The sequence below is a fragment of the Gordonia sp. CPCC 205515 genome (assembly GCF_048537925.1).
Classification (GTDB): domain Bacteria; phylum Actinomycetota; class Actinomycetes; order Mycobacteriales; family Mycobacteriaceae; genus Gordonia.
The window spans coordinates 1-113,478 of the sequence record NZ_JBCLVJ010000005.1 but is presented as its reverse complement, the minus strand read 5'-3'; the positions used below and the strand labels follow the sequence as shown (position 1 = coordinate 113,478).

Here is a 113,478-nt window from a genome sequence, read left to right as displayed (position 1 = left end):
GGCACGGCGAATCGCGTGGGTACAAACTGACCGACCCCTGGGCCTACCGCTACCTCGAGGCCTGCCGCGAACTCGGCATCACCAATATCCACATCCACAAGGGCCCCACCATCCGCCCGCTCGACCGCGATGCCTTCGACGTCGCCGACGTCGACCATGTGGCCACCGACTTCACCGACCTCAACTTCATCGTCGAGCATTGCGGGCTTCCCCGCCTGGAGGACTTCTGCTGGATCGCCACCCAGGAACCGAACGTCTACGCCGGACTGGCCGTGGCGATCCCGTTCATCCACACCAGGCCGCGCTACTTCGCCCAGATCATGGGCGAGTTGCTCTACTGGATCGGCGAGGACCGGATCTTCTTCTCGTCGGACTACGCCCTCTGGACTCCGCGGTGGCTGATCGAGAGTTTCGTCGACTTCAACATCCCCGAGGACATGACCGAATACTCGCAGATCACCCTCGACCAGAAGAAGAAGATCCTCGGACTCAACGCCGCCAAGATGTACAACATCCCGGTTCCGGCCGAGTTGCAGCTCGCCGACGCCGACGAAACCGCCACCGGCCCACGAGGTGCCGACGAAGTCGTGGGGGCGTGAGGATGACTCTCCACGACGAGGTGATGACCGCACTCGGCGCCGTCATCGACCCCGAACTCGACGAACCCATCACCGACCTCGGCTTTGTCCGATCGGTGGCGGTCGACGACCACGACGTCGAAGTGCATCTCCGGCTACCCACGTCGTTCTGTTCCCCCAACTTCGCCTACCTCATGGCCTCCGATGCGAAAGATGCGCTGACCGGCCTGGATTCGACCCAACACGTGGTAGTGGAACTCGACGATCATCACGATTCCGAGCTCATCAACACCGGTCTGGCCGCCGATGCCGGCTACCGCGGCACATTCAAGCACGAGGCACACGAGTCACTCGACGAACTGCGAAACACGTTCATCCGCAAGGCGCATACGGCGGCGATGGAACGGTGCCTCACCGGCCTGCTGCGCGCCGACCCGGATCGTCCGATCGAGAACCTCGGCACCGTCACCCTCGCCGAACTCCCCGACGACGACCACACCGCTGCGCTGCTGCGGCGGCGTTCCGCACTCGGATTGTCCACGGCACCAACCGCAATCGTGATGGTGGACGCCGATGGTGCCACCTATACCCCCGAGCAGGTGCCGATGGCGTTGCGGCGCGCGAGATCCACCCGTATCTCCATCGACGGCAACGCGCACTTCTGTCGCGGACTGCTGCGCACCCGCTATCCCGGATCGGAGGACGATCAGGCGCCACGCTTGCTCGGCAGCGAGCCGGCCGACGTTTCCTACGATCCGACCTTCATCCCACTGTCTGACCTCACCGTTCGACCCGCATCCCCGGAAGGAGCACTGTTGTGAGCACCATGCGCGCCGTACAGGTTGTCGGCTATCACCAGAATCTTGAGATGTCGGAGGTGGAAAAGCCTACGCCGACAGGACCGTTCGACGTCATCGTGAAGATCGGCGGCGCCGGTGTGTGTCGCACCGACCTGCACATCCTGGAAGGGCAGTGGGCCGAGAAATCCCAGGTGCAATTGCCGTACACGATCGGCCACGAGAACGCCGGCTGGGTCGAGGCGGTGGGCCCGGATGTCACCAACGTGGCCGAGGGCGACAAGGTGATCGTGCATCCGCTCATCACCTGCGGGCTATGCCGCGCGTGCCGCTCCGGCGACGATGTGCACTGTGAGCAGAACGCCTTTCCCGGCATCGATACCAATGGCGGGTACGCCGAATACCTGAAGACGTCGGCGCGCAGCGTGGTCAAGATCGACGATTCGCTGGAGCCCTCGGATGTTGCGGCACTCGCCGACGCCGGCCTGACCGCGTACCACGCGGCGGCGAAGGCGGCCAAGCGACTGACCCCACGTGACAAGTGCGTCATCATCGGCGCAGGCGGTCTGGGCCACATCGGGATTCAGGTCCTCAAGGCACTGAGCCCGGCCGAACTCGTCGTCGTCGACCGCAATGCCGACGCGGTGAAACTGGCCCTGTCGATCGGCGCCGATCACGGTGTGGTGGCCGATGGCTCCCAGATCGAGCAGGTGCAGGAACTGACCGGCGGCAACGGCGCCGAGGCGGTCGTCGACTTCGTCGGCGAAGGTGGCGCCACAAGTGAAGGTGTCGCGATGTTGCGCAGGGCCGGAGACTATTACGTCGTCGGCTACGGCGAGAACATCAACGTGCCGACGATCGACATCATCTCCACCGAGATCAACTTCATCGGCAACCTCGTCGGGTCCTACAACGATCTGTGCGACCTCATGGCACTCGCCGCCCGCGGCTCGGTGAACCTACACACCCAGAAGTACTCGCTCGACGATTTCCAATCCGCCATCACCGATCTCGACAACGGCAACGTCCGCGGACGGGCGATCCTCACGCCGTAGGCACACCGCTCCGGGAGCCGCGGCCGGCCAACACGAACGCCACCACCGCGATCGCGGCCGCGGCCAGCATCACGACGGCCAGCGGTCCGGCGGTGTCCTCACCCCGAATACTCACCAGTGGGGACACCGCGGCTGCCAGGCCGAACTGGAGTGCGCCGAGCACCGCCGACGCACTGCCCGCGGCCTTCGGAACCGACTGCAGTGCCAGGGCGGTGGCATTGCCGAACACCAGGCCGAGGCTGCCGACGGCAACGAAGATGGGTACCGCCAGCCACCCGGCGGGAACGTCGGCGATCACCAGGAGCCCGAACACCACCGTCGACGCAGCGACGAATCCGATGCCGACTGCGACGACGCCGCGCACCGAGTAGGTGACGGTCAATCGCGCGGCCAGCCCGCTGACCGCGGTGAGCGCCAACGCATTTGCGCCGAACGCGAGTCCGTAGCCGACCGTGCCGAGTCCGATCATGTCCTGGTACAGGAACGGCGAGGCGGAGATGTAGGCCATCATCACCGCGAACGCGAACGCAAAGGTCAGCGAGTAGCCGACGAACGGACGTGAGCGGAGGGCGGCCAACGGGGATTCGTCGTCGGCATGCCGGTGAGCGAGTTCGGCTCGACGCTCCACGGGAAGTGTCTCGCGCACCACGGCCAGGATAGACACGAGCATCAGCACCGCAAGCGCCAGCACGACGCCGAGGATGCCGCGCCAGCCGATCGGTCCGACGAGGAAGCCACCGAACAGCGGCGCGATCACCGGTGCCACCCCGCCGACGATCATCATCAGACTGAACGCCCGCGCAGCGGCCTTGCCCTTCGCGAGGTCGGAGATGATCGCGCGGCCGATCACCATGCCGGCCGCACCACCGAGGCCTTGAAGGAAGCGGGCGATCACCAGCACCGCGATACTCGGCGCAAACACCGCGACCGCGCTCGCGACGACACAGAGCGCGGCACCGAAAACCAGCGGCCGGAACCGCCCCAGGCGATCGGAGATCGGACCGAAGACCAACTGACCGATGGTCACGCCGATGAGGAAAGCGGTCAACGTCAGCTGCACGGCGGTCGCGGACGCGCTGAGCTCCTCGGTCATCTGCGGGAAGGCGGGCAGATACATGTCGGTCGCAAAGGGGGCGACCGCCGAGAGCAGCGCGAGGACCAGCAGCAATGGCCCACTCACCGACGACCGTCCGGTGTCACGGGACACAGCGGTGCGCGACAGTTCCTCGATTTCCATAGTTAGTTATGGAATCATAATGGTTATGAGTTCGCAATCTATGCCGCTCGGGACCCTGGCTGATCTGATCGTGCGGATCGCGCGCAGCGTCGAACCGCATCGCTTCGGCCTCGCCCCGCTCACCGACACCGAGGCTGCGGTGCTGCATTGGATCGACGCCAACGAGGGCACCTCACCGAGTGCGACCGCCACCGCGACGAACCTGCAGAAGAGCAACGTGAGCGTGGCTCTGAAGAGCCTGGAGGCACACGGCCTGATCACGCGTGGCCGCGACGACCAGGATGCGCGACTGGTGCGGTTGTCGACGACGCCGCAGGCCCGCCGAAATATCGACCACCTCTATCAGGAGTGGACGAGATGTCTGGGCGACGCCCTCGACGGCGACCTCACCGGAGTCGAGGAGACGCTGGCGGTGCTCCGTCGAATCGAACTCGGCCTGCGTCAGCCCTGACTCCGCTCACCCGGCCGAACGGCCCAACCTGTGGTTTCGTGGGCGGATGAGCACCACACACCTCGGGCGGATCTTCCACGTCGCCGGCCGACCGTCGGTGTCGGAGGCCGACGCAGCCCTCGTCTGGCTGCCCGATGGTGCGCTCGTGCTCGACGACGCCGGCATGATCGTCTACTGCGGGCCGCGTGATCGCCGCCCCGGCGTGGACGACCCCGACGAGGCCATCCTCGATCACGGTGACGCGTACCTCATCCCCGGCTTTGTCGACGCCCACATCCACTTTCCGCAGACCTACTCGGTCGACGCCTACGGCGGCGGGCAACTGCTGGAGTGGTTGGACAACTGCATCTTTCCGGCCGAGGCACGCCTGGCCGATCCCGAGTTCGCGGCACGCATCGCCCGCGATTTCACCGCCCGTCGAATCGCCGCCGGCACCACCGCGGCCATGGTGTTCGGCTCCGCATTCCCGCACGCGCAGGACGCGCTGTTCACCGAAACCCGCAGGGCGGGACTGCGATTGGTCAGTGGACGCGGCATCCAGACGGTGGGTGGGCCGTCGGCGGCGCCGCTGATCACCTCCGAACAGCACGCCGTCGACCTCACCGCCGATGAGATCAACCGTTGGCACGGCACGGATTCCGACGATCCCGACACCGCCCTGACCTACGCGGCGATCGTGCCGCGCTTCTCCCTGTCGGTCACCGTCGACACCCTCGCCGCGCTCGGCGACCTCTACGCCGACGTCCGCGACCGCGGCGTCTACGTACACACTCACCTGAACGAGAACAACCGTCCCGGCACCGGTGAAATCGATTTGGTGAAGCGCGGTTTCGGGGTGGAGAGCTACCTGCACACCTACGACGGGATGTTCCTGCCCGGCGGCAAGGTCGGCGGCAAAGGACTACTCGGACGCCGGACGATCATGGCGCACGCGGTGCACTGCACCGACGACGAACTCGCCCGCATGGCCGACACCGGCACCTCGATCGCACATTGCCCGGTCTCGCAACTGTTCCTGGGCTCCGGCACGATGCCGTGGCGCCGGACCGTCGCCGCCGGCGTCACCGTCGCGGCAGGCACCGATGTCGGGGCGGGTGACGAGTGGTTGATCTCGCGGGTGCTCTCGGATGCGTTCAAGGTGCACCTGAGCGAGCCCGGCGACGACAGCGTCGCCATGCATCCGGCGGAAATGCTGTTCACCGGAACCCTTGCCGGCGCCCGCGCACTCGACCAAGAACACCGCTTCGGCAACTTCGATGTCGGGAAGGAGGCGGATTTCCTTGTCATCCAACCTGATCGGTGGATGCCGTTGGAAGCCGCACTCGCCCATGGTATTCGCGCCGACGACGAGATCCGCGCCCGCGATCAGACCCTGTTCACCTTGCTGATGGCCTTGCGCGAACCCGCGATTGCGGAGGTGTACGTGCAGGGGCGACGAATAGAGGCACCGCTCTGACCGCAGCAGCGGCAGTTGCTACCGGGCTGTAACACGCGCGAGGGAAGCGAGTGGTGCACTCGGGGCGATGGAGGAGCAGTTGTTCACCGGCGGTCTTCCGGCAAAGCGCGCTTGAAGGAACGGCACGGCTTGCGCCAAAGCGTATACGCCGCTGACGGTGTGCTCGACGCCGGGAAGTTCGCGGTAGTCGACGGCCACCCCGCGATCGCAGAGAGAATGCGCGAGTGAGCGTTGGTCGGCGGCAACCATGACTCCGTCGCCGATGCCGTCGCTGTTTCCGGCGATCATCATGATGGGGAACCGCGGGGTCCCGGCGGTCCCCATGGTCAGTCTCTTGCTGATGTCGACGAATGGCGAAAGATGTTGGTAGTTCTGGTATTGCGGCTTCAGCATCCTGCGCATCGTAAGTACCGGCAACTGCTGAAGATCCGCGCCACACATGCCGCGGGCGCGTTTCACGATAGCGGTGCCATATGGGGACAGGTAGCGGTTGACGTCGTAGTCGTAACTCTCGAGAGTGCCGGCGAGGACCAGCGGAATGACCTTGGACCAGCTCGGGCTACCGTCGATGTAGTCGAGCATGCGCAGGATATTGACCGGCAATCCGGCGACGACAGCCCCCACGATGTTGAGTTCCGGTGCGTACGTGGCGGCCAGTTCGGCAGCGAATTCGGTGGCAATACTGCCGCCGGACAGACCGATCATGGCCACAGGAGTCGATCGCGGATTCGTCTTGATCACCCGCTGGGCTGCTCGGATGCCGTCGAGAGTGCCGTAGCCCGACTCGTGGCCCGCCCCGAAATGCATGTCGGCACCTTCGTAGTCGGTGGTCACCACGGTGTATCCGGCCGTCAGAGCGGCGGCGAGCGCGGCCTGATCCACCGTCGGCACTCCGTTGATGGTGGTCGCATACGACGGGTTGCACCGAGAGTCGAGGGCATCGTAGGGCTGTTGGTAGGCCACGATGCGCGTCCCACTCTTGCCCGCACCGTTCGGCCGGACGACCAGCGCCGCGGTCACGGCGGGTCGGCGCAATTGATCGGTGGTTCGGTAGAGAACCTGCGTCGCGGTGCCGGGCAAGGGCGTGGTGACGGGGCGGCTGCGCAGCACCGTGCCGGGAGCGACTCCGGCGAGCGGGCCGTCGTAACGATAGAAGGCGTCGGCGGCCGGCCGAGGTAGCTCAGCATGGGCAACAGCCGTGGTGGTGAGGCCAAACGACAGGGCCACCATCAACACGCACAGTACGGCTTTTCGCACGGGGCAATCTCCCTCATGATCCGCTGAGTCATGCACCGTCGAGGTATCGAAGTGCTTTGACGAAGGAACTTAGGTGAGCAATCGCACTCTTGTCAACGTGTTACAAGAGGTCAGGTGGTCTGGCGAATGACCAATTCTGGCGCCAGCAGTGTGCGCGTGGCGTATTGCCCCTGCGTCTGGATCTGCGCACGAAGGATCTGAGCGGCCTGCCTGCCGGAATCGACGAATGGCTGGCGGACCGTGGTCAGACCCAGCCCTTCGGCCAGCGCGCCGTCGTCGAACCCGGCAATGGCGATCGCCTCGGGCACCGCCGTGCCGATCGTGCGCAGCTCGGTCAGCAGACCTGCGGCAAGAACATCGTGGTGAGCGATGACGGCCGTCGGACCGTCGGAACGTTCGACGAGTGTCGGTGCAAAGTGTCGCGCGGCCGCGAAATCGGTTCCCGGAAGGATCATTTCCACGCATGCGTCGTCGTCATGGCCGGCCTCGCGCAGTGCACGGCGGATGCCACGGAGGCGAAGCATGGCAGGGGAAACGTAATCGCCGGATCGTTGGGGTTCGTGTAGATACGCCAGTCGGTCGTGGCCACGGTCGAGCAGGTGTGCGGCCAAGAGATGCCCGGCTTCCTCGTCGTCGAAGGCCACCGTACTGAACGAAGGGTGGGCGGAGTCCACCAAAACGGCCGGCAGACCCCAGCGTTTCAAGCGGTCCGCGCCCTTGTCACCCAACGGCACGCCCATGATCAGCAATCCGTCGACGTCTCCCCGCACCGGGAGTGTCTCGAGCAGGGGGGAACTCGCCTCGGCCGCCGACGGCGCATCGAGGACCACGACATCGACATCGTCGGGCCCGAACGTGTCGAGAACGCCGACAAGCCTGGTCAGGTAGGACTCGTAGCTACTGAACGGAGCCAGCACGGCGATCCGTTCGACGCGCAGCCGCGCCCTCGACGAGGGTGTGGCCCGAGGCCGGTAGCCGAGTTCGCCGGCCGCTTCGATCACGCGATCGCGCGTCGTCGGACTGACCCGATCGGGATGATTCAGCGCGAGCGACACCGTCGAAATACTGACACCGGCGGTTTCTGCCACTTGGTAGATCGTCACACCCGACTGCCCCACGCCGTCAGCTTAACTGCCGTACGCATCATTGACTTGCCGCGGCTCCCTTCGTAAAGTTCTTCGTAGAAGTTCTTCGATGGGTCTGCTGCATGGAGGTCTGATGCCCGATTATCTACGCGCCGCGCGCGACGCCGGCTGCGAGCCCGCAATTCTGGAGTGGCTGGCGGCGGCACAGGAGTTGGTTGTGCACATACCTGCCCTGCAGGCCGCCGACTGGGCGGAGCGTCGGGTGGGCGCGCACCAGCTCTCTGATGCATTGGCGGAGCGATTTACCCTGCCTGGGCCGTCGGAGTGCACCGTGATCGAGAGGCGCGTACCGACCCGGTCGGGCGAACTCACCGTGATGCATTACCGACCGGCGGTTCGAGGCTCGCGACTGGCGCATGTTGCTTTTCACGGCGGTGGTTTCATCCTCGGCAGCGTGCGAGAGATGGTGAACGATCGGTTGTGGCGGGCTCGGGCGGTGGCCGGCGGTGTGGATGTCTTCGATGTCGACTATCGATTGGCTCCCGAACACCCCTTCCCCAGCGCACTCGACGATGGTCTGGACGTCCTGGATTGGCTGCTCGAGCACGGGGCCGAGTTCGACATCGCGCCGGACCGCATCGGCGTCGGCGGCACATCGGCCGGCGGCAACCTCGCCGCGCTCGTGGCGATGCACGCCCGCGACCGCGGTGTGAGTCTGGATCACCAAATCCTCGAGGTGCCGGCGGGAAGCCTGCATGCCGAACATGACGAGTCGTTCCGCAACTACCGCGACCTCGCCGATATGGGCGGCGATTTCTCCGCTCTACGTGCGGCGTACCTCGGCGGCCACAGCGATACGTCCGGCCCGGCCGCGCCCGATGAGATCACCGATTTGGCGGGTCTTCCGGCAACGCTGCTCATCACCGCTGAGCTCGATCCGCTCCGCGACTCCGGCGAGATCTATGCGGCTCGTCTCAGAGAAGCCGATGTGCCGGTCCAGAGTTGGCGTGCCCCAGGGCAATTGCACGGCAGTGGATCACTCACCAAGAATTCAGAGACCGCCCGTGACTGGCAGAACCGCGTCGCGGAGTTCCTCCGTAGCCGTGTCGCTCTGAGCTCGGCCATCGCTTCCTGATCGGGTGAGCTGGATGACCCTCGACGCCTCGCCGGAGGACACCAAGGCCAGTCCCTCGGCCCGGCCGCAAACCGCGGCCTTCCTGCCGGCACTGGTCGCAGCCTATTTCGGCGCCGCACTGGCGGTCATGTCCGCGGGGTTCATCAGTATCCCCCTGCGTTTGTCGGAACTCGATCCCGACAACAAGGCCCAGACGCTGGCAGTGACGGCCGCGATCGGCGGCGTCGTGATCATGCTGGTGTCCGCACCACTCGGGCGTATCAGCGATGTCTCGACCTGCCGGTTGGGCATTCGCCGTCCGTTCATCCTTGGCGGCTCGTTTCTCAGCGCAGTGGGCATGTTCATCTTGGCGTTCGCGCCGAATGTGCCAACTCTTGTCGCCGGCTGGGCCGTGGCCCAGGCCGGTTTCGGCGCCACCACCATGGCGCTCAATGCGCTTCTCGCCGACCAGATCCCGACCCGCATCCGGGCTCGGGTGGCGGCCGCGTTCGGGATGAGCCTGGGCCTGTCGCCTGCGCTGGGTAGCGCGATGGTCAGCGCACTGCCCGGCAATCCCGTCTACTGGTTCGGGCTTCCGGCGATACTCATGGTCTTGGCCAATCTCGCATTGTTCGCGGTACTGCGCGACATCGTGCGCACCGAGCCGGAGTCGGTGAGCTGGACCGGCCTGTTGCGCAGCTACTGGATCAACCCGATCCGTCACCGCGACTTCGCCTGGGCATGGCTGTGCCGACTGCTCGTGACGCTGGCGCTGACGTCGGTGTCGACCTATTTGCTGTACCTGATCACCGATCGGCTCGGCCTGACCACCGAGGAAGCCACCAAGGCCCAAGGCCTCGTGGCGGGCGCGCTGTTCGGCGCAGGCATCGTCACGAGCGTGCTGTTCAGCTGGCTCTCCGACCGGACCGGGCGCCGTAAGCCGATCGTGTTCGGCTCAGTGGTTTTGACCGCCGCTGGTCTGCTGGTTGCTCTGTGTGCCCGCGACCTGTCGGTATTCGCTGTCGGCATCGCGCTGATCGGCATGGGACAGGGCGCATTCGTGTCCGTGGACGTCGCCATGATGACCGAGTTGCTTCCCGACTCATCCGCCGCCGGCACCGGCCTGGCGGTGATCGCACTGTCGTATCAGATGCCCCAGCTGCTGTTGCCGCTCATGGCGACTCCCCTGCTGGCCATCGGATCAGGGGCACCCAACTACGGCGCACTCCTGGTCGGGGCGGTGGTGGTCACCGCGCTCGGTGGACTGGCCGTCCTCCCGATTCGGGGCGTGCGGTAAGCGTCGCCGACGGACTGGTTGGTCTCACTCGGAGATCCGCAGGCCATCCCATTCGTGGTCGTGCATGAACCCCTCGGCCAGGCCGACGTGGTACTTCAGACAGCTGCGGAGGACGCCGAGGTAGGCGATCGGCAGACCGATGGCCGGGCGCTGGTCGCCGGGGCAGGTGATGACGTCGTCGGCGGAGCGGAAGTCGCGGAAGAACTGCCGCATGCTGCGATCGCGGCGTGACGGTTTGCGCCACCCGTAGAGCAGCATGCCCAGCCCGATCATCCGGTTGGTGTCCGGTTGCGGGGTGATCAGTTCGGTGTTCTCGCCGAAGAAGGCGCGGTCGATGCCGTCGTCGGAGTCGAACATCATGATGCCGCTGGTCGCGCGCGGATTGCATTCGATGCTGACCAGTCCGCGGTCGGGGTCCTCGATGAAGTCGACGCCGATCTGTCCGGTGAAGTTCACCTCACGGACGAACGACGACACGCGGTCGAGGATGTCGGGTCGATCGAGGGACCGGAAATTGAGGCACGAGTTGCCGTCGATCGCGTAGTCGACCGGGTAGGTGGCGTGGGCGTAGACCTTGCCCTCCCGCGCGATCGAGTAGGTGCAGAACTTCTCGCCCGATGCCCACTCCTGCGCGAGCCACGGGTTGGTCGGGTCGAAATCCAACCAGTCCAGCGGATCGCCCGGGTGCGCCTTGTGTACCTTCTGCGAGCCCCGCGAATAGCACTGCTTGAGGGCGAATGGCTTCTCGAAATCGAGATGCGCCACATCGTCGCGGGTGCGCAGTTGCGCGAACTTCAGGTGCGGACGTCCCAACGAGACCAGCAGTTCGGAGAACTCGTACTTGTTGTGCAGTTGGTTCTCGAGCTCGAAATCCGACAGGAACAGCTCGCACGACGGCGGGAAGATGTCGACCATCATCGAGAGGATGTCGGTCTCCTCATGGATGGGGATGACCATGTCGATCTTGTCCTTGGCGACGATCCGCGACAGGGCGTGACAGTAGGCGCGCGGCTCGAACTTCGGCGGCGGCACCTTGTAGAACTTGTCGTGTGCGTGCGACAGGCGGGTGACACCGATCGGAATGCTGTCGACGATGGTCACGTGGTGGCCGGCCGCCGACATCATGCGCGCCAGCTCCAGCGTCAGGAACGACCGTCCGAAGGTGATCAGGATGCGTCTGCGTTGCGAACTCCCCACGCTCAAAGTCTAAGAGTCTGCCGTTAGGCTGCCTAATTGGCGCTGAAAAGGAATAGCCACGCAAGCTGAGACGTTGGAGAATGGCGTCGTGTGGTTTCACCACAAATTGGCTGCACATCGGGGTGCAACCGGGGGTTGATCGACGGTCGGACAGAGACCGTCGGCTAGAGCACAGTGTAGAGCGGAGGTTGCTGAGATGTTCGTGATCGGCATCATCGCCGCCTGCCTCGCCGCCGTCGCCTACGGTATGTCGACCGTTCTCCGTGCGCTTGGCGCTCGTCGCGTCGCCACCGAGAACCGGGACAGCGGACATGGGACCGACGCCACCAACGCGGCTGGCGGTCCGTCCCTGCAGTCGACGATGTCCACACTCATCGACCCCGCGTTCATCATGGGCACGATGATGGTGGTCGTCGGCTTCGCCGGTGGCGCTGTCGCCGCGCGGTTCCTGCCACTGTTCCTGTCCCAGACGATCGTCTCGGCCAACCTCGTCGTGACCGCCCTGCTCGGCACGATCATGCTCAACATCGCCCTGCACACCCGCGACTGGATCGCGATCTGGCTGGTCGTGCTCTCGTTGTGTCTGCTCGGCATCTCGTCGGCGCCGCACACCGGCAACGGCGGAACCCCGGCCTTCCACTGGGAACTGTTCATCGCGACACTCGGCCTGTGCGCGATCGCGCTCGGCGGTGTCTATCGGGCAGGTAAGCACGCGGGCATCGTCGGCGGCGCGGCCGCCGGTCTGTTGTTCGGCGTCATCGCGATCTCCGTGCGCATCCTCGACGGCGTGCAGCCGTTCGACGCGGTCGCACTACTCACCGACCCCGCCGCCTGGACCATCGCGGTCGCCGGCGCCGTCGGCTTCTTCGTGCAGACCGTGGCCCTGCAGGTGGGTGCGGTCAACGGCGTGACCGCGGTGCTCGTGGTCGGCGAAACCGCCGGACCGAGCCTCGTCGGCGTGCTGTTCCTCGGCGACATGGCCAAACCCGGACTGGGGTGGCTGGCCGTCGTCGGCTTCATCGGCGCGGTGATCGGCGCGGTGCTGGTGGCCTGGTACGGCTCCGGCGATCCGGACCACTTCGGTGAGGCTCCCCCGCAGAAGGGTGGCTGGCGACGCGGCCGCATGGACGAGCCGATCGCCGACAGCGGGGAGATCTCCGTCGACGACACGACGCACCGCGAGTACCGGCACGGTTGACGCGCGGCCCGTCGGCCGTAACTGTGGAGGCATGACCTCGACCATCGACGAGACCGCCGCCCAGACCGCCCGCACCGCCTACGAGACGCTCGAGCCGTTCCATGTGCTGGCGTACTTCAGCCCCGGATTACGTGACGCGATGTCCGACACCGGACTCGACGGGCACGCCTTCTACGTCGGGGCGCGGGCCGCTCCGATGGGTGATTGCCATCCCGCGCTCGTCACCTCGTCCTTCTACAACTTCGCCCCCGATCTCATCACCAAGGCCTGGACGTCGGCCCGCGCCGTCGGTCTCGACCGCATCGCCGCCCGGCGCATGCAGATGCTCGACGAATCGCTCCGTCCCATCCTCGGGGACCGCGTCGACGACCCGGAAACCGACGAACTCGCTTCGCGCTACACCGAACTCGCCGCCGGACTGCCGTTCGTCGGACGACCGCTGGCCGCGGGATGGGCGGCCGACGCAGCGCCCGAACAACCCCACCTGCGCCTGTGGCACGCGATCGCGGTCGTGCGAGAGTGGCGCGGCGACAACCATATTGCGGCGCTCGTGCATCACGGGCTGGGCGGCTTGGACGCTGTCGTCTTCCACGAGGCCGAGATCACCGACCCCGCAATCCATCGTCGACTGCTGGGCCGCAAACTCGTCCAGATCACCCGCGGCTGGTCCGACGAGCAGTGGGACGCCTCGGTGGATCGGCTCGCCGACCGTGGCCTGGCCGAGCGCACCGACTCCGGGCACCAACTCACCGATGCGGGCCTCACGCTGTATCGCACGATCGAGGACGAGACCGATGCGATCACCGCGCCCGCATGGTCGGGTGGCGATGTCGAGGACCTGATCGCTCGCACCCGGCCGTACTCCAAGGCAGTCATCGACGCGGGTGTGCTGCCCGGGACCCGAAAGAAGGAGTGACCCGCCCGCTGATCGGGACCAAAGTTCGTCGCGGGCGGGCGAAAAAGGGTAGGTGTTGACTCATGGACGATCTCGAGGCGATCAAAACCCTCAAGTACCGGTATCTGCGGGCCCTCGACACCAAGGACTGGGATTCCTTCGCCGACACCCTGACCCCGGATGTCACCGGCGATTACGGCAAGAGCCTGGCGTTCGCCAACCGCGACGAGCTCGTCGGGTACATGCGGACGTCGGTCGGACCGAGCGTGATCACCGAGCATCGCGTTGCGCACCCGGAAATCGAGATCGACGGGGACACAGCAACCGGCCGCTGGTATCTGCAGGATCGGGTGATCGTGCCCGACTTCTCGTTCATGTTGTTCGGTTCCGCGTTCTACGCCGACCGGTACCGCCGTACCGATGCGGGTTGGCGGATCTGTGCCACCGGTTACGACCGCACCTATGAGGCGACGGTGAACCTGTCCGATCTGCCGAGCTTCAAGCTCGACGTCGGACCGGCAATCCGGTTGTAGCCCACCATGTTCCGCCGCGCACAGACCTTCACCGATCGGTGTGCGGCGGGCCGGGCGCTGGGCGCACAGGTCGCCGCGTCCCGCACGCACGACCCGACCACCCTCGTGCTCGGCCTCGCGCGCGGCGGGGTGCCGGTGGCGCGCGAGGTGGCCGTCGCACTCGACGCCCCACTCGATGTACTCGTCGTCCGAAAGCTCGGTGCGCCAGGGCAACCCGAGTTCGCGATGGGTGCGGTGGCCGCCGGGGAGACCGTCATCAACGACGACACGCCCCGTCGACTCGGGGTCACCCCCGCACAGTTGCAGCGGATCGTCGACGCCGAGAACCACATCCGTGCAGAGCGGGAGCAACGGTATCGGGCTGGGCGCGAACCACTGTCGCTGCGGGGCCGCTCGGTGATCCTGGTCGACGACGGCGTGGCCACCGGCGCCACGATGGCCGTCGCAGTCCGTGCGGCCCGCGCCGCCGGCGCTGCCGCGGTGACCGTGGCGGTACCGACGGGACCCGCCGACACCATGGCGCGATTCCGGGCGGACCCCGAGATCGACGAGGTGGCGTGTGTGGCCATGCCGGAACCCTTCCGGGCGGTCGGCCAGTCCTACGACGACTTCCGTCAGGTCGACGACGGCGAGGTCATCCGGTGCCTCGCTTCTTCGTGACGTCCTTGCGCAGCAGCGCGGCGAGTTCCGCACGGTCGGTGACGTCGAGCTTGGTGCACGCCCGATAGATGTGTCCCTCGACGGTGCGCACCGACACCGTGAGGCGTTCGGCGATTTCCTTGTTCGACAGGCCGGCGGCCACGAGATTGGCGATCTCGCGCTCCCGCGAGGTCAGCGGCAACGGCTGCGCCGCCTCCAGCAGGGCGGGTGTCCGCAGGCCACCGCATTCGGCGGCCAGCCGGTTGGCGACCGCGGCGGACGCGACGGTGGCCGCGCGGGAGCCGCTCGCCTCGTGCAGCACACTCGCCTGGGCGGCCGCGTCGGCCGCCGACAACCGGATGTCGAGTCGCTCGAACTCGTCGGCGCACACGTCGAGTTCGACGGCGTCGCGCGCGGCGAGCGCGTCGGCGTGCTGGGCATAGAGGGAAACCAGTGGACCGTCGATCTGCTCGCTCAACTCCCGCAGGCGTTGCGCGGGTGTCGCGTCGCCGAAGCGGACCACCGAGTGCAAGGCCTCGGCCTCGGTGGCGAACTGCCCGGATTCGCGTGCCTGCGTGGCCGCCTCGCACGCGGTGGCCACCGCCAGGGACACGGTGCCCGCCGCGGCCTGCTGCCACGACTTGGCGATCGTCAGCATCGGGCCGAAGACCGCGACATGTTTGCCGTTGCGCTTCTCGGCCTTTCGCAGCACCTTGGCTGCGGCGTCGGCGCTGCCGATCGCGGACAGCGCCTGCACCCGGTAGATGAAGGCCGGGAAGTTCCACGACTCGGCGGCGCGTCCGCTGTCGAGGGTGGCCAGGGTCTGTTCCATCCGCCGGTCCACCGATGCGCAGTCGCCGCGGGTGAGTTCGACGGCGGCCACCAGGATGCCGGCCATCGCCCAGCCGAGAAACTTTCCGGCACTGGCGAATTTGAGGAAACGCTCGGCGTCGGCGGTGGCGTCGTCGAGGTGGGCGGTCAGGGTCAGGGCGAGGATCGGACCGAATCCGGCCGGGAACCGCAGGAGACCGTCGGTGAAGGCCTCGGCCTCGTGGGCCCGCCGGGCGAGGCCGGCCACCTCGTCGGCGCGGCCGGCCAGAGCACGGGACAGGCTGCCGCCGAACGCCGCCCACTCCACGGCCCACGGCAGGGTGGACGCCTCGAGCGCTTCGTCGGAGAGCGCGATGGCGTCGTCGATCCGATTCTCGAACACCGCGCAGGCCGAGGCGATCCCGAGGACAACGGGTTTGAGGTTGGGGTCGGTGACCTTCTCCAGCAGCACCTCGAGGAGGGCGTCGGCGCGATCGGCGTCGCCGAGCGCCCAGAACAGGTTGCCGAATCGGAGTCCGCCCCAGGCCAGGAGCTGGAACTGGTCGAGGTCGTCGGCATCGAACGTCGCGAGGATCTGTTCTGCTTCGTCGGCGCCGCCCTGCCACATGAGCGACCGGGCGAGTGCCTCCGCCGCGTCGAGGCCTCCGGCTTCGGCGGCGGCGCGGGCGAAGCGTTCGGCCATCGGGGCGTGCGCCAGCATGAGTGCGTCGCGCGCGGCGGCCCCCATCAGCTCGGTGTCCACCGAGACATCGCTCTCCAGAGACAGGTCGGCGAGCCGGATGCGTTCGGCCGGGCTGTCGACCTCCCGCTCCCGCAGTGCCTTGACCAACTTGCCGCGCAGCCTGCGTGACGACGCCAACCCCAGCCGATGCCGGATCACCTCGCCGAACAGCGGATGGTTGTACCGGACGTTGAGTCGTCGACCGTCCCGGACGATCCGCACCAGTCCGGCGATCTCGGCCTCCTCCACCGCCTCCTCACCGGCCAGATCGGCGAGGACATCGATGTCCAGGGGCTCACACAGCGCCAGGTATTTCAGGACGGTGAGCACCGAGTCGTCGAGTTGCTCGATGCGGCTTTCCAGCAGCGACGCCAGTTCCGAGGTGATCGCCGCCCGGCCGCGTAGCTGCCAGACCCCGTTGACCTGGCGCAGCGTGTTCGCCTGTCGCGCACCGTCGACGAGATGCCGCAGGAACAGGGCGTTGCCGCCCGAGGCCTCCCACATCAGATCGGCGGACAGACCTTCGAGTTGCCCACCCAGCACCGATTCGATGAGTTCGACGGACTGCTGTTTGGAGAACGGCGACAACAGGATTCGGGTGAGGTGGTTGTCCTTCCAGAGGGAGGTCACCGCGTCCGGGACGGACTCGCCGCTGCGCACGGTCGCGACGATGTGCACCGCGCGGTCGATCGCCAACTGATGCAACAGGGTGGCCGAGAGTTCGTCGAGCAGGTGCGCGTCGTCGACGCCGATGACCACATTCCCGTCCGAGAGCAGCGATTCCCGTGCGGCGGCGAGGTAGGTGACCGGGTCACTCGACGTCGACGGCCCGACGAGGTGGGCGAACACGCCGAGCGGAATGCTGCGGGCTGACTCGGTGCCCGCGACCCAGCGCACCCCGCCGCCGAGGGTCGCGGTGACGTGTCGCGCCAGTGTCGTCTTACCGACTCCCGAATCTCCGGTCAGCACCACTCCGCACGCCGTCGTCTCGCCGCGCAGAGCGGACTGGATGATGCGGTACTCTTTCTCGCGCTCGACCAAGGGCCAGTTCGAGGACATGGTGCAGACTTTAGTCTCATCGTGCCACTTGCGGCACGGGACGAAGACCCGAATGCTGCTCGGGTCAGACGTTTATCCTACGCGTCGCTACGCATCTCGCCGTTCGACGACAACGATCCCAATCACGAAGATAGCGATCGCAAATACCGCGAAGTAGACGAGCGATCCGTACACGCCCCAGTGATAGCCCCCGCCCGCCATGTCGGAGTTGTCGCCGGCGAGGAATCGGGTGGCGTTGCGGAACGGGAGAAATGGCGCGACGTGGGTGCCGACCCGCGGCAGGACGGCGACGATCGACTCGACCGCCAGATCCCAGATCAACACGATGACGATGGCACCGGCGGTGTGTCGCACGCTCGCGCCGACGCCTAGCCCGATGAGGACAAACAGCACCGCGATGATGGGCATCCCCCAGATCTGCCGCATCACTCCGCTGTCACCGAGTTCCAGCCCGGCACCCGATCCACCGATCACCCGCACCAGTAGGAGCGCGGCGACGGCCAGCACGACGGTGGCGATGAAGGCCAGACCCCCGAACACGCCGGCCTTGGCCAGCAGCACGATCCACCGTTTGGGGATGGCCTGGAAGGTGGTGCGGATGGTGCCGAACCGATATTCGTTGGTGATCGCCAGCACCGCCATGATCATCAGTACGAGCAGACCGAACGAGCTCAGTCCGAGCAGCGACATGTAGGCGATCTCGGACGACGACGTGCCGGCACCGCCCGAGACGGCGGATCCGGTGATGGCCGCGGCGCCCAACGCCAGGACGACCACAACTCCCACGCACCAGTACGGCGAACGGGTCGAGAGCAGTTTGACCCGCTCGGCATTGAGTGCGTTGATCATCGCGGACCTCCGCCGGCTTTCGGGGCACCGCCGTGATACTGCACCGCACCCGCTGTCATCTGCATGAACGCTTCCTCCAACGAGGCTGAGGTACTGGTCAATTCGAACACCGCGAGTCCGGCGCGGGCGGCCAGGTCGCCGACCGCGTCGGTGCTCACGTCGGCGATCGACAGGAATGGCCGGCCGTCGGGGGCGGTGCCGCCGACGACGACCATGCCGGCCTGCGCCAGCACCTGGTGCAGTTGCGGCAGTTGCGGACTGCGCACCCGGACACCCTGCGCGGCCCGTCCGGTGAACTCGGCGACCGAACAGTCCGCGATCAGCCGGCCCTGCCCGATGACGATGAGATGGTCGGCGGTCAGTGACATCTCGGTGAGCAGGTGGCTCGACACGAACACCGTGCGGCCCTCCGCTGCCAGCCGCCGCATGAATTCCCGAACCCACACAATGCCTTCGGGGTCGAGACCGTTGACCGGTTCGTCGAACAGCAGTGTGTGCGGGTCGCCGAGCAGCGCGCCGGCGAGCCCGAGTCGCTGCGACATGCCGAGGGAGAATCCGCCGGCCCGTTTACCGGCGACCGAGGTCAGGCCGACAATCTCGATGACCTCGTCGACGCGGCGGGTGGGGATGCCGTTGGCGGCGGCCATCCACCGCAGATGCGATCGGGCGCTGCGATTGGGGTGGACCCATCGGGCGTCGAGTAGCGCGCCGACCTGCCGCAGCGGGTGGTCGAGGTCGGCGTATGGACGTCCGCCGACGGTTGCGTGACCTGCGGTGGGGTTGTCGAGGCCGAGCATCATGCGCATCGTCGTCGACTTGCCGGCCCCGTTCGGTCCGAGGAATCCGGTCACCCGGCCGGGTTGCACGGTGAAGGTCAGGTTGTCGACAGCACGCACCTGCCCGAAGTCCTTGGTGAGATTCGCGACGGCCAGCATGAACTCGACGATAGCGTCCCGCCCCGACCACCGCCGCCGACCGCTACCGCGCCGGTGACGACGCCTGCGCCCAGAACCGTTTGGGAATGCGTCCGGCTCCGGCGGCGAGCCGACCGGCGATGACCGCCTGCCGCATCGCGGCCGCCATGCGTTCGGGGTCGTCGGCGCGGGTCACCGCGGAGGCGAGCAGAACCGCGTCGCAGCCCAACTCCATCGCCAGCGCGGCATCGCTGGCGGTGCCGATCCCGGCGTCGAGGACGACGGGCACCTCTGCCGCGGCGACGATCATCTCGATGTTGTGCGGGTTGGCGATGCCGAGCCCGGTACCGATCGGCGAGCCGAGTGGCATCACGGCGGCGACGCCGAGATCCTGCAGCCGCGCGGCGAGGACGGGGTCGTCGTTGGTGTAGGCCAGCACCGCGAATCCGTCGTCGACCAATGCGCGTGCGGCGTCGAGCAATTCGATCGGGTCCGGGAGCAGTGTTCGCTCGTCGGCGACGACTTCCAGTTTGACCCAATGGGTTTCGACGGCCTCGCGGGCGAGTTGCGCGGTGAGGACCGCTTCGGCGGTGGTGTGGCAGCCTGCGGTGTTCGGCAGGATCGCGATGCCCAGGCGCCGCAGCAGATCGACCATGCCGGTGCGGGATTCGGGGCTCACCCGTCGCAACGCGACCGTGGTCAGTTCGGTGCCCGAGGCGACGAGTGCGCGTTCGAGGACCGCGAGGTTCGCCGCCCCACCGGTGCCCATGATCAACCGGGACGTCAACTCCCGGTCCGCGATACGCAGCGGGTCGTCGACGATCGTTCCGACCGCGCTATCCACCTTGCACCGCCGTCACGATCTCGACCGCAGAGTTGTTACCCAGCAATCGGTCCCACTCCCCACGGGGCACCACCTCACCGTCGACGGCGACCGCTATCCCCCGGTCGGGCAGACCCAGGATCGTGATGAGGTCGGCCACCGACGATTCGGCCGCCACGTCGGTGGCATCCCCGTTGACGACGATGTTCAGCATGAGTTCTTCTTTCCCGCTGCGCTGGTGACGTCTCCCGATACGGTGTCGAGCAATGCCATCACCCGGTCGGCGGTATAGGGCGCCAACAGGATTCCGTTGCGTCCGTGGCCGGTCGCCACCAGGACCCGCTCGTCGACGCGGGCGATGACGGGCAGGCCGTCGGGGCTGACCGGACGCAACCCCGCACCGACCTCGACGAGTTCGTAGGTCCGCAGACCGGGCATCAGGTCGGTGGCGTCGGTCAGCAGATCGGCGACCCCACCCACCTCCGGCTCCCGCGATGCCTCGTCGAATGGTTCGTATTGCGTTGCACCGACGACGATTCCGTCGGCGCGGGGAACCAGGTACACCGACCGTCCGTGCATCCGGGCGCGCACCACGTGGGTCGGTGGCGGCACCGACCATCGGGTCGCCCGCAGCCGCAGCACCTCCCCCTTGACGGCGTGTACAGCGATGTCCGGGAGCAGGTTTCGGGTGCCGAGCCCTGCCGCGACGAGGACCTGGTCGCCGTCGAGGTCGGCGAGATCCTCGACGTGCCGGTCGTGGATCTCCCCGCCCGCCGCGACCACCGCGTCGCGCAGTCGGCCGAGCAGTGCCCGGTTGTCGACCGCCCCCTCGCCGACCGCCCGGAACCCGCCGTGCACCCGGGAGGTGAGGGCGGGTTCGAGTCGTCGGAGGTCGGCCGGGGTGACGGGCGCGAGATCATCGTGGGCGCGGGGTTGGCGGGCCCACACGAAGTCGGCGAGGGTGCGCAGGCGTTCGGCGTCGGCGGCGGTGGCAGCGACGAAGAGCGAGTCGGCGGCCGCCATGACCGTCGGATCCCCCAGGCGCGCCACCAGATCCGGCCATCGTCGGGCCGACGACGCCGACATCTCCAACAGCTGCTCTTCACCGGGGTGGCCTTCGCCCAGCGAGCCGAGCATCCCGGCGGCCACCCAGGCAGCGCGCTGCCCGATCCCGGCGTCGAGCACCCGCACGGAGAATCCGGCATCGGCGGCGGCGAGCGCACAGGTCAGGCCGATCACGCCACCGCCGACCACGGTGAGGGTCTCGATGCGAGACGGTAGAGGTTGCACCAATCATCCTTCCTTCGCCGGCATTACCCGGATCAGGTCTAACGGTCAGCGGGGGACGTCCCGCACTCTCAGCCCGGCGACCCCGGACTCCCGTGTGTGTGCGCCCCAGCCTACCTTCGAGTCCGTGACCGATTCCGCCCCCACCGCTTCCACCCGGACCGCACGCCTCGATCGGCTGGCAGCGGCGCGCCTGTATCTGTGCACCGACGCGCGGCGCGACCGCGGCGACCTGCTCGAGTTCGTGGCGGCGGCGCTCGCCGGCGGCGTCGACATCGTGCAGTTGCGCGACAAAGGGTCGGCAGGCGAATCGGCGTTCGGGGTTCTCGAGGCCGGCGAGGAGCTGGCCATCCTGCGTGATCTGCGCGACCTGACCCGCTCGGCGGGCGCATTGTTGTCGGTCAACGACCGCGCCGACATCGCCACCCTGGCGCAGGCCGACGTGCTGCATGTCGGACAGGGCGATCTACCGCCGACCCTGGCCCGAGCGATCGTCGGACCGGACGTGCTCATCGGGTTGTCCACCCACGACGAAGCGCAGGTGCAGGCGGCGGCCGCCAACGAATCGGTCGACTATTTCTGCGTCGGCCCGTGCTGGCCGACGCCCACCAAACCCGGCCGCCACGCCCCCGGACTCGACCTCGTGCGCGCGGCCACCGCGCTCGACACCGCCACTCCGTGGTTCGCGATCGGCGGCGTGGACGCCGACCGGCTGCCCGAAGTGACCGAAGCGGGGGCGGATCGGGTGGTGGTGGTGCGCGCGATCACCGGCGCCGACGACCCACGCGCCGCGGCCGCGGACCTGAAAAGTGGATTGTCAGCACCGCACGCGTGGGGTTAAGGTGGTCGCCATCATGTCGTACCGCAAGAGCATTCTCGTAGCCCGCCGCAGCGGGGTCTGATCTGACCGACCCCCCGCTGCGGGGTCGTCGTGCTCTTCTCGTCGGTCATCGATCCTCGACCGAAACGACACTCTTGAGATGCACACCCTTCATCTTGCTCGGCAATCCTGGCCTTGCGACACCCTTCCCCGGGGATTGCGTGAGGAGGCATTCGGCATGAGCCCACAGGGATTCACCGACGAATACGCACCGACCGGCTGCATTCGCCTGGGCGCGTGGAGCATGGAACCCACGCATGCGGACATGGTCACCTGCCGCGCCACCATCGCTTACGCGGACCGGATCATGTCCCTGCAGGCACAGTCGACCGGGCCGATCGGCGCGATGACCTCGATCCTCTACGACCTCGGCGCCCCGGTGCAGATCGTCCGCTTCCATCAGCGTGAGGTCGACGGCGCGATCACCACGTACCTGCTGTGCGAGAACGACGACCGGCAGTGCTGGGCGTGCGGCACCGGCGACACCCGAGACGAGGCGAACTTCAACGCCCTGATCGCCGGGGCCAATCGCCTGCTCGACGGCGCGGCATGACCGAACGGCTCAGCGCTGCAGATCCAGCGACGCAATCCGTTCCCGCAGGCCCGACCACGCCTGGTAGAACGCGGGATGCAACGGCAACGTGGTGACCTCGACCTCGGCCACCCACCGCAGCTCCGCGGATTCGAAGTTGGCGACGGTGTGCACCGGTTCGTCGACCTCGGCGATCACCGTTGTATAGGTCCAGCCGCTGGGCGCCTGGTGGGTGACCAGGGCGGCGAGGACTCGCAGGTCGGCGCTGCCGATGCCGGCTTCCTCGTCGGCCTCACGGACTGCGGTGTCGATGGCGCTCTCGTGGGAATCGCGGGCGCCGCCGGGCAGCCCCCAGGTTCCGCCCTGGTGCGACCACACCGCGCGGTGCTGCAGCAGCACGGCGAAGCCGCCCTCGGGCAGCGGCGTGCGCAGCAACAAGCCTGCGGCGCCGTGCCGTCCCCAATAGCGTGAACCATCCGGATCGATCACCCAGCCGTCGCCGTCACCGCGCACACCGTCTCCCGTCGTCGTCAACCACGGTATGTGAGAGCTACGACACTGGCCAGTGAACGAGGCGGAGTTCACGTGTCCGTCGCTTCGGACACGACCGGCGGAACACGACCTCGCATGTCGGGCCGCAGCACGCGAGTCAGCGTTAGGGTTGGAGATAGGCGTTCCGCTGAAACGTTGTGAGTCGACCAGGGCGACAGAGAAGGTAGGAGAAAAGTGACGGCGACGCCGGTGGACGCCGGTGACGTGAGGGCGTCGCGCGCAGGAAGGGGTCCGAGATGACGGGCGACGTGTCGTCGATGCGGACCGCGCTCAATCGTGCGACTCAGTCGTTCCGGCCGGCGCCGACACCCCCGATCCGGCAGGTCCTCGCCGACCGTCGGGAACTCATGGCGACGGCCCGCCAACGGGCCCAGTCACCGCTGACCACCCTGCGGCACTATGCGGTGACCAGCCCCGGCAAGTTGATCCTCATCCTGGTGGCCCTCGCGATCGCCTGTGTCGCCACCGGGCTCTACGCCTCCGACACTCTCGAGCGACGTACCGCGACCCTGCGAGACATGATGGAACGGACCGAGCCGCTCGCCGAGGCGGCGCAGGTGCTCTACAGCTCGCTGTCCATCGCCGATGCCGCCGCAAGCTCGTCCTTCATCTCCGGCGGACTCGAATCGCCGGAACTGCGGACCCGCTACTCCGACGCACTCGCCACCGCGTCGTCGTCGTTGATCATCGCGGCCGGAACGTCGCAGGACCCGGGGAGCGCGGAGAGCGTGAAGGCCGAGCGGGAGATCAACGCCGATCTCAAGACGCTGGCCACGACCATCCCCGTCTATGCCGGCCTGATCGAGACCGCACGCACCAACAATCGGCTCGGCAACCCGGTCGGGTCGTCGTATCTCGGGCAGGCATCGGCCATGATGCAGGACACGATCCTGCCGGCGGCGCAGCAACTCTACGAACGTCGGTCCGCGGCGATCGCCGATCCGCAGCGCGCGCTCACGGTGCCGCCCTGGGGTGTCTACATCGCGTTGATCATCGTGATCATCGGCCTCGTGGCAACCAGCCGGTACCTGACCCGACGGACCCGACGACGATTCAACATCGGGGTGCTCGCCGCGCTGGTCGCGGTTGTCGTGGGCACGGTCTGGCTGCTGGCGTCAGGCTTGTTGTCGGTGGCCGCGACGAACAATGCGCGCGTCGACGGCGCCGATCCGCTCCGCGAACTGACCTCCGCACGCATCCTCACCCAGCAGGCGCGATCGGCGGAGACGCTCTCCCTGGTGCGGCGAGCCGACCAGGGCAACCTCGAGAAGAACTTCGGGGACGCCACCACGGAGATCAAGCGGATCCTCGAGCGCGTCAACTCCGAACGCGGTTCGTCGAGCGCGGTGACCGAATCGCAGATCTACAACGCCAACTACGTTCTCGAGCAGTGGCAGAAGATCGACGCGCAGGCCCGGGAGGCGATGACCAAGGGTGACTTCGCCACTGCCCGCGTCCTGACGATCGGGGATTCCGCCAACTCCACCGCACAGTCGTTCAACGATCTCGACCGCGCGCTGACCGACTCGATCACCACGACCCGCAAGTCGTTCCGCGACGACATCAACACCGCCCAACGTGTCCTCGGCTACACCGGCACCGGCATCCTGCTGCTGACCCTGTTCGCCGCAGGCGCGGTCGTGTTGGGACTCATCCCGCGCATCCGGGAGTACCGATGACCGCTCTTTCTCGTCGTCTCCGGTTCCTGCTGCCACTGCTGCTCGTGGTCGCGACGAGCGCGGCGTGCGTGGAGTTCTCCGCGCCCCCGTCACCCCCGCCGGTTGCGTTCGCGGTGCAGCCGACACCGCCGGGCGCGGAAACCGACGTCGCACGCGAACCCGTACCCACCTCGGAAACCTGCAACGCCACCGAAAGCCTGCGACCGGGTCCGATGCCCGAGCCCGGTTCGATGCCCATACGCAGCACGATGGCCGACATCATCGATCACGGTCGCCTCATCGTCGGACTCGACACCGGCAGCAACCCGTTCAGCTTCCGCGACCCGATCAGCGGCGACATCCGGGGTTTCGACGTCGACATCGCGCGGGCGATCTCGGCGGCGATCTTCGGTGCCCCCGGCTCCATCGAGTTCCGGGTACTGAGTTCGGCCGAGCGGACCGAGGCCCTGCAGAATCACACCGTCGACGTCGTGGTCAAGACCATGAGTATCACCTGCGACCGCTTGCGGGAAGTCGACTTCTCCTCCCCGTACTATGTTGCCTCGCAACGGATTCTCTCGACGCGGGGGTCCGGGATCGATGGGCCGGACAAACTTGCGGGCAAGCAGGTGTGCGCGGCGCGGGGCGCGACGTCGATCGGCCGTATCCAGTCCATCGAGCCGCGCGCCCGGATGGTCACCACCACGACGTGGGCGGACTGTCTGGTGATGCTGCAGCAGGGGCAGATCGACGCGGTCAGCACCGACGACGGCATCCTCGCCGGTCTGGCCGAACAGGATCCGTGGGTGCAGGTGGTCGGCCCCGGCCTCGGCGAGGAGTACTACGGCGTCGGTATCCCCAAGGGGCAGGACGACATGGTGCGCTTCGTCAACGGTGTGCTGACCCAACTGCGGGTCAGTGGCCGCTGGCAGCAGATGTACGACCGATGGTTGTCGGTCCTCGGTCCCAGTCCCGGTCCCCCGCAACCGGTCTACCGCGATTGACGCACCATGAGTGACGCCGAGAACCCCACCGCCACCACGCCTCCCGACGAGGACGGGGGTGCCGTCGACGTGGGCACCCAGGCCGCCAGCCGCGACGAGCTGTGTCCTCCGGCCGATGTCGGCACGCGTGCGGCCACCCGCACCGAACTCGACGTCGGTACGCAGGCGGCGGTCCCGGACCCGTTCACCGCGCCCACCGACCGGGTGTCCGTCCGCTCCGGGCCGACGCTGCCGACGAGCACGGTGACCGTGCCGCCGCACCGACGGCTCATTCCGCGCAACCACACCGCGGTGCCCGACCGGCGGATCGGCGGCGGCCTGGTCGATCTGCCGAAGATCACCGACATCGAGCCGGCCGACGCGGTGCTCTCGCAGCCGCTCATCGCCGAACGCAAACGGAACTGCTGGCGGTGCGGAAAACCGGTGGGCCGCACCATTGGTCCCGGTAAGGGTGATCTGGCCGGGATATGCCCGCATTGCGGCTCGCGGTATTCGTTCGTGCCCGGTCTCGCGCGCGGCACCGTCGTCGCCGACCAGTACGAGATCATGGGCGCCATCGCCCACGGCGGACTCGGCTGGATCTACCTGGCGATCGACCGCAACGTGTCGGATCGGCCGGTGGTCCTCAAGGGCCTGCTGAACTCGTCGGACGCCGAGGCGCAGGCGGTGGCCGTCGCCGAACGACAGTTCCTGGCATCGGTCAATCATCCCGGCATCGTGAAGATCTACAACTTCGTCGAGCACCTCACCGAGTTCGACGACCGCTTCGGCTACATCGTCATGGAATACGTCGGTGGTCAGACCCTCAAGCAGATCACCGACGGCGAATCCACGCTGTTGCCGGTCGAGCACGCGATGGCCTACATGCTCGAAGTCCTTCCCGCCGTGGGTTATCTGCATTCGGTCGGCCTCGTCTACAACGATGTCAAGCCGGAGAACATCATGGTCAGCAGCGACGAGGTCAAGCTCATCGACCTCGGTGCGGTGTCCCCGATCAACGGCTACGGGCACCTCTATGGGACTCCCGGTTTCCAGGCGCCGGAGATCGTCAAGACCGGCCCGCAGGTGGTCACCGACATCTACAGCATCGGCCGCACCCTGGCCGCGCTCACCGTCGACATGCCCAAGGCCGAAGGTCGCTACCTCGACGGACTACCGGACCCCGACGACACCCCGGTGTTTGCCGAGAATCCGTCGTATTACCTTCTGCTGCAACGTGCCACGGCCGAGAATCCGGCGGACCGGTTCGCGTCGACCGATGAGATGATGACGCAGGTCCTCAATGTGCTGCGCGAGATCGTGGCGGTGCACACCGGTGTGCCGCGGCCGTCGCTGTCGACGGTGTTCACCCCGCAACGCTCGACCTTCGGCACCGACCTGATGCTCGCGCCGGTCGACGGGTTCTTCGATCCGGAGCAGGCCGCGTTCTACGACCCGAGCGACATCGCGCGCGCACTGCCGCTGCCGCTGGTGAATCCACTCGATCCGGCCGCGGGACTGCTGACCTCGGCCGCGTTGTCCGATCCGCGACAAACCCTGGACTCGATCCAAGCCGCACGCACCGAAGGGTTTTCGTCGTTGCTGGGCACCGCGGTCGACGACCCGCACCCGTCGTTGGAGATCGACCTGGCCGAGGCGCGCGCCCATCTCCAGCTCGACGACGTGGACACCGCGCTGACGCTCCTGCGGGAGGTGACGGTGTACCACGGCGACTCGTGGCGGGTGCAGTGGTATATGGCGTTGTGCGCGTTGATGAATGGTGAACCGGAGCTGGCCTACGAACGGTTCAGTGAGGTGCTGGGAGCGATGCCCGGTGAGGTGGCCCCCAAACTGGCGGTCGCCGGCACCGCGGAGATCATCGGGAAATGGCTGTCGGAGGAGAAACCCCCGGTGGCCGAACATGCTTCGCGGATCGCCGAACTCTACGACATCGCCACCCACCACTATCACGATCTGTGGCTCACCGATCACGGTATCGTGACCGCGGCGTTCGGTCTGGCGCGCCTGTACATGGCCGAGGGCAATGTGGCCGAGGCCATCGAACCGCTCGACGAGGTGCCCGCGACCAGCCGGCACTACAACACCGCGCGCGCGACGGCAGTGCTGGCGCTGGTCGGTGGTCGGCCGCCGGAAGAGGTTACCCGCGAACAACTTTCAGCGGCGGCGCGACGGATCGAGGCGATCTCGGACATCGAACCACGCAAGCCGCGGTTGCTGCTCATCGTCCTCGGCACCGCGCTCGGCTGGGTACATGCCAACCCTGATCACGATCCGACCACCCAACCGGACACCCTGCTCGGGTTTCCGTTCACCGAGCAGGGCCTGCGGGTCGGTACCGAGAAGTCGTTGCGCGCGTTGGCGCGTCAGACGCGCACCAATCGGGAGCACAGGTTCATGTTGATCGATCTGGCGAACTACGTCCGGCCGGATACGTTGTTCTAGCGGCGCAGCAACTGGGTGAGCCGATGGGCGTGGGCCAGTAGGGTTTCACCGAGACCGGACCGCCGTTCCGGCCGGAAGCGGCTCTCCACACCGGTGATGCTCAGTGCCCAGTCCGGTTCGCCACGAGTGTCGAAGACGGCCGCACCCATCCCCCAGCTACCCTCGACGAGCAGACCGGGATTGACCGCGTAGCCCGAGAGCCGGATCTGCGCGACCCGGTCGGCGATCGCCGCCGATGCGTGCTGCGGTCCCCACCGTGGGGTGAGGTCCACGCGCGCAAGGTAGTCGGCGATCTCCCGTTCGCCGAGGTTGGCCAGGATCACCATGCCGGCCGACGCCACCCCGAGCGGGAACCGGATCCCGACGTGCAGCACGTGGGAGCGCAGCGGGAAGTGTCCCTCCTCGGCGGCGAGGCACACCGTCTCGTCTCCGCGACGAGCGGACAGGAATGCGCTCTCCCCGGTCTCGCGCGCCAGATCCCGCAGGATCGGTTGAGCGACACTGGTGATGTCGTAGCGTTCGGCGGCCATCGCACCCAACAGATACAGCTCGGGCCCCAGCGACCAGGCCCCCGAGCGCACGTCGCGGTCGACGAGTCCCTCCTCGGCCAGCGCGGTCAGCAACCGGTGCGCGGTCGGGCGGGCGAGGTGGGTGGCGCGGGCCAGGTCCGAGGTCGTCGCGCCGCCCGATTCACGGGAGCCGATGGCGCGCAACAACGCACTCGCGCGGCCGATGACGTTGGGGCCGGGCCCGGCCGCCCGGGGTGTCGCAGGCATGGCCCGAGCATACGTCCATTGAGTGGACGCCAATCGACGATTCCTTCCGTCATCCGACCAATCTGCGGGTCGATTCTGCGAGAAGCTTGCATTCACACTGGTGGCGGGCGCCTACTGGATACCGAGAGCGCGTCCATTGGATGGACGCCAACGAGGAGGAGGGCTCATGTCGAGCAAGGTGTTCGATTCGCCGACGGCGGCGGTCGCCGACATCGCGGACGGGAGTTCGCTCGCGGTCGGCGGCTTCGGCCTGTGCGGAATCCCGGGTGGGCTGATCAATGCCCTGGCCGATCGCGGCGTCCACGATCTGGAGGTGTTCTCCAACAACTGCGGCGTCGACGACTGGGGGCTGGGCATCCTGTTGGCCGCCGGCCAGATTCGTCGGGTGACCGCGTCGTATGTGGGTGAGAACAAGGAGTTCGCACGCCAGTATCTGTCCGGCGAGCTCGAGGTGGAGCTGACCCCGCAGGGCACCCTCGCGGAGCGGATGCGGGCCGGCGGCTGCGGTATCCCCGCGTTCTACACCCCGGCCGGCGTCGGCACCCCCGTGTCCGAGGGCGGCCTGCCGTGGCGGTATGCGCCCGACGGTTCGGTCGCCGTGGCGTCGCCACCCAAGGAGACCCGCGAGTTCGGTGGCCAGACCTACGTGCTCGAGGAGTCGATCGTCGCCGACTTCGCGCTGGTACACGCCGAGGTCGGCGACACCGAGGGCAACCTGGTGTTCAACAAGACCGCGATGAACTTCAACCCGCTGGCCGCGATGGCCGGACGCATCACCATCGCGCAGGTGGAGAAGCTCGTCGAGCCCGGCGAGATCGAGCCGTCGCAGGTGCACCTGCCGGGTGTGTTCGTGCAGCGGGTGGTCCAAGTCGGCGAGGTCGAGAAGCGAATCGAGAAGAGGACGGTGTCGGCATGAGTTGGTCACGTGAGGAGATGGCCGCCCGCGCGGCGGCCGAGATGGTCGACGGCGAGTACGTCAACCTGGGCATCGGTCTGCCGACCCTGATCCCGAACTACCTGCCCAAGGGTGTCAAGGTGACGCTGCACTCGGAGAACGGCATCCTGGGCACCGGCCCGTACCCGGCCGACGACGCCGTCGATGCCGACCTGATCAATGCCGGCAAGGAGACCGTGACGGTCAATCCCGGTGCTGCGTTCTTCGATTCGGCGTTGTCGTTCGGCATGATCCGCGGCAACAACATCGACACCGCGGTCCTCGGCGGCATGCAGGTCTCGCGCACTGGCGATCTCGCCAACTGGATGGTGCCGGGCAAGATGGTCAAGGGTATGGGCGGGGCGATGGATCTCGTGCACGGGGCGCGTCGCGTCATCGTCGTCATGGAACACACCGACCGCAACGGCGGCGCCAAGATCGTCGACGAATGCTCGCTGCCGCTGACCGGACAGCAAGTGGTGCACCGCATCATCACCGACCTCGCGGTCATCGACATCACCGACGCCGGACCGGCGCTGCGGGAGCTCGCACCGGGCGTGACCGTCGACGAGGTCCGCGCGGCCACCGGCACCGAACTGCTCGTCGACGCCTCGGTGGCGGCGCAGTGAGCGCGGAGCGGACGTCGGTCATCGTCGGCGGAGCGCGCACGCCGCTCGGGCGACTGCTCGGCGGACTCAAGGATCTGTCCGGTTCGGATCTGGGTGCGATCGCGATCCGCGGCGCCTTCGAGAAGGCTGACGTGTCCCCGGACGCCGTCGAGTACGTGATCATGGGGCAGGTCCTCACCGCAGGCGCCGGCCAGATGCCGGCCCGACAGGCCGCCATCGCCGCCGGGATCGGTTGGGATGTCCCGGCTCTCTCGATCAACAAGGTCTGTCTGTCCGGCATCGGCGCAATCGCACTGGCCGACCAGCTGATTCGCGCGGGCGAGTTCGACGTGATCGTGGCCGGCGGCCAGGAGTCGATGTCGCAGGCCCCGCATCTGCTCGAACGCAGCCGCACCGGATACAAGTACGGCGACGTGACGCTGCGCGACCACATGGCATTCGACGGACTGCACGACATCTTCACCGATCAGCCGATGGGTGCGCTCACCGAGCAGCGCAATGCCGATGAGGATCAACGCATCTCCCGCGCCGACCAGGATGCATTCGCTGCCGCGTCGCACCAGAATGCCGCTCGCGCATGGAAAGACGGGCTGTTCGCCGACGAGGTCGTGCCGGTGACCATCCCGCAGCGTCATGGTGAGCCGATCGTGGTGGACACCGACGAAGGTGTCCGCGGCGACACCACCGTCGACTCGCTCTCCCGCCTGCGTCCCGCGTTCGCCGCCGACGGCACGATCACCGCGGGCACCGCCTCGCAGATCTCCGACGGCGCAGCCGCCGTCGTGGTGATGAGCAAGGCGAAGGCAGTTGAACTCGGTCTGGAATGGATCGCCGAGATCGGTGCGCATGGTGTTGTCGCCGGACCGGATTCGACGTTGCAGTCGCAGCCGGCGAACGCGATCGTCCGCGCCTGTGAACGGGACGGCATCGATCCGAAGGATCTGGATCTGGTCGAGATCAACGAAGCGTTCGCGGCGGTCGGGATCGCCTCGACCCGTGAACTGGGCATCGACCCGGACAAGGTGAACGTCAATGGCGGCGCGATCGCGATCGGTCATCCGCTCGGTATGTCCGGCGCGCGGATCGTGCTGCACCTGATCCTCGAATTGCAGCGCCGCGGAGGCGGAGTCGGTGCGGCCGCGCTGTGCGGTGGCACCGGTCAGGGTGACGCGCTCATCCTGCGCTGCTAGAACCGACCACCTCCGCCGCCTGCCGCGCGATGGCGAGTTCCTCGTTGGTCGGGATGACCAGCACGTCGATCGCGCTGTCGGCGGTGGAGATCCGGCGCGGTTCCCTGCTGCGCAGCGCATTTCGTTCGGCGTCGATGCGGATGCCGTACATCTCGAGGTCGGCCAGCGCGTCGGCACGCACCGATGCGGCGTTCTCGCCGACGCCCGCGGTGAACGTGATGGCGTCCACCCGGCCGAGCTGGATCATGTAGGCGCCGATGTACTTCCGTAGCCGGTTGATATAGATGTCATACGCGCGGCGGGCGCTCTCGTCACCGGCGTCCATCTTCTCGGTGATGGTGCGGAAGTCGTTCTCCCCGCACAGCCCCTTCAGTCCGGACTGCTTGTTGAGCAGGGTGTCGATCTGATCGACCCCGAGATGCACGACCCGGTTGAGGTGCAACACGATTCCCGGATCGAGATCACCACTGCGGGTACCCATGACGAGGCCTTCGAGCGGTGTCATGCCCATCGACGTGTCGATCGGTGCGCCATCGGAGATCGCCGAGGCCGACGCCCCGTTGCCGAGGTGCAACACGATCTGATGCAGGTCGTCGTAGGGCCGGCCGAGGAACTCCGCGGCCTGTCCAGACACGTATTCGTGGCTGGTGCCGTGAAATCCGTAGCGGCGGATCGCATGCAGGTCGGCAACCCCGCGGTCGATCGCGTAGGTGGCGGCGGCGTCGGGCAGCGCATGGAAGAAGGCGGTGTCGAAGACGCCGACCGACGGCACGTCGGGGAGCAGTTCCCGGGCCGCGGCGATGCCGATCAGATTTGCCGGATTGTGCAGGGGCGCAAGGGAGGAGATGCGGGTGATCTCGCTGATGACCTCCGGGGTGATCAGCGTCGGCTCGTAGAAGGTACGGCCGCCGTGTACCACCCGGTGCCCGACCGCCGAGAGTCCCGCCGTCCCGAGATCGATGCCACCCTCGGCGAACAACCCCATCATGAACTCGACGGCGGCCAGGTGATCCGGCATCGCCCGAATCTCGGTCGTCTTACTGCCGGCCTGCTCGTGGGTGATCGACGCATCGTGGTCGCCGATGCGTTCCGCGATGCCCTCCGCGAACACCTCCTCGGTGTCCGGTTGTACCAGTTGATATTTCAGTGAGGACGATCCGGCGTTGAGGACGAGGACGGCGCCGGCCGTCGCTGCGGCGCTCACTGGGCGACCTCGTCGTCGGACGCGGATTCGCCCTGCGCCTGGATCGCGGTGATGGCGACCGTGTTGACGATGTCGGAGACCAGCGCACCGCGGGAGAGATCGTTGATCGGTTTGTTCAGGCCCTGCAGCACCGGTCCGATGGCGATCGCATTTGCGCTGCGCTGCACCGCTTTATACGTGTTGTTGCCGGTGTTGAGGTCGGGGAAGATCAACACGGTGGCCGCCCCGGCGACCGGCGAGTTCGGCATCTTGGTCTGCGCGACACTCGGTTCCACCGCCGCATCGTACTGAATCGGGCCTTCCACCAACACTTCCGGCGCCCGCTCCCGGACCAGGTCGGTCGCGGTGCGGACCTTGTCTACGTCGGCGCCCGTTCCCGACTCGCCGGTCGAGTACGACAGCATCGCCACCCGCGGGTCGATGCCGAACTGGGCGGCGGTCTGCGCCGAGGAGATCGCGATGTCGGCGAGCTGCTCGGACGTCGGATCGGGCACGACGGCGCAATCGCCGTAGGTGAGGACGCGGTCGGTCAGGCACATGAAGAACACACTGGACACCGTCGACACACCGGGTTTGGTCTTGATGATCTCGAAGGCCGGGCGGATCGTATGGGCCGTGGTGTGCACCGCACCCGAGACCATGCCGTCGGCGATTCCGGTGTGCACCATCATCGTGCCGAAGTAGGACACGTCGTGCATGACCTCGGTCGCCCGTTCGAGGGTCATCCCCTTGTGTTTCCGCAGTTCGGTGTAGATCGCTGCGAACTCTGCGGTGTGGTCGGATGTCGTCGGGTCGATGACATCGACCCCGGTGAGATCGATCCCGAGTTCCTGTGCGCGCGTATGCACGACGTCCTCGACACCGAGCAAGGTGAGTCTCGCGACACCGCGCCGGATGAGCCGGCCCGCCGCCCGCAGGATTCGATCCTCTTCTCCTTCCGGCAGCACAATGTGTTTCGTCTCGGCCCGGGCTCGGGCGATCAGGTTGTACTCGAACATCTGCGGGGTGACCACCGACGGTGACCGCACATCAAGGATCTTGCGCATCTCCGCCGCGTCGATATGCTCCTCCATGAGGGCAAGCGCCGCATCGATTTTCCGCGCCGAGCCCACCGCCACCCGACCCCGGGTGTGCGCGGCGGTCCGCGCGGTCTCATAGGTGCCCTGCTTGCAGGAGATGATCGGCAATGTCGGCTTCAGTCCACTCACCAGCGCTTCGATCATCGGATGCGGATGCAGACCGCCATTCAGGATGATGCCGGACAGTCGCGGAAAGCCTTGAGCCGCATTGGCATTGACGAGCGCAAGGAGAACGTCGGACCGGTCGGCCGGGGTGATCACGACGGTGCCGTCCGACAGCCGTTCCAGGATGTGCTCGGCGGTCATACCGCCCACCATGACGTTGAGTGCCTCGCGGTCGAGTAATTCCTTGTCGCCGCTGTACAAGTCGGCCCCGAGCGCCGTCATGAGCTCACCCATGGTCGGGGCGATCAGCACCGGATCCTCGGGTAGACACCACGTCGGGATCCCGGTCTGGGCCACTTCCGAGCCGATGACCTTCATCAGCGCGGGCTCACATCGGTTCACCACGATCGCCGCGGTGGTGGCATGAGCCGCGGAGATCTCATTGACCGCCAGGTCGGCGAAGCCGCGCAGTTCGGCCGCGGTACGGTCGTCGGCCTTGATGGCCAGGATGACCGGCGCCGACAGATTCGCCGCGACGCGGGCGTTGTAACTGAGTTCGGACGGTGTACCGACATCGGTGTAGTCCGAGCCGATCACCAGCACCGTGTCGCAGCGCGACTCGACGGCGTGGAAGCGGGCGACGATCTCGCCGATCGCCCCGTCGGGATCCTCGTGGACCTGTTCATAGGTGACCCCGATGCAGTCGTCGTAGGAGATGTCGACCGAGTCGTGTTCGATCAGCAGTTCCATGATGTAGTCGCGTTCACCGGCAGCCGCGCGGGAGATGGGACGGAAGACGCCCACTCGACCGCCGGTCGCCGACAGCAGCGCGAGCAACCCAAGCGCAATGGTGGATTTCCCGGTGTCGCCTTCGGCGGAGGCGACGTAGATGGCGTTCGACGAGTCGGTGTCTGCACCCATGGTCAAGAAGCCTATCGGCGCTACGTTGGTATCACGTGGCAACCGAGCGTTGTCGAGGTCACACCAGCACTCCGGGGTTGCAGATGCCCGCCGGATCGAGGGTGCGTTTGACCGCACGCAGGGCCTCGAGGGCGAGTGGCCCTATTTCCTCGTGATAGGCGTCACGATGGTCGCGACCGACGGCGTGATGGTGGGTGATGCTCGCGCCCTGGGTTCGGATCGCGGTGTTGGCAGCGGATTTCGCGGCCGCCCACTGGCGGATCGGGTCGGCGGTCTGTGGGCAGGCCACGGTGAAGTAGAGCGATGCCCCGGCGGCGTAGACGTGGCTGATGTGACACATGACCAGCGGCGGGGTGCCCTGTCCGGTGAGTGCGTCGGTGAGAGCGGTGGTGACTGCGGCCTTGAGGTCGGCGAGGGCGGACCAGTAGGTGACTGTCTCCAGCGTCTCCACCAGCACGCCGGCGTCGAGGAGCGGGTCGCGCAGGTACGGGGCGCGGAATCGGCCGGTGCGCCAGGCTTCGCCGGGTGCGGTGCCCTGCTGTGTACCACCGAGCCGGGTCAGAGTGGCAATGACCGTCGTTCGGCGTCTCTCGACATCGTCGGCGCCGCCTTCGAATCCGACGATGACCATGCATCCGCCGGCATCGGCACCGATCTCGCTCGGGTCCGCGAGATTGATCGCGGTTTCGGTTTCGTCGGAGAGCCGCAGCACCGTCGGCATCGGACCGTCCTGGGCGAGAGTGCGCAGCGCGGCTGCGCCGGCGGCGAAGTCGTCGAACCGCCAGCCCTCGAACACGCGGTCGGTGGGCGCGGGATGGATGCGAACGGTGACGGCGGTGATGATGCCGAAGGCGCCTTCGGACCCGAGGACGAGCTGGCGCAGGTCGGGGCCGGCGGCGGATTTCGGCGCGGTACCGAGTTCGACGGTGCCGCGCGGGGTGGCGAGCACGATGCCCTCGACCATGTCGTCGAAGCGACCGTAACCGGCCGACGACTGTCCGGCCGATCGGGTGGCCGCGTATCCGCCGATCCCCGCGCCCTCGTAGGACTGTGGAAAATGGCCCAGCGTATAGCCTTTCGCGCGCAGTAGCTCTTCGGCGCGGACCCCGCGCAGACCGGCTTGTAGCGTCGCGGTGCGGGAGATCTCGTCGACGGTGAGCAGCTTGTCGAGTCGTCGGGTGTCGACGCTGACGACACCGGCGAATCCGGCCCGGTCGGGCGTGAGCCCACCGACCACCGACGTGCCGCCGGTGAACGGCACGACAGCCACCCGATGCTCGGTGCAGATCTCCAGGACGCGCAGGATGTCGTCGTGCGATCCGGGGGTGACGACGAGGTCGGGGGCGTCGGTGGCGTTCCCGGCTCGCAACGCGAGGATGTCGGGCGTGGAGTAGCCGCGGGTGTGGGCGATGCGATCGGTGTGGCGGTCGGAGACCTGGGCGTCCCCGAGTGCGTCGACCAGTGCGTCGCGCGCTTCCGGCGGCACCGCCGACTCGGGAAGGGAGATGTCGGCCGGGTCGACGGCCGGGTGAGAGGGTGCGTCGGGACCGGCGAGCGCGCGGGCGACGTCGGGCAGTTCGGTCACGGTGGCCGGGTCGCCCCACCGCGGACGTTGCATGGTCACCGCCGGCAACACGGTCTCATCCACGACTCCACCAGCCTCACGAGATCTGTCGTTACACATTTCCTTTGACTGTAACGTGCGGTCCCGGTCGAGTGGGCGCTGTCGATGGGATCGCGGGCGCTGTCGACGGGATCGCGGGCGCTGTCGACGGGATCGCGGGCGCTGTCGACGTCAGGTCACGATGGCGCGGACGACGAGATCGGCGACCTGTTCGTCGGTGAGGACGCTGTCGGGGACGAGCATCAGGGAGTAGATGGTGCGCACCAGGAACTCGGCGGCGGCTTCGGGCCCGGGGGTGAGGTGGGTGGCGGTGGCGGAGTCGATGTCGGGAGCGGTCTGGGCGACGATCTGCTGGATGAACGTCGGGCCGGTCGCGTCCTTGGTGACGACCAGGGCGCGCACGATCTCCTCCGGCTCGTTGCGCAGCACGTACTGCAGAGCCTCGTGCTCACGGATGTACGGCAGCACGTTCAGGATCTGGGCGCGCACCTTGCCGGCCGGATCGGGAGCGGTCTCGGCCCATTCGCGCAGTTTCACCCGCATGGTGGCCACCTCACGCTCGACGATGGCGGCGACCAGGGCATCGCGACCGCCGAACATCCGGTAGGCGGTGGCGCGGGCGACGCCGGCCTGGCGGGCCACCGAGGTCAGGCTGAGTGCCTTGGCGCCGAACCGCGACACCACGGCCACGCCGACGTCCACCATCCGATCACGATCCATGACGACCTACGGTAGTCGTCGGTCGTCGGGTCAGCGGACCGGCGTGGTGGTGGTCGTGGTGGTTTTCGGCATCGTCGGACGCGGCGGGCGCATCCGGTTCGGCGGCCCGAATCGCTGCGTCGTCGGCGTCACGGTCGGCGGCGTGACGGTGGGCAGCCGCAGTTGCGGTTGCTGCGGCAGCGGTGCGCGCGTCGTCGACGGCGGGGTCCACCGCGGAGGGGGCGACTTCGGCGGGGTCCATTGCGGCCGAGACGTCCGCGGTGGTGGCGGAGCGAAACCCGAACCGGTCACGGTGAACGTCACACGGCGCTGGACCGCATCGGCGACGGGCACCACACTGCGGCAGTCGACGGTGTACCGCTGCACCCCGGCGGGCACGGCCGCACTCAGCGAACCGCGTTCGCCCGGCCCCATGTTCGTGGAACTGAGCGGACGGTCGGACAGCGGCCACGTCAGGGCGCATGTCACCGGCGACGGTCCACGCGCGGTGTTGCGGAGCGATACCTGCAAGGTGCGGTCGCCGACGCGGTAGGCGCATGTCGGCGAGGGACCGGAGCCGGCGAACGATCCGCACGGTGTCGGCAGTGGCGCAGCCGTCGTCGGCGATCCGCCGGCGACCATCGCGGTGATCCCGGCACCGGCCACGACGACGGCAACCGCTGCCGCCGACACGGTGAGCTTGCGCATCTCCGCCACTCCTCGGGTGGCCCCCCTACACGGACAGCTTACGCAGCCGCGGCGCGAGGTCGGACTCGAAGTTGTCGAGGAATCGGCGCTGGTCGTGGCCGGGTGCGTGGAACACGAGATGGTTGAGTCCGCAATCGGTGTAGAACTTGACCTTCTCGACGGCCTCGTCGGGATCGGAGGCGACGATCCACCGCTTGGCGACCTGCTCGATCGGCAGTTCGTCGGCGAGGCGTTCCATCTCGGTCGAGCTGTTCACGCTGTGCTTCTGCTCGGCGGTCAGCGACAGCGGCGCCCAGAATCGCGTGTTCTCCAGCGCCAGTTGCGGATCCGGGTCGTAGGAGATCTTGATCTCGATCATCCGGTCGATCGCGTCGAAGTCACGTTCGGCCTTCTCCGCACCTTCCTTGACCGCCGGGATCAGCTTCTCCTGATACAAGTCGGCGCCCTTGCCGGAGGTACAGATGAAGCCGTCGCCCGCACGGCCGGCATAGCGTGCGACGACCGGGCCGCCGGCCGCGACGTAGACGGGGATCGGCTTGTCCGGGACGTCATACATGTAGGCGCCCTGGGTCTTGTAGTACTCGCCGTCGAAGTTGACCTCGTCGCCGGTCCACAGTTCGCGCATCAGCTTGATGGCCTCCCGCAACCGCGCGAAGCGCTCCTTGAACTCGGGCCATTCGCCCTGGTAGCCGGTGGCGTACTCGTTGAGTGCCTCGCCCGTGCCGACGCCGAGCATGATGCGCCCCGGGTACATGCACCCCATCGACGCGAAGGCCTGGGCGATGACGGCCGGGTTGTAGCGGAAGGTCGGGGTCATCACCGACGTGCCGATCTGCACGCGGTTGGTGCGCTCACCCACCGCGGCCATCCACGCCAGCGAGAACGGGGCGTGCCCACCGTTGTGGCGCCACGGCTGGAAGTGATCGCTGACCGCGACCGAATCCATGCCGTGTTCCTCGGCCGCCACCGCGATCTCCACGAGTTCCCGCGGATCGAACTGCTCCGCCGACGCCTTGAAACCGAGCTTGAGTTGCTGTGCCATGTCGTCCAACGTACCCAGGTCGATGCGCCGCCGGTGATCGGGATCTCACCTGATGAGGCGGCACCACTAGACCTCAAGTGAACTTGAAGTTCTACCCTGGTCGTCATGTCAATGCAATCCGTCGCCTGGGACACCATGTACAAGACGATGACGGCGCCCGACGAGCGGAAACTCCGCGGCGAGCGCCGCACAACACTGCGCCGGATCGTCGGTTTCGCCCGCCCACACCGTCGGCAGATCGCCGCGTTCCTCCTGCTGTCGATCGTGACCGCGGTCCTGACGGTCGTCACCCCGTTGCTCGCCGGGCATGTGGTCAATCTGATCACCGCAGGCGGGTCTGGCCGCGCGATCCTTGGCCTGGCCGCGCTGATTGCGCTCATCGCGGTGGTCGAGGCGGGCGCCGGGATTCTCACGCGCTGGTTCTCCGCCAACATCGGCGAGGGGCTGATCCTGGATCTGCGGCGTGCGGTGTTCGACCACGTCCAGACGATGCCGGTCGCCTTCTTCACCCGCACCCGCACCGGCGCGCTGGTCAGCCGGTTGAACAACGATGTCATCGGCGCACAACGCGCGTTCAGCGATACCCTCTCCGGCGTCGTGTCCAATATCGTGACGCTGGCCCTCACGTTGGGCGTGATGATCGCGATCAGTTGGCAGATAACACTCTTGGCACTGATTCTCCTGCCGATCTTCGTGATCCCGGCACGTCGGATGGGCACCCGGATGGCGGCACTGTCCCGGGAGGCTGCCGAGTACAACGCGCGGATGTCGACGCAGATGACCGAACGGTTCTCGGCTCCCGGGGCGACTCTGGTCAAGCTGTTCGGCCGCCCCGACGTCGAATCCGGGGAGTTCGCCGAGCGGGCAGATCGCGTGCGCGACATCGGGGTTCGTCGAGCGATGGTACAGAGCTGGTTCATGACCGCACTGACCCTGGTGTCGGCGCTGGCGCTCGCACTGGTCTACGGACTCGGCGGATGGCTTGCGGTACACGACCACCTGTCCGCCGGCGCCGTTGTCTCGCTCGCGTTGCTCCTCACGAGGATGTACGCGCCGCTGACCGCCTTGGCCAACGCCCGCGTCGAAATCATGAGTGCGCTGGTCAGTTTCGAGCGCGTCTTCGAAGTCGTCGATCTGGCGCCGCTCATCGTCGACAAGCCGGACGCGCAGGATGTGCCCGCCGGCGGAGTCTCGGTGCGTTTCGACGACGTCTCGTTCGCCTACCCGTCGGCCGACAAGGTATCCCTCGCCTCACTGGAAGAGGTTGCGCAACTGGATAATCGGGGTGGAGCGACGGTGTTGCACCAGATCGATCTCGAGGTGCCGGCCGGTTCGATGGTCGCGCTCGTCGGTAGTTCCGGCGCCGGAAAATCGACGATCGCCAACCTGGCCACCCGACTCTATGATGTCGACGACGGATCGATCACCCTGAACGGCATCGATCTTCGCGATCTGCGGAGCGATTCGGTACATCGCACCGTCGGTCTGGTGACCCAGGACGGACATCTGTTCCACGACTCCGTGCGCGCCAATCTTGCGCTGGCCAATCCCGCCGCCTCCGACGAGGAGATCTGGGATGCGTTGCGGCGCTCCCGACTCGACGGCCTGATCGCCTCGCTACCCGATGGGCTCGACACCGTCGTCGGCGAGCGCGGCTACCGGCTGTCCGGTGGTGAACGACAGCGGCTGACGATCGCCCGATTATTGCTGTCGCACCCGGCGGTGGTGATTCTCGACGAGGCCACCGCCCATCTCGATTCGACGTCGGAAGCCGCGGTGCAGGAGGCGCTTTCCGAAGCACTCGTCGGGCGCACATCGATCGTGATCGCCCACCGCCTGTCCACGGTGCGGGCCGCCGATCAGATCGTCGTGCTGGAAGAGGGACGCATCGTCGAACGGGGTGATCACCCAACCCTGTTGGCGCGCAACGGTCGGTACGCGGAGTTGTATCGCACGCAGTTCGCCGACGAGACATCGCGGGACGGGTGCTGCGAACTCATGGCGTGACACCGATGCCGGCGATCACCTCGTCGGCGACCCGTCGCGCCATCCCCTCGGCGAACGGGGCCGGCAGCATCAGCACGATATGGGTGAATCCGGCGTCGATCGCGGCCCGCACCCGGTCCCTGGTGATCCCGGGCTCATCGAACATCATCGGGATGGCCATCGATCGGGTGATCTCGGCGGGATCGCGGCCGATCGCGGCACACAGTTCGTCGAGCTGAGTGCTGCGCCGGATGGCCACCGCGAGATCGTCTCCGGGCGTGTTCCAGATATCGGCATGCTCGGCCACGACCCGCAATGTCGGCGTGGACCGCCCGCCGATGACGATCGGCGGATGCGGCCGCTGCACGGGTTTCGGGTTGCCGATCGCCCCGACGAGACGGTGGTAGCGCCCGTCGAAATCGAACGGCTGCTCCTCCGTCCACAGCCGACGGATGATCGTGCAGGCCTCCCCGAGACTGCCGACCGCGTCGGTCAGATCGTCGTAGGGCAGCCCGTGGGCCTCGTATTCACGGCGGGCAAAGGGGACACTGGGCCGGGATCCGGCGCCGATCCCGAAATCCAGCCGCCCACCGGAGACGATGTCGACGGTCGTGGCGATCTTCGCCAACATCGCCGGCGGCCGGAAGCGGTTGCTGGTGACCAAGATCCCCAGGCGCAGTCGCGAGGTCTGCGCGGCGAGCGCACTCAGCAGAGTCCACCCCTCGAAGATCGGGCCCTGCAGGTCGCCGGCGATCGGCAACAAGTGGTCGAACAACCAGGCGTGCCCGATCTCCGCGATACCGTCGGCCTCCTGCCACACACGGCGGACGGCGTCGTAATCGGTCAGCATCGGCGCGGTGGCGATACCCACGGTCACCGGCGAGGAGTGTGTCATGCGCGAATCTCTCGGTCAGGGCCATGCGTCGACGATTGTCTGGCATCATGACCAAACGGAACCCTGCTCCGGATACGATACGGAGCATTGTTCCGTTTAGCAACAGGCAAGGTGAGGAGACGATGGTGCCGCCGACGAAACGTGCGGACGCACGCCGCAACGAGCAACGCCTACTGGACGCTGCGGCAGCCGCCTTCGTTCGATCCGGTGTCGATGCGCCCGTGCGTGATATCGCGCTCGAGGCCGGCGTCGGAGTCGGCACGATCTATCGTCACTTCCCCACCCGTGCCGATCTGATACTCGCGGTCTACCGCCATCAGATCGAGGCCTGCGCAGAGGCCGGACCGACCTTGCTCGCCACCCGCGCCACCCCGTATGCCGCGCTCGTCGCGTGGGTGGATCTGTTCCTCGACTTCCTGGTCACCAAACATGGTCTGGCAACGGCGCTTCGGTCCGATCACACCCGGTTCGATGCCCTGCACGCCTACTTCCTCGAGCGGCTCGTGCCCGTCTGCGCCGACCTGCTGCACGCTGCGGTGACCGCCCACGAGGTGGTCGACACTGTGCGGCCGCTGGAGTTGATGCGGGCCATCGGCAATCTCTGCGTCGGGGCCGGCGACGCCGACTACGACGCGCGACGGATGGTCGGGATCCTGCTCACCGGGCTCCGCATCGGAGGCGGATCATGATGCGCGACCAATTCGCCGCAGCCCGGGTGGCGCGGTTGGCCACCGTCGGCGACGGCGTCCCCCATCTCGTGCCCATCGTCTTCGCCCTCGACGACGACACCATTTACTCGTGTGTCGACCACAAACCCAAGCGCAGCACCAAGTTACGGCGCCTGGACAACATCAGGAGCAACCCGGCGGTGTCGATCGTGGTCGATCACTACGCCGACGACTGGGATGAGTTGTGGTGGGTGCGGGTCGACGGACGCGCCACCGTGGTGGACGCCGCCGACGCGGTCGGCGCGCATGGGATCGACGTGCTCGCGGCGAAGTATCCGCAGTACCGGGAACGTCGGCCGAGCGGATCGGTGATCGTGGTGCGAGAGTTGCGGTGGCGTGAGTGGAGTGCGTCGGGGGGCTAGGCGTCGTCGTCTGTGGGCCGCTGCGTCGTCGGGAACTTGCGGCGCCGGAACTGCAGGAACACCAGGGCGATGTTGACGACGATGATCGCGATTCCGATCGCGACCCACACCCAGCGGCCCTCGTTCCACCAGTTCACGGTGAGCAACGCGACGCAGATCATCAGGATGACCGAACCAACGATCGTCATGCCGCGCGAGAAGCTCTGCGCGCCGCGCTGGAAGTTGTTGTTCATCACCATGTCAGTTACATCCTCACGTTCCGGCCACCAGCGCGATGGCGATCGCAATGGCAAGCACCACTATCGCAATGATCAGGTACATGACGTGCGACGGCCCGGGCATCTCGCCGCCATCACGCAGCGCCGTGATCGCGCGCTGATATCGGCGACCACCCAGAATCGCGATGGCACAACCCAATCCGACCATCAACAAGCCGAGGGTGGACAGGAGCGGGTGGGTGACGTCTTTCGACACGTAGACCACCGCGACCCCGGACGCCATGAAACCGAGGGCAGTCCGCACCCAGGCCAGCACCGTCCGTTCCGCAGCCAGCGTGAATCGGGCGTCGACCGCCCCGGGCGGCCGGTCGGGACCGGGCTCAGCCGGCTCGTTTGTCCTTCCGCTCGTCAGCGTCCTTCGCCTCCCGGATCGCCTGCGTTGCGAACGCGGCGGTCACCTCGATGGAATGCACGGTTTCCGGATGACTACCGGTCATCACCGGGAACGCGTGTATCTGCCAAGAGTAGCTGTGCGCGACCGCGTCGACGCCCGCCGCGTCGAGCAGCTCGATCAGATCGATGGCGTCGGGCTCGAGGAACTCGCCCTCGGCGGTGATGATCGCGGTCGGCGGAAAGTCCGGGCCCGCCAGCGCGGTGATCCGTCGCACGCCGAACATCGGCACCGGCCCACGCTCGAACAACGGGGTGAGCGCCGCCATCTTGCGTTGCGGGATGTAGGCGTCGGACCGACTCGACCGATCGGGGTGGGTGCCGGAGTCGAGATCGAGGAGCGGGGAGAAACCGAGCAGCGCCACCGGCCGCGGCAACCCGTCACGAGCAGCGGCCTCGACGACCTTGCCGGCCAGGAACCCACCGGCCGAGTCGCCGGCGACGATCACCCGCCGATACCCACGTTCCTCGATGAGTTCGCGGTAGGCGGCGACCGCGTCGGCGACCGACGCACCCACTCCCGCCTTCGGGAGTTGTCGATAGTCGAGGGAGAACACCGGGAGTTCGCAGGCGCGGGACAGGCGGCTCGCGATCGATCGGTGCGAACCGAGCCCGCACACGACGAACGCGCCGCCGTGTAGGTAGAGGACCGCGGTCTCGGCGTCGCGTCGCGACGGACCGGACGGCATGATCAGCTCGACCGGCCGGTCGGCGAGCGTCATGGACTCGCGGACCACCCCGGACGGCTTCGGTCCGACGGCGATGAGCCGATCGATCAGGAACAGACCCGCCATCCCCGGACGGTTCAGCGGCCATAGCGACAGGGTGGGCCGCAGGAACAGCCGCGACCCGAGCCACAGCGGGTAGGACAGAAAACTCGCTTTGCGATGGTGCACAATCGGCATGCTCAGCCCTCCTTCACACCGCACACGTGCTGAGATACATCAGTGCGAAAACTACACCCGAATACGTCGCCGGTGTCCCCTATCTGCGGGGTTTCGCGCGCAAGTTCACCCCGGAGCGGCACGGAGATCCGCACCACGAACTGTTCACCCGTGTCACACGTATCTGTCGACTTGATGGGCTATATTCTCCCGTTCGTGTCGAAACGATGGTGGTGACAGTGCCGATCCCGTCTCAATTCCTGCTGTCGTCGCAGGCCAGCGCCCCGCGCACGCTCTGCGACGTCCTCGACGAAACGATCGCGAGCCATCCGGACGCCCCTGCGATCGACGACGGTGACCAGACTCTCAGTTACGGACAGCTCGGCGTTCTGGTGCGTCGGGGAGCCGAACGCCTCGCTACTGCGGGAGTGGGTCGCGGCGGGCGTGTCGGCATCCGCATGCCATCGGGATCGCGTGACCTGTACGTCACGATCCTCTCGACGCTGTACGCGGGCGCCGCGTATGTCCCCGTCGACGCCGACGACCCGGACGAGCGCGCCGAACTCGTGTTCGGTGAGGCCAAGGTCGACGCCATCGTCGACGCCCACGGCATCCGGCCGATGGGCGACCCGGCCGCGGGCACCACTGCGGTCGGCGCTGCTCGGCCCACCGTCGACGACGACGCCTGGATCATCTTCACCTCCGGTTCCACCGGCACACCGAAGGGGGTGGCGGTCAGTCATCGCAATGCCGCTGCCTTCGTCGACGCCGAGGCCCGGATGTTCCTGCTCGACGAACCGCTCGGCCCGAGCGACCGGGTGCTGGCCGGCCTGTCGGTGGCCTTCGACGCATCGTGCGAGGAGATGTGGCTCGCGTGGCGCAATGGCGCCTGCCTGGTGCCGGCACCGCGGTCGCTGGTGCGCAGCGGCATGGACCTCGGGCCGTGGCTGGTGCAGCGCGACATCAACGTCGTGTCGACGGTGCCGACGCTGGCGTCGCTGTGGCCGCCGGAGGCGCTGGAAGCGGTGCGGCTGTTGATCTTCGGCGGTGAGGCCTGTCCTCCGGAACTCGCCGAACGACTCGCCGTCGACGGCCGCGAGGTGTGGAACACCTACGGCCCCACCGAGGCCACCGTGGTCGCCTGCGCCGCCTTGATGGACGGGACGGGCCCGGTTCGCATCGGATTGCCGCTTCCCGGTTGGGATCTCGCGGTCGTCGGACCCGACGCCACCCCCGTCGCCGAGGGTGAGGTCGGCGAACTGGTCATCGGCGGTGTCGGCCTGGCCCGCTACCTCGACCCGGCCAAGGACGCCGAAAAGTATGCGCCCATGCCGACTCTCGGATGGGAACGCGCCTACCGCAGTGGTGACCTGGTGCGACTCGACCCGGCCGGCCTGCTGTTCCAGGGCCGCGCCGACGACCAGGTCAAGGTCGGCGGACGGCGCATCGAACTGGGCGAGATCGACAATGCGCTGCAACAACTTCCGGGGGTCGGTGGTGCGGCGGCCGCGGTCCGCAAAACTGCCGCGGGCAACAGCCTGCTGGTCGGGTACCTGGTGTCGACGAATCCGGACTTCGATGTCGCCGCCGCGCACGCATTGTTGTCCGAACAGCTCCCGGCGCCGATGGTGCCCCGACTGGCCCTCGTCGACGAGTTGCCCACCCGGACCTCGGGCAAGGTCGATCGCAATGCGCTGCCGTGGCCGCTGCCGGGTGTCGGGAGTACCGAGGACGCCGGCGACCTCAGCGCGACCGAATCGTGGGTGGCCGAGCAGTGGACGGCCGTCCTGGGCGTCGGCATCACCGACCCGAAGGCCGACTTCTTCGCCGAGGGCGGTGGCTCGCTGGCCGCGGCACAGTTGGTGACGGCACTGCGCCAACGGTATCCGGAGATCACCGTCGCCGACCTCTACGACCATCCGCGCCTCGGGTCGCTCGCGGAGATGCTCGACGAGCGCGCGCCCTCGGTCGAGGTCGTCCCGCGCGCGGTCACCCCGACGCCGGGTAGTGCCGGGCTCGCACAGCTGCTGCTGTCGGTTCCGTTGACGACTCTCACCGGCCTGCAGTGGGCGACGTGGCTGGGTGTGGCCAACAACGTGGCCGCCGCAGTCGTCGACACCGCGGGCCGCGACGTGCCCTGGCTGGTGCCGGTCAACTGGTGGATCCTGTTAGCCGCCTTCCTCGTCTTCATCACACCGGCCGGCCGCATGGTGATCGCCGCCGTCGGCGCCCGCCTGCTGCTGCGTGGACTGCGACCCGGCACCTACCCGCGCGGCGGTCGCACCCATCTACGGCTCTGGGTGGCCGAACGGCTCCTCGATGCCAGCGGGGCGTCGAATCTGTCGGGGGCGCCGTGGATGATCTACCTGGCCCGCGCGCTCGGTGCGCAGATCGGCCGCGGCGTCGACCTGCACACCATCCCGCCGGTCACCGGTCTGCTGACCGTCGGCGAAGGCGCGTCGATCGAACCCGAGGTCGATCTGGCCGGCTGGTGGATCGACGGCGACATCGTGCACATCGGGGAGATCGTGATCAAACGCGGCGCGACGATCGGCGCCCGCTCGACGCTGTTCCCGGGGGCCGTCGTCGGCCGCGACGCCGAGGTGGCACCCGGTTCGGCGGTGATCGGTCGGGTCAAGTCACGTCAGCATTGGGCGGGTTCCCCGGCGGTCAAGTCCGGCAAGGCCGATCACCCGTGGCCCGACTACCGACCCCCGCGTGCTCCCTGGTGGGTCCCGATCTACGGGGTGTCGTCGATGCTGCTCGCCGCGATCCCGCTGATCGCTCTCGCATCAGGTCTCGCGGTGATGGGGTCCTGGGCGATCCACGCCGACCGTCTGCGCAGCGTCGCCCTGCGCTGCCTCGCGCTGCTGCCGGTCGCCACCCTGGTGAGCCTGTTCGTCTTCGCGGCGATCACCGCGATCCTGGTCCGGCTGCTCTCGCTGCGGCTTGAGAAGGGCTACTACCCGGTGCGCTCGCGCACCGGCTGGCAGGTCTGGATGACCGAACGGCTCCTCGATTCTGCCCGCACCTACCTCTTCCCGCTGTACGCGAGTCTGCTGACGCCGTGGTGGTTCCGCATCCTCGGGGTGACCGTGGGCAAGGGGACCGAGATCTCCACCGCCCTGGTGCTGCCGAAGTTCACCAGCATCGGCGACGGCGCATTCCTCGCCGACGACACGATGGTCGCGTCGTACGAACTCGGCGGCGGATGGCTGCACATCGACGAGGCGAAGATCGGCAAGCGCTCCTTCCTGGGTAACTCCGGCATGACCGGACCGGGACGCAAGGTACCGAAGAACAGCCTGGTCGCGGTGCTCTCGGCCACCCCGGACCGGGCGAAATCGGGGTCGAGTTGGCTGGGTAGCCCACCGGTGCGCCTGCGCCGGACCGCCGCGGCCACCGACACCTCCCGCACCTTCAATCCGCCGATGAAGCTCAAGGTCGCGCGTGCCGTGGTCGAGACGTTGCGGCTGATCCCGGTGATGGTGTCGTTCGGGATCGGATTGTTCATGCTGATCGGTCTGCAATACGTCGCGCAGCACACCACTTACTGGATCGCCGCCCTGGTGAGCGGCCTGCTCCTGCTGGTGGCCGGCGCGTCGGCGTGCTGCATCGCGGCCGCCGCCAAATGGATTGTGGTCGGACGTATCGACGTGTCCGAGCATCCGCTGTGGAGTTCGTTCGTGTGGCGCAACGAGCTCTCCGACGCCTTCGTCGAGACCGTCGCCGCCCCGTGGTTCGCCAACGCCGCCGCCGGCACCCCCATCCTCAACGTGTGGTTGCGGATGCTGGGTGCGCGGATCGGCAAGGGCGTCTGGTGCGAAACCTACTGGCTTCCCGAGGCCGACCTGGTGACCCTCGGTGACGGCGCGACCGTGCAGCGTGGCTGCGTGGTGCAGACCCACCTGTTCCACGACCGCGTGATGGCCATGGACCACGTCACCCTCGAGGCAGGGGCCACGCTGGGCCCGCACTGTGTGGCGCTGCCGGCGGCCGGGCTCGGCGAGTCGGCGACCGTCGGCCCGGCGTCGCTGGTCATGCGCGGCGACGTGGTGCCCGCGCACACCCGCTGGCAGGGCAATCCGATTGCGCCGTGGGCGGGGTGACCCCCTCCGTCTCGAAGGGTCAGTCGACGACGGCGTCGCGGCGACGGCGCCGGAAGATGTAGTGATCGGCCGCGGCGCGACCCGACACGGCAAACCCGACCGCCAACAGACCGGCGATGAGGGCCAGTGGCAGTTCGTAACCGCCGTCGCTGCCCCAGAAGCCGTGATCCCAGTGGGCGTAGATGATCGCGCCGACCATATCGATGATCAGCAGCACCGAGACGATCGGCAGGAACAGGCCCAGGATCAACAGGATGCCGCCGACGAACTCCACCCAGGTGGCGTACTGCGCCGCGAGGTCGGGCGCCGGTATGCCCATGCCCTCGAACATCTTCTGCACGTTGTCGATTCCGTTCGTGTGCAGCTTCTGCCAGCCATGCATGATGAAGATGTAACCGAGAATCAGTCGTGCCACAAAGAAGGCCACGCTGCGTAGTCCGAACATCGTTTTCCTCACTCCCCCGACCCGCTTCAACCGGACCGCAGTCCGCTTACCCACCGATGCTCTCATGCGCACGCCGCCGCGTGCACCTCGTGTGTGGCAGGTAACCTAAGTGTCCGCGAGATCATCCCGCCGTGGTGGGACATACGCGCCGCATAAGTCGTCGATGCAGAGCAGGAGAATCAGTGCCGGGAAAGTCGGGCAAAGGTCCACGACAGCCCCTTCTCGGTGCCCCCTCGGATGCCCTGGATCCGTACCTGCCGGATAACGGCAACCTCGGCTACCGCATCACCCGCTACGACCTCGACCTCGAGTACAAGGTGTCGGCGAACCGCTTGTCGGGCACCGCGACCCTGACCGCCACGTCGTACAACCATCTGCAGCGCTTCAGCCTGGATCTGGCGTCCACGATGGCGGTCTCCAAGGTGACGGTCGACAATGTGCGCGCCCGCTACTCGCACCGCAACCGCAAACTGACCATCACCCCGGCGAGTCCGATTCCGCCCGGCGGCGCCATGACCATCGTCATCCGCTACCTCGGCACGCCGCGGCCGATCCGCGGGCCGTGGGGTGAGGTCGGCTGGGAAGAGCTGTCCGACGGCGCACTGGTCGCCAACCAGCCCAATGGCGCGGCGTCGTGGTTCCCGTGCGACGACCATCCGGCCGCCAAGGCGCCCTACCGCATCTCGATCACCACCGACAGCCCGTACTACGCGCTGGCCAATGGTGAACTCGAGTCGAAGCGGACCCGCGCCGCGCAGACGACCTGGGTGTATCAGATGGTCGAGCCGATGCCGACCTATCTGGCGTCCATCCAGATCGGGCAGTACAAGAAGAAGTCGTTGGCCACCAAGCCCTTTCCGGTGAACGCCGTGCTACCGCAGCGGCTGATGGAGAACTTCGACGTCGATTTCGGCCGACAACTCGAGATGATCGAGGCCTTCACCGAGATGTTCGGGCCGTATCCGTTCCACAGCTACACCGTGGTCGTCACCGACGATTCCCTCGAGATCCCGCTCGAGGCACAGAGCTTCTCGACCTTCGGCGCCAACCATTGCAACGGCACCCGACGCTCGGAACGCCTCGTCGCGCACGAGTTGGCCCATCAGTGGTTCGGCAACTCCGTGACGCTCGCCCGCTGGCGCGACATCTGGTTGCACGAGGGATTCGCCTGCTACGCCGAATGGTTGTGGAGCCAGCGCTCCGGCGGCCGCAGCGCCGACGAGTGGGCGCGGCACTACTACGAGAAACTGGCCGCCCATCCGGTGCGCACCCCGCTCACCGATCCGGGCGCCCGGCACATGTTCGACGACTGGGTCTACAAGCGTGGTGCGATCACCCTGCACGCCCTGCGACTCACGATCGGCGACGGCAACTTCTTCGCGCTGCTGCGGCGCTGGACCGACAAGTACCGCTATGGGTCGGTGACCACCGAGGACTTCATCGCGCTCGCGGCGAACTTCTCGTCGATGTCGCTGGGCCCGCTGTGGGATGAGTGGCTGTTCCGGGCCGAGTTGCCGCGGTTCCCCGGACCCTCCTGAGACAGAGGACTGCCGACATGCGCACCGGGGCGATCGGCCGGGTGACGATCGCGACGTTGATCGCCGCCGCCTCCGGCTATCTGGTGTTGCTGATCGCCGCCCGCGACCTCGGTGCCGCCGGCTACGGCGTATTCGCCGTGTTCTGGGCGGCCTACGGCATGGTCACCGGCGCCCAGAACGGGCAGTTGCAGGAGACGACGCGGGCGGTACGGGCGGCGGTCGACGCCGAGGCGCCTCGCGATGCGACCCACCCGTGGCGGGTCAACATGGCGATCGGTCTCGTGCTCGGCGCGCTGGTCGCGGCGACGTCGCCGCTGTGGAGTCCGCACGTGTTCACCGAGTACCGATGGCTGTCGGTGGCGCTGCTGTCGGTGGGCGTTGCGTCGTTCGCGGTGTACGCCCATCTCGCGGGCGCACTGTCCGGGTCGGTGTCCTGGGGCGCGTTCGCGATCCTGTTGTCGGTCGATGCGCTGATCCGGCTCGCGGGAGCGGTCCTGGCGCTGCTGATCGGCGGTGGACTCGTCGCGTTCCTGGTGATCACCGTCGTCGGGTCGGTCTCGTGGATGCTGCTGTTGGTGGCCTCGCCGGAGGCCCGACGTGCGGTGGGCCTACCGGGTGACGTGCCGACGGGGCGGTTCACTGCCAACACAGTGACGGCGATGGCCGCGGCCGCCGCGAGCGCAGTGTTGGTCATGGGTTTTCCGGTGCTCATCAATGCGACCAGCGGGCACCGCGCCGCCGACACCGCGACGGTCGGTGCGGTGGTACTGGCAGTCACGCTGACGCGGGCGCCACTGTTGGTGCCGCTGAACAGTTTTCAGGGGGTGTTGATCACGCGCTTCGTCGACGGGCGGGCGCGGCCGATCGCGGCGCTGGCCGCCCCGTTGGCCGCGGTGTGCGCCATCGGTGTGGTGGGCGCGGTGGCCGCCTGGGCGATCGGTCCGTGGTTGTTGAGCACGGTGTTCGGCGCCGACTTCCGACTGTCCGGGCTCAGCGTCGGGTGGTTCACGCTCGGCGCGACCACGCTCGCGCTGCTCACGGTGACGGGCGCGGCGGCGATCGCCGTCGGCGCCCATCGCTGGTACGCCGCGGGGTGGTGGATCGCAACGCTCGCGTCGATCGGCCTGTTGCTACTGCCACTCGGGGTCGCGGACCGGGTGGCGATCGCGCTGATCGGTGGACCGATCGTCGGTATGGCCGTTCATGGCGCGGGCTTGGTGCTGCGCAGTCGTCCGACGGCGGCCACCGCCCGGGTCTGAGCGTGGTTGAGCCGTGACGTCGCATGCAGGCGGGCGGCGCGGGCGGCGCGTGGCCAACCACGGGCGGCACAGCGTCGGGCCTCGTCGGCGAAGAAGGCGTTCTCCTCGGCGAAGCGCCGCCCGTCGACGGCCTGCACCGAGCTGACCGATGCGTCGTGCCGGCGATACCGGAACACCACGGTCGGATCGTGGACGAGGGAGCCGCCGTCGGCGGCCAGATCGACCAGTAGTGCGAGGTCCAGCACGATCTCCAGTCCGGGCCGGAAGCCGACGTCGCGGACCGCGGCGGTGCGCCACAACAGCGACGGGAAGTAGGTCCAATTGCCGTGGTAGAGGCTGGTCGCCAGGGCTTCGCCGGTCAGGATCGCGGGCTTCGCAGAGTCGGCCTTCGGCGTCAGGAACGTCTTGATCCGGTCGCCCAGCGGGGTGACGATGCGGTCGTGGTCGTCGATGACCTCGACGCCCGGCGCAATCACCGCGGCGTCCGGGTGTGCGGCGGCCAGCCGGCGGACCGTCGCGAGGTAGTCGGGCAACATGACGTCGTCGCAGCCCATGACGACGAAGTGGTCGGCCTCGACCAGCTCGACGCAGCGCCGAAAGTTGCCGTTGACCCCGAGATTGGTCTCGTTGCGCCGGTAGTGCACCCGCGGGTCGGTCAGTGATGCCAGCCATTCGCGGGGTTCGGGATCGGGATAGCAGTCGTCGACGACGACGAGCCGGAGGTCGCCGTCGCGCTGGTCGAGGACGCTGGTGACGGCCTGCCGGAACTGTGCGACGTCGCCATAGAACGGCATCATCACGTCGATCGGCACGCGACCCAGGGTAGGACATGCCAGCTCATGGCTCCGATAGGGTTACCGGCATGACCGCGCCCGCCACCAACGACGATGTCTGGCTGGTGGTACCCGTGTTCAACGAGGCGACGGTGATCCGCGAGGTGGCCGCCACCGCGAAGAAGACGTTTCCCAACATCGTGTGCGTCGACGACGGCAGCCGCGACGAGTCGGCCGCCGAGATCGCCGCGGCGGGTGTGCACCTGGTGCGGCATCCGGTGAATCTCGGGCAGGGGGCGGCGATCCAGACCGGTGTCGAGTACGCGCGGGCGCAGCCGGGCGCGAAGTACTTCGTCACCTTCGACGCCGACGGACAGCATCGGGTCGAGGACGTGGTGGTCATGGTGGAGCGGCTGCGGACCGAGCCGGTCGACATCGTCATCGGCACTCGGTTTGCCGACGGACGCAGCGAGTCGGTACCGGTCGTTCGTCGAATGGCATTGCGCACCATCGTCTTTCTGAGTCCACGCACACGACGTCTCGGACTCACCGACGCGCACAACGGTTTACGGGCGTTCAACAAGACCGTCGCCGACGACCTCGACCTGATGGTCAGCGGCATGGGCCATGCGTCGGAGTTCATTTCGCTGATCGATCACCATCATTGGCGGGTCGCCGAGCAACCGGTGACCATCCTGTACACCGACTACTCACGCGCCAAGGGACAGTCGCTGATCAACGGGGTGAACATCGTCGCCGACGGCCTGCTGCACACCCGGATGAGGAAGTGAGTCGATGATCTGGTTCCAGATCCTGGCCGTCATCGGCATCCTGGCGCTCGTCGGGTTCTTCATCGCCAACCGCGGCACCGCGCGCGCCTCGGCGGGCGTGAAGTTGTTGTTCGTGGCGTTCATCGTATTCGGCGCGTACGCCATGTTCCGCCAGGACGACGTGACCTGGGTGGCCAACAAACTCGGCATCCAGCGCGGCCTCGACCTGGTGCTGTTCCTCCTCGTGATCGCGTTCGCCTTCACCACCGTCTCGACCTATCTCCGCTTCCGCGAGTTGGAGATTCGGTACGCACGCCTGGCACGCGCGATCGCGTTGCAGAATGCGAAGTCGGAGAACCACCCCACCGACCCCTGAGCTTGTCGAAGGGTTGCGTCTACGTATACGTCTACATATAGTGAACGCATGCCCAACAAGACCATCTACGTCTCCGACGATGACGTCGGGCTGCTGGCCCGCGCGCAAGAGGTGTCGGGCGGCAATCTGTCGGGGGCGATCATCGATGCATTGCGCGCCTACGTGCGTGCCGCCGACTACCGCGATGCCGGGTACGACGAGGTGGTCCTCCGCGAGGGCCCGAACGGCGTACGGCGAAAACGATTCTTCGGACGACTGTTGGCCGCCGACGTCGAATACGACGGCGACACCGGGAACCCCACCGATCGCCGCGTGTACGAGGGACGCAGCGGAAAGTACGTCTTGGGCACGCATTTCGTGGATTGGTCGACCTACCATGAACGCCCGACCAAGACGGGGAACTGGCTCAAGGACTTCACCGGGATCCCCAGCATGCGCAGTCTTTTCAGTGCCGAGCTGCCTGAATGGGGCACCTACACCGTCGAGGTCGTCGACTCCCTCGAGCAACTGAAAGACGCGGTACCGCAGCGGTTCTATGACATCGCCGCCGCCGCACAACAACCCGACATCGATGACCTAGACGTGTAAGTCACCGACCGGGACTCATCTGACACCGCCCGCCCGGGGCGTGTGTCTACCTAAACATGCATACATGCGCATGTCTTTATATGAAGGGAATCTGCCATGCCTCAACCCGTTCCGGCGATCTCCGTCGTCGGCCTCCGTAAATCCTTCGGTGAGCACACCGTGCTAGACGGCATCGACATCACCGTGCCCGCCGGGTCCGTGTACGCGCTGCTCGGTCCGAATGGCGCGGGCAAGACGACGGTCGTCCGCATTCTGTCGACTCTGTCTGTCGCCGACGCGGGCGACATCCGAGTGGCCGGTTACGATCCGGTGAACCAACGAGATTCGGTGTGCGCCTCGATCGGGGTCACGGGCCAGTTCGCGGCGGTCGACACCCAACTCACCGGCCGGGAGAACCTGCACCTGGTTGCCCGGCTGCTTCATCTACCGAAAGCGCAAGCGCGCGAACGGGTGGAGGGCCTGCTGACCGACTTCGATCTCACGGATGCGGCGGACCGCCGCGTGGGCGAGTATTCGGGCGGCATGACCCGACGCCTCGATCTCGCGATGACGCTGGTCGGACGTCCGTCGATCATCTTCCTAGACGAACCCACCACCGGACTCGATCCGCGGTCGCGGCACGCGGTGTGGGATGCGGTGCGCGGCTTGATCGCCGGCGGTACCACGGTCTTTCTGACCACCCAGTATCTGGAGGAGGCCGACCAGCTGGCCGATCACATCGCGGTCCTCGACCGGGGACGCATCGTCGCCGAGGGTACCGCTGCCGAACTCAAGCGCCGGATACCCGGAGCGCACATCCGTCTCGAGTTCGGCGACGAGGCCGAGTTCGATCGCGCTCGTTCTGTCTTCACCTCCGCCACAACAGAATCCGACGCGTTTGCGATATCCATCCCGGGAACCGCCGGTATCGACGACCTGCGTTCGGTCCTCACCACCCTGGATGACACGGGCATCACCGCAACGGCACTCTCGGTCCACACCCCCGGTCTCGACGACGTCTTTCTCGCCCTCACCGGCCGCGCCGCGGCCTGACCCAAGGAGAACCCCATGTCCACGCTCGCCTATACCGTCGCCGATTCGGCGACCATGGTCCATCGTAATCTCGTTCGGCTGCAACGCTATCCCACCATGATCTTCTCCATCATCGTCATGCCGGTGGTGGTGCTGCTGATGATGAACTACTTCTTCGGCGGCGCGCTCGGCGCCGCGCTGCCGGGCGGCAGCTACATCGACTACCTGACACCAGGTCTCCTGCTGTTCGTGCCGGCGTTCCTCACCGTGTCGGTGTCGGTGGCGGTCAATCAAGATGTGACGAGCGGGTTCATCAACCGACTACGGTCGATGGCCACTCCCCCAACCGCCATCCTCACCGGACATGTCGTCGGCGCGATCATCCAGGGCATCATCGGGCTGATCGTGCTGCTCGCCGCAGCCTTCGCAATGGCCTTCCGGCCCACCGCGGGTTTGTCGGATTGGCTTGCTGCCCTGGGACTCCTACTCTTCATGATGGTCGGGATGATCTGGGTCGCCGTCGCGATGGGAGTCATCGCCCGGAGCGCCGAGAGCGCGAGCAACATGCCGCTGCCGTTTCTGCTGCTGCCCTACCTCGGCAGCGGCCTGGTACCGACCGACAGCATGCCCACCGGCGTCCGGCAGTTCGCTGAGTATCAGCCCTTCACGCCCATCGCCAACACCATCCGCGGCCTGCTGATGGGTGGGGATACCGGCAGCTGGCCGTGGGCCGTGGGCTGGTGTGCGGTGTTCGCGATCGGCGGATATGTGTGGGCCATCAGGGCTTTTCGGCGGTCGGTGGTGAGTTGAGCTCGCGCAGGTAGGCGGTCACGTCGTCGTAGGTGGGTAGCAGACCGGAGTCGCGGGCTTCGAGTAGTCCGGGTGCGGACGTATCCTTCTCGGAGAGTTCATAGTTCAACGTGCTGCCGTCGCGGGCGGTGGTCGGCCAGACGATCCCGAGTTCGGGGTCGAGAGGATTGATGCCGTGTTCACCCGAAGGGTTGTAGCCGGTGGAGCAGAGGTAGGTGACCGTGGAGCCGTCGGCGAGTGAGCAGAAGGCGTGGCCGAGCCCTTCGGACAGGTACACGGCACGACGGTCGGTGTCGTCGAGCAGGACTGTGTCGTAGGTGCCGAACGTCGGTGAGCCGACCCGGATGTCGACGATGACGTCGAGGATGGCCCCGGACGGGCAGGTCACGTACTTCGCCTGGCCGGGTGGGACATCGGCGAAGTGGACACCGCGCAGCACGCCGGCCGCCGATACCGACAGGTTGACCTGCGCGAGGTCCAGGCGGTGCCCGATGGCCTCGGCGAGCAGGTCACCCTTGAACACCTCGGCGAACAGTCCACGCGAATCGCCGTGCTGTACCGGGGTGATCTCCCAGGCTCCGCCGATGGTCAACGGCCGCAACTTCATTCGTGCACCTTTCAGGCGTACCGGCCGCGGGCCAGTAGTTCGAGGAGGTAGTCGCCGTACCCGGACTTGCGGAGTTTCTCCGCCCGGGAACGCAATTCGTCATCGCTGATGAAACCCCGGCGCCAGGCGATCTCTTCGGGCACCGCGATCTTGAGGCCCTGACGCTGCTCGACGGTCCGCACAAAGTTACCGGCGTCGAGCAACGAGTCGAAGGTACCGGTGTCGAGCCACGCGGTACCGCGCGGCAAGACCTTGACGGCGAGCTTGCCGCGGTCGAGGTAGTGGGCGTTGACGTCGGTGATCTCGTATTCGCCCCGCGCACTGGGTTTCAGGTTCCGCGCGATCTCCACGACCTCGTTGTCGTAGAAATACAGACCGGGTACCGCGAAGTTCGACGACGGATGCGCGGGTTTCTCCTCCAACGACACCGCAGTCCCGTTCTCGTCGAAATCCACCACGCCGTAGGCCGTCGGGTCGGCCACCCAGTACGCGAAGATGGCGCCGCCGTCGACGTCCTCGAACCCCTGCAACTGGGTACCCAGACCGGGCCCGTAGAAGATGTTGTCGCCCAGCACCAGCGCCACCGAGTCGTCGCCGATGTGCTCGGCGCCGAGGACGAACGCCTGCGCCAGTCCGTCCGGGGACGGCTGGGTCTTGTACGACAGGTTGATACCGAACTGCTCGCCCGATCCCAGCAGCCCCTGGAACGCGGCGCTGTCGGCGGGGGTGGTGATGATCAGGATGTCGCGGATACCGGCCAGCATCAGCGTGGACAGGGGGTAATAGATCATCGGTTTGTCGTAGACGGGAACCAATTGCTTACTGACGCCCTGGGTGATCGGGTGCAGCCGGGTGCCCGTCCCACCGGCCAGAATGATGCCGCGCATGGGTCACAGACTAGGGCATGTTCACGTCGGACTCCCCCGGTAAGGTGTCCGAGAAACGAAAGGAGCGGGGCATGCGGGTTCTGGTCACCGGAGGTGCCGGGTTCATCGGCGCCAACTTCGTGCTGCGCACCCTGGCCCGGCGACCCGACGCCGAGATCACCGTCGTCGACAAACTCACCTACGCCGCCAACCCCGCCACCCTGACCCCGGTCCTCGACGCGATCACCTTCGTCAAGGGCGACATCGCCGACAGCAGCCTGATCGACGAACTCGTCGGCGACACCGACCTGGTGGTGCATTTCGCCGCCGAATCGCACAACGACAATTCCCTCTCGGACCCATCGTCGTTCATCCACACCAACCTGATCGGCACCTACAGCCTCCTGGAAGCCGTCCGCCGCCACGACGTGCGCTACCACCACATCAGCACCGACGAGGTCTACGGCGACCTCGACCTCGACGACCCCGCCCGCTTCACCGAGGCGACCGCCTACAACCCGTCGAGCCCGTACTCCTCCACCAAAGCCGGCAGCGACCTCCTGGTGCGCGCCTGGGTCCGCTCCTTCGGCGTGCAGGCGACCATCTCCAACTGCTCCAACAACTACGGCCCGTATCAGCACGTCGAAAAGTTCATCCCCCGGCAGATCACCAACGTGCTCTCCGGCGTCCGCCCCCGCCTCTACGGCGACGGCCGCAACGTCCGCGACTGGATTCACGTCGACGACCACAACGACGCCGTCTGGGCCATCATCGACCGCGGTCAGATCGGCGAAACCTACCTCATCGGCGCCGACGGCGAAGTCGACAACCGCACCGTCGTCGAGTCCATCCTGGAACTGCTCGGCCAACCCGCCGACGCCTTCGACTTCGTCACCGACCGCCCCGGCCACGACCGCCGCTACGCCATCGACTCCACCCGCCTCCGCACTGAATTGGGCTGGCAGCCACAGTATCTGGACTTCCGCTCCGGACTATCGGCCACCATCGACTGGTACCGCGAGCACACCGACTGGTGGCAGGCCGCCAAAGACGGCGTGGAGCAGAAGTACGCGTCCACCGAACAGGTCGTCGGCTGACGCGTCGGCCTCAGAAGCCCGCCAGCGGCACCGCGCGGTCCAGGAAGTCCACCTGGTCGGCGACGACCTCCTCGAACGCATCCCCGACGTAGATGTCGAAGTGGCCCAGCGGGTAGCGGATCAGCTGCGTTGTCGGGCCGTTGCGCGCGTAGCGCACGGTCGGCCGGGGTGGCGCGACGGTGTCATGGTCGCAGACGCACACCAGCACCGGGCAGGTGATCTGCGTCAGCGACCGGCCGGGGTGGTGCAGCGGGATCGACAGTCCGACGCGCGCGGCGACCGCGTTGGTGAAGTCGTAGTCCTCGGGCACCAGCGGTAGGTAGCCGTCGACCGCGTCCGGCGCGGTCATCAGGGCGGCGTCGTGCGCGCGGCCGGCGAGTTCGACGGTCACGGGTTTCCGCCCGATCACCGATCCGGCGAGATCGGCGATCCCGCGCGCGGTCACCTTCGCCGCCGAAATGGGATCGAGCGCAAGTGTCGAGGCGGTACCGCTGGTGAACGGGCACTGCGCGATGACCGCCGCCACCTTCGGGTCGCGCGCCCCGGCGACCATCACGTGCCCGCCACCGAACGACGATCCCCACAGCACAACGCGGCCGGTGTCGACGTCGTCGAGCGTGCGGGCGTGCGCGATGGCCGCTGCCCAGTCGTCGAGCTGGCGGCGGATGGAGAGCAGTTGCCGTGGCGTCCCGTCGCTGTCTCCGAAGTGGCGGTAGTCGAACACCAGGCAGGCGTATCCGGCGTCGCAGAACCGGTCGGCGAAGGCGTCGAGCCTCATCTGGATGACCGCGCCCAGTCCGTGGGCCATCACGATGATCGGCGGACGGGGTGCGTCCTCGTCGGGCAGGTACAACCAGCCGCGACACCACTGCTTTCCCGACCTGAACTGCACGTTCCTTCGTGCCACCCGTCACCTTCCGCTCGCCCGACCACCTCTGCGCACAGTATCCCCAGTGCGTGCGACCGACAACACACAGCAACCACCCGGCGAACTCGCAGGACTGCCGCATACGGTGGTCACCATGCGCGTACTCGTCAGCGGCGGCGCCGGCTACATCGGCTCGCACACAGTCATCCGACTCATCGACGCCGGCCACGACGTCGTGATCGTCGACGACTTCAGCAACTCCAAGCCGACGGTGATCGGCCGCCTGGAGGGCATCACCGGGGTGCATCTCCCGGTGCATTCGTTCGACCTCACCGACGTCGACAAGACCGAGCATCTGTTCGCGCACGAGTCGATCGATGCGGTCATCCACTTCGCCGGGTTCAAAGCGGTCGGCGAGTCGGTGTCCAAACCGCTCGACTACTACCAGAACAATCTCGACTCCACGTTCTCGTTGATGCGCGCGATGGACCGACACGATGTGCGGACACTGGTGTTCTCGTCGTCGGCGACGGTCTACGGTGCCGAGCCACAACTGCCGATGACCGAGGATCTGCCGACGTCGGCGACCAATCCGTATGGCTGGACCAAGGTGATGATCGAGCAGATCCTCACCGACATCGCGGCGAGCGACGACCGCTGGCGGATCGCCGCCCTGCGCTATTTCAACCCGGTGGGCGCACATGCGAGCGGCGAGATCGGCGAGGACCCCAGCGGCATCCCCAACAACCTCATGCCGTTCGTCGCGCAGGTCGCGGTGGGGCGTCGCGAGAAGCTGTCGGTGTTCGGCGACGATTACGACACCCCGGACGGCACCGGTGTCCGCGACTACATTCACGTCGACGACCTCGCTGCCGGCCATGTCGCGGCACTCGACCGCATCGCCAAGGACTCCAGCCCGATATCCATCTGGAATCTCGGTACCGGACAGGGTGTTTCGGTTCTCGAAGTGATCAAGGCATTCGAAAAGGCCAGTGGCAAGCCGGTTCCCTACGAGATCGCGCCGCGTCGTGTCGGGGACATCGCCGCGTCGTATGCTGATCCATCCCGGGCCAACAGCGAATTGAATTGGTATGCAACCAAGACCATCGACGACATGTGCGAGGACACGTGGCGGTGGCAGTCGGGCAATCCGAATGGTTACCCCGACGCCTGACCATTCCGCTCGTCCGGATCCATCTGCGCGTCGGTGACCCAGTCGATGTAGCGCTGCGCTGACGATGCGACGATTTCTGCTGCTTTGGGGGCGACGGGAGCGCCGAACGCGGCATAGATACGGTCGAATCGCAGCTCCGCCACCCGGTCGGCGATACCGCGAACCAGCCGCGGCGACAACGGGATCAGGTTGGGGAAGCTGCGCATGAAGGACACCATCTCCGGGTGCGGTACGGCCATGATGGTGTCGCCGGTCAGCAGCGCTCCGCGACCGTCCGCGGCCTGCGGCAGATGCAGCACGGCGCTGCCCGGGAAGTGGCCGCCGCATTGCACCAGGTGCAGCCCAGGCGCGATGTTGGTTGTGTCGCGCCAGAATTCGATGACCGGATCGGGGCGGGTCACCCATCGCCGGTCATTGTCGTTGAACCACACTGGAACCCGCCCGTAGCGGTGGCTCAGCGAGACACTCGCCCCGACGAGATGCGGATGACTGGCGGTGATCGCGCACAGGCCGCCGTGTTCGTCGAGCCAGTCCGTGAGTGACGGGCCGATGAAACCCGGTGGCTCCCAGAGCACATTACCGTCGGTGGATTCGATGACGTAGGTGTGTTGTCCGATGCCCACGCTCGGGCGAATGGTCAGTTGCCAGAATCCCGGCTCGAGTTCGGCGGCAGTCAACTCATTGTCGGCCGCAGGATTCAGCTCGGACCAACTCGGTCCGCTGCGGGGGATGAACTGACGGTCGTCGGCGCAGATCGGGCAGCGCGTCGGTGGCTGGCCGGCCGGCGGGAACTCGTTGCCGCACAGGTCGCAGATCCATCCCGGGTTCACCCGGTCCAGGCTATCCCGACTGCCCCGCGAAGACGTTGTCATTGACCCGATAGACGGTCACGTTGCCCTGCCGAAATTCCGGGGTCAGCCCGGGTGCCCCGTGTTGCCGCAACGCGAGGAACGGATCACCCTGCACTCCGTTGTCCGGGTCGGGTACCCCGTTCTGGAAGGGCCAGTAGCTCGGTGGGCTGTCGATCACCCAGTGCACGTTCATATCTCGCACGATGCCGTCGATGTAGGGGTCGGCACCGATCTGTGAGGCCCCCCAGTACAGGTCGCGTTGCCGTTGGGAGAAGTCGTTGGCGCGGTAGAACGGGAAGAGCGGGGTGAGTCCGGTGACCGGGTAGATCCAGCCGGTCCCCTGGTCGAGATTGTTGAGGATCAACGCATCTCGCGCTCCCGGTTGCTTCTCGAGCCAGTGGTAGGCGGCGAGGTCGTCGGGGCCGATGAACTTGCCGCCGCGTTCCTTGGATGCCAGTTGCGCGTTCGCCGGATACTTCCAGACCCCGCCGGCCGCAACGAGGACGAGCAACACTGCGAAAGCGGTCGGCACCACCCAGCCGGCACTGCGCGCCGGTACCGGCGTCGGGTCCGACGACGTCGCGCGGGACACCATCTGCGCCAGCCAGAGTGCGATCGCGCCCAACGCGATCCCGCTCGCCGCGGCGGAGAACATCGCGACGACGAAGGTGAGTCGGTGCGGCGAGTTGTAGAAGTAGCCGCCGACCGCGCCCAGCGGATAGGACAGGACACCAAGTGCGACCACCGAATTCGCGGTCACCAGCACGAAGATCAGCCACGTGACCAGGCCGGCCCAGCACCGCATCCACAGCAGCACACCGGCGCCGATCACGGAGAGAGCGACCAGAATCCAGATCGGGTAGTGGTCGTCGAGCGGGACGGTGCCGTTGAACGCCGCGCGCGCGAGTCCCTGCGCGACACCGATGGTCTCTTCGCGGAAGTCGAAGAACGGCAACGTGTTGGTGTCGGACACCTTGATGGTTCCGTAGATGACCGGCGCGATCAGGAGTAGCGACAGAATCCCGGTCACCACGAGGCTGACGAAGTCACGGAGGCGGCCGTACGCCGGGCGCCACAGCCCTTCGGCGAGCCACCACACGCCGATGATCACGCCCGCCAGGACCAGCCCGGACGGATGCGTGGCCGTCACCCCCGACACCGCAAGTGCCGCAGGCACGATTCGCCGTCGGTCCCGGATTGCGGAGATCGCCAGAACCGCGGCGATCGGCGCCATCGACACGCCAACCGCGTTGGGCACGGACGTCAGTTCGATCTCGACGTAGGGCAGCGATGGGAACAGCGCGCAGATCGCGGCCGCCGTCGCGGCGAGCAGTGCCGACCGCCGAGTGTCGAGGCGGTGCCGCGCCATCCAGTACGCCAGACTCGCGACGCCGAACGGCACGGTGATGGCAAGCACCGCAGGCGAATAGGCGTTGTAGATCTCGACCGGCTGCGCGCCGGTGAGCGGAATGACCAGCGCGCCGAGCGCATGCCAGGTGTTCGGGTAGTAGTTGAAGCCGTGGGTGTCGTAGTTCATCAGCTCACCCATGCGCAACGCCGAGCCGACACCGGTCTCTTGTATCCAGCGCAGAGAACTGGCGTGCCACAACGAGTCCCACACCTGCGGGATGTTGTTGAGTCCGGCGAACGCGGTTTTCACCAGCGGCCGGATACAGGTGATGGTGATGATGAGGCCGCCGAGGGCTGCACCGGCGATCAGCCAGACGATGCCGCGGCGGTCCAGCGGCGGATCGTCGTCGTCGGCGCTGATGGGCGTCAGACCGCGGAGTCGTCGGGTGCGCAGCAGTGCGGCGTAGCCCCATGCGACGAGCAGGCTGATCACCACCGCGAGCAGCGCCGTCAGCAGGTTCCAGCTGATGCCGATCGCGCTGTAGGTGACGGTGAACCAACTGACGATGGCGAAGGTGATCGGCGGTCCGGCGGCGATCGCGACCGGCCACGGCAGGGTCGTCAGGCGCCCGACAAGTGCCCCCGGGACGATCAGCACCAGTGCCGTCACCAGGCTGATCCACGCCCCCAGCAGCATCGCCCACAACCTCCCACGTTCAACGGATCCCCGAAGAGGTTACCGTCGGTGCGGCGTCACGCGGTGAGCGCCGTGGCTGCACGCCGGTCCGCACGATGTCCGGCGACGACCACCAGCAGGCACCCCAGCGCCGCCACGACACCGAACCCGAACATCATCGGATAGGTCACCGAGGTGTAGGTCTCGGAAATCCACGCGAGGATCGCCGGCACCGCGAAGCCGAGATAGGTGACGCTGTAGAAGACGGCGGTCAGGCCGGCGAGGTTGTGCGGGCCGGCGAGCCGCTGCACCTCGAGCAGCCCGGCCATCATGGCCATGCCGTAGCCGCAACCGAGGACGACGGCCGCGACCAGCGCCATCCACACCGTGAGCAGCTGGGCGGCCAGCGCGGCCAGGCCCATCCCGATCGCGACGACAACCAGCGCCGAGACGACGGCACGCACCCCGTTCGGGTCGTCGATCCGCCGACCGAACGTCTGGATGGCGAAGCCGGCGGCAAGACCGAGGACGCAGCACAGCGACGCGAACGCGATGGGTGCGCCCGCGGTGCGGGTGGACATCAGCGCCGGGATCACCGCATAGGCCGAGGCTGCTGCCCCGAACACCCACGGCGCCAGCGGCAGCACGACCAGCAGGAAGCGTCGATGGGCGACGCCGGGGATCTTGAGATCGTCGATCAGTCGGCCGGGCGACGTCTGTCGCTCGCGGGTCTCCGGGCTCTGGCGCAGCCAGCCGAGCGCCGCCGCCGCGAGGGCGATGTTCACCGCATACGGCAGCGCGGTCGGCCACGGACCCCACTGGGCGAGCACTCCGGCCACCCCGGCACCGACGCCGAAGCCTGCGGTCAGGCTCATCGCGGCGCGTCGTGCGCCGGTGGCCCGTCCGGCGCCGTTGTGCGCGGAGATCTCGGCGAGCCAACTGCCGCCGACGGCCATGGACAATCCGAGCGCGACGCCACTGCAGACCCGACCGACCGACAGCAACGCCAGCGAGTGCGGGCCGAGCGCCAGCAGCACCGAACCGAGGGCGGCGAAAATCGGTGCGGGCAGCATCAGCGGTCGACGGCCGAGGCGATCGGAGAGCGGGCCGCCGATGAGCAGCGCGGGGACGATGCCGAGCACATAGGTGAACAGCAGGGCGTCGACCGCGACGTCCGACAGATCCCCACCTCGCCGGTACATCACCAGCAGCGGGGTGAACTCATTGCCACCCCACGCGGCGGCGAACACCGCGAGCGACACCGGTATCCAAGCGCGAGCGTCCGGGCGGGTGCCTGCGACGGGCTTCGACGAGGTGAGAGTCATGGTCGAGCGCCTCCTCTCAGGTCGTGGACGCCGGCGAGATGGTCGGCGAGGGCGGTGGCGAAGCGGTCGGCGTCGCCGGTGTCGATGGCGGCGAGCAGGTCGCGGTGATCGTCGAGGATGCGGCCGGCCACCGTGTGGTCGCGGTGCACGCTCGCCGTCGTCATGCGACGATGCCGTTCGCCGAGGCTGCGGAAGAAGTCGGCGAGCAGCGGGTTGTCGCCGGCGGTGACGATGAGCTGATGGAACTCGGCGTCGAGGCGGGAGAATTCGGCGATGTCGGCCGGGTCCGCCGCGCGATGGGCGGTGAGGTTCGCTCGGAGTTGCTCGACCAGTCCGGTCCGGCGCGACTCCCGAGCGGCGACCGCCCGCACCGCGTGCTCTTCGAACAGCAGCCGCGCATCGACGACGTCGGCGGCCTCGCGCTCGCCGATCGGCACGACGAGCGCACCGCGCTTGGGATAGAGCCGCATCCAGCCCTCGGCCTCGAGTCGTAGAAACGCCTCCCGTACCGGGGTGCGGCTGACCTCGCACTGCGCGGCGACCTCACCCTCGCTGATCAGTTCACCGCCCGCGATCGCGTTGGTCAGGATCTGTTCCTTGACCTCGCGATACACCCGTTCGGCAGCCGGGACCTTAGTCGCATGCAACATAGATACAAGTTGTACCCCAAGGACGCGAACCGGCACAACGTGTGACCCAGCACATGGAGAGCAAGACCACCTTGATCGGCTCACAAGCCCGGTGCGACACTTGTCGAGTTCCTGTACCTGTCCATCCAGACAGGTACGGCAGCCGCGGTCACGGCAGGCCGGGTCACCCCCGACGCCGCCGGGGACCCGTTCGAGAAGAGTTTGACCGGGAGCGTCCCGCTGATGTGACGCTCCGTCGAGACCCGCCGACCTGTGCGGGCCGTCCAGGAGGAATAACCGTGGGAAGCACGGCAGACAACACCCCGATCGAACACAGCAGCGGACCCGTGAAGGAGCCCACCATCGACGAGCTCCCGATCACCGACGAAGAGATCTTCATGGCGCATGCGGGCGGCAAACTGTCCGTCGAACTGCGCTCCCCCATCGACACCCAGCGCGACCTGTCGATCGCCTACACCCCCGGCGTCGCGCAGGTCTCCCGCGCCATCGACGCCGACGCCGAACTGGTGAACAAATACACCTGGACCGACCGCCTGGTCGCCGTCGTCTCCGACGGTTCCGCGGTCCTCGGTCTCGGTGACATCGGCCCGCGTGCGTCGCTGCCGGTGATGGAGGGCAAGTCCGCACTGTTCCGCACCTTCGCCGGATTGAACTCCATCCCGATCGTGCTCGACACCAAGGACCCCGACGAGATCGTCGAGACCCTCATCCGGCTGCGCCCGAGCTTCGGTGCGGTCAACCTCGAGGACATCTCCGCGCCGCGCTGCTTCGAGATCGAGCGCCGGGTGATCGAGGCCCTCGACTGCCCCGTCATGCACGACGACCAGCACGGCACCGCGATCGTGGTGCTCGCCGCACTGAAGGGTGCGATGAAGCTGCAGAACCGCGACATCCGCGACCTCAAGGTGGTCATCTCGGGTGCCGGTGCCGCAGGCGTCGCGTGTGCGAACATCCTGCGGGCCGCCGACGTCGCCGACGTGGTCGTGCTGGATTCCAAGGGCATCGTCAGCTTCCACCGCGAGGACCTCAACGAGGTCAAGCAGGAACTGGCCGAACACACCAATCCGCGCAGTCTGCACGGCGGTGCCGAGGAGGCGCTCGAGGGCGCGGACGTGTTCCTCGGTGTCTCGGCCGGCAAGATCGGCGAGTCGCTGGTGGCGTCGATGGCCGAGAATTCGATCGTGTTCGCGCTGTCGAACCCGGATCCGGAGATCCACCCGACCGTCGCCGCCAAGTACGCGTCGATCGTCGCGACCGGCCGCAGCGACTTCCCGAACCAGATCAACAACGTCCTGGCGTTCCCCGGCGTGTTCGCCGGCGCGCTGGATGCGGGTGCCCGTCGTATCACCGAGCGCATGAAACTGGCTGCGGCAGAAGCGATCTTCTCGGTTGTCGCCGATGACCTGCGGGTCGATCAGATCGTCCCGAGCCCGCTCGATCAGCGCGTGGCACCGGCCGTGGCCAAGGCGGTCGCCGAGACCGCGAAGGCCGAAGGCGTCGCCTGAGCTTTCGACTGATGACTGAGATCGGCCCCGTCAGCGGCGGCCGAGGGGCATTGCCCCTCGAACCGTCCTGACGGGGCCGATCTTGGTCACGGTGGAGCCAACCCCGTCTGCGCCGCGTCTGATTATGTGTGGACTCGCATGTGTACAGCCGCGCAGAACTGCTTCATCGCGATCTCGGCGATGCAGACATTCGGCGAGAGGTCCGGCGCGGCACCCTGACGCAACTGCGGCCCGGCTACTACGCAGGTGCGGACGCCCACCCTGATGTCGTCCTCGCGGTGCGACGCGGCGGCGCCCTGAGCTGCGTCTCCGAGCTGAAGCGTCGCGGCTTCTGGATTCCGCCCGGCTACGACTCGTTGCATGTGCGGGCATCGCGCCACCACGCGAACAGCCGTCGAGACTTCTGTGAGCTCCCGGGTCGCCCCCTTGCCGTCACCGGCGCGGTCGATTCCGTCGCGACGGCCTTGGCCTGCGCAGCCGGATGCGCGACCGAAGAACACTGGATCGCCATCTGCGACTCGGTGGCCAACTCGACGGACACGACCATCCCCGATCTCGCCGCCCAACTGCCTCGGACATCCAAACAAATTGCAAGAATGCTGGACAAGTGCGACGCCCGGTCTCAATCAGGAACCGAATCGGTCGTGCGGATTCGACTGCGCGCCCGCGGCTTTCATATCGAAGTTCAGCCGTCGATACCCGACGTCGGTCATGTGGACCTCCGCGTCGGACGCTTGCTGATCGAATGCGACAGCAAGCTTCACCACACCAGCCTCGCGAGTTACCAGAATGATCGACGTCGCGATCGCAAGTCCGTGCTCCGCCATAACCAGCCACCGATCCGGTTGACCTACGACGATGTGATCTACGGCTGGGACGAAGTCCTCGAGGACATTCTCGAATTCACGGGGCAAGGATCGCCGTCGAATCCGCAGTCGCCGGAGCGCGTGACGGAGATCAGTCCCGCTCCTGCCAGGTGCACAGACAGATCTCGTTGCCCTCCGGATCGGCGAGCACCCAGAACGACGGCGCGTACTCGTCGGTGAGGAGTTGTCCGTCGGTGTCGAGGGCCGCGGCGATGCGGTCCTGGATCACGTCGTGCGGCACCCAGAGGTCGACGTGCATGCGGCTGCGCTGCGGGCGCGGTTCGCCCATCTGCTGGAACCACACTCCGGGCAGGATGCCGGCCGGGTCGGAGAGGTCGATGCTGGTTTCTTCGGGCTCATCCTGATAGCCGAGGACGGCTTTCCAGAATGGTCGGATCTTGGCGATGTCGAGAGCGTCTATGGCCAGTTCGAAACGGCTCGGCGGGGCGTCGAGCGGTGCGATGTCCAGATCCACCGCGATGGCCGCGAGCGCGTTGGCGAGCATCACGTCGGCCTCGGTGAGCCGATGCGCGCTGTGGGTCGTCAAAGCAAGATGAACTGAGCCATAACGTAACTCCACGTCGGGGTGATGGCCGGCCGCCTCCGCGGCGTCGATGATCTTGGCAACGAACTCACCGCCGCGCACCATGTTCCCGGTTTTGTACGCCGCGTACAGCGTGCCGGCGAGAACTCGCCACGGGTCGGAGAGCGCTTCGGTTGCCGCGGCGGCACTGACTGGTGTTCCGGTGGATCCCGTCATACTTCGACCCTACGCACGCGAGCGGATCGAAGGTAGGTTGCAGAGGTGCTTCTTCCCGTGCGGGTGGCGCAAGGAGTGGCGGACGGCCGTGTCGATCTGGCCTTCCGTCGGTGGAAGACCGCGCGTGTCAAGGCCGGTTCGCAGTTCCTCACCAGCGCTGGACTCATCGGGGTCACTTCCGTGGAGCCGATCGCCGTCACCGACATCTCCGACGACGACGCCCGGCGCGCCGGGTTCGACACCGCCGCGCAGGCGGTCAGCAAGCTCCGCGACAACGACGATCCGGTATTCCGTGTCGGCCTGCGCTGGGCCGGACCCGATCCGCGGATCGCGTTGCGCGAGGACGACGAGTTGTCCAGCGCCGACCTCGCCGACATCGTCGCCCGGCTCGATCGGCTCGACGCCCGCTCGTCGCACGGCGCGTGGACGCGTGCGGTACTCGAGCTCATCGGCCGTCGGCCGGCGGTGGTCTCCACCGAACTGGCCGCCGAATTGGGCAGGGATCGGCCCGATTTCAAGCTCGACGTGCGAAAGCTGAAGAAACTCGGTCTGACCCACAGCCTCGACGTCGGGTATGAATTGTCGCCGCGCGGGCGCGTGGTCTTGGCGGCACTCGATGAGCGCCGCTCCGACGGCGCATAATCGACCCATGCCCAGTCCGCCGCCGGCGCGACACCTGTTGCGCGCCAAGGATCTCGTCGATGTCCGGTTCGCCGAACCGCTGACCGTCGTCGACATGGCCGCCGCCGCGGGGCTCTCGCGGGCCCATTTCTCTCGGGCGTTCGCCGCGACGTTCGGTGAGTCGCCGCACGCCTATCTGCAGACCCGCCGTCTCGAACGTGCGGCCGCGATGCTCCGCAACACGGACCGGTCGGTCGCCGACATCTGCATGTCGGTCGGGCTGTCCAGCGTCGGGTCGTTCACCACGAGTTTCACCAAGGCCTTCGGCAAGACGCCCACCGCCTATCGGGCCTCGTTTCCGCCGGCCCATGTCTACGCCTGGGTGCCGGCGTGCGTATTACGGGTCTACCACCGACCGGCCCCGACAAGCAGGGTCGCCAAGACAGCACAAGGGAAGAAGACCGCAGGGTCCGACGGCTCGTAGCGTTGACCTCACCAACCACCGCATCACCCTCGGCGATGCACGAAAGATCAAGGTGATCAGCATGATTCAGATCGCAAGCGCGCAACTGTGGGTTCACGACCAGGACGCCGCCCTGGATTTCTGGACGTCCAAGGTCGGGATGGAGGTCCGTTCCGACGTCACGATGGCGGAGATGGGTGGCTTCCGCTGGCTCACCGTCGGGCCGCCCGGACAGGATGATGTGTCGATCGTGCTGATGGCGATTCCCGGACCACCTATGATCGACGCCGCCACGCAAGAGGAGATCCGCTCGATCATGGCGAAAGGCTTTGCCGGAACAGTGTTTCTGACGACCGACGACTGCCAGGCGTCGTATGCGGAACTCGCCGCCCGCGGTGTCGAGTTCACCGAGACACCGGAGCAGCGACCGTACGGCATCGACGCGGGATTCCGTGACCCATCGGGCAACAGCATCCGGTTGACGCAACTCGCGGAGAACTTCGCGGAACTGTAGAACCGCTGCCGAGTCGAGCAGTGGTGTGCAGAATGAGCTTCATGCGCATGCGTCGACTCGGCATCACCGGCGGACTGCTCGCGCTCGTCGCGGGCCTGACCACAGCCCTGGGTCCGACCGCCGAGGCCGCGCCCTATCCGGTCGTCACGGACCCGCAGCGGGCCATCGCCGACAACTATCTCAAGCCGGCGACGACATCGCCGCCCGGATCGAACCGCTTCGGCTGCCGGGACAAGCAGGGCCGCGACCCGGTGATCCTGCTGCACGGCACCGCGATGAACCAGGCCGCGAACCTCGCCTACCTGTCGCCGATGCTCGCGAATGCCGGCTACTGCGTGTTCAGCCTGACCTACGGACAGACCAGTTGGAGCGGCAGCGTCGGCGGCCTGGGTAACAAGGATCGGTCGGCTCGGCAGGTCGGGGCGTTCATGGATCGGGTGCTGGCCGCGACCGGGGCGGCCAAGGTGGACTTCGTCGGCCATTCGCAGGGCGGGGCGATCGCCCAGCTCGTCTCCCAACTGCCCGGCAAGGCCGCCCGGATCGACACCATCGTCGGCCTGTCCGCCCCGAATCGTGGCTACTCGCGGACCAGCACGATCACCGACCGGCTCCCCGCGGCGCGTGAACCCGGCGAGAACGACTGGGGACCGCGACATCCGACGATCACCTACGTGAACCTCGCGACCACCCACGATCAGATCGTCAGTCCCTGGCAGAACTCGCTCATGACACCCGGGTCGAACGTCACCAACCTCCCGGTGCAGACCGTCTGCCCGAAGTCGATGATCGGGCACGTCGGGATGGCTTACTCCCCGACCGTCGGTGCGCTGGTCCGCAACGCCCTCGATCCCGCACGCCGAGTTGCGGTGCCGTGCGGGGACGATTACCTGGCGTGACCTGGGGATCTGACGCACGTCCGATCCCGGTTTGGAGGGTGACCGGGGTGGTCGCTAGACTCGTGGGCGCTGTCTCGCACAGCACGCCGCCCTAGCTCAGTCGGTAGAGCAATTCACTCGTAATGAATAGGTCAGGAGTTCGATTCTCCTGGGCGGCTCCACGGTCCACCTACCGGGCGGATGCGACCTCCTATAGTGGTGTCGAGACCACTGGTCAACGCCGCGGCACAAGGAGCAGACATGTCGGACTTCATCAACAAGATCAAAGAAGAGGCCAAGGCCGTGTCCGCGGCGATCGATCAGGAGCTGACGGTCCTCGAGGGCGTCGACGGGTACGACCCGCTGCGCCATGACGACGACAGCGCCGACGAGAGCAGCGCGGACGAGGACGCCGCGGCAGCACCCGCCTCCGACGACACCGAGGGCGGCGGAACTCCCGCCTGACCTCGGTGCAGCAACGCCTCCCCGACCTCTCCGCCCTGGACGTCGTCGTCACGGTCGCGCGTCTGGGCAGCATGGGTGCCGCGGCGCGTGATCTCGGTATCAGCCAACAGGCGGTGAGTTCCCGGGTACGCAGCGTCGAACGGGAACTCGGCGTGGAGATCTTCGTCCGGTCGGCCGGCGGCGTCGACGTCACCGCCAACGGCATGGCCGTGCTGGAGTGGGCCAACGCACTCGTCGAACGCGGCGCGCAATTCATGGCCGGCGTCGACGCCCTGGTCGGTGCACATCACTCGACGCTGGTGGTGGCGGCGTCGAAAACCGTTGCGGAATACCTGGTTCCGATCTGGATCACCACCCTCGCGCACCGCAGTGACGTGAAGATCTCGGTGCGGCCGATGAACTCGTCGGAGGTGATGGCGGCGGTCCATGCCGGCGAGGCCGATCTCGGTTTCATCGAAAGTCCCGGCGCGATCAACGATCTCGACAGCGCGATGGTCTCCCGCGACGAACTGGTGGTGGTCGTCGCACCTGGTCACCCGTGGGCCACCGGCGCGACGATCGGCATCGACGAACTCGCCGCGACGCCCCTGATCCAGCGCGAGCCGGGATCGGGCACTCGCGTGACCTATGAAGCGGCCCTGCGGGATTCGGGCGCCACCCCGGCCGAGCCGTCAATCGAATTACGGTCGGTCACCGCGATTCGCGCTTCCGTACTGAATTCGCCTGGCGCCGCAGTACTTTCACGCCTGTCGGTGGACGACGACATCACCGCGGGACGGTTGGTCCGCGTCGACGTCGAGGGCCTGCGGATGCTGCGACCACTGCGTGCGGTGTGGTCGCCGAACATCAGGCTACGCGGCCCGGCCCGCGACCTCCTCGATGTGGCGTTGCCGGCCGGGCGCCCGAAATAGCCTCAGCGAGCACTGAATCCGGCGTCGACGGGCAGCGTGATGCCGGTGATATAGCGGGCGTCGTCGGAGACGAGGAAGGCGATCGCGTTGGAGATGTCGACCGGTTCCACCCACGGGATCGGCATGAGGTTCTTCACCGCGTCGATCTCGACGTCGGGGCCGAGCGCGTTGAAGATCTGCTCCATCACCGGGTTCTGGATCATCGGGGTCGCGACACCGGTCGGGTGCACGGTGTTGACCCGAATATTCATGGGCGACAACCAGTTCGCCCACGACCGCATCATCCCGACCAGACCGTGCTTGGCGGCGGTGTAGGCGACACTCGGACCACCCGAGCCGCCGGTGCCCTTCAGGCCCTGGGTCGAACTGGTGATCACGATCGACCCGGCCTGTTTGTCGATCAGGCTCTGCACACCGGCCATCACCGTGTAGAACACGCCGGTCATGTTGACATCGATGACGTCTTTCCAGCGCTCGACGTACTCGCCGTCGAGCCCGACGGGCGCAATGCCCGCGTTGGCGATGATGATGTCGAGGGTGCCGAGCTCTGCCTCACCGTCGGCGACCACCGACCGCAACGCATCGAGGTCACGCACGTCGACCTGCCGCGACACGATTCGCCGATCGAGCGCCTCGACCTGCTTGACCGTCTCGGCGAGATCCTCCGGGGCGGCCATCGCGTACTCGACCGACGAGATCTGGTCGCAGATGTCGACGGCGATGATGTCAGCGCCCTCCGACGCCAGCTTCACCGCGTGACTGCGGCCCTGTCCCCGCGCGGCACCCGTGATGAATGCGACCTTGCCGTCGAGCTTGCCCATGACCGACCTCCCTGTGTGCAGACACTTCCGCTCCGCACAGTAGAGGCCCGGCGCGCGCATGCGGGCCGAAATCCCACCCACCGGACGGTGGGGCATGATCTGATCACACGCCGTGTCAGTTGCCCTATACAGTGGCGTCTGACACACCCTCGCACGACGACCATCGGAGGCCTGCGCAATGCCCTCAATCCGCGACCGCATCGACGGACTGACCGACACCGTCGGCGCCATCCGCGTCCTCCATCGCGCCGGGGCGCTCGACTTCACCAAACCGCAGCAGGTGGCCAAGGCGTCGAAGCTCGCCAAGACGCTGGGGGCACCGGCCGCGATCATCCTGCACGGCGCGGAGGAACAGCCCGACGCGCCCGCGTTGACCGACGAACACGGCACCCTCACCTTCGGCGATCTCGATCGGGCGTCGAATGCGCTGGCCAACGAACTGCTCGGCCTGGGATTGCAGCCCGGCAGCGTCATCGGCGTGCTGGCCCGCGATCATCGCGGCCTGGTGACCGTGCTCGCCGCAGCCGGCCGCGCCGGACTGCGGCTGGTCATGATGAACACCGGTTTCGGCAAGACCCAGTTCGCTGAGGTCGCCGAGCGCGAGAAGGTCCGCGTCATGCTCTACGACGAGGAGTTCACCGATCTCCTCGGCGGTCTGCCCGACGACATGCCGCGATTCCTCACCTGGACCGACGGCAACCGCCCGATCCCAGACGGCGTGCGGACCCTGGAGGACGTAGTCAAGACCGGCGACACCACCGCCCCGGCCACGCCGAAGCAGTTCGCCGGCCTGGTCATCCTCACCAGCGGCACCACCGGATTGCCCAAGGGCGCCCAGCGCGCCAAGTTCTCCCCGTTCACCAGCGCCCTCATCCTCGACCGCATCCCGATCCCGCGGAACGGGTCGATGGTCATCGTCTCGCCGATCTTCCACTCCACGGGCTTCGCGATCTGGGGCGTCGGTACCGCGCTCGGCAACCGTACGGTCGTGATGCGCCGCTTCGACGCGGAGAAGACCCTGGCCGCGCTCGCCGAGTACCGCGCGGAGACGCTGGTGGCGGTGCCCACGATGCTGCACCGGATGGTCGCGCTCGGACCCGAGGTCATCGGCCGCTACGACCTGTCCGCGCTGAAGATCATCGTCGTCGCGGGTTCGGCGCTGTCGCCGACGCTGTCGGAAGCCGTGCAGGACGCGTTCGGTGACGTGCTCTACAACATGTACGGCTCCACCGAGGTCGCCGTCGCGGCGATCGCGCAGCCCCACGAACTGCGGCAGGCGCCCGGCACCGTGGGTCGCGCACCGGTCAGCAGCCGCCTGGCCCTGTTCGACGACAAGGACCAGCGGATCAGCGGCACCGACGTGCGCGGACGACTGTTCGTCCGCAACGGCGCACCCTTCGAGGGCTACACCGACGGCCGGAACAAGCAGATCATCGACGGCTACATGTCGACCGGCGACATGGCCCGCTTCGACAGCTCCGGGCTGCTGTTCATCGACGGGCGCGACGACGACATGATCGTCTCCGGTGGCGAGAACCTGTACCCGCTCGAGGTGGAGAACCTGCTCGCCGAACACCCCGAGGTCGCCGACGTGGCGGTGATCGGCGTCGACGACGAGGAGTACGGCAAGCGTCTGCGCGCGTTCATCGTCGCGGCGCCGGGCACCGATCCGCAGGCCGACGACCTCCGGGCGCACGTCAAGGCTCATCTGGCGCGCTACAAGGTGCCCCGCGACGTCGTCTTCGTCGAGGAACTCCCCCGCAACCCCACGGGCAAGCTCGTGCGGCGGCAACTCCCGACCGGGCCGCTCACCTGAGGTCGATCACGCGCCGCTGCGCATCACCAACCCGATCGTGGCGACCATCGCGTCGACCGCGAACTTGGGTTTGACGTTCTGGTCGAGCGCCGTGCGACAGGCGAGCACGGCCTCGACACAACGCAGCAGTTGTTCGGGGGTGGCGAAACCGGCCATCGGGGTGACGATGCTGTCGGTCTTGTCGGGGTGCATCGCGGTCACCTGAGCCCCCACCGACACGACGAGGGCGTCCCGGAACAGTGCGGCCAGGTCGACGAGTGCGCGGTCGAGGACATCGCGCGACACCCGGGTGGCCCGCGACTTCTGCTTGCGCTCCAGCTCTTTGAGTACTCCCGCGGTGCCGCGCGGCGGACGAGCGGTGCCCTTGCCGGTGCCACCCGCGCCGAGCGCGGTCTTCATCTCCTCGGTCTCGGCTTCGTCGAGTTCCGCACTGATCGCCTTGGCCGCGGCTTCGGCCGAACGAACCAGCTCTTCGGCGGCCGCGTACGCAGTGGAGTCGCGCGTCGCGGCGCGCGCCAAGCCGAGTGCCTGCTCCCGCTGGGCCCGCGCATCCGGGTCGGTGGCCAGTCGCTTGGCCCGACCGATATGTCCGCCGCACACCGAGGCTGCCCACTTGGCGTCGTCGGGTGTGAGGCCGTCGCGGTCAACCAGGACCCGCTCGATGTCGGCGACCGACGGCGTCGTCAGCGCGACGTGCCGGCACCGGGATCGCAGCGTCACCGAGATGTCCTCGGGATCGACCGACGGCGCGCACAGCAGGAACACCGTCCGCGACGGTGGTTCCTCGACGACCTTCAGCAACGCGTTCGCCGCCTGTTCGGTGAGCCGATCGGCGTCCTCGACGATGACGATCTGCCAGCGTCCGGTACCGGGACGACGGGAGGCAGCCTGCACGATCTCGCGCATCGAATCCACCGACAGACTCAGTCCCTGCGGCACGATGTGCCGGACGTCGGCGTGGGTCTGCGCCATCGCGGTCACGCAGGCGCGGCACTCGCCGCAGCCGACCTCGTCGTCGGAGTGGCACTGCAGCGCCGCCGCGAAACAGGTGGCGGCCACCGAGCGGCCACTCCCGGGCGGGCCGGTGAAGAGCCAGGCGTGGGTCATCGCGGCGCGGGACGGACCACTCGGTGCCACCTCCGGCGCGTCACCGAACATCGAGACGGCACCCATGTCGGCCTCGTCGAGTCGGGCCGCAACCCCCCGCGACGCCCACGCTGCCTGACGCAGTTCCTCGGCCACATCGGCCTGTCCGGTCAGTCGGTCGAAGACTTTGGTCACACCGCCACACTAATGCGCTGATCAGACACATCCCGACGACCAGCGCGTGTTTAACAATTGCAAGCAGGCAGCTACCGTAGAACGCGTGGTTAATCGTCGGTCCCGGTGGTCAAAGGCCCTGCATCTGGGCCGATGGCTGGTACACACACCGTGGCCGATCCTTGCCCTCGACATGCTCCGCGCCAACGTCATCGGCGCGTTGTTCACCTTCGCATTCCTGCGCTTCGGTATGCCACTCGAGGACTCGATCCGATTCGACGAGATCACCGCACTCAATCAGGCGATCTTCGCGGTCTACCTCATCGTCGCGATGCTCGTCGGTGCGATCGCGTCGATTCAGCTGTCGTTACCCGTCCTCGTCTGGCATCGGCGGCGCACCCGCCTCGACAACGAGGTCGCACGCCGACGAGCGCTGCGGCTGCCGTACCTGCTGTCGGCGGTCAACCTCGCGTTGTGGCTGATCGGCGGGGTGCTGTTCACCCTGGTGAACTTCGCGGTGTCGCACAAGGACGCATTCATCGTGGGCATGGCGTCGGCGATCGGCGCGCTCGTGACCTGCGTGCTCTCCTACATGCAGGCGGAGAAGGTGCTACGCCCGATCACCGTCGCGGCGATGGCCAACGACCCCGACGCGGCGTCGGCGCCGGGCGTGACCACCCGCATCGCGGTGTTCTGGGTGATCAGTGTGGTGGCCCCGCTCGCGGTGATCATCGGCCTCATCACCATGCAGCGCTATGGCTGGATCGATACCGATGCCGCAGGTCTGCAACGACCGATCCTGTGGATGTCGGCGTCGGCGCTCGCGTTCAGCCTCATCGCGATCATCCGGGTGGTCGCGGCGATCAACGACCCGATCAAGCAACTGCGCCGCGCCCAGAGCAAGGTCTCCGCCGGCGACCTCAACGTCGCCGTGAAGATCTACGACGGAAGTGACCTCGGCCTGCTGCAGGCCGGCTTCAACGACATGGTCGCCGACCTGCGCGAACGACAAACACTGCGCAACCTGTTCGGCCGGTATGTCGGCGAGGACGTCGCCCGCCGGGCGATCGAGACGGGCACCGAGCTCGGCGGCGAGGAACGCTACGTCGGCGTGCTCTTCGTCGACATCGTCGGGTCGACGCGGCTCGCGGTGAACCGTCCCCCGCGCGAGGTCGTCGAGCTGCTCAACGAGTTCTTCCGGGTCGTGGTCGCCGTCGTGGGACGGCACGGTGGTTTCGTCAACAAGTTCCAGGGTGATGCGGCGCTGGCGATCTTCGGTGCGCCGCTGGATCTCGAGGACTTCGCCGGCCGCGCGCTGGCCTCGGCACGCGAGCTGCGCATCGAGCTCTACCGCACCCTCGGCGACACCGACGTCGGCATCGGGGTGTCGGCGGGCAAGGCGATCGCCGGACACATCGGGGCCGAGGAGCGCCTCGAATACACGGTCATCGGGGATCCGGTCAACGAGGCCGCCCGCCTCACCGAACTGGCCAAGGACGAACCAACCCGGGTCCTCGGCTCGGCGCGCGCGGTGTTCCTGGCATCGCAGGAGGAAGCGCAGAACTGGGACATCGGCGAAGGTGTCGAACTGCGCGGCCGCGGGATCGAGACGCTGCTCGCCCGACCGCACGTCGATCCGATGAGCAGCGGTCCGATTCCGGTCACCGCGGTGCCCTAGTCGGCGGTTTTCTTCGCCGCCTTCTTCGCCGCGGCTTTTTTGGCCGGAGCCTTCTTCGCCGCAGTCTTCTTCGCGGCCGCCTTCTTGGCCGGGGCCTTCTTCTTGGCCGCCTTCTTCGCCGGGCCGCGGGCGCGGCGGTCGGCGAGCAGTTCCATCGCCCGTTCCGGGGTGATCGAGGCGACCTCGTCGCCCTTGCGCAGGCTCGCGTTGGTCTCCCCGTCGGTCACGTACGGCCCGAAGCGGCCGTCCTTGATGACCATCGGCTTACCGCTGACGGAATCCTCTTTCTCCAGGTCACGCAGCGGTGGTGCGGCCGCCTGCCGACCGCGACGCTTGGGCTCGGAGTAGATCTTGAGCGCCTCGTCGAGGGTGATCTCGAAGAGCTGCTCCTCGCTGGTCAGCGACCGCGAGTCGGTGCCCTTCTTCAGGTACGGACCATAGCGGCCGTTCTGCGCGGTGATCTCCTCGTTGGACGCCGGGTCGACGCCGACCACCCGCGGCAACGACAACAACTTGAGCGCGTCCTCGAGGGTGACCGTGGAGATGTCCATGGTCTTGAACAGCGAGCCGGTGCGCGGCTTGGGCCCGGCCTTCTTGGCCGCCTTTTTCGCGGCCTTCTTGGCCGGTGCCTTGGTGGCGGTCTTCGTCGCGGTACCGCCGCCGGCGGGTGCGTCGTCGAGCGGCACCACACCACCCTCGCCGCCGTCGCGGGGTGTGGGGCCGGCCGGCACCGTCGCCGGGGCCGATCCGTCGTCGCCGTCGTCGTCGGACGGCAGGATCTCGGTCACATACGGCCCGAAGCGTCCTTCCTTGGCGACGATCTCGTGGCCGGTCACCGGGTCGTTGCCGAGCGAACGACCCTCCTGCGGTGTCGCGAACAGCTTCTCGGCAACGGCCAGTGTCAGCTCGTCCGGGGTGATGTCGGCGGGCAGATTCGCGCGCTGCAGGTCCGGTTCGGCGTCCGGCGAGGCCGCAACATTCCGTTCCAGATACGGCCCATACCGTCCGACCCGGACGACGACCGGCCGTCCCTCCTCGTCGTCGAACAGCCGGATGGAGTTCACCTCGCGGGCGTCGATCTCCTCGAGATTGACGCCGACCAGCTTCTTCAGGCCGCCATGCTTCGCGATCTCGGAGCCCGCGATCCCCGAAGAAGGATCGACAGTGTCGTGCTCCGTATTGTTTGCCGCGTCGCCGAAGTAGAACTCGGTGAGCCAGCGGGTGCGGTTCTCCTGGCCGCTGGCGATCTGGTCGAGGTCGTCCTCCAGGGAGGCGGTGAAGTCGTAGTCGACGAGGCTCTGGAAATAGGCCTCCAGGAGCCCGACGACGGCGAACGCGATCCACGACGGGACCAGGGCGTTGCCCTTCTTGACCACGTAACCGCGGTCCTGGATGGTGCCGATGATCGACGCGTAGGTCGACGGGCGACCGATGCCGAGCTCCTCGAGCACCTTGACCAGCGACGCCTCGGTGTAGCGCGCGGGCGGATTGGTGGAGTGCCCGTCGGCGGTCACACCGGTGGCGGTCAGCGCCTGCCCCTCGGTGAGCTGCGGCAGGCGGTTCTCCGCGTCGTCGGCCTGTCCTCCGGCCTGATCGTCGACGGTCTCGACATAGGCCGAGAGGAAGCCGGGGAAGGTGATGGTGCGACCGGACGCGGCGAAGGTGGCGCGCTCCCCGGTCGTCGCGGTACCGCTGATCCGCAGGCTCATCGTGGTGCCCTTGGCGTCGGCCATCTGCGAGGCCACGGTCCGCTGCCAGATCAGTTCGTAGAGGCGGAACTCGTCGGCCTCGAGCTGACCGGCCACCTGGCCGGGCGTGCGGAACGTCTCGCCGGCCGGGCGGATCGCCTCGTGCGCCTCCTGCGCGTTCTTGACCTTGCGGTTGTACTGCCGCGGCGTCGGATGCACGAAGGCGTCGCCGTAGAGCTCGCGGGCCTGCGCGCGTGCCGCGTTGATCGCCGACTCCGACAGCGTCGTCGAGTCGGTACGCATGTAGGTGATGAAACCGTTCTCGTACAGTCGCTGCGCGATGCGCATGGTGCGATCCGACGAGAACCGTAGCTTGCGGCCGGCCTCCTGCTGCAGCGTCGAGGTCATGAACGGCGCATACGGGCGTCGGGTGTAGGGCTTCTCCTCCACCGACGTCACGGTCATCGCCGCGTCCTGCAGCGCGCCGGCCAGACTCGTCGCGCGCGCGCCGTCGAGCACCACGACGCCGTCGGACTTCTTCAGCCCGCCGCGGGCGTCGAAGTCACGACCGGTGGCCACACGGGCGTCGTCGATGGACACCAGGCGCGCACCGAAGGTCGACGGGGTCGTTGCCTCCCCGGCGTCCATGGTTGCCGCGATGTCCCAGTAGTCGGCGGAGACGAACGCCATCCGCTCACGTTCCCGCTCGACGATGATCCGAGTCGCCACCGACTGGACACGGCCCGCCGACAGCTTCGGCATGACCTTCTTCCACAGCACCGGCGACACCTCGTAGCCGTACAGCCGGTCGAGGATGCGCCGGGTCTCTTGGGCGTCGACGAGGTCGATGTCGAGGTCACGCGGATTCTCCGCGGCAGCACGGATGGCCGGTTCGGTGATCTCGTGGAACACCATCCGCTTGACCGGGATCTTCGGCTTCAGCGTCTCGAGCAGATGCCACGCGATGGCCTCGCCCTCGCGGTCACCGTCTGTGGCGAGGTAGAGCTCGTCGACGTCCCGCATCAGTGTCTTCAGTTCGGAGACGGTGGACTTCTTGTCCGCGGAGACGACGTAGAGCGGCTCGAAGTTGTCGTCGACGTTGACGCCGAGACGGGCCCACGACTCGCCCTTGTACTTGGCAGGAACGTCGGCCGCGCCGCGCGGGAGATCGCGGATGTGGCCGCGGGAGGATTCCACCACGTAATTCGACCCGAGGTAGCCCGCGATCTTGCGGGCCTTCGTCGGGGACTCGACGATCACGAGTCGTCGAATCGGGCTCCCGGTACCGGGAGTTGCGGTGCTGGTATCGGCCACCGGGCGTCCTTACGTTGCTTTCGCTGCACAGCGAGCAACTCCGTGGGGAGCTACTCGTTGAGGTTTGTACCTTATATATAGAGCTGTTTGCACATCAGTATTCCCATGAAGAATATGGGTCAATCGTCCGTGACGCCGACACGACCTGGGATATGCGCAGGTCAGCGCGATATGCACGAAGGTCTCGGTAGCGTATCAACGACGCTCAGAAGCCCGCCACGATCGGCCAGTGCCCCGCCGCGTCGGCGTAGGAGGGTGGTTCGCCAACGTACTCGATGAGATGGGTCAGTCGCCGTTTGCCCGCGATGCGCAGGGCCGGGGATGCACTACGTGTGCCGACCAACGTCGGGGCGATACCCACCCGCATCAGGGCCGTGGCGAGCATGGCGTGGGTGTCCGGCGCGTGCGCATCCAGACCGAGCAGGTAGCGGTCGCCCTCCCGGTTGCCGGCCGCGATGGTCCACAACCGCAACGCCCGGGGGGTGGGTACCCAGCCGGCAGGCATCGCCTTGACCGCACCGGCCGACCAGCGGCGGTGTAGTTCGTCGAGTTCGTGGGTGTGCGTCGTACGCGCGATCGGCGTGCCCTCATCGGTCGTCGCGACCTCGGCAGTGGCGCCGGTATCGGCGAACTCATCCACCAGAGCCTGTGCGCGCCAAGCATCTGCCACGACAATTGAGACCCGCGTACCGATATCGGAGCGGACGGCTTGCCCTTGTGCGGCCAGCACACCCGCGAGATCGTCATACGCAGGCCGGTCGATCTGCGCCGAGAAGAACGACAACTGGCCCACACCCCGACATTACTGCCTGCGGGCATCGACGGCGGGCGGACACGTCCGCACAAACGACACCGCTCCCGGCCACCAAGAAGTGACCGGGAGCGGCATTGCTCAAGCTCGCTGTGCAGCTTGTGGGAGTGATTTACTCCTAGACGGCGCGGACGCCGGTGGCCTGCGGGCCCTTGGTGCCCTGTCCCACCTCGAACTCGACGCGCTGGTTCTCCTCGAGGGTGCGGAAGCCCGAACCCTGGATCTCGGAGTAGTGGACGAACACGTCATCGGACCCCTCGTCAGGCGCGATGAAGCCGAAGCCCTTTTCCGCGTTGAACCACTTCACAGTTCCCTGTGCCATTACTGCATTCCTTTTCGACATTCCAACAGAACGCGACACGATGGTCTCGTGCCGTGGTCGGTTCCGACCGCCATACCTCTATTGGACCCCGCGGAGAACCCGCAAACCAGCTTCAGTACCACGGTCACAACACGTTCCCGCCCGACCTACCGGATCGCTCCGGAGCCTCACGAAAGCTGCGACCGCCACTAGTCAATCATGTCTGGGCCGTGCGCGATAGTCGCCCCAACCAATCTGGGAAAAAACCTGGTCAATCGCGGCGTGTCGGGGGTGCGCAGTAACATCGTGGCCACATCGGCGACCCCCGTCGATCTTTGAGTTAGCAACAATGCAGAAACACACATCATTTGGAGCCGAGCTCCTGCACCGCAGCCTGGCGGGCACCGACGAGGCCGCCCAGTCTCTCACCCACCTATCGGTAATCAATTCTCGGCCAGCATCTTTCGCCGACTGGCCGATGTGGGCCCCAGAAGAATTGACGACCCTATATCGCGAATTCGGAATCGAGAAACCCTGGATTCATCAATCGACGGCAGCCGATCACGCTTTTCGCGGAAATCACGTTGCGTTGTGCACAGGAACCGCCTCCGGGAAATCATTGGCGTATCAGTTACCCATTCTGACCTCGATGATGAACGATCCCAATTCGACGGCGTTGTATCTTTCACCGACCAAGGCGCTCGGGGCCGACCAGATCCGTTCGGTGACTTCCTTACTAGCCGCCGCCGGGGCGACCCCGGCGGGTCGGCCATTGTTCACCCATCTGCAACCTTGCGCCTACGACGGCGACACCGATCCCGAGATCCGGCAGTGGGCCCGTGCGCATTCACGGTGGATCTTCACCAACCCGGACATGGTGCACATCGGGATTCTCTCCGGACATGCCCGCTGGCGGCAGTTCTTTCGGCATCTGCGCTACATCGTCGTCGACGAATTCCACCACTACCGCGGGGTGTTCGGGTCGCATACGGCGCTGGTGCTGCGTCGGTTGTTGCGGATCGCCCGATCGGCCGGCGCCGATCCCGTGGTCATCGGCGCCAGCGCCACGATGGCGCAACCGGCAGAAGCGTTGGCCCGCTTGATCGGCGAGCCGGCCGTCGGGGTGACCGAGGACGGTTCGCCCCGTGGCGAGCGTACGGTCGCGCTGTGGGAGCCGGATTTCCTGCCGGCGGTGACGGGCGAGAACGGTGCACCGGTCCGCCGGTCGGCAGGCGCCGAATCCGCGCGACTGCTGGCCGATTTCGTCGTCGAGGGCGCCCGGACGCTGTGCTTCCAGCGCAGCCGACGGGGCGTGGAGGTCACCGCGCGACAGGCCCGCCACCTGCTGGCGCAGACCGCGCCAGAGCTGGTCGACAAGGTGGCCGCCTACCGTGCCGGTTATCTCGCCGACGATCGGCGGCGACTCGAACACGCCATCTCCGAGGGCGAACTCGTCGGCGTGGCAACGACCAATGCACTGGAGCTCGGCGTCGACATCAGCGGTTTGGACGCGGTCATCATCGGCGGCTACCCGGGCACCGTGGCGTCCTTCTGGCAGCAGGCCGGGCGCGCGGGACGTCAACGGACATCCGGTGATTCGCTGGTGGTCCTCGTCGCGCGCGACGATCCGCTCGACACCTATCTGGTCCACCATCCCGACGCGCTGCTGTCGCGGCCGGTGGAGGTGACCGTCACCGACCCGGGAAACCCGTACATCCTGCGGCCCCATCTGTTGTGCGCGGCAGCCGAATTGCCGCTGCGCGAAAGCGAGATCGAGGCCTGGGAGGCGCACGACGCGGTGGCCGCGCTGGTCGCCGACGGAATGCTCAAGCGCCGCAAGGCCGGCTGGTATGTGGCCGCGGGTTTGGAGCCGCATGCCGACATCGACATCCGCGGCGGCATCGGCGGCCAGGTCCTGATCGTCGATACGACGACCTCCCAACTGCTCGGCACGGTCGACACCGGCCGGGCGATGTCGACCGTGCATCCCGGGGCGCTGCACATCCATCAGGGTGAGTCCTACGTCGTCGACGAGCTCGATCTGGATGACGGTCTGGCGTTGGCCCATCCGGAGGAGCCGGATTGGACGACATCGGCGCGCGAGACCACCGACATCGACATCACCCGGATCATCGATTCCCGGACGTACGGCGAGCTGACCGTGGCGCTCGTCGACGTCGACGTGACCCATCAGGTGGTCGGCTATCTGCGGACCCTGCTCACCGGAGAGGTCCTCGACTCTGTCGAACTCGACATGCCGCCGCAGACGCTGAGCACTCGGGCGGTGATGTACACGCTGACCCCGGAGGCGCTCGACGCCGTCGGCGTGACCGCCGGCCGTCTGCCCGGCGCGTTGCACGCCGCCGAGCACGCCGCCATCGGGATGATGCCGCTGGTGGCCTCCTGCGACCGCTGGGACATCGGCGGTCTGTCGACCAACCTGCACCCCGACACCGGGCTCCCGACGGTGTTCGTCTACGACGGCCACCTCGGTGGCGCGGGCTTCGCCGACCGCGGTTTCGCCGCGTTCGGGACGTGGATCGAGGCGACCCGTGACGCCGTCGCGAGCTGCCGATGCGAGAGTGGGTGCCCGTCGTGTGTGCAGTCCCCGAAATGTGGCAACGGTAACGATCCATTGGACAAGGACGGCGCGCTCAAGGTGCTCAACCGGCTCGCTCGGGGATACTTGAATACATGAATGAAGATCGCACCGGCATATTTGAGGGGCTGTCGCAGGCGATCACGACCGCACGGCCCGCTTATTTCCTGTTCGCACGACCCACCGAGAATCCGGATGAACTTCCGGCGACGATCGGTGAACGGGACGTGTTTTTCGACGTTGACCAGGCCATGGATGCGCTGGATCTGCACTACGCGTGGTCGCACGCACGGCACGGGGAGCACAGCTCCGTCGTGTCGTCTGCCCAGTGGTACCTGCAGAGCGCGATGGTCGGACCGCGCGTCGAGCCCGGTCTCGGCGAGGTTTATCTGGCCACCAAGCCGTCCGATTTTTCGCAGCCGCAGGCTGTCGCAGGCGGGTTTCTGACCGAAGGTGAGCTAATTCACTGGACGCCTTTCGTGCGAGCTGTCAAACAGCACATGCCGATCGCGCCGGCCTCGAATTCGTTCGCGCTGGCCTACCGCACGAACACCACCGTGAGCTTCGACCAGGTGTGGTTCACCCCGCTGGAGTCGCGCCGGGTCTACCCGCAGCCGATCGTCGTCGGCGAGGACGATCTCTGACCGATTCTCAGTCGATCGGGCCGGCGCGCGCTGACGCCTCGGCCCGACGCAGACCGAACGGCCCGAGGGGGACGGGCACGGCGGTCCGCACCACCACATCAGCACCATCCGGCGCGCAGCGAACCAGCTGCGCGCCGGTTCTTTGTTCGGTGACGATCTGCTGCGCAGTCGCGCACGGGTTCGGCTCGCCACGGACGTGGTCCTGGGCTGCTGCCAGCGCCGCGAGATCGGCCGCCGACTGCGCGCGGTGGCGCGCGACGACCGCGGCTCCGAAGTAGCCGACCGCGATGGTGGCGGCCACGACGGCGGCAATCGCGAACGCACCGACGATGGTCGCGAAGCCGCGGTCGTCGGACCAGGCCGCCGTCATGGCGGCGCCGGGTCGGACGATGCCATCGACTCGGGTTCCCCGTCGGCGGCCGGTTCCTTCATCGCCACCGCCCGCGCGGACACCGCCACCGCGGGCAGCAGCGGCATCGTTGCCCGCACCTCCACCTGCACCCGCAAGCCGTCGTCGGAGACCGCCACGCGCGCCGAGCTGCCGGCGATTCGGATGGCGGTGTCGCGGGCAGCCGGGTCACCGGCGGCGGCGAGCCGCGCGGCTTCCCGGGCGGCGTCGGTGCAGCGGATTTGCACGCTGACCCCGACGACCGCGCCCACCCCGAGCACGATGACCGCCACCATCGCCGCGATCGCGTACGCGGCCTCCACCGTGACCATGCCGTGGTCGTCGGCCCAGATTCGTCTGCACCGCAACCATTCACGGCGTGCGAGCACTTGTCAGCCCACCGACGTGTTGAGCGCCTTGGTGATGATTCCGGTGAGCGCGCTGATCACGTTGTCGCCGGAGACGACGGTGTAGAGGATCGCCCCGAATGCGGCGGCCGCAATCGTGCCGATCGCATATTCGGCCGTGGACATCCCGGCGTCGTCGGTGGCCACCCGCCAGAACTCATCCTGAATCGTTGTCACCGCGCGACGGAACCGGTTGTGGTGCATGATGTTCGACCTCCTCGAGGCGCCGAGTGCGCCATCTACTGATTAGACGCACCACGAGACCGATCGGCTCCCCTCACCCGAGGATGCCGCCCGCGAGACCGATGACGACCGGCACGATCCCCAGACAGACGAAGGCGGGCAGGAAGCAGAGACCGAGGGGCCCGCTGATTGCCACTCCCGCACGTTCGGCGGCGGCTGTGGCGGCATCGTGGGCGTGTCGCCGGGTCTGTTCGGCGAGTTCGGCCAGTCCGTCGGCGAATCCGGAGCCGGCCCGCGCCGACCGGCGGGCCAGGGTGGCGATCTGCTCGTAATGTGTTGTGGGCGAATCACTTCTGCCGGACTTGGACGTTGCGCTCCACGCCTGCTCCGGGTCGGCGCCGAGTTCGAGGAGATCGGCGGTTCGGGCCAGTCGGATCGCCAGGTCGGGTGGCGCGAAGCGGGCGACGACGGTCAACGCGGTGGCCGTCGGCAGTCCGGCGCGCAGACACACGGCGAACAGTTCGATGGTTGCGGCGACGGCGAACTGATCGTCGCGGTGGCGCGGGCGCAGCCAGCGTGGCTCACCGCGCCGTGACGGCGGCGCCGCAGTAACCCGGTAGAGGGCCCACCGCGACGACGGCCACACCCACAGCGCACCGGCCAGCAGCACGACGGCGACACCTGGGGTCACGCCACGACGGCCCGATCCGTGATCGACTCCGACCATACCAATCCGACTGCGGCCAAGGATGTTCCGACGACCAACAACACACCACCCCAGCCGGTCCCGAGGAGCACGCCGATCGGGTGTGCACCCATCAGGTGACCCAACAGCACACCGAGCACCGGCAGACCGGCGAGCACGGTGGCGGTCGCGCGGGGTCCGGCGAGGGCGGCTCGCGTCCGATCGGCGAATTGCCGACGGGCCAACAGATCGGTGCGCACCGACTCGAGCAGATCGACCAGCGGCAGCCCGTGACGCTCCGCGATCTGCCAGGCGGCCGCGACTCGACTCTGTTCGGGCGAACCGTCGTCGTCGACCCGGATCCGACCGCCCAATTCGGCTCGCGCGGCCATGGCGGCGAAATAGACCGCCACCGCAGGTGTTTCGCCGCCAGCCTGGTTGATCTCGGTTGCGGCCGCCGCACACGCTCGCACGGGTGGTGCGCCGACGGAGAGCTCGGCGATCATCACCGACAGTCCGGTGAGCAGTGCGTCGGTCTCATATCCGTGCCGCCGTTCGGCGAGCCGGCGATTGCGGCGTCGCAGCAGCAGTGCGATGCCGATACCCGCCGAGATCGCTGCCGGAACTCCGGAAACCAGCAGTGCAACAATCGGAATCATCAGAATGGCGGGCCACCGCACGCCCGCCGGGCGCTTCGGTGCGGATCGCCCGACCGCCCAGAGCCGGTACTGCACCCGGGTGGCCGGCCACCACAGCACCGCGATCGCACAGGCTGTCAACACGAAAGTCATTGTCACACCCTCGTTTCACACAAACTCTCGAAATCGGCGAGCGCTGCGGTGACCCCACCGAACCGGGTCCACACCGGCCGAATCCGGACCAGCGCATCGGGGTCGCGGGTCACCACACCGATCTCGGTGAGCCCGCGAGTACCGTCAGGAGATCGCGAAACACCCAGTACGACATGGCATGCGGCCGAGAGTTGGGAATGCAGCGCCGCTCGGTCCATTCCACCGAGGGCAGCCAACGCCTCCATCCGGGCCGGCACCTCGGCCGTCGAATTGGCATGCAACGTGCCCGCCGACCCGTCGTGTCCCGTGTTCAGCGCGGTCAGCAGGTCGATGACCTCGGCACCGCGTACCTCACCGACGACGATGCGGTCGGGCCGCATCCGCAGCGCTTGACGCACCAGCGCTCGTACCGGAACCTCGCCCGCCCCTTCCACATTGGCGGTACGTGCCACCAGCCGCACCACATGCGGATGCGGCGGGTCCAGTTCGGCCGCGTCCTCGACACACAGGATGCGTTCACCCGGATCCATCGCCCCGATCAACGCGGCCAGCAGCGTCGTCTTCCCGGACCCGGTATTCCCGACGACCAGGAACGCCAGTCGGGCCGCAAGCATCGACCGCAGCATCCCGACCGCGTCGTCGGGGATCGCACCGAGTCGCACCAGATCGTCGAAATCCCTCGTGGCCGTGCGTAACACGCGGAGAGAGATACACGTGCCGTCGGCGGCGACCGGCGGTATCACGGCATGCAGTCGTACGGTGTAGCCCCGTCGCCCGACGTTGGTCAGCTGCCCGTCGACCCAGGGCTGGGCGTCGTCGAGTCGTTTGCCCGCACCAAGTGCTAACCGGGTCGCCAACCGGCGGACCGAGTCCTCGTCGTCAAAGGTGATCGAGGTGCGCACCAGGCCATGGCCGCGATCCACCCACACATGCTCGGCACCGACCACCAGGATGTCGGCCACATCCGGTTCGGCCAGCAGATGCTCGAGCCGACCGGCACCGATCAGCTCGGTCTGCAGGAAGCGCAGGGCCGCAAGCAGATCGATGTCGCCCAGCACGCCGCCGGATTCGGCCCGGATGGCGGCGGCGATCACCTCGGCGGTGGGTTCGGCCGCGTCGGACGCGAGTCGGTCACGCACCCGGTCGAGCAGGGTGGGCTGCATCGTGGTCATGCCACCGCCCGCTGCGCAGCGCCGACGCGCCGGCACACCGTACGGGCCGCTCGACCGAGTTGTCGACGCGGCGCGATCCGCAGCCGCCCGGCTTCGAGGCGACCGGGCAGTCCCGGGTCCGACCGGTATGTCGCGAGTAACGGCAAGCCGATCGCGGCGGCCACCTCGACACCCCGCAGGCCACCGGGTGCGGGACCACGGACCACCACCTCGGCGGCGACATCGCTGCCGCAGAGACGGCCGACGACCACGCGGGACGACGCCACACCCGCCACCGTCGCCGACGTCACGACGGTGACGAGGTCGACCGAGTCGACCACCGCACGCACGACCGGACTGTCAGCCCGCGGCAGGTCGACGACGATCATGTCGCCGTCGGCCCGGCCGGCGTCGAGCGTGGCGATGACCGCGTCGACGGCGATCATCGCCGTGGCCTCCCGCCGCGGTGCGAGGATCGACAGCCGGTCAGCGGCCTTGGGGAGGGCATCGTGCAGACTCTGACCGCGGACGGTACCGCCGCCGTGCACGGCGAGGTCCTGCCAGCGCAGGCCCGGTTGCGCCTCGACCCCCAGCGTCAGGTCGATCCCGGCTCCCAGGTCGTCGACGTCGAGCAACAGCACTCGCCGCCCGTCGTCGACCGCGCAGAGCGCGACGGCTGCCGCCAGCGTGGTCGCACCGGCGCCGCCGTGACCGCCGATGAGAGCGATCGCATTGCCTGGCCCGCGACGCGGTGCGCGCATCGCGCTGAGGGCGCCGACCAGCGCGGACTCATCGGCGGGCAGTTCGAAGACGTTGTCGGCGCCGAGGTTCAGTGCCGACCGCCACGTGTCCGGTCCGGGATCACCCGAGCTGACCAGCACCACCCGATCGCGGCGGGGCGGCCGCACGACGGCCAGGTCCGCCACCGCCGCCGGATCGACGATGACGGCGGCGGTCCGCAGCCACGCGCGCCGGGAACCGGCCACGTCGGACACCACCATCCGGTACCCGGCGGCCGCCGCACACCGGGCGATCGGGTCGCGCAGTTCCGGCCGGACCAGTACGAGCAGTTCTTCGGTCATGCCGTCGATGCTGACCCACGCGCGAGCACAACCGGCCGCGTCTACGCCGCAGGGACCGAATCTGTGGATACCGGTCGCGCGTGTGAGTAACTCAGCCGGAGAACGGTGGCACGAACTCGCACGGCACCCGCACCGGATGCGCCGGATCGAGTGCGTTGAGCACCATGTCGACCGCGCGGCGCGAGCCCGCGACCGCCGCATGCTCGCTGTAGTCCGACGGGCATCCGTCCTGCACCACGATGTTGCGGACCCGTTCGCCGGCCCGACCGGGGACCTGCCCGCTGGTGTACGGCAGCACCAATTCGTCGTAGCGGGTCGAGATATTGGTGTAGGTGATGCCCTTCACGTACGGGCTGCCGCCGCGCCAGATGGCCCGGTTCATCGCGCTCCCGGGCAGCATCTGGCTGCACGCCGCGCAGATCGGCAGCGGCGCGTTGCCGAGCACCCCCTGGGTCAGTGCCAGGATCGGCGACCCCTCGAGGGTCCCGCGCCACAGTGGTGCCAGCGAGACGTAGTTGGCGACCTTCGACGCCCCGCCGAGATACTTCAGGTAATAGGTCGGCATGTAGGTGCCCTGCGAATGCCCGACGATGTCGACCTGCCGCGCGCCCGTGGCGGCGAGTACGCGATCGACGAACCGCGACAGCTGCGCCGCGCTGTCCTCGATGCGACCCATTCCGCCGATCGCCGATACCGGCCAGGGTGCACCGGGTAGCGCGCCGTACGTCGGTGCGAACACGCAGTAGCCGCGGTTGGCCAGCGTCGCGGCGTAGGCTCCCCAGTTGGTCTGCTGCGAACCACCCGTGCCGTGGACCAGGATCACCGGCCGCGGGTGGGCCGCGGTGGGGCGACACGAGAAGTCATTGGATCCGGGCAGCGAGCCGCCGGGATGTGCCAGTTCCGCCGGAATCCCTGAGAAGAATCCAGACGTCTCCGGCAACGGTGACCGCGGCGCGGCCTGTGTCGGACCCGCCACCGACAGCATCGCAACAACCGTCGCGACCACCACACTCGGCAGTAATCCGGCTCGTATCCGAAACGCTCTATGCCCGAACATGTCTGACGCCCTCCCCTTGGTCAACTGTCCAGAACCTAGCAAGTGCTTGGTCAGTTGTCCTGGGAATCGCGCTGCCGCCCAATAAAAAGACCCCCAGAAAGAGGACGACCCCGGCCAGGGGGGGAGGAGGCCGGGGTCATCGCGTTTCAGCCCCGGGGGGTCGGGCTGAAAGGCACCGGTATTAACCGGTTACGGCCGACTATACACACGGCGCGGAGACCATTGCAACTGAAACCATCGCGCTCCGCAGATCACATTTTCATATCGCTGCCTGCGGATACGTCGTTGCAACGGTGTTGCAGCGTCGGCTGTCCGGGCCACGCAGTCGCGCCGTAGGCTGACCCCTGTGACACGTGTCGCCGCGTTCTTCGACCTCGACAAAACCGTCATCGCCAAATCCAGCGCGTTGGCCTTCTCCCGCCCGTTCTTCGACGAGGGACTGATCAACCGGCGGACGGTGCTCAAGTCGAGCTATGCGCAATTCCTGTTCCTGGTCACCGCGGCCGACCACGACCAGGTGGACAGCCTCCGGCGCCACGTGACGACGATGTGCCGCGGTTGGGACGTCGAGCAGGTCCGCGCCATCGTCGAGGAAACGTTGCACGACATCGTGAATCCACTGGTGTTCGCCGAGGCGGCCGAGCTCATCGCCTCGCATCGCGAACGCGGCCACGACGTCATCCTCATCTCGGCGTCGGGACGCGAGATGGTCGAGCCGATCGGGGCGCTGCTCGGCGTCGATCACGTCGAGGCGAGCGACATGCAGGTGGTCGACGGTCACTACACCGGAGAGCTCGAATTCTATTGCTACGGCGAGAACAAAGCGGCGGCGATGCTCGCCCTCGCCGAGCGCCACGGCTACGACCTGAACGAATCACACGCGTACTCCGACTCGATCACCGACCTACCGATGCTGACGACCGTGGGACACCCGGTGGCGGTGAATCCTGATCGCGCACTGCGCAAACACGCCGCCGATGCCGGCTGGCCGGTGCTGGGCTTCAATCAGCCCGTACCGCTGAGTCGACGACTCCCCACCCCGTCGACCCGAATGGCCACCGCGTTCGCCGTCGGCGCCGCGGTGGCCACCGCCAGCGCCGTCGCGATTCGGTCGATTTCGGTACGGCGGAACCACTTTCGCTGACCTCATATCAGGTGACGCCCACCTGCCGCCACCCCTAAACCCACCACCAAACATTGGCCCGAAAGACCCTTGATGTGACCGCGGTCACGGTGTACAAAAGGGGTACGGAATCTCGGAAGGCCAAGTCCGAACCAGAAGAGAAGGAGCGGACCCCCACGCCGAGCACTTCCCAGCACGGGCGGCAAGCACCCACGCGGAGCACGCCGCACAGAGGCAAAAGCGTTGTGCGCCTGCGACATCGCAGTTGGCACGGAAACCTACCAGTAAACCCGGAAATGCGGGTCGGCGACGGAGTTCTCGGAATTCCGGGAGGGAACCTGAGGAGTTCCCGTCGAGCCGGACAAATCGATCTGGTCAGCGACGCACCGGATGGTGCGCCAGACGGAACGAATTGATCCGAATCCACGCTCGATTCGATTGCCCGACACCGTCATCCACACCGGAATTCGATACTGGGAAGGCCGGGTCATCGCGCGGTCAATCGCCGAGGCGAGCCCACAACCCACCAAGCACGCTTGGTAACTTGAGTCCGTGCTACGCGGGCGGCAACCCTGACCGATAATGTCGGTCGAGGTGGCCGCCCGCAGTGCGTTGTCCGGCGTGACCCCGGACGGCGCGTCAACCCGCGCGGGCCGCGTCGGCGATCGACTTCGCCTCTGCCGCACCCGATTCCAGAGCCGAACAGCAGAGCACAATCCATTCGCCGATACCTTCGGCGTCGCCTGCGGCGAACCGCGATGACAGTGCACGGTAATCGTCCACCCGACGCAACCACGTCACCTCGGGCACGCCGAGGTTGTGCGGGTCCAGTCCGCTCGACGTGCACACCAGTCGCGAGGCCGCCCGCGCAACGATCCCATTGGCAGTCGGGAACGCCGTCAGACCCAGCAGCTCACCGTGCACCACCGCAGCCAGCACCGGCGCCGGCGCCCGGGTGGCCCCGGTGACCAGCTGCCCCAGCAGGTCGAGCCGCTCGGCCACCCCGGGCGCGGCGCTCGGCCGGCCGAGTTCGTCGGGGTCGGTCACCAGGTCGGCGGCGGCGAGCATGTGCAGCCGCGCGAACGCCTGGGCGGGAGCGCGTCGGAAGACGGCGGTCAACTGTTCGAGCGCCTCCCCGTCGAGTGCCTGCGCGACACGCATCGCTCCGGCCAGGATCGGATCGTCGAAGTCGCCGTCGCGTCGCAGCTCGACGCTGCCTCCGTCGATGGCTGCCGACGACCGACCTGCGCGCCAGGACGCCTCGGTCGACGTCTTGTCCCAGCCGCGCAGATTCGTCGGGTGCCGATGTACGGCGGCGAGCGCGTCGCGCGCGGAGTCGGCCGCCGCGGCGACACCGGGCAGATCGAGCAGTGGCGCGAGCGGATCGGAGGAGGTCACGTCTGACCACGATAGACATCGGGACACCGCACCCGAGCGCGCCCGGCCGTTCGTCGCAGCCCGGCGACCACTCGTCGCGTAACGCAGGTGAGTGGTCGGACCGGCGCCTGCAACGGGGTTCCAACGTGACTACTCTCACAATGAGAACCCGGCATCTCAGCACGTCACTGCCAGTTGTCCATCGCACGCGAAAGGCCCACATCACCGATGTCTCCCGCCAGCACGTCCGCAGCCCAGGGTTACCCGCCGTCGAAGGAGTTCGCCGAGCAGGCGAACGCCGGAGCCGAACTCTACGACCGCGCAAATGCCGACCGTCTCGAGTTCTGGGCCGAACAGGCTCGGCGCCTGGACTGGGCCACCGACTTCGATCAGGTGCTCGACTGGTCGGACGCCCCGTTCGCCAAGTGGTTCGTCGGGGGCAAACTCAACGTCGCCTACAACTGCGTCGACCGCCACGTCGAGGCCGGTAAGGGCGACCGGGTCGCGATCCACTGGGTCGGTGAGCCCGGCGATTCCCGCGACCTCACCTACGCCCAGCTCAAGGACGAGGTGTCCAAGGCCGCGAACTACTTCTCCGCGATCGGTCTGACCGCCGGCGACCGCGTCGCCATCTACATGCCGATGGTCCCCGAGGCACTGATCTCGATGCTGGCCTGCGCCCGGCTCGGCCTCACCCACTCGGTCGTCTTCGCCGGCTTCTCGGCCGGCGCACTGCGCTCCCGCGTCGACGACGCCGAGGCCAAACTCGTCATCACCACCGACGGCCAGTACCGCCGCGGCAAGCCCGCCCCCCTCAAGACCGCCGTCGATGAGGCACTGGGCACCGGCGACGACGCCGCCAAGTCGGTGGAGAAGGTGTTGGTGGTGCGCCGCACCAACCATGACCCCGACCTCAACTGGGTGGAGGGCCGCGACGTGTGGTGGGAGGACACCGTCGACGAGCAGTCGGCCGAGCATGAGCCGGAGGCCTTCGACGCCGAACATCCGCTGTTCCTGCTGTACACCTCCGGTACCACCGGCAAGCCCAAGGGCATCGTGCACTCCTCGGGCGGCTACCTCACCCAGGCGTCGTACACCTTCCACTACGTCTTCGACCACAAGGAAGGCCGCGACGTCTTCTGGTGCGGCGCCGACATCGGCTGGGTGACCGGCCACTCGTATCTCGTCTACGGGCCGCTCTCCAACGGCGCCACCGAGGTCGTCTACGAGGGCACTCCCAACAGCCCCAACGAGCACCGCCACTTCGAGGTCATCGAAAAGTACGGCGTCACCATCTACTACATCGCGCCGACGCTGATCCGCACCTTCATGAAGTGGGGCCGCGAGATCCCCGACGCCCACGACCTGTCCTCGGTGCGGTTGCTCGGCTCGGTCGGCGAGCCGATCAACCCGGAGGCCTGGAAGTGGTTCCGGGAGGTCATCGGCGGAGACAAGGCACCCATCGTGGACACCTGGTGGCAGACCGAGACCGGCGCCATCATGATCTCCCCGCTGCCCGGCGTCACCGACACCAAACCCGGCTCGGCGATGGCGCCGCTGCCCGGCATCTCGGCCAACATCGTCGACGACAACGGCAAGCCTGTCGGCGCCGGCGAGCAGGGCTACCTGGTCCTCGACGAACCGTGGCCGTCAATGCTGCGGGGCATCTGGGGCGACGACGAACGCTTCAAGGAGACCTACTGGTCCCGGTTCGCCGAGCAGGGCTGGTACTTCGCCGGCGACGGCGCCCGCTACGACGACGACCACGCCCTCTGGGTGCTCGGCCGCGTCGACGACGTCATGAACATCTCCGGGCACCGGATCTCCACCGCCGAGGTCGAGTCCGCACTGGTCGGACACTCCGGTGTCGCCGAGGCCGCCGTCATCGGTGCCGCCGACGAGACCACCGGCCAGGGCATCGTCGCCTTCGTCATCCTGCGCGAGGGTATCGAGGACACCGGCGACCAGCTCATCAAGGAGCTCCGCGAACAGGTGTCGATCGAGATCTCCCCGATCGCCAAACCCCGCGAGATCAACGTCGTGCCCGAGCTACCGAAAACCCGCTCCGGCAAGATCATGCGGCGCCTGCTCAAGGACGTCGCCGAAGGGCGCGAGTTGGGTGACACCTCGACGCTGGTCGACCCGTCGGTCTTCGAGGCGATTCGGCAAAAGAAGGCCTGACAGAGGAGCGCTACGAAGGTCGAGGGGGGGGCGGGTTTAGGCGACGGTAAAAGAAGCGCCACCCCCCCCCCGTCGTTTTCAGTCGACTGAAAACGACGCCCACTCGACCCGATTCGACTCCCGCTCACCGCCAGAACGTGCCCCGCATGGCAACATGGCACTGACACCGCGACACGGAGGATGACTGTGAGCCGAAACGAGCCCGATCTGCCCACACGAGGCACCGGATCGGTCCCGTCCATTCCGCTGTCGGACCCGAATCTCGGCCGTCACGGCGAACCCACCATCGGGAACCTGGTCAAGGACGCCACGGCGAGTGTGTCCACGCTGTTCCGGGCGGAAGTCGCGCTTGCGAAGACCGAGCTCGTCGGCGAGGCGAAGAAGGCGGGCGCCGGAACCGGTCTGCTGGTGGTGGCGGGCGTCATGGCCCTGTACTCCAGCTTCTTCTTCTTCTTTTTCCTCGCCGAACTCCTCGACAACTGGATGCCGCGCTGGCTCGCCTTCCTGATCGTGTTCTTGCTGCTGGTGCTCATCACGATCGTGATGGCGGTCGTCGGCTACCTGTTCTTCCGCCGGGTACGCGGTCCGAAGAAGACGATCGAGAGCGTCAAGGAAGTCCAGACCGTGTTGCCGGGCAAGCATCCGTCGACGATCCCGACCTACACCCGGACCGGCGTGACAGCTCCGCCGGCCACCGCCGGTTCCGCGGCCGGCGCGTCCAGCGCAGCCGGTTCCGCAGGGGGCGCGCACGCCGCGGACCACGACACGACCCCGGATCCGGAGTTGTTCCGCAAGAGCACCCAGGGGGCCAAGACCCCCACCGACTCCGAAACGTACACCGACACACCCAACGTCATCCCCCATCACGACCATCCGGAGCTCCCGCCCGCACACGATCCCGATCGGGGATGAGTCTTGGCGGCACCGCCCGACCCGTCGAGCGTCCGAATACCGGGTGATTGGCGGCATTTCGACGTCCGCGCCAACGGGTTGCGGTTCCACGCCGTCGAGGCGGACCGCGGGTGGCTCGGTGATCGTCCGCTGGTGCTGCTGCTGCACGGTTTCGGCGAGTTCTGGTGGGCGTGGCGCCACCAGATCGCGGCGCTGACCGACGCCGGTTTCCGCGCCGTCGCAGTGGATCTGCGCGGCTATGGCGACTCCGACAAACCGCCTCGCGGTTACGACGGCTGGACACTCGCCGGCGACACCAACGGCCTCATCCGTGCGCTCGGGCACACCGAGGCGACGCTCGTCGGGCATGCCGACGGCGGTCTCGTCTGCTGGGCCACCGCGACGCTGCATCCCCGGGTGGTGAACCGGATCGCGGTCATCGCCTCACCGCACCCACGGGCGCTGCGCCGCGAGGTGCTGCGTGACCGCGGACAACGGTCGGCCTTCCTCGGCGGATTCCTGCGTAATCAGCTGCCGCGGATGGGGGAACGACACCTCACCCGGCGCGACGGCGCGTTCGTCGAACAGTACTTCGCCGATCGCGCGTCGGCCGCCTGGCAGCGCACCGACGAGTTCACCGATGTCGTCGAGCGCAACCGCTCGGCCATCCAGATCCCCTACGTCGCACACTGCAGCCTGGAGTATCAGCGCTGGGCCTTCCGCTCCCAATTCCGGCCCGACGGTATCCGTTTCATGGAGTTGATGAATCGGCGCCTGCACATCCCGGTCCTGTCACTGCGTGGCCACGACGACCCGTTCATCCTCGATCATCTGGTCGCCGCCGGCCACCACTGGGCCGACCACATGACCTACTGGCAGATCGAGGGGGCCGGCCACTTCGCGCACGAGGAACGGCCCGACCGGGTCAACGAACGGCTCGTCCAACTGCTCACCGACTGACCGCCGCCCTCACGCATGCACGCAGGTCTGCGTGCTCACGCGCGCCGAGCGTTCCTCCGACGCGGCGAAGTCCGGCCCAACCTCCTTGGCGGTCAACACGAATCCGGTCTGGTCGGTGGTGTCCTCGGCGGCCCCGAAGACGACACCGAGCACCTCGCCGTCGGCGTTGATCATCGGTCCACCCGAATTGCCCTGCCGGATCACGCCACGCACGGTGTACACCTCCCGCAGGATCTGGCCGGTGCGGTAGATGTCGGGACCCGACAGGTTGATGACATCACGGACGCGCACCGGACTGACGTTGAACGGGCCGGCCTCGGGGTAACCGAGTACCAGGGCGTCGTCCCCGGTGCGCGCCGGCCGATCGGCAAATCTCAGTGCAGGAGCGTTCAGTCCGGGAACGTCGAGCACGGCGATGTCGGTGCTGGCGTCGAACAGCACGACGCGCGCGGGCAGTTGCTGGCCGTTGGGCGAGGTGACGACCAGCCGCCGGGTTCCGGCGACGACGTGCGCGTTGGTCATCACCCGCTCGGCCGAGACGACGAAACCGCTGCCCTCCAACGCTTGTCGACAACTCGGCGCGGTGCCCTCGATCTTGACCACGCTCGGCTCGACCTGCGCGACCACCGGCAGCCGGGTCAGCGCGTTGTCCGGCGGCCCGACGGTGGTGATCGGCGTCCGGCCGAACGGACCGATCACCTCGGGCAGGCCGGAATTGTCCAGCAGCGCACTGAAATCCTTGGGCAGGTCCCGCAGCCATTGGGGGGCAACCGTATCCACCCCGGACAGCACCTTGGAACCGCGCACCGACGTGGCTAGCTCGGTCTGCCCGGAACTGCTCAGGGGAATGGCCAGCAGCCAGGCGGCGACGAGCACCGCACACACCTGCAGCGCGGAGCCGACGATGCTGTCCACGCGGCGCACCCCGCGCGAGCGCAGTCCACCGCGCGCGGCGCGGCCCAGCACCATGCCCGACACCTCGCCGATGACGATCAGACCGATCAACATGATCAGCCCGACCAGCATCCGCACCCGATTGTCATCGAAGCGTGAGATCACGTGTGGCGCAAGGAGAAGTCCGGCGACCGCCCCCAGCACCACACCGAGGAAGGCCAGCGCCGAGGCCACCGCGCCCTGCCGGTAGCCGCTCGCCGCGGCCAGCAAAGCGATGCCGAGCACGATCAGATCGACCCACCCGGAACCGGTCACCGCGCGTCCTCCCCGGCCGGTGGCAGGACCGCACTCATCCCAGTCTGCTGCCGACTGCCCGACGCCTCGATCGCCTCGTCGAGCGGCCGCACATCGTGGTGGTCCCACGGCACGTCCCAGCCGGACACCTCACTGATCGCCGCGATCAGGCCACCGGTGAAACCCCACACCAACAGTCCGTCGACCATGAACGCCGGCCCGCGGTAGGCCCGCGCACCCAACACGTTGCGCTGCACCTGAAAACGACTCTCCGCGGCGAGCAGTGTCCGCAGGTTGACCCGCGCGACCCGCGCGGTCTCCCCGACGTCGACGACCCGTACCGGGCCCGGTCGCGACCAGTGCGCCAGCACCGGCGTCACGTCGAAGCCCGACACCGGAACCGGGAACGACGGCAGGTTCGCCAGCACGTCCACGCCGTCGGCGATCAGTCCCGTCTCCTCGTGCGCCTCGCGCAGCGCGGTACCCACCGGGTAGTCGTCACCGGGGTCCATCTTGCCGCCGGGAAACGCCACCTGCCCACTGTGTTGTCGCAGCGTGGGGGCGCGCTCGGTGAGCAGGATCTCCGCGTCGGCCGGTAGCCCGCCGGGATGATCGTCGGCGGCCTCCCAGCTGCCGGAAACGAGGACGAGGACCGCGGCGTCGCGCCGGTTACGGCCGATCATCGACGCCCACCGGGTGCGGTCGCCGCCGCGATTCATCACCGAGTCGGTCACTGCGGCGACATTGTCGGTGAGGCGGCGCATCCACGGCGGGATCTGTCCGGGGTCGACGAGCGGCCCGACATGCGGCCGTGGCGCGTCGTCGTCGTCGATCACGTGCGTACCCCCAGGTATTGGTCGACCGCCGCGGCGATCTGATCCGGACTGTCGAAGATCTGCGGCAACACCTTGGCGACGGTGCCGTCGGGTCGGATCAGGATGCTCGACGGGAACACCCGCGGTGCACGCAGCGCGGCCGCGATCTTGCCGTCGGTGTCCAGGACGGTCGCCATCCGCACGTTGTTCTCGATGAGGAACTGCAGCGCGAGGTACGGATTCTGCGCACCCTCCTGGGCATGGACCGCCAGTACGTTCACCGAATCCCCCGCACGCTGCGCATACTCGGCCATCACCGGGAGTTCGTGGCGGCATGGCAGGCACCACACCGCCCACATGTTGACGATGAGCGGTTTGCCCGCGGTGCCCGTACCGAGGTCGTAGGTGCTGCCGTCGGCCAGACAGGGTGCGCGCACCCCGGCCAGCGCGGCGTCCGGACCCATCGGCAGGCCGGTGGTCGGGCACGGCGGCAGTGCGGCATCGGCGCGGGCAGAGGCGAGTTGCGCGTCCCCGACCTGCGCGTCCATCGCGTTCGGGCCGGACGGGGCACTGGCGGTGACCGAACCATCCGGCACACCGGAGCCGCCGCGCGGCCAGATCGCCACGATCAGCGCGATCATCGCCACCACGAAGACCAACGTCCACCGCAGGGCGGCGGGAAACCGGGGCGGCGGCTTCTGGCTCAGCGGCTTCCGGCTCGGGGAGCTCTCGTTCACGTCGCCGGGAGCCCCGCCAGCTCGAGCAGGTGCACCGTCTCCGGACCCTTCACCAGCTTCGCCGCCTCTTCCTTGTCCATCGGTCCGGTGCCGACCGACGGGCAGTCCTTGGCGAGCACGCACACACCACAGGCCGGTTTCCGGGCGTGGCAGACGCGTCGGCCGTGGAAGATCACCCGATGCGAGAGGTCGGTCCACTCCTTGCGCTGGATCAACTCGCCGACCGCATGCTCGACCTTCACCGGGTCGGTCTCCTCGGTCCATTCCCACCGCCGGACGAGCCGGCCGAAGTGGGTGTCGACGGTGATTCCCGGCACACCGAACGCGTTGCCGAGCACCACGTTGGCGGTCTTGCGGCCGAACCCGGGCAGCGTGACCAGATCCTTGAGTCGGTTGGGCACGTCGCCGTCGAAACGTTCCACGAGTGCCTGCCCGAGACCGATGATCGAGTTCGCCTTGTTCCGATAGAAACCGGTGGACCGGATCATCTCCTCGAGCTCGACGCGGTTGGCTTCGGCGTAGGAGATCGCCGTCGGGTATTTGGCGAACAGCGCCGGTGTCACCTGGTTGACCCGCACGTCAGTGCACTGGGCGGACAGGATCGTGGCCACCGACAGCTCCAGCGGGGTGGTGAAGTCGAGTTCGCAGTAGACATGCGGGAAGGCGACCTGCAGGGTCCGATTCATCCGTCGGGCCCGACGCACCAACCCGAGGTGGGTTTCCGGGGCCGACTTGCGTGCACTCACCTGATTCAGGTTAGCGACGCCGTCCGACAACACCCCGACAGAGTCCGTGCCGGACGTCGGTGAGGCAAGGTAACAACTCAGTGAAGGGTGCCGTTCTGGTTAGGTGCACCGAGTGCAGATTGTGTTTACTGGTCCCCATGCAAGGTCTCGCCGCGCTTCTGTTCCCGGCTGTCCTCATGCTGTTCGCACTTGCGATGGAGAAGGTACAGGCCAGGATCGACCGCCACACCGTCTCTGCCGATCACGTCGAGGAGTTCCTGGAGTCCGCCGACGCCGGACACGTGGACACGCTGGCCAAAGAGGGCTTTCCCGCTGCACTCGACGAGTTCCGCAGCCGTCGCTCGCGCGGCGAGTCGACGCCCGCCGCTGCTGCCCCACTGCTGGACTCGCCGCAGCGCGCCAGCTGAGTGGTCAACCGGACTCGCGAGTAGCGCAATGAACGGTCAGTGACCCATTCAACACATATGCTGGGGGCGAGAGTAGCGTTGCACGGGGCAACACGGCATCTCCGCGGGCACGTCTGTGCACGTGAAACCGGGGGCCGACAGTTCTCCCGATGTGTTCAGGACGAGAAAGGTTCGTAGGTGGAAGAAGTACTGGCGCGGGCAGGCATATTCCAGGGTGTCGAGCCCTCCGCGGTCGCGGCGCTGACCAAACAACTTCAACCGGTCGATTTCCCGCGCGGACACGTGATCTTCCACGAGGGTGAGCCCGGCGACCGGCTGTACATCATCCTGTCCGGCAAGGTGAAGGTCGGCCGACGTTCGCCGGACGGTCGCGAGAACCTGCTGACGATCATGGGACCGTCGGACATGTTCGGCGAGCTGTCCATCTTCGATCCCGGTCCGCGGACGTCGTCGGCGACGACGGTGACCGAGGTGCGTGCGGTGTCGATGGATCGCGACGCCCTGCGCGCGTGGATCAAGGACCGCCCGGAGATCGCCGAGCAGCTGCTGCGCGTCCTCGCGCGTCGTCTGCGACGCACCAACAACAACCTCGCGGATTTGATCTTCACCGACGTCCCCGGTCGCGTGGCCAAGCAGCTGCTGCAGCTCGCCCAGCGCTTCGGCACCCAGGAGGGCGGCGCACTGCGCGTCACCCACGACCTGACGCAGGAAGAGATCGCCCAGCTCGTCGGCGCCTCGCGCGAGACCGTCAACAAGGCGCTCGCCGACTTCGCCCAGCGCGGCTGGCTGCGTCTGGAGGGCAAGAGCGTACTGATCGCCGACTCCGAGCGGCTGGCCCGGCGCGCACGCTGAGCCACCCCGCTTCGCGAAGGGTCAGCTGTTGTGCCGCAGGTACTCCAGCTGGGCCTTCACCGACATCCGGGCGGCCGGCCAGAGTTTCTTGTCGACGTCGGAGTACACCCGCTTGACCACCTTCATCGGCTTCGCGTCGTGCGGTGTCACGCCCATGTCGGCCAGCGCGGCCCGGATCTGGTCGATGCGCTCCTCGCGGTGCGCCTTGTAGAAGCGGGCAACCGGGATCAGGTCGGGGTGATCGGGACCGTGCGCAGGTAGCAGCGCACAGTCATCGCCCTCGACGATGAGCCGGTTCAGCGAGTTCATGTAGTCGTTCAGGCTGCCGTCGGACGGGTCGAGCACCGTGGTGCCGCGCCCGAGGATGGTGTCGCCGGTCAGCATCGCGCGCTGCCCGTTCCAATCGACGAGGAAGCTGACCGAATCCCCGGTGTGTCCCGGGGTGAACAGCACGGTGATGCGCAGTCCGGCCCGATCGATCACCTCACGGTCGTGCAGCGGTCGCGCACTCCGGGTGAACCTCTCCGCCCGCGCCCGCACCGGAGCGCCGGTCCGCTTGTGCAGCCGTTTGATACCGCCGGTGTGGTCGAAATGCCGGTGCGTGATCAGGATCAGGGACACGTCGTTGTCGTCGGCGAGCTTCGCGATGTGCTTGCCGTGCTTGGGCGGACCCGGGTCGACGATGACACACTCCGGGCTGTCCGGCGCCCGCAGAATCCACGTGTTGGTGCCGTCGAGTTCCATCACCCCGGGGTTGTCGCAGAGCAGCACCGACGCGAACGGGGTGACCTGTCGGACAACGCCATAGGCGGGGTGGGTGGGCGCGGTGTCAGATCCCGTGCCGTTGGCGGATCCAGTGTCGGTCATGGGATCCGACCCTACCCACCGCCCCGGTCGTGTCGATTCATGCGTGTCTTCTGATCGTTCGGCGTCACGTGACCCGGTAGGCGCGGTAACGCACGCGATTCGCTTCGCGCACGTAGGACGCCACATACACCGCCCGTTCGAGCTCCGGATGGGCCGCCGATTCCACCGTCACCACCGCCCGGAAGTAGTAGTCGGCCGGATCGACGTCCGCGCCGGCAAGGAGCGCTTCGAGAACCTCGGGATCGCCGCTGCGTACCCCCACGGCGTGCAGATACAGCAGCGATCCGTCGCGGCCGCGGGCGCTGTAGCGACCGTCGATCTCGATCGACCCGTCCGCGCGCACGATCTGCCAGTCCGCACCACCGGGCAGGATCTCGCCGTCGAAGACGCCGGTGATCGCGCCACCGACGATCGGCACCACCCGACGATGGCCGACCCGGGTCATCCCATGATCCTCGATCGGCCCCAACTCGGCGACCACGTCGAAGGCGGGTTCCAGCGTCGGCACGGGCGGGATCGTCGGCATTCCCGCATGATAACGCCGTCAGCCGATCAGCAACCCGTACCCGAGCTTGCCGACCATCACCACCACGACCCCCAGCAACACCCAGCGCACGAACGAACTACCGCGCCCGAGCGCCATGTGCGCACCGATCTGCGCACCCGCGATGTTCGCAATCGCCAAGCCGATACCCAAGAGCCACAACACGTTTCCCTGCCACGCGAACACCGCCAGGGCACCGAGATTGGTGCCGGTGTTGATCACCTTGGCCATCGCCGAACTCTCCAGGAATCCGGTGCCGACCAACGCGGTCAGCGTGATGATCAGGAAGGTGCCGGTGCCGGGTCCCATCACGCCGTCGTAGAAGGCGATGACCACCCCGGCCACTGCGAAGCCGAGCAGCACCGACCATCGGGGTTTGGTAACCGTTGCACCCGAACCGAATCCGGGATTGACCGCGACGAACACCCCGACCGCCACCAACAGGCACAGCACGATCGGGGTGAACACCGACGCGGGCAGCCGACTCGCGAGATAGGCTCCGAGACCGGAGAAGACAAGCGCAGCAACAAAAGTCGGCAGCAGACGACGGAGATCGAGCGGAATCCGACGCGCATAGCGCAGCGCCGCCGATGACGTGCCGAACACCGCCGCCAGCTTGTTGGTCCCCAGCGCCGTCGCCGGAGCGATGCCCGGGAAGGTGATCAGCAGCGCCGGGATCAGCACCAGACCACCACCCCCGACGACCGCGTCGACCCAGCCCGCGGCCGCCGCGGCGGCGATCAGCAGTGCGATATCCACCCGTGGTCAGATCTCGACGTCGTCGAGGCGTCAGGCGACCTCGACGATCAGCTCGACCTCCACCGACGACCCGAGGGGCAGTTCGGCGACGCCGACGGCCGAGCGCGCATGCACCCCGGCCTCACCGAAGATCTCGCCCAGCAGATCGGAGGCACCGTTGATCACGCCGGGCTGACCAGTGAAGCCGTGCGCCGACGCGACGAACCCGACGACCTTGACCACCCGCACGACCGAGTCGATGCCGACGAGACCGTGGACGGCGGCCAACGCGTTGAGCGCGCACTGTCGCGCGGCACGATTCGCCTGCTCCGGGGTGACGACGCCCTCGGCGCCCTCGTGCACCTTGCCTGCCACCTCGAGTTCGCCGGCGACGATGGGCAGCTGACCCGCGGTGTAGACGAGGTTCCCGGTCCGTACCGCAGGCACGTAGCTGCCGGCCGGGGTGACCACGTCGGGGAGGGTGATACCGAGTTCGGTCAGACGCGCCGACCAGGTGTTGGCCATCGGACTCATCCCTTCGGACGCTTGAGGTAGGCGACGTGCTGTTCGCCGGTAGGGCCGGGCAGCACGCTCACCAGCTCCCAGCCGTCGGAACCCCACTGATCGAGAATCTGCTTGGTGGCATGTGTGAGCAACGGCACCGTCACGTACTCCCACGCGGTCACTTCAGTCATGGACCCACCCTATCCGGTCGCCGGTAGTCGATATGGTGATGCAGTGGGGACTGATACACCGGCAACCGACGGCATCGCGCACGTCAACCAATGGCCGGCAGCAGCAGCCGCGGCGCGACTCCATTTCGTGTCCGGCAAGGGGGGTACCGGCAAGACGACCATCGCCGCCGCACTGGCGCTCGCGTTGGCCGCCGACGGCAAGAAGGTGCTGCTCGTCGAATGCGAGGGGCGACAGGGCATCGCGCAACTGTTCGACCTGCCGCCGTTGCCACCGACCGACACCAAGATCGCCACGGCCTCCGGCGGCGGCGAGGTGTCCGCGCTGGCCATCGACATCGAGCACGCGCTGCTGGAATACCTCGACATGTTCTACAACCTGGGCTTCGCCGGGCGGGCGATGAAGCGGATCGGTGCGATCGACTTCGTCACCACCGTCGCCCCGGGCCTGCGCGACGTGCTGATCACCGGAAAGATCAAAGAGCGCATCATCCACACCGACAAGCGGGGCAACCGTGTCTACGACGCCATCGTCGTCGACGCCCCGCCGACCGGACGCATCGGCAGCTTCCTCGACGTGACCAAGGCGATGGCCGATCTCGCCAAGACCGGGCCGATCCGCAATCAGAGCGAGGGGGTGGTGGCGCTGCTGCATTCGCCGGACACCGTCGTGCACCTGGTCACCCTGCTCGAGGCGATGCCGATCCAGGAGACCGTCGAGGCGGTCGACGAACTGCACTCGAAGAATCTGACGATCGGCAGCCTGATCATCAACCGCGTCAGTCCGACGCATCTGCCGGTGGACTCGATCGACGACATCGCCGAGGGCACGATCGACGCGCCGCGCATCCTCGAGCATCTCGCCGCCGCGGGTCTCGATCTGCCCGAGGACGACCTCGCCGGTCTGCTCACCGAAACCATCGAGCACGCGACGCGGCTGCAGGCCCAGCAGGTGGCCAAGGCACAACTCGACGACGTCGAACTGCCCACCCTGGAACTCCCGGCGCTCGGCGACGGCATCGACCTCGGTTCGATCTACGAGTTGGCCAACCTCTTGCAGAAGGCAGGTGCCTGACCCATGACGCTCGATCTGAAGATGGGGTCGGTCCTGACCGACCCCGACACGCGGGTGGTGATCTGCTGCGGCGCCGGCGGTGTCGGCAAGACGACGACGGCCGCGGCGATGGCGATGTATGCCGCCGAGCACGGCCGGACGGTCGCCGTGCTGACCATCGACCCGGCCAAACGACTCGCCCAGTCGCTGGGCATGAACGAGCTGACCAACGATCCGCAGCCGGTGAAGATCACCACCGAGGGCCCGGGCACCCTCGACGCGATGATGCTGGACATGCGTCGCACCTTCGACGAGATGGTCATCGAGTACTCGACGCCCGAGCGCGCCGAGGCGATCATGGAGAACTCCTTCTATCAGACGATGGCGTCGTCGTTCTCCGGCACGCAGGAGTACATGGCGATGGAGAAGCTCGGCAAGCTGCTCGAGCAGGACCGCTGGGACCTGATCATCGTCGACACACCGCCGTCACGGAACGCGCTGGACTTCCTCGACGCGCCGCAACGCCTCGGGTCGTTCCTGTCCGGCCGACTGATGAAGGTCCTCATCGGCGGCGGTCGGGGGGTCGGGCGGGTCGTGACCGGTGCGGTGAGCCTGGCGATGCGGGGTGTGTCCACGATCATCGGCGGCGACATGCTGCGCGACGTGGCGACCTTCGTGCAGTCCCTCGACTCGATGTTCGGCGGCTTCCAGGAACGCGCACTGAAGACCTACGAGCTGCTCAAGCAGCCGGGCACCCAGTTCGCGGTGGTCGCCGCGGCCGAGCCGGATGCGTTGCGCGAGGCGGCGTTCTTCGTCGATCGACTGTCGGAGGAATCGATGCCGCTCGCGGGCCTGATCCTCAACCGCACCCATCCGAACCTGACATCGATCTCGGAGTCGTCGGCGCAGGCGGCCCTCGAACACGTCGACGACGAACTGACTCGCGGGGTGCTGCAGGTGCACGCCGAGCGCGCGGCCACCGGGAAACGTGAACTCCATCTGCTGCAACGGTTCACCGCCGCGCATCCGGCGGTCCCGATCGTCGGCGTGCCGTCCCTGCCGTTCGAGGTCGCCGACGTGGAGGCGCTGCGCGCGGTGGCCGAGCAGATCACCGGCCGCGGCTGACCCCAATTTCGTTAGCGCAAGCACATACACAAGGAACGGCCGGCCCCTCCTGGGGTGCCGGCCGTTCGTTCCGATGTGCTGTTCGTTGCGGGAGATCACACTGCGTCGCGATGGCGACGTCGCTGAGCCTCGAAGAACTGAGACCACGAGGTCACCTCGGGATGCTGCCGGAGCAGTGCGCGGCGCTGCCGCTCGGTCATGCCGCCCCAGACGCCGAACTCCACTCGATTGTCCAAAGCGTCTGCGCCGCACTCCAACTGCACCGGGCAGTGCCGACAAATCGTGGCGGCTTTGCGTTGCGCCGCCCCGCGAACAAACAGATCGTCAGGATTTCCTCCTCGGCATCGAGCCTGAGACACCCACGTCAAACGAGCGTCGTCTCCGGTGGAAACTGCCGCCATCGCCATTCCGCCGACCCCAATCTGTCGTTGTAATCGCCGGTCGTTCTGCATTACTGCAAGGCCCCGACAATCTCTGACCGTCGAACGCGATCAATCACTGGACAGGATCCAGATCCACTCCGGATTGTTAAGTGAGTCACATTCTGCACTCAATCTAAGGATGTGTGTATGCGGGGCGCAACCCCTGGAGCCAAGAAAATGGCACCATCGTGCAAACCGGGCGTGTCGGTGCAGGTCAGAGCGGATGTTGCGGGATCGATATCACGCAACCACGTTGCAACGGCCGCGCTTGGGCTTTGTTAAGGCGCTCACACGTATCCTGTCCGTGTGCCGATGTCAAAGAAACTGTGGCCACTGGCGGGCGCCTGCCTGCTCGCCGGTGTGCTGGTCGCAGGATTGCTGTATCCCGCCGCGAGCGGGGTGGGAGTGCTGTCCAACCGCGCCGCCTCCGCCGTGGAGAACGTGTCGTCGGAGTTGCTGAACGGAACGCTGCCGGAGGTCACCACCATGACCGACTCCGCGGGCACCCCGATCGCGGTGCTCTACGACCAGTACCGCTACCAGGTCGGCTACAACGACATCTCGCCGGAGATGATCCGCGCGATCATCTCCATCGAAGATCGGCGCTTCCTCGAGCACGACGGCGTGGACTGGAAGGGCACGATCCGCGCGGCGCTGAAGAACTCGTCGTCGGGCGAGGTGCAGCAGGGTGCCTCGACGCTCGACCAGCAGTACATCAAGAACTATCAGCTCCTGGTCCTGGCACGGACCGAAGCCGACCGACAGGCCGCCATCGAGACCACCCCCGCGCGCAAGCTGCGGGAGGTGCGCATGGCACTGACGATGGAGCAGTCGCTCATTGACCAGGCCAAGCGGGACAAGGGACTCGACGACGCCCAGGCCAAGCAGGAGGCCAAGAAGCAGATCGTCACCCGCTATCTGAACGTGGTGCCGTTCGGCAACAACTCCTACGGCGTGGAGGCGGCCGCGCAGACCTACTTCGCCAAACCGGCCAAGGACCTGAACGTCGCTGAGTCCGCGTTGCTCGCGGGCATGGTGCAGTCGAGTTCGGCACTGAACCCGTACACCAATCCCGAAGCCGCGCTCACGCGACGAAACACCGTGCTCGACACGATGATCGAAAACTTCCCGAATCGTGCGGAGGAGTTGATCAAGGCCAAGGCCAGCCCACTCGGCGTGGTGCCCAATCCGCGCACCCCCACCCAGGGCTGCATCGCCGCCCGCGGCAACGGCTTCTTCTGCGACTACGCACTGCAGTTCCTCGCCGAGAACGGCATGTCCCGGGATTCGGTGCTGCGCGGCGGGTACATCATCCGCACCACCCTCGATCCCGACGTGCAGCGGTCGACGCTGCGCGCGGTGCGCACCCAGGCCAGCCCGGACGCCGACGGCATCGCCGACGTGATGAGCGCGATCCGGCCCGGCAAGCAGTCCCACGACATCTTGGCGATGGCGTCGAGCCGCGACTACGGACTCAATCAGAAGGCCAACCAGACCGTCCAGCCGCAACCGTTCTCCATGGTCGGCGACGGCGCGGGATCGGTGTTCAAGATCTTCACGACCGCGGCGGCGATGGAGAAGGGGCTCGGGGTGGGCAACAACATCCCGGTGCCCGGGTACGTGGCGGTCTACGGCATGGGCAACAGCGACGGCGCCAACGGGTGCCCGGTGAACGCCTACTGCGTCAAGAACGACGGCCGCTACCCCGCCTCGATGACGGTGACGCAAGCGCTGGCCCAATCCCCCAACACCGCGTTCGTCAAGTTGCTGCAGGAGGTCGGCGTGACGCCCGCGGTCGACATGGCCGTCCGGCTGGGGCTGCGCTCCTACAACGCGCCCGGCACGTCGGGGTACGGCGACCGGAGCATGGCCCAGTACGTCAAGGACGGCAACTACGGTTCGTTCACCCTGGGACCGCTGCCGATCAACGGACTCGAACTGTCCAACGTCGCGGCCACCCTCGCCTCCGGCGGAACCTGGTGCGCGCCGAACCCGATCGCGTCGATCAGCCGGATCAAGCGCGACGCCTACGGCAACCCGGTGATGGCCGAGAACGGACAGCCCGCACTGACCGCGGTGCCGTTCAACGCACCCAAGTGCGAGCAGGTCGTCGAGGAAGGGCTGGCGAACACGCTCGCCAACGGCCTCAGCCAGGACGACAAGGGCGGCGGCACCTCGGCCGGTGCGGCCGGTTCGCAGGGCTGGACGCTCCCCGTCTCCGGCAAGACCGGCACCACCGAAGCGCACCGCTCGTCGGCCTTCCTCGGGTTCACGAACGGCATCGCCGGCGCGGCGTACGTCTACAACGACGGACCCACCCCCACCGGCATCTGCAGCAGCCCGCTGCGGCAGTGCTACGACGGCAACCTCTACGGCGGCATGGAACCGGCACGGACCTGGTATCAGGCAATCAAGCCGGTGGCCACCAAGTTCGGTGCCGTGCGTCTACCACCGACCGACCCGCGCTTCATGGCAGGCAACGATCGCGGCCGGATCCCGCGGGTCACCGGCCTGACGGCCAGTGCCGCCACCGCGAAACTGCAGGCGGCGGGCTTCAAGGTGGTCCAGCGTGACTTCGAGAGCCCCCGCCCGCAAGGCACCGTGGTGGCCACCGCACCGCAGGACACGGCGATGCCGGGCAGCGAGATCACGATCCTGGTGAGCACCGGACGCAACGCCGACGGCGGTGGGAACAGCAACGCCACGCCGGGACCGACCGAAACGACCGTGCAGGTTCCCGGCGTCGGACCGGTGGTGATCCAGCTTCCGGGATGATCGGGCGCGGAAAGCACACGCGACCCGGTGAGTCGGTTGCGTATCCTGAGTGGATGCACGTCGACAACCCTCTCGGCCGCGTCCTGCCCAGCTCGCTGACCTCCTCCTCGGCCGCCCGCGCCATCGCGGGTCTCGCCGGTGCGGCAGCGGCGGGCCTGGTCTACTCGACGGTGATCGAACGCAATGCGTTCACGTTGCGGCACAGCACCCTGGCGGTGCTCGAACCCGGCGCCACCCCGCTGCGCGTGCTGCACCTGTCCGACCTGCACATGACACCGAACCAGCGACTCAAGCAGGCGTGGGTGTCGGAACTGGAGTCGCTGGAGCCCGATCTGGTGATCAACACCGGTGACAATCTCGCCCACCCACAGGCGGTGCCCGCGGTCATCCAGTCGCTCGGTGGGCTGCTGTCCCGGCCGGGGTTGTTCGTGTTCGGCTCCAACGACTACTTCGGTCCGCGGCTGAAGAACCCGCTGCAGTACTTCAAGACCGATCACACCCGGACCTTCGGTGAGCCGCTGCCGTGGCAGGATCTGCGTGCCGCGTTCACCGAGCGGGGCTGGCTCGACGCGACCCACACCGTGCGCGAACTCGAGGTCGGCGGAGTGCGCGTGGTGGCGGCCGGCGTCGACGACCCGCACATCGAACGCGACCGCTACGACACCATCGCCGGGCGCCCCAACCCGCTGGCCCACCTGCGACTGGGCCTGACGCATTCCCCGGAACCGCGCGTCCTCGATCGGTTCGCCGCCGACGGTTACGACCTGGTGATGGCAGGCCACACGCACGGCGGACAACTGTGCCTCCCGTTCTTCGGCGCGCTGGTCACCAACTGCGAGATCGACCGGTCCCGGGTCAAGGGCGTCTCCAGCTGGGGTTCGACGATGAAACTGCACGTCAGCGCCGGCCTGGGCACGTCGCCGTTCGCCCCCGCCCGCTTCTGCTGCCGCCCGGAAGCAAGCCTGCTCACGCTGACGCCGGTGTCGCACGGCGACGCCGACTTCGACGAGGAACACTCGCTGCCGCAGCTGGCCACCGAGCTCAGCTGACGGGTGGAGCCGTATCGCTCCCTCAGGAGCGAGCCTGCGAGCGCCTCGAAGGGCGTCGAGGTCCTCGCCTTCGACACCTTCGGTACCGTCACCGACTGGTTCACTGGTATCTCCACCGCGGTGGGCGACGCGGTGCCCGGCGTCGACGCCGCCGACTTCACCCGCGATTGGCGGGGCCGATACGGACCGATCCTGGCGCGGGTCGAGGCCGGCGAGTTGCCGTGGCGCCGCCTCGACGACCTGCAGACCGAGACACTGCACGACACCGCCACCGCGTGCGGCGTGGCCATCGACGACGCCACCGCCACCCGACTCGTGCACGCCTGGCGCACGATCCCCGGATGGCCGGATGCCGCCGACGGGATACGTCGGCTCCGCACCCGGTTCGTCGTGTGCGCGTTGAGCAACGGCACGGTGGCCCTGCTGACCGACATGGCCAAGCACAACGGCTTCGACTGGGACGTGATCGGCGGGTCGGACCTGTGGCGGCATTACAAGCCGGCCCGCGAAACCTACTGTGGGCTGGCCGCATTGCTGGAACGCAGCCCCGACCAGGTCATGATGGTCGCCACCCACCAGAGCGACCTCGACGCCGCCCGCGGGTTCGGGCTGCGCAGCGCGTTCATCGAGCGCCCGATGGAGTGGGGTGGCGCGCCCAAGGACGACGCGGGTTCCCCCGACAACGACGTGCACGCGACCGATCTGCACGACCTCGCCGATCAACTCGACATCCCCTGATCCAGCGTGTCAACGGTCATTTCGGCCGATCTGGGTGAATCATCCTTTCTGGACGAGGCGTTCGGACGCGTCCACGCACAACACTGGAACGAGATGGCCGTCGGGGCCATTGGCAAGGAAAAGGGGCACATCATGAGTACGTACCGCGACGACCACCCGGTGAAGGAGGGAATCGCCGGGGGCACCACGATCGGAGCTGCGGCGCTACTCCTCGTGGCCGGCATCGTCGGACTGCTGCAGGGCATCTCGGCCGTGGCCAAGGACGACTTGTTCGTCGCCGGTCCGCAATACGTCTACAAGCTCGACCTGACGAGCTGGGGGTGGATCCACATCCTGCTCGGCGTCATCGCGATCGTCGTCGCGTTCGGCATGTTCGCCGCCGCGACGTGGGCCCGTGTATCCGCCATCGTGATCGCGTCGTTGTCGATCATCGCGAACTTCCTTTGGCTGCCTTACTATCCGTGGTGGTCGATCCTGGTGATCGCCCTCGACATTCTGATCATCTGGGCCGTGGCCACCTGGCGCACCGCCTGATTCTTCGCACGAATAACGATCGGGGGGACGACCTTCGGGTCGGGCCGCCGGTTGCTGTGGAGCGGTCTGCTTATCGCCGTGCCGTCCCG

111 protein-coding genes, 1 tRNA gene, 1 pseudogene and 1 riboswitch (1 of these 114 only partly in view) are annotated in these 113,478 nt (G+C 67.3%); of the genes and pseudogenes, 56 read left to right on the top strand and 57 right to left on the bottom strand.

What is annotated here, in order from left to right:
• The 3 genes in view from AAFP30_RS07885 to AAFP30_RS07875 are tightly spaced (at most 5 nt apart) and all read left to right on the top strand, a layout consistent with a single transcriptional unit that may run on beyond the window.
• Positions 1-599, top strand: the 3' portion of a protein-coding gene (locus AAFP30_RS07885; RefSeq protein WP_419229317.1) for an amidohydrolase family protein. It extends 439 nt beyond the left edge of the window; only the last 599 of its 1,038 coding nucleotides appear in the window; its start codon lies off the left edge, out of view; it ends in the stop codon at positions 597-599.
• Positions 600-601: 2 nt separating this feature from the next.
• Positions 602-1,399, top strand: coding sequence for an iron-sulfur cluster assembly protein (locus AAFP30_RS07880; RefSeq protein ID WP_419229316.1), 798 nt, complete (start codon positions 602-604; stop codon positions 1,397-1,399).
• Between the two features lie 5 nt (positions 1,400-1,404).
• Positions 1,405-2,430, top strand: coding sequence for an NAD(P)-dependent alcohol dehydrogenase (locus AAFP30_RS07875; protein ID WP_419229472.1), 1,026 nt, complete (start codon positions 1,405-1,407; stop codon positions 2,428-2,430).
• On the opposite strand, the gene AAFP30_RS07870 is transcribed toward AAFP30_RS07875, so the two are convergent.
• Complete coding sequence (locus AAFP30_RS07870) at positions 2,420-3,667, bottom strand: multidrug effflux MFS transporter (RefSeq protein WP_419229315.1); 1,248 nt, start codon at positions 3,665-3,667, stop codon at positions 2,420-2,422. The two genes, AAFP30_RS07875 and AAFP30_RS07870, sit on opposite strands and share 11 nt — an antisense overlap.
• A gap of 25 nt (positions 3,668-3,692) precedes the next feature.
• Here AAFP30_RS07870 and AAFP30_RS07865 point away from each other — a divergent pair, with 25 nt between their 5' ends.
• Positions 3,693-4,118 carry a MarR family winged helix-turn-helix transcriptional regulator gene (locus tag AAFP30_RS07865; RefSeq protein WP_419229314.1) on the top strand — a complete coding sequence of 142 codons (426 nt, stop codon included), beginning with the start codon at positions 3,693-3,695 and terminating at the stop codon, positions 4,116-4,118.
• 46 nt (positions 4,119-4,164) lie between these two features.
• Complete coding sequence (locus AAFP30_RS07860) at positions 4,165-5,574, top strand: amidohydrolase family protein (RefSeq protein WP_419229313.1); 1,410 nt, start codon at positions 4,165-4,167, stop codon at positions 5,572-5,574.
• 18 nt (positions 5,575-5,592) lie between these two features.
• Here the strand turns inward: AAFP30_RS07860 and AAFP30_RS07855 are convergent, their stop codons facing one another.
• Both AAFP30_RS07855 and AAFP30_RS07850 read right to left on the bottom strand, forming a co-directional pair.
• Positions 5,593-6,831 carry a lipase family protein gene (locus AAFP30_RS07855; protein ID WP_419229312.1) on the bottom strand — a complete coding sequence of 413 codons (1,239 nt, stop codon included), beginning with the start codon at positions 6,829-6,831 and terminating at the stop codon, positions 5,593-5,595.
• Between the two features lie 110 nt (positions 6,832-6,941).
• The gene (locus AAFP30_RS07850; protein WP_419229311.1) at positions 6,942-7,919 is read right to left on the bottom strand and encodes a LacI family DNA-binding transcriptional regulator; all 978 of its coding nucleotides are present in this window, start codon (positions 7,917-7,919) and stop codon (positions 6,942-6,944) included.
• A gap of 130 nt (positions 7,920-8,049) precedes the next feature.
• Between AAFP30_RS07850 and AAFP30_RS07845 the strand changes: the two genes are divergently transcribed.
• Together AAFP30_RS07845 and AAFP30_RS07840 are read left to right on the top strand one after the other, a co-directional pair.
• Complete coding sequence (locus AAFP30_RS07845) at positions 8,050-9,051, top strand: alpha/beta hydrolase (RefSeq protein ID WP_419229310.1); 1,002 nt, start codon at positions 8,050-8,052, stop codon at positions 9,049-9,051.
• A 13-nt stretch (positions 9,052-9,064) separates the two neighbouring features.
• Complete coding sequence (locus AAFP30_RS07840) at positions 9,065-10,327, top strand: MFS transporter (protein ID WP_419229309.1); 1,263 nt, start codon at positions 9,065-9,067, stop codon at positions 10,325-10,327.
• A gap of 24 nt (positions 10,328-10,351) precedes the next feature.
• Here the strand turns inward: AAFP30_RS07840 and AAFP30_RS07835 are convergent, their stop codons facing one another.
• Positions 10,352-11,524, bottom strand: a complete 1,173-nt coding sequence (locus AAFP30_RS07835; RefSeq protein ID WP_419229308.1) for a carboxylate--amine ligase — start codon at positions 11,522-11,524, stop codon at positions 10,352-10,354.
• Positions 11,525-11,720: 196 nt separating this feature from the next.
• Here AAFP30_RS07835 and AAFP30_RS07830 point away from each other — a divergent pair, with 196 nt between their 5' ends.
• From AAFP30_RS07830 to AAFP30_RS07815, 4 genes are all read left to right on the top strand, one after another.
• Complete coding sequence (locus tag AAFP30_RS07830; protein WP_419229307.1) at positions 11,721-12,722, top strand: EamA/RhaT family transporter; 1,002 nt, start codon at positions 11,721-11,723, stop codon at positions 12,720-12,722.
• A gap of 31 nt (positions 12,723-12,753) precedes the next feature.
• Positions 12,754-13,638, top strand: a complete 885-nt coding sequence (locus AAFP30_RS07825; protein WP_419229306.1) for an SCO6745 family protein — start codon at positions 12,754-12,756, stop codon at positions 13,636-13,638.
• A gap of 62 nt (positions 13,639-13,700) precedes the next feature.
• Positions 13,701-14,150, top strand: coding sequence for a nuclear transport factor 2 family protein (locus AAFP30_RS07820; protein WP_419229305.1), 450 nt, complete (start codon positions 13,701-13,703; stop codon positions 14,148-14,150).
• A gap of 6 nt (positions 14,151-14,156) precedes the next feature.
• The gene (locus AAFP30_RS07815) at positions 14,157-14,810 is read left to right on the top strand and encodes a phosphoribosyltransferase (protein WP_419229304.1); all 654 of its coding nucleotides are present in this window, start codon (positions 14,157-14,159) and stop codon (positions 14,808-14,810) included.
• Here AAFP30_RS07815 and AAFP30_RS07810 read toward each other — a convergent pair.
• From AAFP30_RS07810 to thiO, 6 genes are all read right to left on the bottom strand, one after another.
• Positions 14,785-17,400 (bottom strand): LuxR C-terminal-related transcriptional regulator, encoded by a 2,616-nt coding sequence (locus AAFP30_RS07810; protein WP_419229303.1) that lies wholly within the window; start codon positions 17,398-17,400, stop codon positions 14,785-14,787. The genes AAFP30_RS07815 and AAFP30_RS07810 overlap by 26 nt on opposite strands.
• An 87-nt stretch (positions 17,401-17,487) precedes the next feature.
• Positions 17,488-18,249: an ABC transporter permease gene (locus AAFP30_RS07805; protein WP_419229302.1), complete on the bottom strand. Its 762-nt coding sequence runs from the start codon at positions 18,247-18,249 to the stop codon at positions 17,488-17,490.
• Positions 18,246-19,184: an ABC transporter ATP-binding protein gene (locus AAFP30_RS07800; protein WP_419229301.1), complete on the bottom strand. Its 939-nt coding sequence runs from the start codon at positions 19,182-19,184 to the stop codon at positions 18,246-18,248. The genes AAFP30_RS07805 and AAFP30_RS07800 overlap by 4 nt, the downstream gene beginning before the upstream one ends.
• Positions 19,185-19,227: 43 nt before the next feature.
• Positions 19,228-19,932 (bottom strand): thiazole synthase, encoded by a 705-nt coding sequence (locus AAFP30_RS07795; RefSeq protein ID WP_419229471.1) that lies wholly within the window; start codon positions 19,930-19,932, stop codon positions 19,228-19,230.
• Between the two features lie 67 nt (positions 19,933-19,999).
• Positions 20,000-20,197 (bottom strand): sulfur carrier protein ThiS, encoded by a 198-nt coding sequence (thiS, locus tag AAFP30_RS07790; protein ID WP_419229470.1) that lies wholly within the window; start codon positions 20,195-20,197, stop codon positions 20,000-20,002.
• The gene (gene thiO, locus AAFP30_RS07785) at positions 20,194-21,276 is read right to left on the bottom strand and encodes a glycine oxidase ThiO (RefSeq protein WP_419229300.1); all 1,083 of its coding nucleotides are present in this window, start codon (positions 21,274-21,276) and stop codon (positions 20,194-20,196) included. Before thiO ends, thiS begins: the two co-directional genes overlap by 4 nt.
• A riboswitch (TPP riboswitch) is annotated at positions 21,269-21,380 on the bottom strand. It overlaps the preceding gene by 8 nt.
• A gap of 20 nt (positions 21,381-21,400) precedes the next feature.
• Here thiO and thiE point away from each other — a divergent pair.
• Positions 21,401-22,114, top strand: coding sequence for a thiamine phosphate synthase (gene thiE / locus AAFP30_RS07780; RefSeq protein WP_419229299.1), 714 nt, complete (start codon positions 21,401-21,403; stop codon positions 22,112-22,114).
• Positions 22,115-22,331: 217 nt separating this feature from the next.
• Positions 22,332-22,706, top strand: coding sequence for a hypothetical protein (locus AAFP30_RS07775; protein ID WP_419229298.1), 375 nt, complete (start codon positions 22,332-22,334; stop codon positions 22,704-22,706).
• A 9-nt stretch (positions 22,707-22,715) separates the two neighbouring features.
• Here AAFP30_RS07775 and AAFP30_RS07770 read toward each other — a convergent pair whose 3' ends face one another.
• Positions 22,716-23,198, bottom strand: coding sequence for an NUDIX hydrolase (locus AAFP30_RS07770; RefSeq protein ID WP_419229469.1), 483 nt, complete (start codon positions 23,196-23,198; stop codon positions 22,716-22,718).
• A gap of 275 nt (positions 23,199-23,473) precedes the next feature.
• Here AAFP30_RS07770 and AAFP30_RS07765 point away from each other — a divergent pair, with 275 nt between their 5' ends.
• Genes AAFP30_RS07765 through AAFP30_RS07755 form a run of 3 tightly spaced genes read left to right on the top strand, consistent with a single transcriptional unit; the run spans position 23,474 to position 28,341 of the window.
• Complete coding sequence (locus AAFP30_RS07765; RefSeq protein WP_419229297.1) at positions 23,474-24,916, top strand: hypothetical protein; 1,443 nt, start codon at positions 23,474-23,476, stop codon at positions 24,914-24,916.
• The gene (locus AAFP30_RS07760) at positions 24,913-25,899 is read left to right on the top strand and encodes a glutamate ABC transporter substrate-binding protein (protein WP_419229296.1); all 987 of its coding nucleotides are present in this window, start codon (positions 24,913-24,915) and stop codon (positions 25,897-25,899) included. Before AAFP30_RS07765 ends, AAFP30_RS07760 begins: the two co-directional genes overlap by 4 nt.
• Positions 25,900-25,905: 6 nt before the next feature.
• The gene (locus AAFP30_RS07755; RefSeq protein WP_419229295.1) at positions 25,906-28,341 is read left to right on the top strand and encodes a tetratricopeptide repeat protein; all 2,436 of its coding nucleotides are present in this window, start codon (positions 25,906-25,908) and stop codon (positions 28,339-28,341) included.
• Here the strand turns inward: AAFP30_RS07755 and AAFP30_RS07750 are convergent.
• Positions 28,338-29,117, bottom strand: coding sequence for an IclR family transcriptional regulator (locus AAFP30_RS07750; RefSeq protein ID WP_419229294.1), 780 nt, complete (start codon positions 29,115-29,117; stop codon positions 28,338-28,340). The two genes, AAFP30_RS07755 and AAFP30_RS07750, sit on opposite strands and share 4 nt — an antisense overlap.
• A gap of 166 nt (positions 29,118-29,283) precedes the next feature.
• Here AAFP30_RS07750 and AAFP30_RS07745 point away from each other — a divergent pair, with 166 nt between their 5' ends.
• The 3 genes from AAFP30_RS07745 to AAFP30_RS07735 are packed head-to-tail and all read left to right on the top strand — an operon-like array spanning position 29,284 to position 31,870.
• Positions 29,284-30,033: a CoA transferase subunit A gene (locus tag AAFP30_RS07745; RefSeq protein ID WP_419229293.1), complete on the top strand. Its 750-nt coding sequence runs from the start codon at positions 29,284-29,286 to the stop codon at positions 30,031-30,033.
• Complete coding sequence (locus AAFP30_RS07740) at positions 30,030-30,680, top strand: 3-oxoacid CoA-transferase subunit B (RefSeq protein WP_419229292.1); 651 nt, start codon at positions 30,030-30,032, stop codon at positions 30,678-30,680. The genes AAFP30_RS07745 and AAFP30_RS07740 overlap by 4 nt, the downstream gene beginning before the upstream one ends.
• Positions 30,677-31,870, top strand: coding sequence for an acetyl-CoA C-acetyltransferase (locus tag AAFP30_RS07735; protein ID WP_419229291.1), 1,194 nt, complete (start codon positions 30,677-30,679; stop codon positions 31,868-31,870). Before AAFP30_RS07740 ends, AAFP30_RS07735 begins: the two co-directional genes overlap by 4 nt.
• Here AAFP30_RS07735 and AAFP30_RS07730 read toward each other — a convergent pair.
• The 6 genes from AAFP30_RS07730 to fgd form a co-directional block, all read right to left on the bottom strand.
• On the bottom strand, positions 31,854-33,074 hold the full coding sequence (locus tag AAFP30_RS07730; RefSeq protein ID WP_419229290.1) for an acetate kinase: 1,221 nt from the start codon (positions 33,072-33,074) through the stop codon (positions 31,854-31,856). The two genes, AAFP30_RS07735 and AAFP30_RS07730, sit on opposite strands and share 17 nt — an antisense overlap.
• On the bottom strand, positions 33,071-35,179 hold the full coding sequence (gene pta / locus AAFP30_RS07725) for a phosphate acetyltransferase (RefSeq protein ID WP_419229289.1): 2,109 nt from the start codon (positions 35,177-35,179) through the stop codon (positions 33,071-33,073). The genes AAFP30_RS07730 and pta overlap by 4 nt, the downstream gene beginning before the upstream one ends.
• A gap of 58 nt (positions 35,180-35,237) precedes the next feature.
• Positions 35,238-36,863, bottom strand: coding sequence for an FAD-binding oxidoreductase (locus AAFP30_RS07720; RefSeq protein ID WP_419229288.1), 1,626 nt, complete (start codon positions 36,861-36,863; stop codon positions 35,238-35,240).
• A 111-nt stretch (positions 36,864-36,974) separates the two neighbouring features.
• Positions 36,975-37,523: a TetR/AcrR family transcriptional regulator gene (locus AAFP30_RS07715; protein WP_419229287.1), complete on the bottom strand. Its 549-nt coding sequence runs from the start codon at positions 37,521-37,523 to the stop codon at positions 36,975-36,977.
• A gap of 30 nt (positions 37,524-37,553) precedes the next feature.
• Positions 37,554-38,210 (bottom strand): hypothetical protein, encoded by a 657-nt coding sequence (locus AAFP30_RS07710; protein WP_419229286.1) that lies wholly within the window; start codon positions 38,208-38,210, stop codon positions 37,554-37,556.
• A 25-nt stretch (positions 38,211-38,235) separates the two neighbouring features.
• Complete coding sequence (fgd, locus tag AAFP30_RS07705; protein WP_419229285.1) at positions 38,236-39,252, bottom strand: glucose-6-phosphate dehydrogenase (coenzyme-F420); 1,017 nt, start codon at positions 39,250-39,252, stop codon at positions 38,236-38,238.
• 105 nt (positions 39,253-39,357) lie between these two features.
• Here fgd and AAFP30_RS07700 point away from each other — a divergent pair, with 105 nt between their 5' ends.
• Complete coding sequence (locus AAFP30_RS07700) at positions 39,358-41,259, top strand: ABC transporter ATP-binding protein (RefSeq protein ID WP_419229284.1); 1,902 nt, start codon at positions 39,358-39,360, stop codon at positions 41,257-41,259.
• On the opposite strand, the gene AAFP30_RS07695 is transcribed toward AAFP30_RS07700, so the two are convergent.
• Positions 41,249-42,133, bottom strand: coding sequence for an LLM class flavin-dependent oxidoreductase (locus AAFP30_RS07695; RefSeq protein WP_419229283.1), 885 nt, complete (start codon positions 42,131-42,133; stop codon positions 41,249-41,251). The genes AAFP30_RS07700 and AAFP30_RS07695 overlap by 11 nt on opposite strands.
• Positions 42,134-42,255: 122 nt before the next feature.
• Here AAFP30_RS07695 and AAFP30_RS07690 point away from each other — a divergent pair, with 122 nt between their 5' ends.
• On the top strand, positions 42,256-42,822 hold the full coding sequence (locus tag AAFP30_RS07690) for a TetR/AcrR family transcriptional regulator (protein WP_419229282.1): 567 nt from the start codon (positions 42,256-42,258) through the stop codon (positions 42,820-42,822).
• On the top strand, positions 42,819-43,223 hold the full coding sequence (locus AAFP30_RS07685) for a TIGR03668 family PPOX class F420-dependent oxidoreductase (RefSeq protein WP_419229281.1): 405 nt from the start codon (positions 42,819-42,821) through the stop codon (positions 43,221-43,223). Before AAFP30_RS07690 ends, AAFP30_RS07685 begins: the two co-directional genes overlap by 4 nt.
• Here AAFP30_RS07685 and AAFP30_RS07680 read toward each other — a convergent pair.
• The 3 genes from AAFP30_RS07680 to AAFP30_RS07670 are packed head-to-tail and all read right to left on the bottom strand — an operon-like array spanning position 43,220 to position 44,796.
• The gene (locus AAFP30_RS07680; protein WP_419229280.1) at positions 43,220-43,462 is read right to left on the bottom strand and encodes a hypothetical protein; all 243 of its coding nucleotides are present in this window, start codon (positions 43,460-43,462) and stop codon (positions 43,220-43,222) included. The two genes, AAFP30_RS07685 and AAFP30_RS07680, sit on opposite strands and share 4 nt — an antisense overlap.
• Before the next feature lie 13 nt (positions 43,463-43,475).
• On the bottom strand, positions 43,476-43,775 hold the full coding sequence (locus AAFP30_RS07675) for a YidH family protein (protein WP_419229468.1): 300 nt from the start codon (positions 43,773-43,775) through the stop codon (positions 43,476-43,478).
• A gap of 46 nt (positions 43,776-43,821) precedes the next feature.
• The gene (locus AAFP30_RS07670; RefSeq protein WP_419229279.1) at positions 43,822-44,796 is read right to left on the bottom strand and encodes an alpha/beta hydrolase; all 975 of its coding nucleotides are present in this window, start codon (positions 44,794-44,796) and stop codon (positions 43,822-43,824) included.
• Between the two features lie 206 nt (positions 44,797-45,002).
• Between AAFP30_RS07670 and AAFP30_RS07665 the strand changes: the two genes are divergently transcribed.
• A complete protein-coding gene (locus tag AAFP30_RS07665) occupies positions 45,003-48,884 on the top strand; it encodes a Pls/PosA family non-ribosomal peptide synthetase (RefSeq protein WP_419229278.1) in 3,882 nt (1,293 codons plus the stop codon).
• Positions 48,885-48,903: 19 nt separating this feature from the next.
• On the opposite strand, the gene AAFP30_RS07660 is transcribed toward AAFP30_RS07665, so the two are convergent.
• A complete protein-coding gene (locus AAFP30_RS07660) occupies positions 48,904-49,329 on the bottom strand; it encodes a DoxX family protein (protein ID WP_419229277.1) in 426 nt (141 codons plus the stop codon).
• Between the two features lie 182 nt (positions 49,330-49,511).
• On the opposite strand from AAFP30_RS07660, the gene AAFP30_RS07655 reads away from it, so the two are divergent.
• Both AAFP30_RS07655 and AAFP30_RS07650 read left to right on the top strand, forming a co-directional pair.
• The gene (locus AAFP30_RS07655) at positions 49,512-50,867 is read left to right on the top strand and encodes a M1 family metallopeptidase (protein ID WP_419229276.1); all 1,356 of its coding nucleotides are present in this window, start codon (positions 49,512-49,514) and stop codon (positions 50,865-50,867) included.
• A 17-nt stretch (positions 50,868-50,884) separates the two neighbouring features.
• On the top strand, positions 50,885-52,126 hold the full coding sequence (locus tag AAFP30_RS07650; protein ID WP_419229275.1) for a lipopolysaccharide biosynthesis protein: 1,242 nt from the start codon (positions 50,885-50,887) through the stop codon (positions 52,124-52,126).
• Here AAFP30_RS07650 and AAFP30_RS07645 read toward each other — a convergent pair.
• Positions 52,069-52,938 carry a glycosyltransferase family 2 protein gene (locus AAFP30_RS07645; protein ID WP_419229274.1) on the bottom strand — a complete coding sequence of 290 codons (870 nt, stop codon included), beginning with the start codon at positions 52,936-52,938 and terminating at the stop codon, positions 52,069-52,071. The genes AAFP30_RS07650 and AAFP30_RS07645 overlap by 58 nt on opposite strands.
• Positions 52,939-52,988: 50 nt before the next feature.
• Here AAFP30_RS07645 and AAFP30_RS07640 point away from each other — a divergent pair, with 50 nt between their 5' ends.
• From AAFP30_RS07640 to AAFP30_RS07620, 5 genes are all read left to right on the top strand, one after another.
• Positions 52,989-53,690, top strand: coding sequence for a glycosyltransferase family 2 protein (locus AAFP30_RS07640; protein ID WP_419229273.1), 702 nt, complete (start codon positions 52,989-52,991; stop codon positions 53,688-53,690).
• A 4-nt stretch (positions 53,691-53,694) separates the two neighbouring features.
• Positions 53,695-54,045 (top strand): DUF2304 domain-containing protein, encoded by a 351-nt coding sequence (locus AAFP30_RS07635; protein WP_419229272.1) that lies wholly within the window; start codon positions 53,695-53,697, stop codon positions 54,043-54,045.
• A 48-nt stretch (positions 54,046-54,093) separates the two neighbouring features.
• Positions 54,094-54,633: an EXLDI protein gene (locus AAFP30_RS07630; RefSeq protein WP_419229271.1), complete on the top strand. Its 540-nt coding sequence runs from the start codon at positions 54,094-54,096 to the stop codon at positions 54,631-54,633.
• 96 nt (positions 54,634-54,729) lie between these two features.
• The gene (locus tag AAFP30_RS07625) at positions 54,730-55,665 is read left to right on the top strand and encodes an ATP-binding cassette domain-containing protein (RefSeq protein WP_419229270.1); all 936 of its coding nucleotides are present in this window, start codon (positions 54,730-54,732) and stop codon (positions 55,663-55,665) included.
• A gap of 15 nt (positions 55,666-55,680) precedes the next feature.
• Positions 55,681-56,454, top strand: a complete 774-nt coding sequence (locus tag AAFP30_RS07620; protein WP_419229269.1) for an ABC transporter permease — start codon at positions 55,681-55,683, stop codon at positions 56,452-56,454.
• On the opposite strand, the gene AAFP30_RS07615 is transcribed toward AAFP30_RS07620, so the two are convergent.
• Entirely contained in the window at positions 56,423-57,061 is a 639-nt protein-coding gene (locus tag AAFP30_RS07615; RefSeq protein WP_419229268.1) for a dTDP-4-dehydrorhamnose 3,5-epimerase family protein, read from the bottom strand. The genes AAFP30_RS07620 and AAFP30_RS07615 overlap by 32 nt on opposite strands.
• 11 nt (positions 57,062-57,072) lie before the next feature.
• Positions 57,073-57,948, bottom strand: coding sequence for a glucose-1-phosphate thymidylyltransferase RfbA (gene rfbA, locus AAFP30_RS07610; RefSeq protein WP_419229267.1), 876 nt, complete (start codon positions 57,946-57,948; stop codon positions 57,073-57,075).
• A 71-nt stretch (positions 57,949-58,019) separates the two neighbouring features.
• Here rfbA and rfbB point away from each other — a divergent pair, with 71 nt between their 5' ends.
• On the top strand, positions 58,020-59,024 hold the full coding sequence (gene rfbB / locus AAFP30_RS07605) for a dTDP-glucose 4,6-dehydratase (protein WP_419229266.1): 1,005 nt from the start codon (positions 58,020-58,022) through the stop codon (positions 59,022-59,024).
• 10 nt (positions 59,025-59,034) lie between these two features.
• Here the strand turns inward: rfbB and AAFP30_RS07600 are convergent, their stop codons facing one another.
• A complete protein-coding gene (locus AAFP30_RS07600) occupies positions 59,035-59,931 on the bottom strand; it encodes an alpha/beta hydrolase (RefSeq protein ID WP_419229265.1) in 897 nt (298 codons plus the stop codon).
• A 115-nt stretch (positions 59,932-60,046) separates the two neighbouring features.
• Between AAFP30_RS07600 and galE the strand changes: the two genes are divergently transcribed.
• Positions 60,047-61,066: a UDP-glucose 4-epimerase GalE gene (gene galE / locus AAFP30_RS07595; RefSeq protein WP_419229467.1), complete on the top strand. Its 1,020-nt coding sequence runs from the start codon at positions 60,047-60,049 to the stop codon at positions 61,064-61,066.
• Here galE and AAFP30_RS07590 read toward each other — a convergent pair.
• The 4 genes from AAFP30_RS07590 to AAFP30_RS07575 are packed head-to-tail and all read right to left on the bottom strand — an operon-like array spanning position 61,051 to position 65,918.
• Positions 61,051-61,896 carry a hydrolase gene (locus AAFP30_RS07590; protein ID WP_419229264.1) on the bottom strand — a complete coding sequence of 282 codons (846 nt, stop codon included), beginning with the start codon at positions 61,894-61,896 and terminating at the stop codon, positions 61,051-61,053. The genes galE and AAFP30_RS07590 overlap by 16 nt on opposite strands.
• Before the next feature lie 10 nt (positions 61,897-61,906).
• Positions 61,907-63,964 (bottom strand): DUF6541 family protein, encoded by a 2,058-nt coding sequence (locus AAFP30_RS07585; RefSeq protein WP_419229263.1) that lies wholly within the window; start codon positions 63,962-63,964, stop codon positions 61,907-61,909.
• A 56-nt stretch (positions 63,965-64,020) separates the two neighbouring features.
• Positions 64,021-65,268, bottom strand: a complete 1,248-nt coding sequence (locus AAFP30_RS07580) for an MFS transporter (protein WP_419229262.1) — start codon at positions 65,266-65,268, stop codon at positions 64,021-64,023.
• Positions 65,265-65,918: a GntR family transcriptional regulator gene (locus AAFP30_RS07575; protein WP_419229261.1), complete on the bottom strand. Its 654-nt coding sequence runs from the start codon at positions 65,916-65,918 to the stop codon at positions 65,265-65,267. Before AAFP30_RS07575 ends, AAFP30_RS07580 begins: the two co-directional genes overlap by 4 nt.
• 272 nt (positions 65,919-66,190) lie before the next feature.
• Here AAFP30_RS07575 and AAFP30_RS07570 point away from each other — a divergent pair, with 272 nt between their 5' ends.
• Positions 66,191-67,423, top strand: a complete 1,233-nt coding sequence (locus AAFP30_RS07570; protein WP_419229466.1) for an NAD(P)-dependent malic enzyme — start codon at positions 66,191-66,193, stop codon at positions 67,421-67,423.
• Positions 67,424-68,049: 626 nt separating this feature from the next.
• Here the strand turns inward: AAFP30_RS07570 and AAFP30_RS07565 are convergent.
• Complete coding sequence (locus tag AAFP30_RS07565; protein WP_419229260.1) at positions 68,050-68,187, bottom strand: hypothetical protein; 138 nt, start codon at positions 68,185-68,187, stop codon at positions 68,050-68,052.
• A 193-nt stretch (positions 68,188-68,380) separates the two neighbouring features.
• Positions 68,381-69,049 (bottom strand): VOC family protein, encoded by a 669-nt coding sequence (locus AAFP30_RS07560; protein WP_419229259.1) that lies wholly within the window; start codon positions 69,047-69,049, stop codon positions 68,381-68,383.
• A gap of 45 nt (positions 69,050-69,094) precedes the next feature.
• Between AAFP30_RS07560 and AAFP30_RS07555 the strand changes: the two genes are divergently transcribed.
• The 7 genes from AAFP30_RS07555 (at position 69,095) to AAFP30_RS07525 (ending at position 72,898) form a co-directional block, all read left to right on the top strand.
• Entirely contained in the window at positions 69,095-69,691 is a 597-nt protein-coding gene (locus AAFP30_RS07555) for a hypothetical protein (RefSeq protein ID WP_419229258.1), read from the top strand.
• A gap of 7 nt (positions 69,692-69,698) precedes the next feature.
• Positions 69,699-70,154, top strand: a complete 456-nt coding sequence (locus AAFP30_RS07550; RefSeq protein ID WP_419229257.1) for a helix-turn-helix transcriptional regulator — start codon at positions 69,699-69,701, stop codon at positions 70,152-70,154.
• 61 nt (positions 70,155-70,215) lie between these two features.
• Positions 70,216-70,647 carry a VOC family protein gene (locus AAFP30_RS07545; RefSeq protein WP_419229256.1) on the top strand — a complete coding sequence of 144 codons (432 nt, stop codon included), beginning with the start codon at positions 70,216-70,218 and terminating at the stop codon, positions 70,645-70,647.
• Positions 70,648-70,679: 32 nt separating this feature from the next.
• The gene (locus AAFP30_RS07540) at positions 70,680-71,543 is read left to right on the top strand and encodes an esterase/lipase family protein (RefSeq protein ID WP_419229255.1); all 864 of its coding nucleotides are present in this window, start codon (positions 70,680-70,682) and stop codon (positions 71,541-71,543) included.
• Positions 71,544-71,628: 85 nt separating this feature from the next.
• Positions 71,629-71,704: transfer RNA gene (locus AAFP30_RS07535), tRNA-Thr, on the top strand.
• Positions 71,705-71,783: 79 nt separating this feature from the next.
• Positions 71,784-71,987, top strand: coding sequence for a hypothetical protein (locus AAFP30_RS07530; protein ID WP_419229254.1), 204 nt, complete (start codon positions 71,784-71,786; stop codon positions 71,985-71,987).
• A gap of 5 nt (positions 71,988-71,992) precedes the next feature.
• Complete coding sequence (locus tag AAFP30_RS07525) at positions 71,993-72,898, top strand: LysR family transcriptional regulator (protein ID WP_419229253.1); 906 nt, start codon at positions 71,993-71,995, stop codon at positions 72,896-72,898.
• A gap of 2 nt (positions 72,899-72,900) precedes the next feature.
• Here the strand turns inward: AAFP30_RS07525 and AAFP30_RS07520 are convergent, their stop codons facing one another.
• On the bottom strand, positions 72,901-73,719 hold the full coding sequence (locus AAFP30_RS07520; RefSeq protein WP_419229252.1) for a mycofactocin-coupled SDR family oxidoreductase: 819 nt from the start codon (positions 73,717-73,719) through the stop codon (positions 72,901-72,903).
• Between the two features lie 178 nt (positions 73,720-73,897).
• On the opposite strand from AAFP30_RS07520, the gene AAFP30_RS07515 reads away from it, so the two are divergent.
• A complete protein-coding gene (locus AAFP30_RS07515; protein WP_419229251.1) occupies positions 73,898-75,535 on the top strand; it encodes an acyl-CoA synthetase in 1,638 nt (545 codons plus the stop codon).
• Positions 75,536-75,541: 6 nt separating this feature from the next.
• Here the strand turns inward: AAFP30_RS07515 and AAFP30_RS07510 are convergent, their stop codons facing one another.
• Complete coding sequence (locus tag AAFP30_RS07510; protein ID WP_419229250.1) at positions 75,542-76,816, bottom strand: DNA polymerase III subunit delta'; 1,275 nt, start codon at positions 76,814-76,816, stop codon at positions 75,542-75,544.
• Positions 76,817-76,988: 172 nt separating this feature from the next.
• On the opposite strand from AAFP30_RS07510, the gene AAFP30_RS07505 reads away from it, so the two are divergent.
• Positions 76,989-78,473 (top strand): adenylate/guanylate cyclase domain-containing protein, encoded by a 1,485-nt coding sequence (locus AAFP30_RS07505; protein ID WP_419229465.1) that lies wholly within the window; start codon positions 76,989-76,991, stop codon positions 78,471-78,473.
• On the opposite strand, the gene topA is transcribed toward AAFP30_RS07505, so the two are convergent.
• From topA to AAFP30_RS07490, 3 genes are all read right to left on the bottom strand, one after another.
• On the bottom strand, positions 78,470-81,475 hold the full coding sequence (gene topA, locus AAFP30_RS07500; RefSeq protein ID WP_419229249.1) for a type I DNA topoisomerase: 3,006 nt from the start codon (positions 81,473-81,475) through the stop codon (positions 78,470-78,472). The two genes, AAFP30_RS07505 and topA, sit on opposite strands and share 4 nt — an antisense overlap.
• A gap of 205 nt (positions 81,476-81,680) precedes the next feature.
• Positions 81,681-82,268 (bottom strand): hypothetical protein, encoded by a 588-nt coding sequence (locus tag AAFP30_RS07495; RefSeq protein WP_419229248.1) that lies wholly within the window; start codon positions 82,266-82,268, stop codon positions 81,681-81,683.
• 136 nt (positions 82,269-82,404) lie between these two features.
• Positions 82,405-82,608, bottom strand: coding sequence for a cold-shock protein (locus AAFP30_RS07490; protein WP_004022110.1), 204 nt, complete (start codon positions 82,606-82,608; stop codon positions 82,405-82,407).
• Between the two features lie 328 nt (positions 82,609-82,936).
• Between AAFP30_RS07490 and AAFP30_RS07485 the strand changes: the two genes are divergently transcribed.
• Positions 82,937-85,285 carry a DEAD/DEAH box helicase gene (locus AAFP30_RS07485; protein WP_419229247.1) on the top strand — a complete coding sequence of 783 codons (2,349 nt, stop codon included), beginning with the start codon at positions 82,937-82,939 and terminating at the stop codon, positions 85,283-85,285.
• Positions 85,282-85,830: a hypothetical protein gene (locus tag AAFP30_RS07480; protein ID WP_419229246.1), complete on the top strand. Its 549-nt coding sequence runs from the start codon at positions 85,282-85,284 to the stop codon at positions 85,828-85,830. Before AAFP30_RS07485 ends, AAFP30_RS07480 begins: the two co-directional genes overlap by 4 nt.
• 7 nt (positions 85,831-85,837) lie before the next feature.
• Here AAFP30_RS07480 and AAFP30_RS07475 read toward each other — a convergent pair whose 3' ends face one another.
• The 8 genes from AAFP30_RS07475 to AAFP30_RS07440 form a co-directional block, all read right to left on the bottom strand.
• Positions 85,838-86,200 carry an Rv3654c family TadE-like protein gene (locus AAFP30_RS07475; RefSeq protein WP_419229245.1) on the bottom strand — a complete coding sequence of 121 codons (363 nt, stop codon included), beginning with the start codon at positions 86,198-86,200 and terminating at the stop codon, positions 85,838-85,840.
• Positions 86,197-86,550 carry a TadE family type IV pilus minor pilin gene (locus tag AAFP30_RS07470; RefSeq protein ID WP_419229244.1) on the bottom strand — a complete coding sequence of 118 codons (354 nt, stop codon included), beginning with the start codon at positions 86,548-86,550 and terminating at the stop codon, positions 86,197-86,199. The genes AAFP30_RS07475 and AAFP30_RS07470 overlap by 4 nt, the downstream gene beginning before the upstream one ends.
• A gap of 60 nt (positions 86,551-86,610) precedes the next feature.
• Positions 86,611-86,829, bottom strand: a complete 219-nt coding sequence (locus tag AAFP30_RS07465; protein ID WP_419229243.1) for a DUF4244 domain-containing protein — start codon at positions 86,827-86,829, stop codon at positions 86,611-86,613.
• 73 nt (positions 86,830-86,902) lie between these two features.
• Positions 86,903-87,499: a type II secretion system F family protein gene (locus tag AAFP30_RS07460; RefSeq protein WP_419229242.1), complete on the bottom strand. Its 597-nt coding sequence runs from the start codon at positions 87,497-87,499 to the stop codon at positions 86,903-86,905.
• On the bottom strand, positions 87,496-88,284 hold the full coding sequence (locus tag AAFP30_RS07455) for a type II secretion system F family protein (protein WP_419229241.1): 789 nt from the start codon (positions 88,282-88,284) through the stop codon (positions 87,496-87,498). Before AAFP30_RS07455 ends, AAFP30_RS07460 begins: the two co-directional genes overlap by 4 nt.
• Before the next feature lie 2 nt (positions 88,285-88,286).
• The gene (locus tag AAFP30_RS07450; RefSeq protein WP_419229240.1) at positions 88,287-89,456 is read right to left on the bottom strand and encodes a TadA family conjugal transfer-associated ATPase; all 1,170 of its coding nucleotides are present in this window, start codon (positions 89,454-89,456) and stop codon (positions 88,287-88,289) included.
• Entirely contained in the window at positions 89,453-90,517 is a 1,065-nt protein-coding gene (gene ssd / locus AAFP30_RS07445) for a septum site-determining protein Ssd (protein WP_419229239.1), read from the bottom strand. The genes AAFP30_RS07450 and ssd overlap by 4 nt, the downstream gene beginning before the upstream one ends.
• A gap of 91 nt (positions 90,518-90,608) precedes the next feature.
• A complete protein-coding gene (locus AAFP30_RS07440) occupies positions 90,609-91,574 on the bottom strand; it encodes an esterase/lipase family protein (RefSeq protein WP_419229238.1) in 966 nt (321 codons plus the stop codon).
• A gap of 346 nt (positions 91,575-91,920) precedes the next feature.
• On the opposite strand from AAFP30_RS07440, the gene AAFP30_RS07435 reads away from it, so the two are divergent.
• Positions 91,921-92,718: an HAD family hydrolase gene (locus AAFP30_RS07435; protein ID WP_419229237.1), complete on the top strand. Its 798-nt coding sequence runs from the start codon at positions 91,921-91,923 to the stop codon at positions 92,716-92,718.
• A gap of 618 nt (positions 92,719-93,336) precedes the next feature.
• On the opposite strand, the gene AAFP30_RS07430 is transcribed toward AAFP30_RS07435, so the two are convergent.
• A complete protein-coding gene (locus tag AAFP30_RS07430) occupies positions 93,337-94,095 on the bottom strand; it encodes an oxidoreductase (protein ID WP_419229236.1) in 759 nt (252 codons plus the stop codon).
• A gap of 207 nt (positions 94,096-94,302) precedes the next feature.
• On the opposite strand from AAFP30_RS07430, the gene acs reads away from it, so the two are divergent.
• From acs to AAFP30_RS07415, 3 genes and pseudogenes are all read left to right on the top strand, one after another.
• Positions 94,303-96,255: an acetate--CoA ligase gene (acs, locus tag AAFP30_RS07425; RefSeq protein ID WP_419229235.1), complete on the top strand. Its 1,953-nt coding sequence runs from the start codon at positions 94,303-94,305 to the stop codon at positions 96,253-96,255.
• 186 nt (positions 96,256-96,441) lie between these two features.
• Positions 96,442-96,957: pseudogene (locus tag AAFP30_RS07420) on the top strand (phage holin family protein); the annotation flags it as partial.
• Between the two features lie 213 nt (positions 96,958-97,170).
• A complete protein-coding gene (locus tag AAFP30_RS07415; RefSeq protein WP_419229234.1) occupies positions 97,171-98,106 on the top strand; it encodes an alpha/beta fold hydrolase in 936 nt (311 codons plus the stop codon).
• A 9-nt stretch (positions 98,107-98,115) separates the two neighbouring features.
• Here AAFP30_RS07415 and AAFP30_RS07410 read toward each other — a convergent pair whose 3' ends face one another.
• The 4 genes from AAFP30_RS07410 to nth all read right to left on the bottom strand — a co-directional run bounded on the left by AAFP30_RS07410 (position 98,116) and on the right by nth (position 101,532).
• Positions 98,116-99,315, bottom strand: a complete 1,200-nt coding sequence (locus tag AAFP30_RS07410; protein ID WP_419229233.1) for a MarP family serine protease — start codon at positions 99,313-99,315, stop codon at positions 98,116-98,118.
• Positions 99,312-100,058, bottom strand: a complete 747-nt coding sequence (locus AAFP30_RS07405) for an NUDIX hydrolase (protein WP_419229464.1) — start codon at positions 100,056-100,058, stop codon at positions 99,312-99,314. Before AAFP30_RS07405 ends, AAFP30_RS07410 begins: the two co-directional genes overlap by 4 nt.
• Before the next feature lie 68 nt (positions 100,059-100,126).
• A complete protein-coding gene (locus AAFP30_RS07400; RefSeq protein ID WP_419229232.1) occupies positions 100,127-100,846 on the bottom strand; it encodes a TlpA family protein disulfide reductase in 720 nt (239 codons plus the stop codon).
• Positions 100,843-101,532 (bottom strand): endonuclease III, encoded by a 690-nt coding sequence (gene nth, locus AAFP30_RS07395; RefSeq protein ID WP_419229463.1) that lies wholly within the window; start codon positions 101,530-101,532, stop codon positions 100,843-100,845. The genes AAFP30_RS07400 and nth overlap by 4 nt, the downstream gene beginning before the upstream one ends.
• A gap of 197 nt (positions 101,533-101,729) precedes the next feature.
• Between nth and AAFP30_RS07390 the strand changes: the two genes are divergently transcribed.
• Both AAFP30_RS07390 and AAFP30_RS07385 read left to right on the top strand, forming a co-directional pair.
• Entirely contained in the window at positions 101,730-101,999 is a 270-nt protein-coding gene (locus tag AAFP30_RS07390) for a hypothetical protein (RefSeq protein WP_419229231.1), read from the top strand.
• Between the two features lie 177 nt (positions 102,000-102,176).
• A complete protein-coding gene (locus tag AAFP30_RS07385) occupies positions 102,177-102,851 on the top strand; it encodes a Crp/Fnr family transcriptional regulator (RefSeq protein ID WP_005171581.1) in 675 nt (224 codons plus the stop codon).
• A 21-nt stretch (positions 102,852-102,872) separates the two neighbouring features.
• Here the strand turns inward: AAFP30_RS07385 and AAFP30_RS07380 are convergent, their stop codons facing one another.
• The 5 genes from AAFP30_RS07380 to AAFP30_RS07360 form a co-directional block, all read right to left on the bottom strand.
• Positions 102,873-103,718, bottom strand: coding sequence for an MBL fold metallo-hydrolase (locus tag AAFP30_RS07380; RefSeq protein WP_419229230.1), 846 nt, complete (start codon positions 103,716-103,718; stop codon positions 102,873-102,875).
• A 64-nt stretch (positions 103,719-103,782) separates the two neighbouring features.
• On the bottom strand, positions 103,783-104,244 hold the full coding sequence (locus AAFP30_RS07375; RefSeq protein ID WP_419229229.1) for a DUF3237 domain-containing protein: 462 nt from the start codon (positions 104,242-104,244) through the stop codon (positions 103,783-103,785).
• An 18-nt stretch (positions 104,245-104,262) separates the two neighbouring features.
• Positions 104,263-105,021, bottom strand: coding sequence for a TSUP family transporter (locus AAFP30_RS07370; RefSeq protein WP_419229228.1), 759 nt, complete (start codon positions 105,019-105,021; stop codon positions 104,263-104,265).
• A 30-nt stretch (positions 105,022-105,051) separates the two neighbouring features.
• A complete protein-coding gene (locus AAFP30_RS07365; RefSeq protein ID WP_419229227.1) occupies positions 105,052-105,525 on the bottom strand; it encodes a RidA family protein in 474 nt (157 codons plus the stop codon).
• A 5-nt stretch (positions 105,526-105,530) separates the two neighbouring features.
• A complete protein-coding gene (locus AAFP30_RS07360) occupies positions 105,531-105,695 on the bottom strand; it encodes a hypothetical protein (protein ID WP_419229226.1) in 165 nt (54 codons plus the stop codon).
• Here AAFP30_RS07360 and AAFP30_RS07355 point away from each other — a divergent pair.
• Together AAFP30_RS07355 and AAFP30_RS07350 are read left to right on the top strand one after the other, a co-directional pair.
• The gene (locus tag AAFP30_RS07355) at positions 105,694-106,767 is read left to right on the top strand and encodes an ArsA family ATPase (protein ID WP_419229225.1); all 1,074 of its coding nucleotides are present in this window, start codon (positions 105,694-105,696) and stop codon (positions 106,765-106,767) included. The genes AAFP30_RS07360 and AAFP30_RS07355 overlap by 2 nt on opposite strands.
• A 3-nt stretch (positions 106,768-106,770) precedes the next feature.
• Entirely contained in the window at positions 106,771-107,871 is a 1,101-nt protein-coding gene (locus AAFP30_RS07350) for an ArsA family ATPase (protein WP_419229224.1), read from the top strand.
• A gap of 95 nt (positions 107,872-107,966) precedes the next feature.
• Here AAFP30_RS07350 and AAFP30_RS07345 read toward each other — a convergent pair whose 3' ends face one another.
• Positions 107,967-108,278, bottom strand: a complete 312-nt coding sequence (locus AAFP30_RS07345) for a WhiB family transcriptional regulator (protein ID WP_419229462.1) — start codon at positions 108,276-108,278, stop codon at positions 107,967-107,969.
• A 327-nt stretch (positions 108,279-108,605) separates the two neighbouring features.
• Here AAFP30_RS07345 and AAFP30_RS07340 point away from each other — a divergent pair, with 327 nt between their 5' ends.
• The 4 genes from AAFP30_RS07340 to AAFP30_RS07325 all read left to right on the top strand — a co-directional run bounded on the left by AAFP30_RS07340 (position 108,606) and on the right by AAFP30_RS07325 (position 113,389).
• Positions 108,606-111,068 (top strand): penicillin-binding protein, encoded by a 2,463-nt coding sequence (locus AAFP30_RS07340; RefSeq protein WP_419229461.1) that lies wholly within the window; start codon positions 108,606-108,608, stop codon positions 111,066-111,068.
• 53 nt (positions 111,069-111,121) lie between these two features.
• Positions 111,122-112,117, top strand: coding sequence for a metallophosphoesterase (locus tag AAFP30_RS07335; RefSeq protein ID WP_419229223.1), 996 nt, complete (start codon positions 111,122-111,124; stop codon positions 112,115-112,117).
• 3 nt (positions 112,118-112,120) lie between these two features.
• Positions 112,121-112,855 (top strand): haloacid dehalogenase type II, encoded by a 735-nt coding sequence (locus tag AAFP30_RS07330; RefSeq protein WP_419229222.1) that lies wholly within the window; start codon positions 112,121-112,123, stop codon positions 112,853-112,855.
• Between the two features lie 132 nt (positions 112,856-112,987).
• Positions 112,988-113,389 carry a DUF7144 family membrane protein gene (locus AAFP30_RS07325; protein ID WP_419229460.1) on the top strand — a complete coding sequence of 134 codons (402 nt, stop codon included), beginning with the start codon at positions 112,988-112,990 and terminating at the stop codon, positions 113,387-113,389.
• Positions 113,390-113,478: the final 89 nt, after the last annotated feature.

Excerpts from the sequence above, each read along its gene's own strand:
- AAFP30_RS07880 (WP_419229316.1), top strand. The coding sequence starts at position 602 with ATGACTCTCCACGACGAGGTGATGACCGCACTCGGCGCCGTCATCGAC.
- AAFP30_RS07875 (WP_419229472.1), top strand. The coding sequence starts at position 1,405 with ATGCGCGCCGTACAGGTTGTCGGCTATCACCAGAATCTTGAGATGTCG.
- AAFP30_RS07870 (WP_419229315.1), bottom strand. The coding sequence starts at position 3,667 with ATGGAAATCGAGGAACTGTCGCGCACCGCTGTGTCCCGTGACACCGGA.
- AAFP30_RS07865 (WP_419229314.1), top strand. The coding sequence starts at position 3,693 with ATGAGTTCGCAATCTATGCCGCTCGGGACCCTGGCTGATCTGATCGTG.
- AAFP30_RS07860 (WP_419229313.1), top strand. The coding sequence starts at position 4,165 with ATGAGCACCACACACCTCGGGCGGATCTTCCACGTCGCCGGCCGACCG.
- AAFP30_RS07845 (WP_419229310.1), top strand. The coding sequence starts at position 8,050 with ATGCCCGATTATCTACGCGCCGCGCGCGACGCCGGCTGCGAGCCCGCA.
- AAFP30_RS07840 (WP_419229309.1), top strand. The coding sequence starts at position 9,065 with ATGACCCTCGACGCCTCGCCGGAGGACACCAAGGCCAGTCCCTCGGCC.
- AAFP30_RS07830 (WP_419229307.1), top strand. The coding sequence starts at position 11,721 with ATGTTCGTGATCGGCATCATCGCCGCCTGCCTCGCCGCCGTCGCCTAC.
- AAFP30_RS07825 (WP_419229306.1), top strand. The coding sequence starts at position 12,754 with ATGACCTCGACCATCGACGAGACCGCCGCCCAGACCGCCCGCACCGCC.
- AAFP30_RS07820 (WP_419229305.1), top strand. The coding sequence starts at position 13,701 with ATGGACGATCTCGAGGCGATCAAAACCCTCAAGTACCGGTATCTGCGG.
- AAFP30_RS07815 (WP_419229304.1), top strand. The coding sequence starts at position 14,157 with ATGTTCCGCCGCGCACAGACCTTCACCGATCGGTGTGCGGCGGGCCGG.
- AAFP30_RS07810 (WP_419229303.1), bottom strand. The coding sequence starts at position 17,400 with ATGTCCTCGAACTGGCCCTTGGTCGAGCGCGAGAAAGAGTACCGCATC.
- AAFP30_RS07805 (WP_419229302.1), bottom strand. The coding sequence starts at position 18,249 with ATGATCAACGCACTCAATGCCGAGCGGGTCAAACTGCTCTCGACCCGT.
- AAFP30_RS07800 (WP_419229301.1), bottom strand. The coding sequence starts at position 19,184 with ATGCTGGCCGTCGCGAATCTCACCAAGGACTTCGGGCAGGTGCGTGCT.
- AAFP30_RS07795 (WP_419229471.1), bottom strand. The coding sequence starts at position 19,932 with ATGGGCACCGGTGGGGCGGCGAACCTCGCGGTCCTCGAACGCGCACTC.
- AAFP30_RS07775 (WP_419229298.1), top strand. The coding sequence starts at position 22,332 with ATGAGCCCACAGGGATTCACCGACGAATACGCACCGACCGGCTGCATT.
- AAFP30_RS07765 (WP_419229297.1), top strand. The coding sequence starts at position 23,474 with ATGACGGGCGACGTGTCGTCGATGCGGACCGCGCTCAATCGTGCGACT.
- AAFP30_RS07760 (WP_419229296.1), top strand. The coding sequence starts at position 24,913 with ATGACCGCTCTTTCTCGTCGTCTCCGGTTCCTGCTGCCACTGCTGCTC.
- AAFP30_RS07755 (WP_419229295.1), top strand. The coding sequence starts at position 25,906 with ATGAGTGACGCCGAGAACCCCACCGCCACCACGCCTCCCGACGAGGAC.
- AAFP30_RS07750 (WP_419229294.1), bottom strand. The coding sequence starts at position 29,117 with ATGCCTGCGACACCCCGGGCGGCCGGGCCCGGCCCCAACGTCATCGGC.
- AAFP30_RS07745 (WP_419229293.1), top strand. The coding sequence starts at position 29,284 with ATGTCGAGCAAGGTGTTCGATTCGCCGACGGCGGCGGTCGCCGACATC.
- AAFP30_RS07740 (WP_419229292.1), top strand. The coding sequence starts at position 30,030 with ATGAGTTGGTCACGTGAGGAGATGGCCGCCCGCGCGGCGGCCGAGATG.
- pta (WP_419229289.1), bottom strand. The coding sequence starts at position 35,179 with ATGGGTGCAGACACCGACTCGTCGAACGCCATCTACGTCGCCTCCGCC.
- AAFP30_RS07720 (WP_419229288.1), bottom strand. The coding sequence starts at position 36,863 with ATGTGTAACGACAGATCTCGTGAGGCTGGTGGAGTCGTGGATGAGACC.
- AAFP30_RS07715 (WP_419229287.1), bottom strand. The coding sequence starts at position 37,523 with ATGGATCGTGATCGGATGGTGGACGTCGGCGTGGCCGTGGTGTCGCGG.
- AAFP30_RS07710 (WP_419229286.1), bottom strand. The coding sequence starts at position 38,210 with ATGCGCAAGCTCACCGTGTCGGCGGCAGCGGTTGCCGTCGTCGTGGCC.
- fgd (WP_419229285.1), bottom strand. The coding sequence starts at position 39,252 with ATGGCACAGCAACTCAAGCTCGGTTTCAAGGCGTCGGCGGAGCAGTTC.
- AAFP30_RS07700 (WP_419229284.1), top strand. The coding sequence starts at position 39,358 with ATGTCAATGCAATCCGTCGCCTGGGACACCATGTACAAGACGATGACG.
- AAFP30_RS07695 (WP_419229283.1), bottom strand. The coding sequence starts at position 42,133 with ATGACACACTCCTCGCCGGTGACCGTGGGTATCGCCACCGCGCCGATG.
- AAFP30_RS07690 (WP_419229282.1), top strand. The coding sequence starts at position 42,256 with ATGGTGCCGCCGACGAAACGTGCGGACGCACGCCGCAACGAGCAACGC.
- AAFP30_RS07685 (WP_419229281.1), top strand. The coding sequence starts at position 42,819 with ATGATGCGCGACCAATTCGCCGCAGCCCGGGTGGCGCGGTTGGCCACC.
- AAFP30_RS07680 (WP_419229280.1), bottom strand. The coding sequence starts at position 43,462 with ATGGTGATGAACAACAACTTCCAGCGCGGCGCGCAGAGCTTCTCGCGC.
- AAFP30_RS07670 (WP_419229279.1), bottom strand. The coding sequence starts at position 44,796 with ATGCCGATTGTGCACCATCGCAAAGCGAGTTTTCTGTCCTACCCGCTG.
- AAFP30_RS07665 (WP_419229278.1), top strand. The coding sequence starts at position 45,003 with ATGGTGGTGACAGTGCCGATCCCGTCTCAATTCCTGCTGTCGTCGCAG.
- AAFP30_RS07660 (WP_419229277.1), bottom strand. The coding sequence starts at position 49,329 with ATGTTCGGACTACGCAGCGTGGCCTTCTTTGTGGCACGACTGATTCTC.
- AAFP30_RS07650 (WP_419229275.1), top strand. The coding sequence starts at position 50,885 with ATGCGCACCGGGGCGATCGGCCGGGTGACGATCGCGACGTTGATCGCC.
- AAFP30_RS07640 (WP_419229273.1), top strand. The coding sequence starts at position 52,989 with ATGACCGCGCCCGCCACCAACGACGATGTCTGGCTGGTGGTACCCGTG.
- AAFP30_RS07635 (WP_419229272.1), top strand. The coding sequence starts at position 53,695 with ATGATCTGGTTCCAGATCCTGGCCGTCATCGGCATCCTGGCGCTCGTC.
- AAFP30_RS07630 (WP_419229271.1), top strand. The coding sequence starts at position 54,094 with ATGCCCAACAAGACCATCTACGTCTCCGACGATGACGTCGGGCTGCTG.
- AAFP30_RS07625 (WP_419229270.1), top strand. The coding sequence starts at position 54,730 with ATGCCTCAACCCGTTCCGGCGATCTCCGTCGTCGGCCTCCGTAAATCC.
- AAFP30_RS07620 (WP_419229269.1), top strand. The coding sequence starts at position 55,681 with ATGTCCACGCTCGCCTATACCGTCGCCGATTCGGCGACCATGGTCCAT.
- AAFP30_RS07615 (WP_419229268.1), bottom strand. The coding sequence starts at position 57,061 with ATGAAGTTGCGGCCGTTGACCATCGGCGGAGCCTGGGAGATCACCCCG.
- rfbA (WP_419229267.1), bottom strand. The coding sequence starts at position 57,948 with ATGCGCGGCATCATTCTGGCCGGTGGGACGGGCACCCGGCTGCACCCG.
- rfbB (WP_419229266.1), top strand. The coding sequence starts at position 58,020 with ATGCGGGTTCTGGTCACCGGAGGTGCCGGGTTCATCGGCGCCAACTTC.
- galE (WP_419229467.1), top strand. The coding sequence starts at position 60,047 with ATGCGCGTACTCGTCAGCGGCGGCGCCGGCTACATCGGCTCGCACACA.
- AAFP30_RS07585 (WP_419229263.1), bottom strand. The coding sequence starts at position 63,964 with ATGCTGCTGGGGGCGTGGATCAGCCTGGTGACGGCACTGGTGCTGATC.
- AAFP30_RS07580 (WP_419229262.1), bottom strand. The coding sequence starts at position 65,268 with ATGACTCTCACCTCGTCGAAGCCCGTCGCAGGCACCCGCCCGGACGCT.
- AAFP30_RS07575 (WP_419229261.1), bottom strand. The coding sequence starts at position 65,918 with ATGTTGCATGCGACTAAGGTCCCGGCTGCCGAACGGGTGTATCGCGAG.
- AAFP30_RS07560 (WP_419229259.1), bottom strand. The coding sequence starts at position 69,049 with ATGACGGGATCCACCGGAACACCAGTCAGTGCCGCCGCGGCAACCGAA.
- AAFP30_RS07550 (WP_419229257.1), top strand. The coding sequence starts at position 69,699 with ATGCCCAGTCCGCCGCCGGCGCGACACCTGTTGCGCGCCAAGGATCTC.
- AAFP30_RS07545 (WP_419229256.1), top strand. The coding sequence starts at position 70,216 with ATGATTCAGATCGCAAGCGCGCAACTGTGGGTTCACGACCAGGACGCC.
- AAFP30_RS07540 (WP_419229255.1), top strand. The coding sequence starts at position 70,680 with ATGAGCTTCATGCGCATGCGTCGACTCGGCATCACCGGCGGACTGCTC.
- AAFP30_RS07530 (WP_419229254.1), top strand. The coding sequence starts at position 71,784 with ATGTCGGACTTCATCAACAAGATCAAAGAAGAGGCCAAGGCCGTGTCC.
- AAFP30_RS07520 (WP_419229252.1), bottom strand. The coding sequence starts at position 73,719 with ATGGGCAAGCTCGACGGCAAGGTCGCATTCATCACGGGTGCCGCGCGG.
- AAFP30_RS07515 (WP_419229251.1), top strand. The coding sequence starts at position 73,898 with ATGCCCTCAATCCGCGACCGCATCGACGGACTGACCGACACCGTCGGC.
- AAFP30_RS07505 (WP_419229465.1), top strand. The coding sequence starts at position 76,989 with ATGCTCCGCGCCAACGTCATCGGCGCGTTGTTCACCTTCGCATTCCTG.
- AAFP30_RS07490 (WP_004022110.1), bottom strand. The coding sequence starts at position 82,608 with ATGGCACAGGGAACTGTGAAGTGGTTCAACGCGGAAAAGGGCTTCGGC.
- AAFP30_RS07485 (WP_419229247.1), top strand. The coding sequence starts at position 82,937 with ATGCAGAAACACACATCATTTGGAGCCGAGCTCCTGCACCGCAGCCTG.
- AAFP30_RS07480 (WP_419229246.1), top strand. The coding sequence starts at position 85,282 with ATGAATGAAGATCGCACCGGCATATTTGAGGGGCTGTCGCAGGCGATC.
- AAFP30_RS07475 (WP_419229245.1), bottom strand. The coding sequence starts at position 86,200 with ATGACGGCGGCCTGGTCCGACGACCGCGGCTTCGCGACCATCGTCGGT.
- AAFP30_RS07470 (WP_419229244.1), bottom strand. The coding sequence starts at position 86,550 with ATGGTCACGGTGGAGGCCGCGTACGCGATCGCGGCGATGGTGGCGGTC.
- AAFP30_RS07465 (WP_419229243.1), bottom strand. The coding sequence starts at position 86,829 with ATGCACCACAACCGGTTCCGTCGCGCGGTGACAACGATTCAGGATGAG.
- AAFP30_RS07455 (WP_419229241.1), bottom strand. The coding sequence starts at position 88,284 with ATGACTTTCGTGTTGACAGCCTGTGCGATCGCGGTGCTGTGGTGGCCG.
- AAFP30_RS07450 (WP_419229240.1), bottom strand. The coding sequence starts at position 89,456 with ATGACCACGATGCAGCCCACCCTGCTCGACCGGGTGCGTGACCGACTC.
- ssd (WP_419229239.1), bottom strand. The coding sequence starts at position 90,517 with ATGACCGAAGAACTGCTCGTACTGGTCCGGCCGGAACTGCGCGACCCG.
- AAFP30_RS07440 (WP_419229238.1), bottom strand. The coding sequence starts at position 91,574 with ATGTTCGGGCATAGAGCGTTTCGGATACGAGCCGGATTACTGCCGAGT.
- acs (WP_419229235.1), top strand. The coding sequence starts at position 94,303 with ATGTCTCCCGCCAGCACGTCCGCAGCCCAGGGTTACCCGCCGTCGAAG.
- AAFP30_RS07405 (WP_419229464.1), bottom strand. The coding sequence starts at position 100,058 with ATGCGCCGCCTCACCGACAATGTCGCCGCAGTGACCGACTCGGTGATG.
- nth (WP_419229463.1), bottom strand. The coding sequence starts at position 101,532 with ATGAATCGGACCCTGCAGGTCGCCTTCCCGCATGTCTACTGCGAACTC.
- AAFP30_RS07390 (WP_419229231.1), top strand. The coding sequence starts at position 101,730 with ATGCAAGGTCTCGCCGCGCTTCTGTTCCCGGCTGTCCTCATGCTGTTC.
- AAFP30_RS07380 (WP_419229230.1), bottom strand. The coding sequence starts at position 103,718 with ATGACCGACACTGGATCCGCCAACGGCACGGGATCTGACACCGCGCCC.
- AAFP30_RS07375 (WP_419229229.1), bottom strand. The coding sequence starts at position 104,244 with ATGCCGACGATCCCGCCCGTGCCGACGCTGGAACCCGCCTTCGACGTG.
- AAFP30_RS07365 (WP_419229227.1), bottom strand. The coding sequence starts at position 105,525 with ATGGCCAACACCTGGTCGGCGCGTCTGACCGAACTCGGTATCACCCTC.
- AAFP30_RS07355 (WP_419229225.1), top strand. The coding sequence starts at position 105,694 with ATGGACCCACCCTATCCGGTCGCCGGTAGTCGATATGGTGATGCAGTG.
- AAFP30_RS07360 (WP_419229226.1), bottom strand. The coding sequence starts at position 105,695 with ATGACTGAAGTGACCGCGTGGGAGTACGTGACGGTGCCGTTGCTCACA.
- AAFP30_RS07350 (WP_419229224.1), top strand. The coding sequence starts at position 106,771 with ATGACGCTCGATCTGAAGATGGGGTCGGTCCTGACCGACCCCGACACG.
- AAFP30_RS07345 (WP_419229462.1), bottom strand. The coding sequence starts at position 108,278 with ATGGCGATGGCGGCAGTTTCCACCGGAGACGACGCTCGTTTGACGTGG.
- AAFP30_RS07340 (WP_419229461.1), top strand. The coding sequence starts at position 108,606 with ATGTCAAAGAAACTGTGGCCACTGGCGGGCGCCTGCCTGCTCGCCGGT.
- AAFP30_RS07335 (WP_419229223.1), top strand. The coding sequence starts at position 111,122 with ATGCACGTCGACAACCCTCTCGGCCGCGTCCTGCCCAGCTCGCTGACC.
- AAFP30_RS07325 (WP_419229460.1), top strand. The coding sequence starts at position 112,988 with ATGAGTACGTACCGCGACGACCACCCGGTGAAGGAGGGAATCGCCGGG.